Genomic DNA, 84360 nt, shown 5'->3' with positions numbered 1-84360 from the left:
CGCGCCGGGTCCACGTGACCCGGCGCCGACCCCCCTATCTGAAGAAGGACCACTGCAATGGCCTATACCGCCACTGACGTGAAGAACCTGCGCGAACGCACCGGCGCGGGCATGATGGATTGCAAGAAGGCGCTGGACGAAACCGGCGGCGACTTCGAAGCCGCGGTCGACGCGCTGCGCGCCAAGGGCCTGGCCGCCGTCGCCAAGAAGAGCAGCCGCACCGCCGCCGAAGGGCTGGTTGGCGTGGCCGTGGCCGGCACCAAGGGCGTTGCCGTCGAAGTCAACTCGGAAACCGACTTCGTTGCCAAGAACGACCAGTTCCAGGACTTCGTGCGCAAGACTACCGAAGCCGCGCTGGCGCTGGCCTCGGACGATGTCGAAGCGCTCAAGGCCGCGGCCTATCCGGGCGGCGGCACCGTGGCCGACACGCTGACCAACAACGTCGCGACCATCGGTGAAAACCAGCAGGTCCGCCGGATGAAGACCGTCTCGGTCGCCCAGGGCCTGGTCGTGCCGTACATGCACAACGCCGCTGCCCCGATGCTCGGCAAGATCGGCGTGCTGGTCGCGCTGGAATCGGAAGCCGGCGCCGACGTGCTGGAATCGCTGGGCAAGCAGATCGCGATGCACATCGCCGCTGCCTTCCCGCTGGCGCTGAACGCTGACGATCTCGATCAGGACATGATCGCGCGCGAACGCAAGATCGCCGCCGAAAAGGCCGCCGAATCGGGCAAGCCCGCCGAAGTGCAGGCCAAGATGGTCGATGGCGCCGTGGCCAAGTTCGCCAAGGACAACGCGCTGCTCAGCCAGCTGTTCGTGATGGACAACAAGACCCCGGTGGCGCAGGTCGTGGAAGCCGCGGGCAAGGCCGCCGGCACCAAGATCGTGCTGAAGGACTATGTCCGCTTCCAGCTCGGTGAAGGCATCGAGAAGGAAGTGAGCGACTTCGCCGCCGAAGTCGCTGCGGCCGCCGGCCTCAACTGAGCCGCGCCGCAAGGCAGGAATTCGGGCGCGGACCGCAAGGTTCGCGCCCTTTTCCTTGCCCACCCTTGGCATCACCCCGCCTAGGGTATAAGGCCCTGCAAACCCTGCGAGAGCGATGCAACAGACGATGAGCAAGCCCACCTACAAACGCATTCTGCTGAAGCTTTCGGGTGAAGTGCTGATGGGCCAGCAGCAGTTCGGGATCGATCCCGAATTCGTCGCGGAACTGGCGCGCGAGGTGAAGGCGGCCAAGGAAACCGGCCTGGAAATCTGCCTGGTGATCGGCGGCGGCAACATCTTCCGCGGCATGGCCGGCGCGGCCAAGGGAATGGACCGCGCCCAGGCCGACTACATGGGCATGCTCGCCACGGTGATGAACGCGCTGGCCATGCAGAACGCGCTGGAGCAACTGGGCGTCCACACCCGCGTGCAAAGCGCGGTGGAAATGGACAAGGTGTGCGAACCCGTCATTCGCCGCCGTGCCGAACGTCACCTTGAAAAGGACAGGGTGGTGATTTTCGCCGCCGGTGTTGGCGCACCCTATTTCACCACGGACAGCGGGGCTGCCCTGCGCGCGGCGGAAATGCAGTGCGACGCGCTGCTCAAGGGCACGTCGGTGGACGGGGTCTATGACAGCGACCCCAAGACCAACCCCACGGCAAAGCGTTACGATACGGTCGATTACGACACGGTTCTGGCGACCAACCTGAAGGTGATGGACGCTTCCGCCGTGGCGCTGTGCCGCGATAACGACATTCCGATCGTCGTCTTCTCGATCCGCGAAAAGGGCAACCTGGCCAAGGTGCTGCGCGGCGAGGGGACGCAGACCATTGTGAAGAAAGGGTAGGCCCATGGCCAAGTACGACAAGGCCGATCTCGAACGCCGGATGAAGGGTGCGGTGGAATCGCTGCGGCACGATCTGGGGGGCTTGCGCACCGGCCGCGCCAACACTTCGCTGCTCGATCCGATCACGGTCGAGGTCTATGGCAGCCACATGCCGCTGAACCAGGTGGCGACCGTTTCAGCGCCCGAACCGCGCATGTTGTCGGTGCAGGTCTGGGACAAGTCGAACGTGACCCCGGTGGAAAAGGCGATCCGTTCGGCCGGGCTCGGGCTCAACCCGATCAACGATGGCAACAACATCCGCCTGCCGATCCCCGACCTGACCGAGGAGCGCCGCAAGGAACTGGCCAAGCTGGCGCACCAGTACGCCGAAAAGGCCCGCATCGCGATCCGCAACGTGCGGCGCGACGGGATGGACGCGCTCAAGACTGACGAGACCAAGAAGGAAATCTCGGAAGACGATCGCAAGCGCGGCGAAACCGAAGTGCAGAAGCTGACCGACGAGATCATCAAGGAAGCCGACGCCGTGGCCGCGCAGAAGGAACAGGAAATCCTCGGCAAGTGAGCGCCGCACCTGCCCCTGGCGGTGTGGCGACCCACGGCGCGCGCCATGTTGCCATCATCATGGATGGCAACGGCCGCTGGGCCAAGCAGCGTCATCTGCCGCGCGCGGTGGGCCACCAGCGCGGGGTGGAAGCGGTTCGCACGCTCAGCCGTGCCGCGCGCGCGATGGGGCTTGAGGCGCTGACGCTCTATGCCTTCAGCACCGAAAACTGGCGCCGGCCTGAGGACGAAGTTTCAGCGCTGATGGGGCTGCTCAAGCGCTTCATCCAGAGCGACCTGGACGAATTCATCCGCGACAACGTCCGGCTCAAGATTATCGGCCAGTGGCGCGCGCTGGCGCCTGACATTGTCGAGTTGATCGAGGACGCGTTGGCGAAGACTGCCGCGAACACCGGCTGCACGCTGGTCGTCGCGCTCAACTACGGCTCGCAGGACGAGATTGCCCGCGCTGCCGCCAAGGCGGCGGAAAAGGGGGCGATCACGCCCGAGAGCATCGAGGCGGAGCTCGATACGGCGGACCTGCCGCCGCTTGACCTGCTGATCCGCACGTCTGGCGAAGTGCGGCTGTCGAACTTCCTGCTGTGGCAGGCGGCCTATGCCGAAATGTGGTTCACCGACGTGCTGTGGCCCGATTTCAAGCCGGCGCACCTCGAAGCAGCGCTGGAACAGTTCGGCCAGCGGGAGCGGCGCTATGGCGGGCGCTGAGCCGAAGAAGAACAGCGACCTTGGCGTGCGCACCGCATCGGCGGTGGTGATGGTCGCGATTGCCGGGACGGCGCTGTGGCTGGGCGGCTGGGTGTGGACCGCGTTTGTCGCCGCAGTCGCGCTGGGGGTGCTGTGGGAGTGGACGCGGCTGGCGCGCGCCATTGCCGGATCCACGTTGGCGATGCTCGGCTGGCAAGTAGCGGGTGCAGCCTATGTCGGGCTGGGCGCGACCATGCTGGCGGGCCTGGGCAGCGTTGCCGGTTTTCCCGATGTGCTGCTGGCGCTGGTAGCGGGCGTGATTGCCACCGACGTGGGGGCTTATTTCGCCGGGCGGACCTTTGGCGGGCCGAAGATCGCGCCGCGGATCAGTCCTTCCAAGACCTGGTCAGGGCTGGGCGGGGGCATGTTGGGCGCCACGCTGGCGCTGTGGTTCGTGGCCACGCAGGTGGCGCATTGGAACCTGGTCAAAAGCCTGCCGTGGCTGCTGGCCATGGGGTCGGTGCTGGCGATCACCGCGCAGGCCGGTGACTTCTTCGAAAGCTGGATGAAGCGCCGCGCCGGCGTGAAGGATTCCAGCCATCTCATCCCCGGCCACGGCGGGCTGTTCGACCGCGTCGATGGCTTGCTGGCGGTGTGCTTCGTGCTCGGCCTGATTTCCTTTCCGCAACTGTTCTGACCATGACCCGCACCATCTCCATCCTGGGCGCGACGGGTTCGATCGGCGCTTCGACGCTCGACCTGGTGCGGCGCGAGCGGGACAAGTGGCGCGTCGTCGCGCTGACCGCGAATTGCCAGGCGCAGGAATTGGCAAGGCTGGCGCGCGAATTCGGTGCTGAACTGGCCGTCGTCGCGGACGAGGCTTGCCTGCCGGACCTGCGCGCGGCGCTGGCCGGAAGCGGGATTGCGGCAGCGGGCGGTGCGGCGGCGCTGGTCGAAGTGGCGGCGCGCGGCGCGGACATGACCGTGGCGGCGATTGTCGGCTGTGCGGGCCTTGCGCCGACCATGGCGGCGATCGAATGCGGCAAGACCGTTGCCCTGGCCAACAAGGAAGCCCTGGTTTCCGCCGGTGACGTCATGACTGCCGCCGTAGCGCGCAGCGGGGCCGTGCTGCTGCCGGTCGACAGCGAACACAACGCGATCTTCCAGTGCCTGGCGGGCAATGACTACGCCCACGTCCGTTCGATCACGCTTACAGCCAGCGGCGGGCCGTTCCGCGACTGGAGCCTTGAACAATTGCACGCCGCCACCCCGGCGCAGGCGATCAAGCATCCCAACTGGGACATGGGCGCGAAGATCAGCGTCGATAGCGCGACGATGTTCAACAAAGGCCTTGAACTGATCGAGGCACACCACCTGTTCCCGGTCGGGCTGGAAAAGCTGCGGATCGTGGTCCACCCGCAATCGGTGGTCCATTCGATGGTCGAATACCGCGATGGTTCGACGCTGGCGCAGCTTGGCCCTTCGGATATGCGCGTGCCGATCGCCTCGTGCCTGGCCTGGCCGGCGCGGATGGACACCCCTTGCGCGCCGCTCGACCTGGCGGCGATTGGCGAGCTGACCTTCCGCGCGCCCGACGAGGTCCGCTTTCCCGCAACCGCCCTGTGCCGCGCCGCGGCCGAGGCGGGCGGGGCGGCGCCGGCGGTGCTCAACGCCGCAAACGAAGTGGCGGTGGCGGCGTTTCTCGCCAGTCAACTGCCGTTCACCCGGATCGCGGTAATGGTTGAGCAGGTTCTGGCGCACTATGCTCCGCCTGCACCGGCAGCGCTTGGCGACGTGTTCGCCATCGATGCCGAAGCGCGGCGCGTGGCGCGCGATATGCTGGAGTTGGTCTGACTTGCCCGAATCCCCCTCCCTGTTGATGACAATTGGTGCATTCCTGCTGGTGCTGGGCCCCTTGGTGCTGATGCACGAGCTGGGTCACTACCTCGTCGGGCGCTGGTTCGGCGTGAAGGCCGATGTCTTCTCGATCGGCTTTGGCCGCGAAGTGGCGGGCTGGACCGACCGGCGCGGGACGCGCTGGAAACTGGGCTTGCTGCCGCTGGGCGGTTACGTCCAGTTCGCGGGCGATGCCAATGGCGCCAGTGTGCCCGATCCGGCGCTGGCCGATGCGCCGCCCGAAGCGCTCAAGGGCACCTTCCAGGGCGCGGCGCTGTGGCAGCGCTCGCTGATCGTGCTGGCCGGGCCGCTGACCAACCTGCTCGCGGCCGTGGCGGTGTTTGCGGTGTTCAACATGAGCTACGGCGTGCCGACCTCGGCAGCGGTAGTCGATGGTTTTGCGCCCAATTCGGCGGCGCAGGCGGCCGGGATGCTGAAGGGCGACCGGATCGTCGCGATCGACGGTGAAAAGGTGGCAGCTTTCGAGGACGTGGTCAGCCACGTCGTGCTCTATCCCGGCAAGCGGATCGCGATCGAGGTGGAGCGCGCCGGGCGGCAACTGACCGTGCCGGTGACCATCCCCGCCGTCGTCAGCACCGACCGCTTCGGCAACCGCATCGAACGCGGCCAGATCGGCATTTCCTCGCGGCTCAGCTTTACCCCGGTCGGGCCGGTCACGGCCGTGGCCAAGGGCTTCGATCAGTCGGTCGGCGTGGTGCGCTTCATGGTCGCCGGATTGCAGCAGATCGTGGTCGGCGAACGCTCGGTCCGGGAGCTGGGCGGACCGATCAAGATCGCCAAGTATTCGGGCGAAAGCCTGGCCATGGGCTGGCCTGCATTTGTCTCGTTTGCGGCGCTGATTTCAATTAATTTGGCATTCATCAACCTCCTGCCAATCCCTGGGTTAGACGGTGGGCACCTGGCGCTTTATGCCGCGGAAGCGATCCGCCGCAGGCCGCTGGATGCCCGCAGTCAGGAATGGGCGTTCCGCACCGGCCTGGCCCTTGTGCTGGGGTTGATGCTGTTCGTCACACTCAACGACATCGCCTCGCTGCCGATCTTCGGCAGATAGGCAAAGGAAATTGGATCATAACTGCGGGCGACAAGGCCTTCCTTGCTTGATGAATTTGACAGCATCGGGCAGAGGGCCTCTTCATGTCTGCAGTGCGCTTTCGGCCCCGCACGGGGGTGGGCGGCAGGCGCAATGCACAAATTGACGGGAACAACCGTGCCGAACACTCATACTTCCAAGGATTGCACCGCGTCTGTTCGCTACGCCATGGCGCTGCTGGGAACGACGATCCTGGCCGGTGTGCCCACTCTGGCGCTGGCCCAGGCCGCGCCCGCCCCGCTGCCGGCCCCCGCGCCGGTCGAAGCGGTGCAGAATATCCAGTCGATCACGGTGACCGGCGCCCAGCGGCTTGAGCCCGATACGATCCGTTCGTACATCAAGCTGCGGATCGGCCAGCCCTATACCCAGGTTACCGCCGACATGGCGCTGAAGGACCTGTTCGCGACCGAGCTGTTCTCGGACGTGCAGATTTCCAACAACCAGGGCGCGGTGACCATCGCGGTCAAGGAAAACCCGGTGATCAACCGGATCATCCTGGAAGGCAACAAGCGCCTGAAGGAGGAGAAGATCCTCCCCGAAATCAAGCTGGCCCCGCGCCAGATCTTCACCCGGTCCAAGGTCCGCGCCGACGTGGCCCGGATCATCGAGCTGTACAAGCGCCAGGGCCGCTTCGCCGCCGAAGTCGAGCCGAAGATGGTGCTGCTCGACCAGAACCGCGTCGATATCGTCTTCGAAATCAGCGAAGGACCCAAGTCCAAGGTCCGCAAGATCAACATCATCGGCAACGACCAGTTTTCCGATGGCGAACTGCGCGGCGAAATGGTGACCAAGCAGACCGGGCTGACCAAGGTGTTCAGCTCGGGCACCAGCTATGACCCGGACCGCATGGCCTTCGACCAGCAGAAGATGCGGCAGTTCTACCTGACCAAGGGCTATGCCGATTTCCGCATCATTTCGGCCGTGGCCGAACTGACGCCGGACAAGAAGGACTTCATCCTGACCTACGTGGTCGAGGAAGGTCAGCGCTACAAGTTCGGCGACGTCAAGGTCGAAAGCCAGCTGCGCGACTTCGACGGGGATCGCCTCGCCGCCCAGTTGCCGATGAAGAAGGGTGACTGGTACAACGCCAAGCTGGTCGAGGACACGATCGACCGCCTGAACGAAACCGCCGGCACCTTTGGCTATGCCTTTGCCGACGTTCGCCCCAGCTATGACCGCAACAAGGACGATCTCAGCATGGGGATCACCTTCCAGATCGCCGAGGCGCCGCGCGTCTATGTCGAGCGGATCGACGTCAACGGTAACACGCTGACGCAGGACAAGGTGGTGCGCCGCGAATTCCGCCTGGCGGAAGGCGATGCGTTCAACACCCTCCAGGTCAAGCGGTCGACCGCGCGCATCAACTCGCTCGGCTATTTCCAGGAAAAGTTCGAGGTCGAGCAGAAGCAGGGCAGCGCGCCCGACCGGATCATCCTCGAAGCCAACGTCGAGGAAAAGCCGACCGGCGAACTGCAGCTTTCGGCGGGCTACTCCAGCCTTGAAAAGCTGATCTTCCAGGGCTCGATCCAGCAGCGCAACTTCCGCGGGCGCGGGCAGACCATCGGCCTGTCGCTGTCCTATTCGAACTATTCGAAGAGCGCCGAAGTCAGCTTCACCGAACCCTACATGTTCGATCGCAACGTGTCGCTGGGGGTCAACCTCTACCGGCGCGACTACAACAGCTTCAACTACCTGAATTCCAGCCGCAACACGACCTACAAGCAGTCGACTACCGGCTTCCAGGTGCGTGCCGGCATTCCGCTGACCGAATATATCTCGGCCGTGGGCAGCTACACGCTGAACTACGACGACGTGTCGCTCGACAAGACCCAGTTCTTCAGCACCCGGCAGACGCCGGGGGTGCAGGAATGCGACCCGCTGCTCGCCGGCCGCTACCTGTGCGAAGCGATCGGCAAGCGCACCAGCTCGATTCTGGGGCTGTCGCTGATCTACGACACGCTCGACAACCGCATGCGCCCGACGCGCGGCCGCGCCGTTTCGGTTTCGACCGAATTTGCCGGGCTGGGCGGTTCGGTGAAGTATGCCCGCATGCGGCTCAACGCGGCGCAGTACTTCCCGGTGGGCAAGGGCTTCATCTTCTCTGTCCGGGGCGAAGCCGGGGCGATCAAGGCGTTTGGTGGCAACAACGTCGCCGGGGTTGATTCAGTCCGCCTGACCGACCGGTTCTACCTGGGTGAACCCGACATTCGCGGCTTCGACATTCGCGGGGTCGGCCCGCGCGTGATCCGCCAGCCGATCATCGACGATGGCAGCGGCAACGCCAAGGTCGTCACCGATCGGGATTCGGTGACCGACGACGCGCTCGGCGGCAAGTACTACTACCTCGGCCACCTCGAACTCGAAATTCCGCTGGGCAGCGGGGCGAAGGAAATGGGGCTGCGGCCGTCGATCTTCCTCGATGCCGGCGCGGTTTGGGGCGTTCGCACCCCGGCGCTGCAAAGCAGCCCGTTCCCCAACGGCATCTTCATTCCCACCCGCGATACGGCCGGCAATCCGCTTTACCTCCAGGTCGATGCGGTGGACGCCAACTGCATCGCGACCAGCACCTCGACGGTCAGCAGCGCGACCAACCCCAGTGCCCCGGCCTGCCTGTCCAGCACCGCCAACACGGCCCTGGGCAACAGCGTCGCGCCGTTCCGCGAAATCTTCCAGGGCAATTCGCCGCGTCCGCGCGTCGCCGTGGGGATCGGCGTCAACTGGAATTCGCCGTTCGGTCCGTTCCGCATCGACTTTGCCAAGACCCTGCTCAAGCGCCCTGGCGACGACACCAAGAGCTTCACTTTCAACGTAGGAACCCAATTCTGATGAACACTTTCCGCAAGTCCGTGCTGCTCGCCGGCATGACCGCGCTTGCCCTGGCCACTCCCGCGCTGGCCGCCAAGGACAAGGACAAGGCTCCCGCCCCGGTCGTGCCGGTTGCCGCCGCGCCCGCCGCCGGCATCACCGCCCCCACCGCCGGGATCGCGGTGGCCGATGTCGAAGTGGTGGTCGAAGCCGCCCAGGCGACGGTCGAGGCTGAAAAGCAGCGCCAGACCTATTACAAGGCCACGCTCGATAGCTACCAGAGCCGCGCGCAGCAGCTCCAGGCCCAGATCGACGGGCTGGTCGCCAAGTACGAGAAGGACGCCAAGGTGCCCACCGCCAACAAGGTGGCGCTGAAGGCCCAGGAAGACGCGATCGAAAAGTTGCAGAAGAGCGGCCAGAACGACCTCAACCGGATCATCGCCCCGGTCGTGTTCTCGCGCGAATACGTCAAGGAACAGGTGCTGGCCAAGCTGGACGACGCGGTCAAGGCCGCCATGGCCAAGAAGAACGTCACCCTGCTGCTCAACCCGCAGGTCGTGGTGCTCAACACCAGCGCCGCGAACGACCTGACGCTGGCAATCGTCCAGGAACTCAACGTGCTGCTGCCCAGCGCGCAGTTCATCCCGCCGCCGGGCTGGGAACCGGCCCAGCTGCGCCGCCTGCGCGCGCAGCAGGCCGCCCAGGGCGGTGCGCCGCTGCCGGCCGCGCCGGGTGCTCCGGCTCCGGCCGCTGGTGCGCCGAATCCGGCGGCCCCGGCTCCGGCCGCTCCCGCGCCGCGTCCCGCCGGCCCGCAGCCCGAAGGCCGCTAAGGCCAGTATCCGGGGGCAAGGATGAGCGAACAGCACGACGCCGCCGCACCGGCCGGGAGCGCGAAGGTCTATGACCATCGCGCCATCCTGGCCGCCCTGCCGCATCGCTACCCGATGCTGCTGGTCGATCGCGTGGTCGAGGTGAGCGAGGACCAGATCCACGCGATCAAGGCGGTCAGCTTCAACGAGGAGTTCTTCCAGGGACATTTCCCTGGCCGGCCGATCATGCCCGGCGTGCTCCAGATCGAAGCCCTGGCCCAGGCCGCGGGGATCCTCGCGATCGAAAGCCTGGGCCTGGCTGGCAGCGGCAAGCTGGTCTATTTCATGGCGATCGAGGAAGCCAAGTTCCGCGCCCCCGTGGAACCCGGCGTGCTGCTGCACCTCGAAGCCGGCTTCGTGCAGAAGCGTTCGCGCGTCTGCAAGTTCTGGGGCAAGGCCAGCGTCGATGGCAAGGTGACCTGCGAAGTGCAGTTCACCGCGATGATCGCGGATAGCTGAGCGGGAATTCTGAGTCCTTGTCGGGTACGCCAACTGCATCCGCAGTTGGCTTGCGACACCAGCCCGCTCCCCCGGCCCAACCACCCGTTCAAGGTACCCTGTGGGTGGTTGGGCCGGGGGAGCGGGCTGGTGTTGCAAGGACAGGCCGGATGGCCTGTCCGCACCGGCGTCAGCCGGAAAAGGACTCACCTTGATTTCCGCGCGCGTCCCGGCTATGCGCCGCGCGTCAATTTCCGGCCGGTCGGAACCGGCCACAGCGAAAGAGTGATCCCATGAAGGCCGATATCCATCCCGATTATCACATGATCAAGGTGCAGATGACCGACGGCACCGTGTTCGAAACCCGCTCCACCTGGGGCAAGGAAGGCGACACGCTGGTGCTGGAAATCGATCCGACCTCGCACCCGGCATGGACCGGCGGCAACCAGCGTCTGCTGGACCAGGGCGGCCGCGTTGCCCAGTTCAACAAGCGCTTCGGCGGGCTCAGCCTCAAGAAGGGCTGAGGCCGGGGCGCCGCGCGCGCCCGGCAAGCGAAAGGGCGGCTCCTTGCGGGGCCGCCCTTTTCGTTTGTGCCGCGCTTTGGTTCAGCAGCCGCGGGCGAAGGCCTCGGCATCGGCATAGGGCAGGGGGCGCAGGAATTCGACCCCGCAGGCCCCGTCGCGCACCCAGCGCACGATCGCCTGGACGATGACATCGTCCGACAGCCGCAGCGAGATGAAGCAACCCATCCGCAGCCACGACGCGTCAGTCACGATATTGCAGCCGAAGGCGGAAAAGTCGTTGAGCTGCGCTGTGGCCCGGTCGCCCTGCGAACCGCGCACCACCACCACCAGCCCTTGGACACTGTGGCGAGTCGCCTTGCGGGTCTTGGGGCGCGGGGATTCGGGCAGCTTGGCCTGGCGGTTGGGCTTGGCGGACACGACCGTCTTTTCCTTTTTCTTTCGGTTGTTACGGGCCGGGCTAGCAGGGCTTGGTTAACATTTTCGACCCGCCACAAGCTTAACCGGCAAATTTTCCGCTTCCCATTCCGGCCAGCCTGTGCAAATGGCCGCGCCTGCGTTTACCGGTCCATGGCCGGCCGTGTGGCGATCGTAGCTCAGTTGGTTAGAGCGCCGGTTTGTGGTACCGGAGGTCGTGGGTTCGAACCCCATCGATCGCCCCATTTTTCACTTTCGTCGAAAACTTTGGGCATAGCTGCGCGGGGCACGGGCAATGCCCTTGCTCCGCGCGGCGGGCAGTGCCAAAGGCGCAATCACAAGGCCATGCACGGTTTCGCAAATCCCGCTCGATTCCTGCGCCTCGCGCGCGGACTGACGATGCCCCTGCTGCTGGCGGGGCTGGTTATCACTGGCCTGTCGCTGGCCTGGGGGCTGGTCGGCGCGCCGGCCGAACGCCTGCAGGGCGATAGCGTGCGGATCCTGTTCGTCCACGTGCCCGCCGCCTGGCTGGGCATGGGCGGGTGGACCGCGATTGCGGCCGCCAGCCTGACCGAACTGGTCTGGCGCCACCCGCTGGCCGGGATCGGCGCGCGGGCGATTGCCCTGCCGGGCGCGTTCTTTGCCGCGCTGTGCCTGATCACCGGATCGCTGTGGGGCCGCCCGGCCTGGGGCACCTGGTGGGTGTGGGACGGCCGGCTGACCAGCATGCTGGTGCTGCTGTTCCTCTACCTCGCCTACCTTGCGCTGGCCGACGCCGCCAACCGTGACGGGGATGGCGGATCGCGCATCCCGGCGATCTTCGGGCTGGTTGGCGCGGCCAATATCCCGATCATCCACTATTCCGTGCTGTGGTGGAATTCGCTCCACCAGCCGCCCAGCATCTCGATGGGCAAGAGCGAGATGGCGCCGGAGTTCCTCTGGGCGCTGCTCGCGGCCACGCTGGGCTTCTCGTTGCTGTTCGGCGCGGTGGTGCTGATGCGGATGCGGGCAATCCTGGCTGATCAACAGGCCGAAGCGCGCCTGCGCCGCCGCGCGATGGAGGCAAGCGATGTCTGAAGGGCTTGACCACTGGCCGTTCGTTTATGCCGCTTATGCCCTGGGCATTGGCGGAACCTGCGCGCTGATCGCGGCATCGTGGAACGCGATGCGCCGCGCCGAAGCCCGCCGTGACCGGAGCCGCGAGAGATGAACCAGCCGATCAAGGCCAAGCACCAGCGCCTGGTGCTGGTGCTCGTTGCGCTGGCCGCGCTGATTGGCGCGGCCCTGCTGGCGGCCTGGGGGCTGCGCAGCCAGGCGAGCTATTTCTATGTGCCCGCCGACATCGCCGCCAATCCGCCCGAGGCGGGCCGCGCGGTGCGGCTGGGCGGGATGGTCGAGGCCGGCTCGATCAAGACCGACGCCGATGGGATTACCACCCGGTTCGTCGTGGGCGATGGCAAGGCGCGGGTGCCCGTGACGTTCAAGGGCATCCGCCCGGACCTGTTCAAGGAAGGGTCGGGCGTGGTCGCCGAAGGCAAGCTGGGGGCGGACGGCACTTTCGTGGCCGATAACCTGCTGGCCAAGCATGACGAGAAGTACGTGCCGCGCGAAATGGCGGGAATGACTGCCGAGCAGGCCCGCAAGACGGTGGAAGAAACCCGGTGATCGCCAATCTGGGCCTGGCCGCGCTGTGGCTCGCCGCTGCGCTTGCGGCATTGCAATTGCTCGCCGCCAGCCTGGCGCTGACCGGGCGGGGCGATGCGCTGGGGTCGATCATTCGCCCGGTGGCGATCATGCAGGGGCTGCTGACCACGCTGGCCTTCATCGCGCTGCTGGTGCTGTTCTGCCAGACCGACCTGTCGGTCAAGCTGGTCGCGGAAAATAGCCATTCGGCCAAGCCGTTCCTGTACAAGTTCGCCGGAACCTGGGGCAACCACGAAGGCTCGATGCTGCTGTGGGTGACGATCATGGGGCTGGCGGGCGGCTTCGTCGCGCTGGTTGAACGGCGCCTGCCGGAACCGACGATGATCGCGACGCTGGCGGGGCAGGCGTTCGTCAGCCTGGGCTTCTATGCCTTTCTGCTGCTCGCCTCGAACCCGTTCGAGCGGCTCGATCCGGTGCCGGTGGAAGGGCTTGGGCTCAACCCGTTGCTTCAGGATCCGGGCCTCGCGTTCCATCCGCCCACGCTCTACATCGGCTATGTCGGGCTTTCGATTGCCTTCAGCTTCGCCATCGGCGCGCTGATCACGCGCGAGGTCGGGCCGGCCTTTGCCCGCGCGATGCGCCCCTGGGTGCTGGGCTCGTGGATCTTCCTGACGCTGGGCATCACCGCCGGGTCCTATTGGGCCTATTACGAGCTGGGCTGGGGCGGCTGGTGGTTCTGGGACCCGGTCGAAAACGCCAGCTTGATGCCGTGGCTGGCGGCAACCGCGCTGCTCCATTCCGCCAGCGTGCTGGCCGCGCGCAACGCGCTGCGCGCCTGGACGGTGATGCTGGGCGTGGTGGCTTTCTCGATGTCGATGGTTGGCACTTTCCTGGTCCGCTCGGGCATCCTGACCAGCGTTCACGCCTTTGCCGTCGATCCGACGCGCGGCAGCTTCATCCTGGCCCTGCTGGCGATCAACATCGGCGCGGCCTTGACCCTGTTCGGCCTGCGCGCCGCCAGCGTGACCGAGGGCGAACGCTTTGCCCTGACCAGCCGCGAAGGCGCGCTGGTGTTCAACAACGTGATGCTGACCGCGACGCTGGGGATCGTGCTGGTCGGCACGCTCTATCCGCTGCTGGCGGAAAGCATGGGGCAGAAGGTTTCGGTCGGCCCGCCCTATTTCAACCCGGCGGGCGCCATGTTCGTGGTGCCGATGCTGCTGGTACTGGCGGTTGGCCCCTTGCTGCGCTGGCGCAATGACAACCTGCGCCGGATTCGCCCCGAACTGCTGATGATCGCCGCGCTGCTGCTGGGGTCGTTGGCGGCGCTGGCCTTCTTCGGCGTGCCGCTGCTGCCGCTGCTGGGCCTGGCGCTGGCGGCGGTGCTGGCGGTTGCCAGCCTGATGCCGCTGCGCGGGCGCAAGCTGCGCACGGTCAAGCTGCCGCTGTGGGGCATGGTCGTGGCGCACTTCGGCGTCGCAGTCGCCCTGCTGGGCATGGCCAGCGACAGCGCCTTCACCACCGAACGGCTGGTCGCGATGAAAGTGGGCGACAAGGTTGCGGTCGGCCCGTGGGAGCTGAAGCTCGATTCGATCGAACCCGTCGCCGGGCCGAACTGGACCGCGCTCGAAGCCGCCATCGAGGCGAGCTACCAGGGCGGCAAGCCCGATCTGCTCAAACCCCAGGCGCGCCAGTTCTGGTCGCCGCCACAGGCCACCAGCGAAAGCGCGCTCGACACTCGCTGGAACGGGCAGCTCTATGCCGTGCTGGGCGAACAGTCCGAGGACGGGCGCTGGCAGCTGCGGCTGTGGTGGAAGCCGTTCGTGCCGATGATCTGGTACGGCGGGCTGCTGATCGCGCTGGGCGGGGTGCTGGCGCTGCTGGGCCGCGTGGCGAGCGACGTGCGCCGCCTGATCGCGCGCGACAAGATTGCGTACCGCCGGCAAAGGCAGGGCCGATGAGCGCGCCCGAAGCCAAACCAGCGCGCTGGGCGATGTGGCTGCCGCTGGCGATGTTCGCCGGGTTCGTCGCGTTGTTCCTGTCGGGCCTGCTGCGCCCGGGTGAGCGGGAAGTACGCAGCGCGATGATCGGCAAGCCGCTGCCGGAATTCAACCTGCCTGCCGCCGTGGCCGACCGGCCGGGCCTGGCCCGTGCCGACATGGTCGGCGGCAAGCCGCGCCTGCTCAACATCTTTGCAAGTTGGTGCGTGCCTTGCGCGGCTGAAGCGCCGGTGCTGGGGCAGCTGCGGCAGGCCGGCGTCGAAGTGCATGGCGTTGCCATCCGCGACAAGAGCGAGGATCTTGACCGGTTCTTTGCCCGCTATGGCAATCCTTTTGCCCGGGTCGGCGCGGACAATGTCAGCGCGGTGCAGTTCGCGTTGGGCTCGTCCGGCGTGCCGGAAAGCTTCGTGATCGATGCCAAGGGGGCGATCCGATACCAGCACATCGGCGAAATCCGGCCCGAGCAGGTGCCGATGATCCTCGAAAAGTTGAAGGAGGCCGGGCAGTGATTCGCGCGCTGTGCCTCTTGCTGGCCGCGGCTCTGGCCCTGCCTGCCTTCGCGCAGGACAAGCTGCCGCCCGCGCCCTATGCCTATACCCAGCTGGCCGATCCCGCGCAGGAGGCCAAGGCCCACGCGCTGATGCAGACGCTGCGCTGCCTGCAGTGCCAGGGCCAGTCGATTGCCGATTCGGACGCGCCGATTGCCGGGGACATGCGCAGCCAGGTGCGCCTGCGCATCCAGGCGGGCGAGGAGCCCGAAGCGATCCGTGCCTGGCTGATCGAACGCTATGGCGATTACGTCAGCTACAAGCCCGAACTGACCGGGGCGACCTGGCCGCTGTTCGCCGCGCCGCTGGTGCTGGTTGCGCTGGCCTTTGCACTGCTGCGCCGCCGGTTTGGCGGGAAGGGGGCCTGATGGGCTGGATAATCGCACTGGGGCTGGCCCTGGCGGCCTTTGCGCTGCTTGTGCTGGCATTCAAGGCGCCGCGTGGCGGCTGGGAAGCGATCGGCGCGGCGCTGCTGCTCGGCATTGCCGGGTTCGCCTGGCAGGCGCGGCCCGCGCAGCCCGGCGCGCCCAAGCTGGCCCAGGAGGCCAAGCCCAAGAACGCTGCCGCACTGGTCGCCGCGCGGCAGGAACTCGCCAAGCAGAGCGGGCAGATGCCCAACAGCTGGATGGTGATTGCCGATGCCTTTGCCCGCAACGGCCAGTTCGGCGATGCCGCCGGGGTGGTGCTGGGCGCGGTGGAAAAGGATCCGAACAACGCCGATGCCTGGCTGGCGCTGGCCAACAACCTGGTCGGCCATGCCGAAGGCAACCTGACCCCGGCGGCGCAATATGCCTATACCCGCGCGCAGCAGGCCGATCCCGAACATCCCGGCCCGCCGTTCTTCCTGGGGCTGGCCCTGGCCGGCAGCGGCAAGCTGGATGAAGGCCGGGCGATGTGGGCCGCCCTGCTGGCCCGCGCACCCAAGGACGCGCCGTGGCGCGGCGATCTGGAACAGCGGCTGGCTCGGCTCGATGCATTCATTGCCGCGCAGGCCGCGCCGGACGGGCCAAGGCCTTGAAGCTGTTGCCGGTATCGGGCGGCGCTGCTAATCGCGGCTCTTTCCCGGTCAATCGGCGGGAAGCTTAATGCGTGATTCCAAGGGGCGCAGCAGGGCATGAGTGAACCGGTCCAGGTAGCAGCTGCTGACGGCGCCAGCGCCGAACCGCATTCCGGCCACGGTCACCACCAGGGCGGCGTGGCCGCGATGGCGGTGGGCGCGATCGGCGTGGTGTTCGGCGACATCGGCACCAGTCCGCTCTATGCGATGCGCGACACCTTTGCCGGGCATCATCCGCTGCCGCTCGATCAGTTGCACCTGTTCGGGATCATCAGCCTGATGTTCTGGTCGATGATGGTGATCGTGACGCTGAAATACGTCACCATCATCATGCGCGCCGACAACAAGGGCGAGGGCGGTTCGCTCGCGCTGCTGGCGCTGATCAACCAGAACGTGGCGGGCAAGTCATGGTCGACCGGAATCGTGCTGCTGGGGGTCTTCGCCACGGCGCTGTTCTATGGTGATTCGATGATTACCCCGGCGGTGTCGGTGCTGGGCGCGATCGAAGGGGTCGCGGTCTACAACCCGGCGATGGAACGCTGGGTCGTGCCGATGGTGGTCGGCATCCTGGTGTTCCTGTTCATGATCCAGAGCCGCGGCACGGCCAAGGTTGCCCGGCTGTTCGGCCCGGTGATGCTGGTCTATTTCGCGGTCATTGCCACCTTGGGGGTGATCAGCGTGCTGCAGACCCCGGGCGTGATCTGGGCGCTGAGCCCGCATTACGCCGTCAACATGTTCATCGCCGATCCGTTCCGCGGCTTCCTGGCAATGGGTGCGGCGGTGCTGGCGGTGACCGGGGCCGAAGCGCTCTATGCCGACATGGGCCATTTCGGCCGCAGCCCGATCCGCGTGTCCTGGCTGTTCATCGTCCTGCCGGCGCTGGTCTGCAACTACCTGGGTCAGGCGGCGCTGCTGTCGCGCAGCCCCGAAGCGCTGCAAAGCCCGTTCTACTTCCTTGCGCCCGACTGGTTCCAGTGGCCGTTGCTGCTCATCGCCAGCGCGGCGGCGGTGATCGCGTCGCAGGCGGTGATCACCGGGGCCTTCTCGGTCACCCAGCAGGCAATCCAGCTGGGCTTCATCCCGCGCATGTCGATCAAGTACACCAGCGTCAACGCCGGGCAGATCTATATCCCGGTGATCAACACCGCACTGATGATCGCGGTGATCCTGCTGGTGCTGATGTTCCAGAAGAGCTCGAACCTGACCGCTGCCTATGGCATCGCGGTGACCGGCGCGATGGCAATCGACAACGTGCTGCTGGCGGTGGTGCTGTTCAGCATGTGGAAGTGGAAGCCCTATCTGTCGGTGCCGCTGCTGGTGCTGTTCTTCGCGCTCGACGCGGCCTACCTCGCGGCCAACTTCACCAAGATCCCCGATGGCGGCTGGGTGCCGCTGGTCATGGGCCTGGCGATCTTCACCCTGCTGACCACCTGGTCGCGCGGGCGCGCGCTGATGCGGCAGAACATGGCCGAAGGGTCGATCCCGATGGAAGTCTTCGCCAAGAGCGCGCATTCCAGCGCGGCGCGGGTGCCCGGCACGGCGATCTTCATGGCCAGCACCAATTCGGGCGTGCCTTCGGCGCTGCTGCACAACATCAAGCACAACAAGGTGCTGCACGAACGCGTGGTGATTCTGACCATCGCGATCCAGGACGTGCCCTATGTCGATCCGGCAGAACGCTGCACGATGAAGGACCTGGGGCAGGGCTTCTACCGCCTGACGCTGCGGTTCGGCTTCCTTGAGGAGACTGACGTGCCGGCTGCCCTGCAAAGCGCCAACATGTGCGGCGGCCCGTTCGAGATGATGAAGACCAGCTTCTTTCTCAGCCGCCAGACGCTGATCGCCTCGTCCAAGCCGGGCATGGCGCTGTGGCGCGAAAAGCTGTTCGCCTGGATGCTGCGCAACGCCGCCAGCGCGATGGAATTCTTCCGCCTGCCCAGCAACCGCGTGGTCGAACTCGGCAGCCAGGTCGAAATCTGACGCGGGCTTGGGGCCGGTTCAGCCCCGCCGGCTGCGCGCGGCGAACCACGGTCCCATGCGGCGGATCGCTTCCTCGACCTCGGGCGTGGACACGGCAAAGCTGATCCGCATGAAGCGGTGGCCGTCAACCGGGTCGAAATCGATCCCCGGCGCGGTGGCGACGCCGGTGTCGCGCAGCAGTTGCTGGCAGAATTCCAGCGCGTCGTCGGTAAAGTCCGACACGTCGGCATAGATGTAGAACGCGCCGTCGGGCGGGGCGATCTTGCCCAGGCCCATGCCGGGCAGCGCCGCCAGCAGTGAATCCCGGTTGCGGGCATAGGTGGCGATGTTGGCTTCGAGTTCCTCGGTGCAGAGCATCGCTTCCGCCCCGGCGTGCTGGGCCAGGCTGGGGGGCGTGAGGAACAGGTTGCCCATCCGCGCGCGGGCGGCGTCGATCCCGCCGGGCGGCACGATCAGCCAGCCAAGCCGCCAGCCGGCCATGCTGAAATACTTCGAGAAACTGTTGACCACCAGCGCCTCGGGCATGACTTCCAGCATCGACGGGGTCGGCTGGCCATAGGAAATGCCGTGGTAGATCTCGTCCGAGATCACGATGATGCCGCGTTCCCGGCAGACCTGGGCGATGGCTTCCAGCTCGCCGCGCGGGATGATCGTGCCGGTGGGATTGGCCGGGCTGGCGATGATGACGCCGTCCGGGGCTGGATCCAGCGCGGCCAGGGCCGCGGCGGACAGCTGATAGCGTTCCGCCTCGCCGCAGGGCAGCTCAACCGGCTCCATGTGCAGCGCGCGCAGGTTGTTGCGATAGGCGACATAGCCCGGCCGGGCGATCGCCACCCGTGCGCCGGGAGCAAAGCTCATGTTCAGGGCCAGGACCAGGCCGGGCGACGCGCCGCAGGTCAGGATGATCTGCGCCGGGCTGATCTCCACCCCGTGGCGCTGGGCGTAATGTTCGACGATGCGCTGCTTCAGCAGCGGGCTTTCCCAATAGCCCATCGGGTCGCTGTCGAGCACCTTGTGCGCCTCGGCGATGGCGGCAGCGGGGGCGCCGGTGCTGGGCTGGCCGAACTCCATGTGGATGATCGAACGGCCTTCGGCCTTGAGGCGGTGGGCCAGGCCCGAAACGGCGATGGCGTGGAACGGTTCGATCTGCGCGGTCATGCCGGTGCAGGTAGCCGGGCATCGGACAAAAGAAAAGCGCGGCGCCCCGCCGGGGGCACCGCGCCTTTCATTGGCCGGAAGGCCGGATCAGCCGAGGTTGGCGCTGACCATGCAGTAGAGCATCGGCAGCGACAGCAGCAGGTTGGTGCGGCTGGCGGCCAGGGCGCGCGGCGCGGCGGCGGCCTTTTCCTCAGCCGAAGCTTCGGTGGCGCCCAGGTTGAGGATCTTCTTCTGGGCCGGCCAGATGATGAACCACACGTTGAACGCCATGATCAGCGCGAGCCACATGCCCAGGCCGATCAGGTTGACCGAGCCTTCACCCGAGAAGGTGAAAGCCTGGTGGGCATAGCCCTTGACCACGGCGATCACCAGACCGGTGATCACGGTCAGCAGCGCGGCATAGCGGAAGAAGAAGAACACCTTCGGCGCGATGTGGCCGGTGATGGCGCCCTTCTGTTCGGCCGGGATCGCCGGCATGGTCGGCACCTGGACGAAGTTCAGGTAATAGAGCAGCCCGATCCACAGGATGCCGAAGAACACGTGCAGCCAGCGGAACACCGAATTGGCGTCGACCGGGGCAGCGCCCGCGTAATTCAGCATGGTAATGATGGTGAGCACCAGGCCGGTGGCCAGCACCAGGTGCAGGTTTCCAAAGAATTTGGCCATTGCTTCCCCCTTTATCGAAGCGTTGTTATCAAATGGTCCCGTTGGCCCGCATGTGCAGGCCGCAAGCTGCCTTATGCCTGTTTCGCGCGGCTTGCCAAACCTTTTTGCGAAGCGTTCTTACTCGTGCGGCGGATCGGACAGCACCTCGGCTTCGGCTTCCTGGGCCAGGCCGTGGCGCAGCAGCATGGGAATCTGCGCGAAGGTGAACAGGAACGACAGCGGCATGAACAGCCACAGCTTGGCCGCGATCCAGTCTCCGAAGCTGAGGTAGTGGCGCAAGGCTTCGTTCAGCGCGGCGAGGACCAGGAAGAACCAGCCCCAATTGCGCGACAGCTTGAGCCAACCGGCATCGTTCAGCCCTTCGAAGGCCGCTTCGAGCAGGACCTTGAGATAGGACTTGCCGCGCGACACGCCGATCAGCAGCACCGCGCCGAACATGATGTAGATCGCGGTCGGCTTGCGCTGGATCCACACTGGATCGCGCAGCAGGATTGTCAGGCCGCCAAAGCCGACGATCAGCACGGTCGAGAGCCACAGCATCGGCGAGATGCGGCCCAGCTTCCAGCGCGAGACGACCAGCGCGAGGACAGCGGCGACCATGAAGCTGGCCGTGCCGCGCACCACCGCCAGCACTTCGCCAACGGTATCGTTGTGGCCGCTGGGGGAATAGTGGCGATAGACCAGGAAGAACACCAGCACCGGGCCGTAATCGACCAGCAGGTTGAGCCAGCCGCCGGACTTCGCTTTGGGGGAAGCGGTGTCGTTCATCATGCTACCCCTGCAATGACCTTGGCGACCAACTCGGGATCGAACGGGCGCAGGTCGTCGATCTTTTCGCCCACGCCGATCGCGTGGATCGGCAGCCCGTATTGTTCCGCCGCCGCAACCAGCACCCCGCCGCGCGCGGTGCCATCGAGCTTGGTCATGACGAGGCCGGTAACGCCCGCGACTTCCTTGAAGATCTCGATCTGCTGCAAGGCGTTCTGGCCATTGGTCGCATCCAGCACCAGGACCACGTCATGCGGCGCCTCGACGTTGAGGCGGCCCAGCACGCGGCGGATCTTGGCCAGCTCGTCCATCAGCTCGCGCTTGTTCTGGAGGCGCCCGGCAGTATCGACGATCAGCACGTCGGTCCCGGCTTCGGTCGCGGCCTTGACCCCGTCGAACACCACGCTGGCCGGATCGCCGCCTTCCGGCCCCTTGACGATCGGCACGCCGAGCCGTTCGGCCCAGACCGCCAGCTGCCCGATCGCGGCGGCGCGGAACGTATCGCCGGCCACCAGCATCACCGAATAGTCCTGTTCCTGGAACAGGTGCGCCAGCTTGGCGATGGTCGTGGTCTTGCCCGACCCGTTGACGCCGATCACCAGCACGACCTGCGGGCGGGGAAAGGCGACGATGTCGAGCGGCTTGGCCACCGGGCGAAGGATCGCGGCCACTTCTTCGGCCACGGCCTGCTTGATCCCGGCTTCATCGACGCCGCGTTCGAAGCGGTCATCGCCCAGCCGTTCGCGGATCCGGGCGGCGGCGCGCGGACCAAGGTCGGACATGACCAGCGCGTCCTCGATCTCGTCGAGCTGGGCGTCGTCCAGCCGGGTCTTGCTGACGATCCCGGCGAGGTTCTCGCTCAGCCGTTCGGACGTCTTGCGAAAGCCGCCGAACAGGCGGTCGGTCCAGCTTTCGGCGCTCATGCCAGCAGCCCTGCGCTGATCTGGGTAGGGGTAAGGTTCACGATGGTTCCGGCTCTGGTTCCGGGTGGCAATTGCACCCTTGCAAAGTTCTGCGCATGGCCCGTCCCGTCGCGCTCCGCAAGCACCTCTTGCGGCTGGCCGACAAGTGTCCGCAGCCATTCGTCCCGAACCTGGGCGGCCACGGCGCGCAGCGCGGCGGCGCGCCTGCGGATCGTGGCGGGATCAAGCTGGGGCATCCGCGCGGCGGGGGTGCCGGGGCGGGGGGAATAGGGAAAGACGTGGAGGTGGACGAGGTTCAGCTCGGCCACGAGCGAGAGGTTCGCGGCATGGGCCGCCTCGCTTTCGGTCGGAAAGCCGGCGATCAGGTCCGCGCCAAAGGCGATGTCAGGGCACCGCTCGCGCAGGCGCTGGACCAGTTCCACCGCATCGCCGCGCAGGTGGCGGCGCTTCATCCGCTTGAGGATCAGGTCATCGCCGTGCTGGAGCGAGAGGTGAACATGCGGCATCACCCGCGCCTCACCCGCCAGCAGGTCGAGCAACAGCTGGTCGATTTCCACCCCGTCGAGCGAGGAGAGGCGCAGGCGCGGCAGCTCGGGAAAGGACGACAGGATTGCGGCGGCCAGCGTGCCGAGGTTTTCGGGCCGGGGCAGGTCATGGCCCCAGCTGGTCAGGTCGACGCCGGTCAGCACCACTTCGCGTGCGCCCAGCGCCAAGTGGCGTTCGACATCGCGCAGCACCGCCGCCACCGGCAGCGAGCGGCTTGGCCCCCGGCCTTGCGGGATGACGCAGAAGGTGCAGGCGTGATCGCAGCCGTTCTGCACCGCGATGAAGGCGCGGGTGTGCCGGCTGGTATCGGGCGCGGGCAGGGCGGGCACGTTCCAGGCACGCGGATCGAGCTTGGCCTGGTTGGGAATCAGGCCGTCCACTTCGGGCATGGCGGAAAGAGCGGTGCGCTCCACTTCGGCGGCGCAGCCGGTTACCAGCAGGCGGGCATCGGGCCGGGCGCGGCGCGCGCGGCGGATTGCCTGGCGGGTCTGGCGCACCGCTTCGGAAGTGACCGCGCAGGAATTGACCACCACCAGGTCCTGCTCTGCCCCCAGCAGGCGGCGCAGGTCTTCGCTTTCGGACAGGTTCAGCCGGCAGCCCAGCGAAATGACCTCAACGGTCACCCGGCGGCTCCGTAATCGGCCGGATCGAAGCTGCCGTGAAAACTGATCGCGGCCGGGCCAGTCATCATGATCCGCCCTTCGGCGGTCCATTCGATCCGCAGTTCGCCGCCGGCCAGCGCCACGGTAACCTGCCGGTCGGCCAGCCCCCGGCGCATCGCGCCGATCGCGGTCGCGCAGGCGCCGGTGCCGCAGGCGCGGGTTTCGCCCACGCCGCGTTCCCACACCCGCAGGCGGATGCGCGAACGGCTTTCCACCGTGGCGACGTTGACGTTGACCCGCTCGGGAAACAGGGGGTCGTGTTCGATCAGCGGGCCCAGCCGGTCGAGCGCCACCGCGTCGCAATCGGGGACGAAGAAGATCACGTGCGGATTGCCGACGTTGACTGCCGTGGGCGCGTCCAGGTCTTCCCAGCCGACCGGCATGGTGTGGGTGTCCATCGCCCAGGCCAGCGGGATCTGCTGCCAGTCGAGCCGGGGCAGCCCCATGTCGACCGCGATTCCGCCATCGACCGGATTGGCGTACAGTTCGCCGCCCAGCGTCTCGATCCGGGCGGGGGCGCCGTGGAGCAGGCCGACCGCGCGGGTGGCATTGCCGCAGGCGCCCACCTCGCCGCCATCGGCATTGAAGATCCGCATGCGGAAATCGGCCCTGGCGGACGGTTCGAGCAGGATCAGCTGGTCGCAGCCGATCCCGGTCTTGCGGTCGGCCAGCGCGGCGGCCAGGGCATTGGTCATCGGCGGCACCGGCTGGGCGCGCGCGTCGAGCACGATGAAATCGTTGCCCAGGCCATGCATCTTGATGAAGGGAACCCGCATGGCCCGCGCTTTAGGCGCTGGGCGGGCGGGCGTCCAGAGCGGGCGGGCCGGGCGGCGCGATCAGGCGCGGCGCGCGCGGCGCGGTTCGGGCTCGGCCGGCATTGCGGCTTCGTCCCTGCTCAGCGCGCCGGGCTGGAGCAGGAGGTCCATCTGTTCCAGCTCGCTTTCGATCGCATCGGCGGGGCCGGGCTTGCCATAGAGGTAGCCCTGCGCCTTGACCGTTCCGATCTGCTGGAGCGCTTCGAGCACCTGCGGCGTCTCCACTCCTTCGGCGGTCACCGGCAGGCCCAGCCCTTCGCCCATGGCGATGATCGAGCGGACGATGGTGGCGCTGTCCTTGTTGTGGGGCAGGGTGGTGATGAAGCTGCGATCGATCTTGATCCGGTCGAACGGCAGGCTGCGCAGCTGCGAGAGCGAGCTGTAGCCGGTGCCGAAATCGTCGAGGCTGATCCGCACGCCCTGGTTCTTCAGGCTGGTGATCAGCGATTTCACCAGCCCCAGGTTGTCGTGCAGGCTGGTTTCGGTGATTTCGATTTCCAGCCGGCTGGGCGGGAAATTGGCCTCGACCAGCAGCTTGAGCAGCTTCTGCGCGAACCACGGGTCGCGCAGCTGGACCGGCGAGATGTTGACCGACAGGGTCAGGCGCGGATGCCAGTAGCGCGCATCGACCAGCGCCTGCCGGATCAGCGCTTCGGACAGTTCGGCGATCGCGCCGATTTCCTCGGCCACGGGAATGAAGATTTCCGGGCTGACCACACCCAGCGTCGGTGATTTCCACCGCGCCAACATTTCGAAACCGACCAGCTGTCCGGTCGCGAGGTCGATCTGCTTTTCGTAATAGGGCACGAATTCGCGCAGGCCGATGCCGCGGCGGATGCCGGTTTCCAGTTCGCCGCGAAAGCGCAGTTCGCTTTCCATCACCGGATCGAACCAGCAGAACCCGTTGCGGCCGAGCTTCTTGGCCTGGTACATCGCGATGTCGGCCATGTGCATCAGCGTCTGGGCCATGTCGGTCCCCGCCTCGACCACGCGGGCAAGGCCGACCGAGACGGTCGCCTCGATCGCCAGTTCGCCGTGGGACACGGGCTTGGCGACGTCCTGGGTCAGATCGGTCGCCAACTGGTCGATCACTTCGGCATGGTCGCGGTCATAGGCGACCACGCAGGCGAATTCATCGCCGCCGATCCGGGCCAGCAGGGCCTGTTCGGGCAGGTGTCCGGCAATGCGCTGCGCCGCGGTGCGCAGCAACGTGTCGCCCGCGGCATGGCCGTGCAGGTCATTGACCGCCTTGAAATTGTCGAGATCGAGCATCACCAGGGCCACGCCCTGGCCGCGCTCCAGCGCCGCCGCGATCAGCTCGTCCGCATGGGCGGCGATCGACCGGCGGTTGAGGCACCCGGTCAGCGGATCGGTTTCCGCCAGGATCCGGGCCTGTTCCTCGGCCCGGCGGCGTTCGCGCACTTCGCCGGTCAATTCGGCGTAACGGCGCCAGCCGAAGATCACCAGGGCGATGTTGAGCAGCAGCGCGTTGCTGAGCATCGCGTCCGGCCCGCCGCCGTGCCCGGCCAGCATCCGCGCGATCTGGGGCAGGACCGAACTGCCGTTGCCGACGAACATGATGATCGAGGCCACCACGATGCCCAGCGCGATGATGTCGCGCTTGGCCTTGGTCTCCGGCGCATCGAGGCCGGGGTCCTGCTGGGCGGTATTCGGTCCGGTATCGGCCATAGCTGGCATGTCCCCAAAGGCCAGTTGCCTTGGGGCATTCGCACGACAACCTGAATTTTGCGTTAAGTTGCAAGGTTCCGGCCCGGGTGACAGGCCGGAACCTGCGGCCCACTATTTCTTCAGGCCGATCTCGCGCAGGCGCTGCTGTAGGAAGTCATCGGCCGTGATCGACACCGGGTAGCGGTCCGGATTGTCGGCACTGATGCACTGCGGCAGCGTGACGAACGGAAAGTCGCTGCGCAGGTGCAGGAAGAACGGCATCGAATAGCGGCTGAAGCGCGCGCGCTGCGCATCCGGGTTGCGCACGCGGTGGATGGTGCTGGGCAGGACGTGGTTGGTCAGCCGTTCGAGCATGTCGCCGACGTTGATCACCATCGCGCCTTCGGGCGGCGAGGCGCTGATCCAGTTGCCTTCCTTGGTCAGCAGTTCCAGCCCGGCTTCCTCGGCCCCCAGCAGCAGCGTGATCAGGTTGATGTCGCCATGCGCCCCGGCGCGGATCGCCTCGCCCTCGACATTGTTCAGCGGGGGATAGTGCAGCAGGCGCATCACCGAATTGCCGTCCTCGATCCCGGCATCGAACCAGTTCTCGTCCAGCCCGAGGTAGACGGCGATGCGCGACAGGATCGTCGCGCCGGTGCGGTCGAACTGCCGGTAGAGCTCGCTGAACACTTCCTGGAAGCCTTCCGGGCGGTCGGGCCAGACGTTGGGCGGCATCGAATCCGCCAGCGGGCTGCCTGCGGGCAGGTCGCGGCCGATGTGCCAGAATTCCTTGAGGTCGTGCGCCTTGGCGTCCTTGGCGATTTCGACGCCGAAGGGGGTATAGCCGCGCGCCCCGGCGATGGCGGGGTTGTGGTAGCGGCGCTTTTCATCGACCGGCAGATCGAAGAACTGCTTCGACAGGTCCCAGGCGCGGTCGATCAGCGCGCGGTCGATGTCGAAATCCTTGACCATGGCAAAGCCGAAGGTCCGGAAGCTGTCACCGATCGCCTTGGAGAACGCTTCGGGCGTATCGGCCAGCGACAGCACGGGGAGGGTGGAAAGGGGCATGTGTGGACGTTTCCATGAATGTGTGGCTATGGGCGCGCCATAGTCCGTTTCGCGAGTTCTGGCATGAGCAAAATCAAAAACCACTGGCTGATGAAATCCGAACCTGACGTCTACAGCTGGGACGACCTGGTGGCCGAGGGCGAGGGCACCTGGGACGGGGTGCGCAACTATACCGCGCGCAACAACCTTCGGGCGATGCAGCCGGGGGACCAGGTGTTCTTCTATCACTCCAACATCGGGGTGGAGATCGTCGGGATCGCCGAGATCACCCAGAGCGGGCTGCCTGATCCGACCGACGATACCGGGCGCTGGTCGGCCGTGAAGCTGAAGCCGGTGCGCAAGCTGGCGCGGACCGTCACGCTCAAGGAAATCAAGGCCGATCCCGCGCTGGCGCAGATGGAACTGCTGACCAAGTTCCGCCTGTCGGTTTCGGCGGTGGCCCCGCACGAATGGGACCACATCCTGAACCTGGCGGAAGGCTGATCAGCCCCGCGCCCTAGCGCGCAGGCCCGACACGGTTGCCCCGGCGGCGCTGAGCTGTTCGAGCTCGATCACCAGGTGCAGCAGGCGCAGGCCCCCCCGCTCCTTCGCCTCGGTCAGCGCGGCGGTGAACTCGGCGGTGGTTTCCACCCGCTGCGCCCAGCCGCCAAAGGCGCGCGCCAGTGCGGCGAAATCCGGGTTGGCCAGGGTGGTGGCGGACACCCGCTCGGGAAATTCGCGTTCCTGGTGCATCCGGATCGTGCCGTAGGCGCCGTTGTCGACCAGCATCACGATCAGATCGCAGCCGTGCTGGACGGCGGTGGCCAGTTCCTGCCCGTTCATCAGGAAGTCGCCGTCCCCGGCAAGTGCAACGACGGTCCGCTCCGGGTGGCGCAGCGCGGCGGCAACCGCGGCGGGCACGCCGTAACCCATCGCCCCGGCGGTCGGCGCCAGCTGGCAGGGAAAGCCGTTGTAATGCCAGAAACGGTGCCACCAGCCCGAGAAATTGCCCGCGCCGTTGCAGATGATGCTGTCATCCGGCAGCAGATCGCGCATCGCCGCAACGCAGCTCGCCATGTCGAGCGCGTAAGCGCCGGGGCGGGGGGTTGACCATTCCAGCCACTCAAGATGCGCTTCCTCGCCCGCGTCGAACGGCACCACATCATCGTCCCACAGCGCGGCGGCTTCGGCAAATTCGGTCATGTCGGCGCAGATCGCCAGGTCCGGGCGATAGACCCGGCCCAGTTCCTCGGGATCGGGGTGGACGTGGATCAGCGTCTGGCCGGGATGATCGGGCGTGATCAGGGTGTAGCCATCGGTCGTCGCCTCGCCAAGCCGGGCGCCGACCACCAGCACCAGGTCGGCCAGCTTGATCCGTTCTACCAACTTGGGGTTGGGGCCATAGCCCAGGTTGCCGGCCCAGACCGGGCTGGAATTGGCAATCGCGTCCTGCCGCCGGAACGCGCCGGCGACCGGCAGGCCGATCCGCTCGGCAAATTCGGTGAAATGTTCGCGCGCCTTGGCGTGCCAGCCCGCGCCGCCGACAATCGCGACCGGGGCGGCGGCATCGGCCAGCAGGTCCATCAGCGTGCCCATGGCATCGGGGCAGGGCACTTGCGCCGGGCGGTGGATCGCGGGGCGCGGCATGATGCCCGACACCTGATCGAGCAGCATGTCCTCGGGCAGGGCCAGCACCACCGGGCCGGGGCGCCCGGCCAGCGCCGTGGCCCAGGCGCGGGCGACATATTCGGGAATGCGGGCCGCATCGTCGATCCGCGCGGCCCACTTGCACAGCGGCGCGAACATCGCCTGGAAGTCGACTTCCTGGAACCCCTCGCGGTCGCGCATGGCGCGATCGACATCGCCGATGAACAGGATCATCGGCTGTGAATCCTGCATCGCCACGTGGACGCCGATGCTGGCGTTGGTCGCCCCTGGGCCGCGCGTGACGAAGCATACGCCGGGCCGCCCGGTCATGGTGCCATCGGCGCAGGCCATGAACGCCGCACCACCTTCCTGGCGGCAGACCACGGTCTGCACTTCAGGCGAATCGTGCAGTGCATCCAGCACCGCAAGAAAACTTTCGCCGGGCACGGTGAAAATCCGGTCGCACCCTTGCTCGATCAGGCAGTCCACCAGCAGGCGGCCACCGTTGACGGTCTGGCTGTCAGTCATTTCCACGGCTTAGCCGGGCATGGTTTCGCGGGCAACTATCTGCGCCCGTGGTCACCGGAAATGGTTACTGTCCCAGATCGGGAACGGCGCCGTTAACCGCGATTTTCCGGCTGGTGCGATGGTGAACAATTTCTTACCCCGGCGGGCATGAGAAGGTCGCTTGTCCTCACCGATGAAACCGCCCGGCACCCGTTCCTGGCGAGCCTGCCCCCGCATGTCCGCCAGGGCAATCCGCCGGTGCGGATTGAGCGCAAGCCTTGGCTGCGCCTGGCTGACCTGCGCGATTTCCTGGTTGCCTACTGCGCCTGCTTCGTCGGGGTTTCGGTCTTCATCGCCTGACGTTCCGCCAGCACCAGCTTGCGGGCAATCCAGGCGGACACCAGGCACATCGCCGCGCTGAGCAGCAGTTGCTGCACGATCGGCACGCCCGCCGCCGACAGCCCGGTGGCCAGCAGCGACCCGATCACCATTGCGCCCGAATTGACGATGTTGTTGGCCGCGATGGTCCGCGAGGTCTGCGCCTTGTCGACGAAAGTGGTAAGGAAGGCATAGAGCGGCACCACGAACATCCCGCCTGATACGGCAATACCCAAGAGGCACAGCATCAGCGGAATGGCGAGCGGTTCGGCCATGAACTGCGCGACATTGAGCAGGCCGCCGCCGGTGTTGGGCGCCCATTCGCGGCAGACCTCGAAGAAGGCGACAACGAACAGCCCCATGACGATGACCGAAGGCGGCGAATAACGCGCCGAAACCGTGCCCTTGAGCAGCGCGTTGACCGACATCGAGCCGATCGCCACCCCGACCGAGAAGATCACCAGAAACAGGCTGGCGACTTCCTTGCTGGCCGACAGGACGTTCTTGGCCAGCGGCGGGAACTGCACGAACAGCACCGTGCCGACCGTCCAGAAGAAGCTGATCGCCATGATTGCCAGGAACACCCGGCGGTCATGGCTGGTGTTGCGCACCAGCGTGATCGAGGCGCGGACGAAGTGATAGTCCAGCGGTTCGGGCTGGTTGAAGGGCGGGGCGGGCGGAACTTCGCGGCTGACCGCGTAGCCGACCAGTGCGGTCAGGATTACCGCTGCGGCGGCCCATTCGACCGGGATCCACCCGGCGATGATCGTGCCGGCCAGGATCGCGATATAAGTTCCCGCCTCGACCAGGCCGGTGCCGGCCAGCACTTCGTCCTGGTGCAGGTGCTGCGGCAGGATCGCGTACTTGATCGGGCCGAAGAAAGTGGAATGGACCCCCATGCCGGTGAGCGCCAGCAGCATCAGCGGGATCGCCACGGTGGTGGTGTGAAAGCCTTCCCAGGCCAGGTACAGCCCGGCCGCGCCGACCAGCATGATGCCGATTTCCGCCGCCTTGACGATGCGGATGATCCGCGCCTTGTCACGCATGTCGGCCAGTTGCCCGGCGATGGCCGAAAGCAGGAAAAACGGCAGGATGAACAGGCCCGAGGCAATCGCGCTGAACTGGGCTTCGGCCTGTTCGCTGCGATAGACCTCGTAGACCACGAACAGGACCATCGCGTTCTTGAACAGGTTGTCGTTGAAGGCGTTGAGCAGCTGGGTCACGAACAGCGGCACGAAGCGCCGGCTGCGGATCAGGTGGGTCTGGGTGGTCATGGATTGGTTCAGGGCTTCCCGTTTCGGGGCGGACCCTAGCGGCAGATTGTTACGGGACAAGCGTTTCTTCACCCTTTTGCGCAGCGCGTTGGATCGCTATGCAAGTACAAATGCTGAGCTTGCCCAACCTGCTGACCCTGTCGCGGATCGTCGCTGTGCCCCTGCTGGTGGCGCTGCTGTGGTGGCCCAAGTGGGAGTTCGGCTACGGCGTGGCCTTTTCCCTGTACTGCCTGATGGGCATTACCGATTATTTCGACGGCTATCTGGCCCGCGCGCAGGGCACGGTCAGCAAGCTGGGCCAGTTCCTCGATCCGATTGCCGACAAGATCATGGTTGCCGCGGTGATCCTGGTGCTCAGCGCGCAGGGCGTGCTGACCGGCCCCTATGTGGGCGACATGCACGTGATCGCCGGTCTGGTGATCCTGATTCGCGAGATCGCGGTGTCGGGCCTGCGCGAATTCCTCGGCGGGCTGCGCGTGTCGGTGCCGGTCAGCCGGCTGGCCAAGTGGAAGACCACCTTCCAGATGGTCTGCCTGGGCGCGCTGATCCTGGGCCAGGCGCTGCCCGGCTGGACCGTGCCGGTCGGGTCGCTGGTGGTCAATTTTCCGCACACCGTGGGCCTGACCACCCTGTGGGCGGCGGCGGCGCTGACCGTGATTACCGGCTGGGATTACCTGCGGGTCGGCCTCAAGCACATGGATTGAGCCGGGCGTTCAGCCCGCGCGCAGTTCTTCCGCCAGCATCCGGAATTCATCGGCGCGGGGGCTGTTCTTGCGCCAGACCAGCGCGATTTCGCGGTTGGCGGTTTCGCTTTTCAGCGGCCGGGCGACCACGTCGGTGCCGTTGAGGATGCCGGCATCCAGCGCCATTTCTGGCAGCATGGTCAGCCCCAGGCCATTGTCCACCATCTGCACCAGGGTGTGCAGGCTGGTCCCGATCATCGTGGCCGAAGCGCGCAGTTCCGGGCGGTTGCAGGCCGCCAGCGCGTGCTCTTTCAGGCAGTGGCCGTCTTCCAGCAGCAGCAGGCGGTTTTCGTCGATCAGGTCCGGGGAAATCTCCTCGGGCGGATCGCGCGGATCGTCCTTGGGAAAGGCGACCCACAGCGCGTCGAGCTCGATCGTTTCCTTCTCGACCTCGCCCGTGGGGAAGGGCAGCGCCAGCAGCACGCAGTCGCTGCGGCCGTGGTGCAGACTTTCGATTGCCGCCGCGCTGGTTTCCTCGCGCAGGTACAGCTTGAGCGCCGGGCGTTCGCGGCGCAGGCGGGGCAGCATCCGGGGCAGCAGGAACGGGGCGATCGTGGGGATCACGCTCATCCGCATTTCGCCTGACAGCGGCTGCCCGGCGCTTTGCACCATGTCGGACAGTTCCTCGGCCTCGCGCAGCAGGCGGTGGGCCTTGGCGACCACGGCATTGCCCAGCGGGGTAAACCGCACCGCGCGCTTGGTCCGCTCGACCAGCACCACGCCCAGCAGTGTTTCGAGATCGCGCAGCCCCGCCGACAGGGTGGACTGCGAGACGAAGCAGGCATCGGCCGCCCGGCCGAAGTGCCCATGTTCATGCAGCGCGACGAGGTATTGCAGCTGCTTGAGCGTGGGCAGGTAAGTGGTCACTGCGCCGGATCCGCCGGTGTGGGTGCCGCCGCAGGCGAGCCGCCGATTTCGTCGATGTGTGCCATCTTCAGCTTGTTCTTGACCACGGCGAAGGCGGTCTTGCCTTCGACCAGTTCCAGCGCGTCTTTGCCGAACACGTCATAGCGCCAGCCCTGGAGCAGCGGCAGCTCGCGCACGCCTGCGGCCAGCAGTTCCAGGTCTTCGCTGCGCGCCAGCAGGCGCGAGGCCACGTCAATCTCGCGGCTGCGGATCTTGAGCAGCAGCTTGAGCAGGTCGGCGACCAGCGCGCCTTCCTTGCCCAGCGGCGCGCCGCGCGGGGTGCGCGGCGGCAGTTCGGCATCGGTCAGCGGCTTGGCGCCGTCCAGCGCGGCCATCAGTCGCTTGCCGATCTCGTTGTCCTTCCAGGCGCCAGACAGGCCGCGCACCTTGGCAAGGTCGGCCTGGACCTTGGGCGGATGGCTGGCGAGGTCGGCCAGGGTTTCGTCGCGGGCGATGCGGCCGCGCGGGATGTTCTTGTCCTGGGCTTCCAGCTCGCGCCAGTGGGCCAGGGCCTTGAGCCGCCCAAGCATCGCCGGGTTGCGCCCGGCGGCCTTGATCCGCTGCCACGACAGGTCGGGATCGTTCTTGTAGTTGGCCGGATCGGCCAGCTTTTCCATCTCGATGTCAAGCCAGGCGCCGCGCCCGGTCTTGATCAGGCGCTGCAGCATCTTCGGGAAGATCAGCGACAGGTGGGTCACGTCGCCGATGGCATATTCGATCTGCCGTTCGGTCAGCGGGCGGCGCGACCAGTCGGTAAAGCGGGCGCCCTTGTCGATCTGCAGGCCCAGCCAGCTTTCGACCAGGTTGGAATAGCCGATCTGCTCGCTCTGGCTGATCGCCATCATCGCGATCTGGGTGTCGAAGATCGGATGCGGGGTCTTGCCGGTGAAATTGTAGATGATTTCCACATCCTGCCCGCCGGCGTGGAACACCTTCAGCACGTCCTCGTTGTCAACCAGCAGGTCGAGCAGCGGCGACAGGTCGATGTCCTTGGCCAGCGGATCGATCGCGGCGGCTTCCTTGTCGTCCGCGATCTGGATCAGGCAGAGTTCCGGCCAGTAGGTGTTCTCGCGCATGAACTCGGTGTCGACGCAGACATAGTCGGCGTGGGACAGGCGCTCGCACAGCTCGGCAAGGGCGTCGGAAGTGGTAATCAGGGGGTGTATCTTCATGGTTCTTATCTGTAAGTGAGCCCGTGCGGGCTCGCGGCTTGACAAAGTCGCGGCCATCGCCTGTTAGCCGCGCTTTCGCCCCTGCCTGAAAGCGGGCCGATTGGAAAGAGTTTCGATGCATCTTTATCGTTCGCACACCTGCGGCGCGCTTCGCGCCAGTGACGTAGGCCAGACCATCCGCCTGTCGGGCTGGGTCCATCGCAAGCGCGACCACGGCGGCGTGCTGTTCGTCGACCTGCGCGACCATTACGGCATGACCCAGATCGTCGCCGATGCCGACAGCCCGGCGCTGGCCGTGCTGGAAGGCCTGCGCGTGGAATCGGTGGTCACCATCGACGGCGAGGTCAAGGCCCGCAGCGCCGGCACCGTCAACCCGAACCTGCCGACCGGCGAGATCGAGGTCTATGCCCGCGCCGCCACGGTGCTGAGCCGGGCGGAGGAACTGCCCCTGCCGGTTGCCGGGGAACAGGAATATCCCGAGGATGTGCGCCTGCGCTATCGCTTCCTCGACCTGCGGCGCGAGACGCTGCACGCCAACATCATGACCCGCACCGCGGTGATCCGCGAAACGCGCCGGGCGATGGAAGACATCGGCTTCAACGAATTCTCGACCCCGATCCTGACCGCCTCCAGCCCCGAAGGCGCGCGCGACTTCCTGGTGCCGAGCCGCATTCACCCGGGCAAGTTCTTTGCCTTGCCGCAGGCCCCGCAGCAGTACAAGCAGCTGCTGATGGTCGCGGGCTTCGACCGTTATTTCCAGATCGCCCCCTGCTTCCGCGACGAAGATCCGCGCGCTGACCGCCTGCCGGGCGAATTCTACCAGCTCGACCTCGAAATGAGCTTCGTCACCCAGGAAGAAGTCTGGGAAACGATGGAGCCGGTCATGGCCGGGATCTTCGAAAAGTTTGCGGGTGGCCGCAAGGTCACTCCGGCGGGCGAATTCCCGCGCATCCCCTATGCCCAGGCGATGCTCGACTATGGCTCGGACAAGCCGGACCTGCGCAACCCGCTGGTGATCCGCGACGTGACGAGCGAATTCACCCAGTCCGGTTTCGGCCTGTTCGAAAAGATCGTGGGCGGCGGCGGCGTGGTCCGCCTGATCCCCGCGCCGAATACCGCCGGTCTGTCGCGCAAGTTCTTCGACGAGATGAACGACTGGGCGCGCAGCGAAGGCCATGCGGGCCTTGGCTATGCCACCCGCAAGGGCGGCGTATTCGGCGGCCCGATCGCCAAGAACCACGGCGAGGACAAGATGGCCGCGCTGTGGGATGCGCTGGGCCTTGGCCCGGATGACGGCGCCTTTTTTGCCGCGGGCAAGGAAGACCAGGCCGCGAAGCTGGCCGGCCAGGCGCGTAACCGCGTGGGCGAACAGCTTGACCTGATCGACAAGGACTCCTTCCGGTTCTGCTGGATTATCGATTTCCCGTTCTTCGAATGGGACGAGGACAACAAGAAGCTGGACTTCGCGCACAACCCGTTCTCGATGCCGCAGGGCGGGCTGGAAGCGCTGCAGACCCAGGACCCGCTGACCATCAAGGCATATCAGTACGACATGGTCTGCAACGGCTACGAACTCGCTTCGGGTTCGATCCGCAACCAGCACCCGGACCTGATGGTCGCCGCCTTCGAAAAGGTCGGCCTGTCGCAGCAGGACGTCGAGGAACGCTTTGGCGGGATGTACCGCGCGTTCCAGTATGGCGCGCCGCCGCATGGCGGGATGGCCGCCGGGGTCGACCGCATGGTCATGCTGCTGTGCGGGGTGCAGAACCTGCGCGAAATCACGCTGTTCCCGATGAACCAGCGCGCCGAAGACCTGCTGATGGGCGCGCCCAGCCTGCCCGAGCCGAAGCAGCTGCGCGAGTTGCACCTGCGCGTGATCGAACCGCAAAAGGGTTGATAACCCGATCCTTTTGCGGTTGACGGCGGCACTTGCTGCTTGGCATTCCCTGCACCGGGTGCGCGATCCGGTGGGGGATTTGCCGTGCGTTCTGTCATCCTGTCGATTGCCGCCTTGGCAAGTGTGCTGTCCGCCGGGCCCGCCCTGGCCGAAGTGGTGCAAGTGTTCGGCCTGAACCCCGCCCGTAACGACCGGCTGGCCGCGCTGCGCTCGATCGTGGTCGATGGCTTCGGCGGCAGCGAAGGCGCGGCGGTGACGATCCGCTTGGAAGACATGCTGCGCGCGATCAGCCTGGATGGCGGACCCTATTTCCGGGTGCTGCCCGCCGCCACGGCCAGCGGCGGCGGCGATGCGCTGCTGCGCGGCACGGCCGATGCCGATGTCCAGTTCCAGCGCTACACCGAAAAGCGCGAGACCTGCGCTGAAAAGCACGGCGAGGGCAAATGCCTGCGCAAGGAACAGCGCGAGATCAAGTGTTCGCGCCGCCGCATCACCTTGCAGGTGAGCCTGCGCGTGGTCCAGCCCGACGGCACCCTGATCCATTCCGACGACGCGCCCGAACAGGCCGAGCACGCCTCGTGCGAGGGGGATGAGAATCCGCCCCGCTCGCGCGGTGACGTGGTCCGCGACCTGATCGCGCGGTATGTCGACCGGCTCCGTCCCGAGTTCGCGCCGCGCTTTACCGACGCTGCAATCCGGGTCGACGAAAACCGCAAGGGCCTGTCAAAGTCGGATAGCGACCGGTTCAAGCGGGCGGTCAAGCTGACCAAGACCGATCCGCGCGCCGCTTGCGCCGCCTGGGCGCAAGTGGGTGCGGCCAATCCCGGCCACGTGCCGACGCAGTTCAACCTTGCGCTATGTGCCGAATCGCTGGGCGAAAGCGGCGCGCAGGCGGCTGAAGCGGGCTATAGCAAGGTGCTGGACCTGGCCCCGAAATATGGCGCTGCCGCCGCCGGGCTGGGCCGGCTCGATCGCAATGCCCAGGCGCGGGGGCAGCTGGCCGCGCACGCCGGCGCCTAGGCGAGGCGCATCAGGTCTCCGGGTCGTGCTTGGCGGCCTTCGCCAGTTCGTCAGCGGTGCAATCGCGCACCCGCTTGGCCACCAGCCGCATCGAGCCGAGGTCCGGCGCGTCCGGTCCGGTCGCCTTCAGCTTGACCAGGAAATCGATCTGCCCGGCGCTGAAGCTGCCCGACGCATCGTAGGCCAGGGATTTGCCGTCCTTGTTGCACACCATGCCAAAGCGCAGCGAGCCAGGCTCATAGGCGGTCACGGTGCAGCTTGCCCCGTCGGAAAAGGCCTTGATCATGCCGCCGAACATGTTCGGCAGATCCTCGTGGCCCGGCCCGCTCGTGCATTCGGGGCGGTTATCGGCATCGGTCTGTTCGCCGGCATCGTTCCATGCGGTGAACTGTCCTTCCACCCAGCCATCGGGCACGGCCTGGCGCAGTAGCGCGATATGCGCGCCCGACGCGTCGGCCAGCGAGACGGCGGGGGCCGGATCGGCGGCCGTGGCGCCGCCGGCGGCAAGCACCGTCAGGCCGACGGCGGCCAGCGCCGCGATGCGGACAAGTCTTGCAGGCACGATATTCTCCTGAGTTTTGAAGCGCGGACGTGGAGCAGGAATAGGAGGTGCCGACGAAGCTGGCGAGGGATAAATACCAATGCACCCGGCATTCCCCAGCTTTCCCTGCGCCAAGCCACTTGCCAGCGCCTTTGCCGTTCTCTAGGGCGTGGCCTGACAATTTAATCTGCCGTTCACGAAGGGACACATCCATGAGCGACACCGCCGATCGGGTTAAGAAAATTGTGGTCGAACACCTCGGCGTCGAAGCCGACAAGGTGACCGAAGACGCCAGCTTCATCGACGACCTGGGCGCCGACAGCCTCGACATCGTCGAGCTGGTCATGGCGTTCGAAGAAGAGTTCGGCGTGGAGATCCCCGACGACGCCGCTGAAAAGATCAGCACCGTCGCCGACGCGATCAGCTACATCAACAGCAACAAGGGCTGATTGCCTCAGCCACATGCCCTGGCCGCGGGTTCGCGCAGCTGTGCGACAGTTCCGTGTTGACGGAGCGGCAGGGTAACGACAGGCTCAGCCCATAGCGGGCTGGGCCTGTTGCGTTTAGGGAACTTGGAGACTGGAATGCGCCGTGTTGTCGTAACCGGACTGGGCCTTGTCACGCCGCTGGGCGGTGATGTGGAAACCACGTGGAAGAACCTGATCGCCGGCAAGAGCGGCGCAGGCCCGATCACGCGGTTCGACACCGAAGGCCACAAGTGCACGATCGCCTGCGAAGTGAAGGGGCCGGATCACGAATACGGCTTCGATCCGGGCAAGCGGGTGGACCACAAGGTCCAGCGCCAGGTTGATCCATTCATCGTCTATGGCATCGATGCCGCCGGACAGGCGCTGGAAGACGCCGGCTTGGCCGATATGGACGAAGACCTCAAGCTGCGCACCGGCTGCTCGATCGGTTCGGGCATCGGCGGTCTGCCGGGGATCGAAAGCGAATCGATCGTCCTGCATGAAAAGGGCCCGGGCCGCGTTTCGCCGCACTTCGTCCATGGCCGCCTGATCAACCTGATCTCGGGCCAGGTCTCGATCAAGTACGGGCTGATGGGGCCGAACCACGCCGTGGTCACCGCCTGTTCGACCGGCGCCCATTCGATCGGCGATGCCGCGCGGATGATCAAGGACGGCGATGCCGACGTGATGCTGGCGGGCGGTGCGGAAGGCACGGTCAACCCGCTCGGCGTGGCCGGTTTTGCCCAGGCCCGCGCGCTCAATTGCAGCTACAACGACCGGCCCGAGCAGGCCAGCCGCCCCTATGACAAGGACCGCGACGGCTTCGTCATGGGCGAAGGCGCGGGCGTGGTGGTGCTGGAAGAATACGAGCACGCCAAGGCGCGCGGCGCGAAGATCTATGCCGAAGTGGTCGGCTATGGCCTGTCGGGCGATGCCTATCACGTCACCGCCCCGCACCCGGAAGGCAAGGGCGCGGAACTGTCGATGCGCATGGCGATGCGCAAGGCCGGGATGGAACCGGGCGACATCGACTATGTCAACGCCCACGGCACCTCGACCATGGCCGACACGATCGAACTGGGCGCGGTCAAGCGCGTGCTGGGCGATGACCTGTCGGGCGCCTCGATGAGCAGCACCAAGAGCGCGATCGGCCACCTGCTGGGCGGCGCGGGCGCGGTGGAAACAATCTTCTGCATCCTCGCGATCCGCGACCAGGTGGTGCCGCCGACGCTCAACCTCGACAATCCCGATGAAGGGACCGAGGGCGTCGACCTGGTGCCCAAGGTGGCGCGCAAGCGCAAGGTCCGCGCCGCGCTCAACAACAGCTTCGGCTTTGGCGGAACCAATGCCAGCGTGATCGTGAAGGCGCTGGAAGACTGATGATCCGTCGGGGTGTCCTGGCCGCCGTTCTGGCGGTCGTCCTGTTGCTCGGCTGGTTCGTTTCCGGCTGGTACACGTCAGGCCCACTGGCCAAGGACACCCCGTTCATCGTTCCCGACGGCTCCAGCCTGGCCAGCGTCGCGGCCAAGCTGGAAAAGGGCGGGGCGATCCGGTCCGCCAGCTTCTTCAAGCTGCGCGCGCGGGTGTTCGGCGTTGGCGCGCCGATCAAGGCCGGCGAATTCATGCTGCCCAAGGGCGCCAGCCCGGCAAAGATCCTGTCGATCATCCAGGGCGATGAAGTGCTGCGCCGCTTCGTGACCGTGCCCGAAGGCATGCCCTCGATCATGGTTTACGAGCGGCTGATGGCCAATCCGCAGCTGACCGGCAGCATCGAGGTTCCGGCCGAAGGCTCGATCCTGCCCGATACCTACGAGATCGACCGCGGCGAAAGCCGCCAGGCGGTGCTGCTGCGGATGCAGGCGGCGATGCAGCGCACGCTCGCCGAACTGTGGGCCGGGCGCGATCCCAACCTGCCGGTCAGGACGCCCGAGGAAGCGCTGACACTCGCCTCGATCGTCGAAAAGGAAACCGGCAAGCCGAGCGAGCGGACGGTGGTTGCGGGCCTTTATTCCAACCGGCTGCGCCAGGGGATCATGCTCCAGGCCGACCCGACGATCATCTATCCGATCACCAAGGGCAAACCGCTGGGCCGCCGCATCCGCCAGAGCGAGATCCAGGCGGTGAACGATTACAACACCTATTCGATGATCGGGCTGCCCAAGGGGCCGATCACCAATCCGGGCAAGGATTCGATTGCCGCCGTGCTGCACCCGGCGCAGACCGACGCGCTGTACATGGTGGCCGATGGCACCGGCGGACACCAGTTTGCCTCCACGCTGGAACAGCACAACGTCAACGTGGAAAAGTGGTACACGATCCGCAAGGAACGCGGCGACTTCTGACGCTGCGGCGCTAGCAATCCCCGGTGCGGCTGGCGCTGCCCTGGAACTGGATGCGCGCCCGCCCGCCCATTCCATCGGTATTGACCAACGCGTTGCCCGAAAAGCGCAGGCTGGTGCTCATCCCGCTGGCGGAGATGTTGCCTTCGACAATCCGCCCGGTGCATTGCATCTGCGCCGAGCCGAAGCCATTGCCGGACACCGAACAGCCGTAGCCGCCATTGGTCATGTCTGCCGCGATCTTCGGGATCGACTGCCGCACATCGGACGCAGTCAGGCAGATGTTCTGGCTGAGCGAACCGGATTCGGTCGACATGGTCATGCTGTACATGCCCGGCGCCAGGCCAGAGCCTGCTGGCGCGGCTGGTGGCGGGGGCGGGGCCGGAGCCGGGGCGCGTTCCGGGCGGGGGCCGGTGTAGGTCACCGGCAAATCCAGTCCGATCCCCGGAACCAGCTTCACTATCCAGTCTTCAAACTCGACCAGGTTGGCCTTGATCTGGGCCGCGCTGACCCCGCCTTTCAGGATGATGATCCGTTCCGGTTCAAGGATTGGCACGCCGCCGCCGGGCGCGGCCCAGTAGGCTGCCCGCAGGAAATACTGCTTGGCATTGAGCCGCCGTGCCATCCCCGCGGCATCGGCATGGCGCAGCGTATTGCGGTAGCGCAGCCGGATCGCCTCGCAGGTCTGGCCCGCCGCATCGGCGCACTGAACCCCGGCAATCTGGTACGGCAGGCCAACCTTGGACCAGACGCCAAGGGCGGGCGCCTTGCCAGTGCTCGCGGTTTCCGCCTTCCAGCCCATGTCGGCCAGGATGGCGCGCAATTGCGCTTCGTCATAGCGGACCAGGCGGGCGGGCTGCGCCGGCAGGGGGGCTGCGGCGGCGGGGCCGGCGGGGGCGCTCCCGGCCTGGGTAACGCCGCCCAGCGTCAGCGCCAGCGCGGCGGCGGCGGTAAGGGGGCGGCGCATCAGGACTGCCCCGCGGCCAGGCGGGCGGCGTGGTGCGCCATCGACGCCAGATACTGGGCCAGGTTGGCATCGCTGATCCCGTCCGAATAGAACAGGCTGCCGCGCAGGGTCACCTTGTCGCCATCGACATAGGCGGCAGCCCAGCGGGGTTGTTCGTTGAAGCGATCGACCAGCTGCTGGCGGTCGGTCCCCGCCGGAGGGCTGACCGTGGCAAGCAGGCGTGCCTCCTCGCAACCCGTGCTGGCGCAGGTCCAGCCGAACACCGACACGACCACTCCGCCCGGCGTGATCAGCACGGCCACCGGATTGCCGTTGGCCAGCTTGGTCACTTCGGCCGTCTTGAACGGCGCGGCCGGTCCCGCCAGGGCGACCCGCCGCACTTGTTCGGTGGTGAACTTGCTGGCGAAGGACTGAGCATGGCATGGACCGGCCAGCACCAGGGACAAGGCCGCGCCAATCAAGGCGCGGCGGAAAGAAAGCGGCATTGACGGCCTTTCCAGTTCGATTGACCGCGCGCTCGGCTGGTCCTTCAGTATCGAATGCGCGGGCGGCGGGTCAAGCGGCAGGTTACGGTTCGACCACGTTGAACATGCCGCCCTGTGGTTCGATCCCATCGAGCCAGGCCTGCACCGCGGCGCGGTCGCCTTCCACCTTCAGGCCAGCCATTTCCAGCTGTTCCAGCGGCAGTTTCAGGAACAGCAGGCCCAGCAGCACCCGGCGCGGCGCGGTGATCGTCGCGGTGGGATTCGCCAGCGGCTCCATCCGGTTGAACATGGTGGTCCCGGTCAGTTCCACCCCGGCGCTCTCCTTGCGGTCGGGCATGACCAGGTTGATCCCCAGCTTGCGCCCGCCCAGCTTCGCCGGATCGAACCGGGTCGCCAGCGTATCGAGCAGGAGCAGGGTGGGGACCCCGGCGATCATGTCGGGGCTGCCGGTTGGGAAAGCGCCCTTGAGCGGATCGCGCAGCTCGCGCGCGGCCTGCAGGAACTGGTTGCGCCAGATCCCGCTTTCGGCCTGGTAACCCTGCTGTTCATAGCTGTCGGCCAGCAGGGCGCGTGCCGCCTGGTTGGCCGGATCGGCGAACACCAGCTGGTTGAGCAGGTCGCTCGACCAGCGGTAATCGCCCTGGGCCATGGCCTGCTTCGCCAGCTTCAGCACCTTGGCCGCGCCGCCCATCGCCGCGACGCTGCGCTTGGCGCGTTCGGCCGGCGGCCAGGGGTTCAGGTTGGCCGGATTGGCATCGTACCAGCCGAGGTAGAACTGGTAGATCGCTTTCGAGTTGTGGCTGTAAGTGCCGTAATAGCCGTGGTTGTACCACTGCTCGGCCAGCTCCTTGGGCTGCTTCAGTGCCTCGGCGATTTCGGCCTGGGTCTCGCCCTTGTTCATCAGCCGCACGGTCTGGTCATGCAGGTAGCGATAGTTGTCACGCTGGCTGGCCAGCATCTGCGCCACTTCGCCCTGGCCAAAGCGCGGCCAGCAATGGCTCGACAGGACCACATCGCTGCGCTCGCCGTAAAGCCGCAGCGCCTCGTCGAGGTAGCCCGCCCAGGCGTGCGCGTTGCGCACCTTGGCCCCGCGCGGGGTGAGGATGTTGTGCAGCGAGCAGGTGCTCATCTCCGCAGACAGGAACGCCTTCTTCGGGACGATATAGACGTTGAGCTCGCTTGGCGCTTCGCTGCCCGACACGATCTGGAATTCCAGCGGCACGCCGTCCACGTTGCGGGTTTCGCCGGTGCGGGTGATGGTATCGGTCGGGGCGATCAGGGTGGTTTCCCCGCCGGCCACGCCCATGCCGATCCCGCTGCCCATCTGCCCCTGCGGCCCGGGCTTGATCCCGCCGCCGAACTGGAACAGCGCGCGCCGCCCCATCGCCGGACCGGCCATGATGTTCTCGGACGCGGCTTCGGCCATGAAGTGTTCGGGCGCGATGATCGCCACCTTGCCCGCGGTCACGTCCGCCTCGTTCACCACGCCGCGCACCCCTCCATAGTGATCGGCATGGCTGTGGCTGTAGATCACCGCCGTCACCGGCCGGGTGCCCAGCTGTTCGTTGACCAGCTTCAGCGCCGCTGCCGCGGTTTCGCGGTTGGTCAGCGGATCGACCAGGATCCAACCGGTCTGGCCCTGGATCACGGTCATGTTCGATACGTCGAACCCGCGCACCTGCCACACGCCATCGCTCACCTTGAACAGGCCGTGTTTGCCCAGGTACTTCATCTCGCGCCAGAGCGAGGGGTGGACGCTGGGCGGGGCATCGCCTTTCATCCAGTCATAGGCGGCGATGTGCCAAACCGGCTTGCCCTTGGCATCCTTGATCAGCGGATCGGCGGGGGTGGCGATGAACCCCCGGCTGGAAAATTCGCCGTCGCGGCCATCGTCGGCGGGCAGGGCGGCAGCGGCGGCCTTCTGCGCGGCGAGCGTGGCGGCAGAGGCTGGCTTGGGCGCCTCAGGCGTTGGCGCGGGGGCATTGCCCAGGGCCAGCGGGGCCAGCGCGCTGAGCGCAAGCAGACGAGTGCGGAAACGGCGGTGCGACATGATCCTCTCCTCCCGGATTTGGGCGGAGTGTGGGGCGGGGGAAGGGCGCTTGGCAAGCGGGGTTGTTGATCGAATTTAGCGATCAAACAATCCACATTGTCCTGTTGGATCGATTTTTGGGCGGCGCCTATCTGGCCTTCAAGCACTGCAAAGGAACCCCTCCGATGATCAACCGCACCATTCCCGATGTCACTCTCAAGACCCGCGTCCGCGACGAATCGCTCGGCGGGCCGAACCCGTTCCGCTGGCAGGACCTGCCGGTGCGCGATGCATTCGCCGGCAAGAAGGTGGTCGTCTTCTCGCTGCCGGGCGCCTTCACGCCGACCTGCAGCAACGAACAGTGCCCCAACTACGAACGCCTGTACGATGTGTTCAAGGCCGCCGGCGTGGACGAAGTCTACTGCCTGTCGGTCAACGATGCCTTCGTCATGTACCAGTGGGGCAAGCACCTCGGCCTTGAAAAGGTCAAGCTGCTGCCCGATGGTTCGGGCCACTTCACGCGTCGGATGGGCATGCTGATCGACAAGGACCACCTCGGCTTCGGCATGCGCAGCTGGCGCTACGCGATGATCGTGGATGACAACACGATCACTCATTGGTTCGAGGAACCGGGCATCAACGACGATGGCTCGGACAGCGATCCCTACGGCGAAACCGCGCCCGAAAAGCTTCTGGCCGCGCTGACCGAAGACGCGCAGCAGCCGGCCGAGCTGGTCTGAGCCCCCTGGCGCAGGTGGCGGAGCGCTCTCCCCTCTCCGACGCTCCCCAGGCTTCGCCGCCTGCGCCTTTTATCGTCACGGCGGAACTTCCGCCGGGTGTATTGTCCTGGGCCGATGGCCTGCGCCGCGCCCATTTTCCGCCCGAACGCAACTGGCTGAAGGCGCACGTCACCCTGTTCCACAGCTTCGCGCCGTCGCTGCGCGCCGAACTGCTGGCCATGCTGGGCAGCGTCGCTGGCGAATTCGCCCCGCCGCTGTGCGAGGTGACGGGCCTGATGAACCTGGGCAAGGGCACGGCGATTGCGCTGTCCAGCCCCGGCATGCTGCAAGTGCGCGGCCTGATCGCGGACCGCTTCCACGGCGCGCTGACCGCGCAGGACCGCCACCCGCCGCGCCTGCACATCACCGTCCAGAACAAGGTCACGCCCGAAGCCGCCCGCGCGCTCCAGGCGGCGCTGGAGCCGGTCCTGGAACGCCGCCGCTTCCGCTTCACCGGGCTGGGCCTGCACCTCTATCGCGGGCCGCATTGGGAAAGTTTGGGCACATGGCGCTTTCGCGGCAAAGAGGGTGGTTGACCAATCGCCGCGCGCCCCCTATGTGCCGCGCCTGTCCAGCGCACCGGCGCCCGGACGGCCCTTTGGGGCGGAGTAGCTCAGCTGGTTAGAGCAGCGGAATCATAATCCGCGTGTCGGGGGTTCGAGTCCCTCCTCCGCTACCAACGGCATCGTCCGGAAGCATTCCCAAGCTTCCGCATCCTTCCAAAATTCGGCGAAAAAGCAGAGGTTTGCGGGTGATTCGCGTCCGCAAGCTCTCGAACGCGTCCCCATGCTGCCGATTTTGGCTTGGGGGTATTTTGGGGGTATTTTTGCGGAGTATCGAAAGGAGCGATACCCCCATGCCTCTTACAGAGCTTCAGTTGAAGAACGCAAAGCCGGGCGAACGACCGTACAAGCTAGCCGATGGAGAGGGGCTTTTCCTCTTGATACAGCCCAATGGAAAGAGGCTGTGGCGCATGAAGTACCGTTACGCCGGGAAGGAAAAGCTCCTATCGTTTGGGCCGTACCCTGCCATCAGCATCAGCGCTGCCCGTTCAAAACGCAAAGCGGCGAAGGCATTGCTGGGCGAAGGGCGAGATCCGTCCAGCAACAAGTCGGAGGCGGATCCTTCCGGAATGACGTTCCTTTCCGTGGCCACGCAGTGGCACGAGAATCGCAAGACTTCGCTGGACCCCGCACACGCTGAAAGGGTCTGGTCGCGGATGCAACGCGATGTCTTTCCAGCGCTGGGCAACAAACTCATACATACAATTACGCCACCAGAAGTCTTGGATATGGTCCGCAAAGTGGAAGCGCGTGGAGCACTCGACATAAGCCGGCGCGCAAAGCAGGGCGTCGGACAAGTCTTCCAGTTTGCCATTGCCTGTGGCCTCACCTCACATGATCCGACCGCGAACCTCAAGGGTGCATTGAAGCCCAGGCCACGCGTCAAGCACATGAGCCGTCTGCCTTTGACGGAGTTGCCCTCTTTTGTGGACAAGGTACGGACGTACCAAGAAGCGGGAGACCGGAGGTCGTCGATAACGCGCGATGCGCTCATGTTTGCGCTGCTCACATGGGTCAGAACAAAAGAGCTGAGGCTAGCGGTAAAGACCGAGTTTGAGGACCTTGATGGTAACGCACCGCTCTGGAGGATACCGGCCGAGCGAATGAAGATGGGGCGGGAGCACCTCGTCCCGCTTTCGATACAGGCCGCAAAAATTGCAAAAAGCCGGATCGAGATTGCGTCGGGAGCTTATGTCTTCCCAGGCGCCCATGCGGACAAGCCGCTTTCCGAAAACACCATGATCTATGCCTTGTATCGGCTGGGATTCCACAGCCGGCAAACAGTGCACGGTTTTCGGGGACTGGCCAGCACCTGGGCCAATGAGCAGCTCGTGGAGTTTGGAAAACCGCCGATCTGGGTAAGGAAATTCCATGAAGACTGGGTCGAACTTCAGTTGGCTCACTCTGAGCAGAATGACGTGCGCGGAGCCTACAACGCTGCTGAGTACCTCATGCCCCGCCGCCGGATGATGCAGGACTGGGCAGATATGCTTGATGGAACCAGTGCAACTAGGAAGGCGAGAGCCAGGCGCAGCTCTGCTGCACGAGCCGCAGCCCGAGATTAGTTGGCACCGATCCAATCGGCGCGAATGCGATCAAAGCCCGTGACTGTGCCTTCAACAGTGACTGAATCTCCAATCAATTCATCTGCCGGCCGATCCGTCTGCACTATCCAGAGCTCGTTGTTGGCAGTCGTTAGGGTGAGGCCGCGGGTTCCAAGGCTCAGCATACCAGTGATGCGCCTTCTTTCTTCTGTCACGAATGTCCTCACAAGTCTGATCGCTGACACTGGCCAATGCCGCCTGCAGCGCAGGCGGGCAATCCCTTCCGGCCCTTTTTGCAAGGTCGGGACGCCAGTGCGGGGCGCTGCGACCATATTACGGCACAATGCAGGTCGACGGGCCGATATTCCATAATCCCATTGGCCGTGCGGTGGAGCTCAAATTCTCGTTGCGTTTGAAACCATGCTGTCATAGTTTTCGAAGGCGTGGCAAAGATTTGCTGCGTCGAGGCCTGAGAACCTTGCTCTGGTAGCTTTGCTGTTTCTGTCGCTGCGTGCGGCCGGATCGCCCTTGTCCATGTCCAAGTCCTTCGGGGCCAAAGGCAAAGGCGCATGTCTCCAGACGTGTTCTCAGGATCCGGCCAACCACCGGAATGCCTCGCGGGCTGGGGCTTGGCGATTGACGAAACCTCTTGCAGCACAGGCAGGTCATGACAGCCATGGCCAGAACACCCCAGAAGCGCTGCCAACTGGCTTGGCGGCGATCGAGGCCGAGTTCCGCCGCTCCCGCCCCTCGCTGCTGCGCAAGCTTGCTCACAAGACCGGAATGACCCTGGCCGAGGATCTCGTCCAGCAGGTGTTCGTGCGCCTGATGACCAGCCGACAGCGTCAGATCGAGAACCTTACCAGCTATGTGCGGGTTGCGGCAGACAACGCGCGCAAGGACCTGGTCAGGCAGGAGTTGCGCCAGCACCAATGCAGCCACGAGCCGTTCGAGGACATTCATCCGGGATGCGATCTGCAGGCGCAACTTGAAGCGCGCGATCGCCTTGCCCGGCTCGAGCAGGCACTCGCCCGTCTCAAGCCGCTCACGCGAAACATCTTCCTTGCCCGTCGGCTCGATGGTTATAGCTATGCCGAGATCGCAGAACAGACGGGGTTGAGCGTGCGTGGCGTGGAGAAACAGATGAGCCGGGCGCTCAAGGCCTTGGCGCGGCATCTCGCCGAGGATTGACCGCGGGTGACGAAGCAACCGATTCCCGGCAAGATCCGCGATGAAGCGGCAGAGTGGCTGGCGCGCAACGAGAACGTCGGTCAAGCGCGTGCGCCCGGCTTCGAGACTTGGCTTGCGAGCGATCTGCGACACCGTCTCGCGTATGCCGAAGTGGAGCGCGCGTGGCGCGATAGCATGGCCCTCGATCAGAGCCTCCTTGGCCAGGAGCGCAAGCTGACCCGTGCACCCTTGCACCTGCAACGCAGCAAACAGCTTGCCGCAGTTGGCGCATGCCTGTTGCTTGGCATGGGATTGCTGACCTTGCGGTTTTCAGGGGACCACACGGTCATCGGCGTCGGAACCACGGTTGAAGCCAGGACATACATTACCGCCCCAGGCGAAACGCGGACATGGCAGCTTGTCGATGGAAGCTCCCTGACACTCAATGGGACAAGCAAGGCACGAACCAACATCACTTCAGCTAGCCGCCAGGTTACGATTGATGCCGGTCGCGTTCGCATCCGTGTGGCACGGCGCGGCACGGATGCCATGCAGATCATGGGTGCAGGCACCAGGGTCGACAGTGCTGCAGGCACAGTGGATGTTGCGCTCACCACAAATGCTCTGCGCGTCGAGGTCCTGGATGGCCAAGTGCAGGTGCAGAACACCGATGGCGCTCGGCACACCCTTGGTCGCGGGACTCACATGATCGAAGCGGGGCCATCCGGGACCGAGCATCACTCCGAACGAAACTCTTCTGCACAACCGCCAATGACGACCGGTAACCGCATATCCCTGGGAGAGGCGGTCAGCCTGCTCAACGCGCGCAATGCTGTTCAGCTTCGCCTCGCAAGTCCTGCACTGGCCAACAGGACTCTGGCAGGTGCGATCCGCCTCGACGATCCAGAAGGCTTTGCGAGCATTCTCGAGGCTCTGGGCGGAATCAGGGTGACGCAGCGCCCCGGCATGCTGGTGATCGACACGGCCTGAAGCTTCCTGCCCCCTCGCGGACCGTGTGAATGATCCGCGTGCCGTCCGACCGGCGGCATCTTCTGAATGCAAAAGACCTCATTTGCTTCCCGGACAGAGGAAAGGCGGCGGTGGATCGGTGCGCGCTGACGGCTCGGCATGATCTCCACAATCACGGGGTGACCGGCTGACCGGCTGCGGGCCGTCCGCGACGATGCCCGACGAAAAAATTCTGGCGGGTGTTTTCGCGCGACGTCGTCCCAACCGATGCGCGTCCCCTGAGATGGACGCGAGGGAGGCAATCATGACGTTCAAGACATCAACCCATGCCATGGTCATCGCAATGCTGGCGGCACCTTTGGTGGCGGCAGCACCTGCGGGCGCGCAGGAGGCTGATACCCTTGCGCTGGACCTGCCGGCGCAGGCCATGGCGCGATCGCTGCACGATCTTGCAGCCAAGGCCGGTGCGACCATCGTCGCGGACGACAAGCTTGTGGCAGGCCGCACCGCTCCTGCAGTGCAGGGGACCTACACGCTCGCAGGTGCGCTGGGCAAGATCCTCGAAGGCTCGGGGCTTCAGGGCATCGCGACGAGCCAAGGCTACGCGATCCGCTCGGCAGGACCGTCAACGCCAACGCGTGGTGCATCCGCAGACAGCACGGCTGACGATATCGTGGTAACCGGCACGCGCATTCGCGGCTCGGCGCCGGCGGGCGGTGCCGTGATCGTGATCGACCGAAGGGCGATCGAGGAAAGCGGCAGGGCCACAGTGCAGAACCTGGTATCGGTCCTTCCGCAGAACTTCGGCGGGGGCCCCAATGAAGGCACACTCGGCTTTACCCAGCGGAACAATGCCAATGCCAATATCGGTTCGGGTGCCAGCATCAACCTGCGCGGGCTTGGCACGACCTCGACCCTGACGCTCGTCGATGGCAATCGCCTGGCGCTGGGAGCCGCGAGCTCAATCGTCGACATTTCGCTGATACCGGCCAGTGCCATCGAACGCATCGAAGTCCTCGCAGATGGTGCGTCAGCCATCTACGGCTCCGATGCTGTTGCAGGCGTGGTCAACGTACGCTTGCGGCGCGGATACGAAGGTGCCGAGACATCGTTTCGGATCGGCATGGCCGACGGCTTCAGCGAGGTGCAGGCAAGTCAGCTCGCGGGTCTGCGCTGGAGCGGCGGCAACCTGATGGCGGCCTATGAATTCTACCGCCGCGACCGCCTCGCGGCCGAGGACCGCGACTACGCAACAGAGGACCTTACCCGCTTTGGGGGCCCTGACTATCGCCAGGCCTTTGCCAATCCCGGCACGATAACGGCAGCCAATGGCGCAATCTTCGGCATACCGGCCGGACAGGATGGCAGGGCGCTTGCGCCAGGTGATCTGCTTGCCGGAGTGCGCAATCTTGGCGACGGTCGGCGCCTGACCGACATCCTGCCACGCACGCGCCGTCACGCAGGGCTTATCGCGCTTGAACAGGACCTGTCGTCGTGGCTGACAATGCGGCTCCAGGGGTTTGCTGCCGACCGCCGCTCGGACCAGCGTTACATCGTCTTCGGCTCGCAGGTTACCGTGCCCGTGAGCAACCCGTTCTATGTCGATCCGATCGGAACGGGTCAGCCCATCCGCGTCGGTTATGATTTCCGGGACGACCTCGGGCCCACGGTCAATCGTTCGCATGCCACCAACTGGACGGTCGCGGGCGCACTGGAAGCACGCTTCGGGGCATGGCGGGCCGAGGCTTATGGCAATCATGGCGTCCAGCATGAAGAGCTGCTGCGGGACAATCTCGTCAATCGCGCCCGGCTCGCGCAGGCTCTCGCTGATCCCGATCCGGCCAAGGCCTTCAATGTGTTCGGTGATGGCTCTTACACCAGTGCGGCCACGATCGACTATGTGCGCGGATCATCGCTGACCAGTGCGCGGTCGCGCCAAACGACCGCCGGTCTCAAGTTCGACGGGCCGCTCCTGGCGCTTCCGGGGGGAGCGCTGACGCTGGCATTCGGGGGAGAGTATCGCGAGGAGGGCTACGGCTCGCGCAGCCTTGCGGATGAGACGACGCTTGCGCCTGTCGCGAGTGGCGACAATGGATACCCGCTGGCGCGCAATGTGCTTGCCGGATTTGCCGAACTTCGTGCGCCCCTGGTCGGTCCTGGGCAGGGCATGGCAGGCGTGCACCGGCTCGACCTGTCGGTGGCAGGACGCATCGAGCGCTACTCGGATTTCGGGACAACGACCAATCCCAAGGTCGGACTGACGTGGGAGCCGGTGCAAGGCCTTGCGCTGCGAGGGTCCTACGGCACCTCGTTTCGTGCACCCGGCTTCTTCGACGTGCGCCAGGGTCCGGGGCTCAGCCAGGTCGTGCCGATACCCGTTACAGACCCCGGTTCGCCCTCCGGCAGTAGCAATGTCATTGCCCTGTTCGGCAATGATCCCGGGATCGGACCGGAACGCGCGCGGACCTGGACGGCTGGCGTCGACTTCAGGCCACCTGAGATCCCGGGGCTTTCGATGAGCGCGACGTGGTTCGACATTTCCTACAAGGATCGCATCTTCAATCCCGCGGTCGATGCTTTCACGTTCCTGGCCCAGCGGTCGCGTTACGAGCCGCTGATCACGGCCAATCCGTCGCCAGCGCAAGTGGCAAGCTTCTATGCGAGCCCCGATTTCAGCAATCCCTTTGGCATTGCTGCAGGCTCGATCCGCTACGTGATCGATGCGCGCAACGCCAACCTGGCGCGCAACCATCTCGACGGGATCGATTTTGATCTCAGTTATCGCCACGAGACGGCCAGAGGTGCGCTTTCGCTTGGTGCATCGGGGAGCTGGCTGTTCCACCTGACGCAGCAGTTGACGTCGGCTGCTCCGCGCACGCAGGCCCTGGGGACGATCGGCAACCCGGTGCGCTATCGTTTGCGCGGGCGCGCCGGGTTCGAACAGGATGGCTTCGGTGCAACAGCCTTCGTCAATCACATGGCGGGCTATCGCAACACGGCTGTGGCACCGGTCGAGTCGGTTGCAAGCTGGACGACAGTCGATCTTACGCTTTCCAAGCGCTTCGGAGATGAAGCCGGTGCCTTGGCGGGCACGCGGTTCGCCTTGAGCATCACCAACCTGTTCGATCGCGACCCGCCTTATGTAAACAATCGCACCCCGTTCAGCGCAGCCGGCTTCGATCCCGAGCAGGCAAGCGCGGTTGGACGGTTTGTCGCGGTGCAGGTGACCAAGTCATGGTGACGCGATGGCATCCAGCCCCGCTGTCGCTTGCCCTGGCCGCCCTGGTCCCGTTTGCAGCGCAGGCTGCGGACGGGGCCGGGATCCGGCCCGCCATAGAAATCACGCGGATCGACAGCCCGTCCATATCGCCGGATGGCATGCTTGCCCTCTGGCGCGAGTACCGCGCCTCGGTCGACCGCAATGACTATGATGTCGCATGGCTGGTGGCGCCGTCTGACGGTTCGGCGCCTGCCAGACGCATCGCCGATGCTGGAGAAATCGAATGGCTCAACGGCTTTCCCCTGGCTTCAGGCGCGCAGTGGACGCGCGATGGCAGAACCGTGCTGTTCCGCAAGATCGCAGGCGGGCAAGTCCAGGTCTGGCAGGCGGCGACCGATGGTTCAGGCGCTGCGCAAGTTACCAGCGAGGCGGGCAATGCCGGGGAGATGATCCGGCTTGCGGGCGGCAAGGCATGGTTGCTTGGGTTTGGCCCGGAGCGCGCCGCGATCGAAGCTGCCGAGCAGGCCGAGTACGATAGCGGAACGCGGATCGATGCGTCGGTCGACCCGCAAAGGCCACTGTATCGTGGCGATCGCATCGATGGCCGCTGGGCCAGCGGACGGCTCCAGGGCGCCTGGTTCGAGCAGGGCGGCATCATCCCCGCGGTCAAGCCCAAACTCAAGGTGCTTGAGCAAGACCTTGCAACCATCCGCGATGCCACAGCCGAAGAGGCTCGCAACTACGCCTCCCGACCGCGCTCGCTCGAACGAGTGCAAGACTGGTACGTCGCGCTGCGCCAGCCGTCGGGCGATGCCAGAGGCATTGCGGTTGTCCTGTCCAAAGGCGTGGCTTCGGCTCTGGCCATCGTCAATGCCGAGGGGCAGGAGCTGGCGCACTGTGAAGCCGTGCAATGCACAGCCGCCCGGGCGCGCTCAGTCGCCTGGGCTGGCACGGACAATGCCCTGATTTTCGAAAGCCGCAATGGCGACGGTGGCAGCACTCTGGCCAGATGGGACCCGGCCAGTGGGCAGGTCGAGGAGGTGTTCCAGAGTTCGGGCGAACGCAATGGCGGAGACAACGGCAAGGCCTGCGCAGCTTCGACCCGGAGGCTCATCTGCGTCGCGTCCTCGGCCAACGAGCCTCCACGCGTGGTGGCGATTGATCTGGCATCACGCCATGAGCAGGTCCTCAGGGCCCCTAACGCGCCGCTCGAGAACCCCGCTATCCGGTTCGACCGGCGGGTCTGGCAAGACCGGGCAGGGCGAACATTCTCGGGATATCTGGCGTTACCCCCGGGCCAGACTGGGCCGGTGCCGCTGTTCATTACCTACTATTCCTGCGAGGGGTATCTGCGCGGCGGGACGGGGGACGAGTATCCCTTGCGCGATCTCGCGGCATCGGGAATCGCGGCCTTGTGCATCAATCGTCAACCCGGCGTGGCCGGCGGCGGGGACAACGTCGAAGCCTACAGGGTGGCTGCCAGCGGGATTGCGGCGATCATCGCAGAGCTGTCCGGGCAGGGCAAGATCGATGCCACGCGCGTCGGCATGGGCGGGGTAAGCTTCGGCGGCGAAGTCACGGCCTGGCTCGCCATGCACAGCAGGTTGTTGAAGGCCGCAGCGGTAGCCAACGTCATGGTGACGCCAACCTACTACTGGTTCAATGCCGTCGCGGGGCGCGACGTGCCCGCCATGCTCAAATCGGCCTGGGACCTGGGTGATCCCGACACGGATCATGCCGGGTGGAGGCGCGTATCCCCTTCCTTCAATGCCGACCGCATCTCGGTGCCCTTGCTGATGCAATTGCCCGAGCAGGAATATCGCGCCAATGTCGAGCTCCTTGCGCGGCTGCAGCGCGCCCGGAAGCCTGTCGAACTCTGGGCTTTCCCCGCTGAAATGCACCTCAAGTGGCAACCGCGTCACCAACTTGCGGCCAACGTGCGCAACTTCGACTGGTTCAGGTTCTGGCTGCTGGGTGACGCAGGCGGCAAGCCCGCTGATCCGGCATCCTGGCAACGCTGGCGTGATATGAAGCCCTGAGCGCTCCTCGGTCCACCGTCGCCATGGCTGTTCGATTGCGCGGTCAGCAATTCAAGGGTCGCCAAGCCAGGCGCGAAGCCAGTTCTCGGTGTCGATCAACGGCAGGAGAAGATGAGCCCGGGGATCGGCGCGCCTTACCCTCTCCCGCAACGCGCTTTTCACTCTGGCCAGATCGAGCAGGCCCTGGCGCGCGAGATGACCATCGAGCAGGAACGGCCTAAGCCCGTCCGCCTGCTGCTCTATCGCAGCCAGGGCATAGCCATCGAGTGCCCCTTTGCTGCGTCGATCGCGGATCAGGTCTGGCAGGCGGTTAGCAAATGCGGCTCGGGCCACGGCCCGATCCTGCCCGCCCTCGACCCAGAGCCAGCTTGGTATGCGCAAGGCGGTCTCGACGACGGGCTGGCTGAGCAGCGGAAACCGCGTCGGGGCAATGGCGTGGCGAGGATAACCATCGATGTGGGCGAGGCTGGCGAGAATGGCATGAACGTGGTCCCGCTTTCCGGGCAACATGCTGCTGGTTTCCGCGAGCCAGGGGTGCAGCGGTGCATCGGGCAAGGGCACGGTATCGGCGAGATATCCGCGTGTGCGCGGCCAACTGCCCGGATCGCTCGCGCCTCGTGCCAGCTGCCAGGCCCTGCCAGCGACTGACCAGACACTCGCGTTGTGATAGCGGGCAATTGCCTCGATCGTGCGCCAGGTGGACCTGGCGGCCCAACCCGACCGGATCGCGGCATCCGCTGCGGCCCCGGCAGCGTTGGGCGTTGCAAAAACGCAATCACCACCCGCACCGCTGAAGAATGCCGTGATCGCTTGCGCTGCGCCTTCCTCTGACAGCACTGAATCGGCCGCGCCGAGGATCACCGGCAGGCCCGGACGGGCTTCGCGGGTGCGGGCCCGTCCAACCAGGTTGGATATCCCGACTTCGCGGAATTTGAGCGCGATGCCTGCAGCATCGGCGGCCGCCTGTGCATAGACGCGCTCATCGCTCTCCACCGAGCCCGTTGAAAGGCTGACCGCTTGTGCCTTGGCCTTAGACAGTGCCAGGGCCGCTGCGATGATCGAGGAATCGAGTCCGCCCGACAATTCGAGGAGGACCTTGCCATCACCCGCCAGGCAACGGACAGCCTCGTCTATGCTCTCGGCAAGGCGCCTGCTGGCGTCAGCGAAGTCTGCGATCTCGATATCAGTCCGCACGAACGTTCCCGGGGACCAGGCCATCGTTCGCCGCGCCGGTTCCACGGAAAGATCGAGCCATTGCCCGCCCAGAAGTTCTTCGATGCCGACAAGGCCGGTCTGCGCAGTCTTGAGATGCAGGAAAGCAAGATGGTTCGCGACGAAAGACCAGTCGATCTGCGGCCTTACACCGCGCGCAGCCGCAAGCTCTGGAACATGCGAGGAGATCCACAGTCTGCCGGCCGTAGCAGTCGTGTAGACAGGGAGATGGCCAAGCGGCGCTCGCAGCAACCACGACGGATGCCCGCTCTTGGACATGTGCAGAGCAAGGTAGTTGCCCCAGCAATGCGCCACGAGCAGGTCGGGATGAAGATCGGCGCGCTGCAAGACCGCAAGATCGCCGAAGATCTGTCCGATGATCACAGTCCTGCCGATCTGCCGACATGCGGTTGATGGCGAGACATCAATGGTCAGCCCTTCGAACCTTCGTGCGCGCCATGGACCGGGCAGCCGGTGAACGAGATTTTCGGCCGATCGCGAATCCGATCGCAGATCCGGCTGCCCATCGAGGGCGCATGCGACGAGATAGCCTTCGGTCACAGTGCCAGTACCACTTCGAAGCGGCGCACCTTGTCCAGCGGATCGGTCAGGACGAGACTGCCCGATTGCACCCAGCAATGGGCTTCGAAGGGATGAAGTTTCACCCCGAATACCAGATCGACCGCAAAACCTTCGCGCCGTGCCACGCGCGCATAGGCCAGCGCGTCGGGAAGGCATCTTGGCCGAACCGGCACCCAGCGTCGCGCCCGGTCGAACGCTCGGGCGTGAGTCACAAGGTCACGTGTCGTACGCCCCCGAGACGCAGCAGGCAGGTCGATCAGGACCTCGTGGAGCGGTGCCGAGCGCAAATCCATTCTGGCGCGGATGCAGTTCCAGGTGCTCGCTACCAAATGCAGCGGCCGCAACCGACCGGCTTCGGGACCTTCCACTGCGCTGGCAGTCGGCGTCCGGATATCTGTTGCCGTGAGCCAGGATCCTGCGTCCCGTTCTCCCTTCGTCAGCAGGCCGTGTCTTTCGAGTGTGCGGCAGTCGTCGTGAGACAATGGACACGGCTTGCCACGGCGCAGGTCCAGCAGCGCTGATGCGCAAGACCCGCTCCACATCGTGTAGCGATCATGCCGGACATCGAGCACGACTGCCTTGTCGCCGATCCGCGCAACACCGACCCCGGCTGCGATCCGGCAGGAGGAAAGATAGGACCCAAGCGTTGTCATGTCCGCCTCGCACAAGCACAAGGCAGGTGCGCCGGGCCAGCAAAGCCTTGCGCACCTGCCAGTGGATCAGTCGCGATCAAGGCCCGGCAGCTGCGCGAGCACACCGAACTCGATCCGGTCTCCCGGAGGGCCGAGCGTTTCGATGCTGGCGGTGCCCAGGTCTTCGACGTCCTCGACGAGATCGAACGTGCGTTCCATCGGTCTTCTCCTTTTCACCTCGCCGCGTGATTGCGGCAGGATCAGACTATGGAAGGCGCCGTTTGATCTGAAATTTATACGAATTCTATATGCCGATTGTTGGCGCGGACGGGTTCGCCGGGCGGTGCAGGGCGTGCAGGATCTCGGCAGAGCTGCGAATGCGCCGGCGGTGGTAGGCGCCCAGCAACCGTCGCAGATGATCCTTGTCGCCACTGTCCAGCGCGCATTCGATGTCGCGCACTTCTGCGATGGAGCCGTCAAGCACGGCCGGTTCAATCATGCGAACGGCATGGAGGCGTGCGTTGAAGAGGGCCAGGACCCGACCATGCTCGGAGTTGGCCGAAGCGCGTGCCACTCCCTCGAATGCATCGGCGACGCGTTCGGCATAAGCCGTCCGACGCTCGGCAATCCTGTCCCAGTCCACGATCGTCCATGGCCGCCAGAGGCGGAGTGCAAGGCCCAGCACTTCGTTGCTGAAAGCGTACATGTCCTTGAGCCTTGGCTCGTCGAGCGTCGGGAGGAAGAAGCCGCCCGCGCGATGGGTCACGACAAGCTGCTCGCCGCACAGCACATGCAGGGCCTCGCGCACGGGCGTGACGCTTGCACAGAGCTGTTCGCCGATGACTGCGGGATCGAGCCTGTCACCCGGCATGAATGCGCGGGACAGGATCATGGCGCGCAAGGCGTCGTAGATGCGTTCTGCTACGGGGCCGGCGCTCATCCGCTCCTCCCATGCGCAAAGGCACGGGCCTGCTGCACCTGGTCTGGACGCAGGGCATCGATCGCTCCGAGGGGCTCGCCCTTGTAGTCTCCGAGCAGGATCGAGGGACATTGCCCTTCGAAGTTCCCGAGGTTCGGTCGGTGCTGCACATATCCTGCAAGTGCGGCGAGCTCGGGGGGGAATGTCCTGGCAATGTCCGGGGGGTAGGCGAGCCAGGGGTTTTCGTAAGGCTTGAGCCAGCCCAGCGAATAGCCGATCACGATGCCGCGCCGCTCTTGCGCACTCGCGTTGGCGCCCGCGCCATGCAGCGTCGAGCCGAGGAAAAGCAGGGCGGATCCCGGGACAAGCTCGGGCGCGATGAAATCGTCCTCGGCCACGGCCGTCAGGGCGTTGCTGCCATGGCTTTGCGGCCAGATCCGCGTACCTCCGTTCTTTTTCGAAAAGGGAGTGAGCGGCCACATGACGTTGACGAGGTATTCGCGTTTGCCGAAATCGGCCTGCCACATGTCCTGGTCGCGATGGGGCAACTGCGCGGGGGCGCCGGGATGGACCGCGATGGCCTGGGTCGTGTTGAGCTGGATGCGGTCGCACCAGGGCCCGAGAATCCGGCTCACGACATCCTGAATGACCGGATGCAGGACCAGGCACTGCGTGGCAGCGGACCGTCGAAGAAGCCTGCCGAACCGCTTGGTCCGCTCGCCGTAGAACATCCCAGTTCCGTATGGCGTCAATGCAAAGTCGCCCTGGAGATCCTCATGGAGCTGCTCGATCACGGAAACGGGCAGGGCTTCATGCAGGACTGCATAGCCATCAGTCTGCAACTGATGGACGGCAATGCCGATCTGGTCTGCCGGTTCCATCAGTGCCATTCCTTGTGCCCGGCGGGCAGGGCGCTGGGTATGGTCGGAGTACGACTGTCACCGTGGCCGCAATGGATTCCGGCCGCTTCGAGCAGCTGTGGTGTGTCGGCAGTGATGCCAATTTCAAGGCCGACCAGCTCCTGGCCTCCTGTCCAGATGGGCGCGCCAAGAGCCCGGCAACTCCAGCCGAACCGTTCGATCTGCCTGAACCAACGAAGGCCTGCGACTGCGCAGTACCGCGAAATCCCGGTGTCGATTGCATAGGTGGCAAGCGCGTGGACAAGCGAGTTGCGAACGTCCCGCCGCTCGCGGGCAGTGAGTGTCCGGTCGAGGCAGAAACGGGTGATTTCGAAGGTATCGGGTGCGCAGGGCACAGGCCCGGCACAGAGCATCGGGAAAAGACCCGACAGGATACCTTGCCGTGTTGTTGGCAGGAGCCTGGCAGACGCGAGATGATCACCGTTGTCGCTGAGGATCAAATAGCGTGCATGCTCATCGTCGAACTGGTCCATTTCGTATTGCCCGGCAAGGACTGGAAGGTCCCACCCAAGCAGATCGATGAAGACCGCCTTTCGTGCAGCAAACATGGCGCGCAGCAGGGCAGCGCCCGGCTCCGTGCCGGGCGTGGTGACTTTCAACATGACGGATTGCTCCTCAACCGAACTGGTCGGTGAAGGATCAGACAGCGGTGACCTCCTCGCTACCCCCAGAAATGGGGGTATCTCCAGGGCCGGACATCCCCGAACGTGAGCGTTCCGTCATACAGGGTCAGGGTGATCAGCAATTGTCTCTTGTAGATCCCGTAGCGCTGACAGGCCGTGCGAACATGCTCGGTCACCGTCTCGCGCGATATGCCCAGGATTGTCGAGATTTCCGGATCGGTCTTGCCCTGCGCCATGAGCAGCACGCAGTCGCGCTGGCGATCGGTCAGAACCGGTTTGCGCAAACCCAGGCTATGACCTCTCTTCAGCCAGAGACGCCGCGCGGTTTCGAAGGCGAATGTCCCAGCGCAATGGGCGATGAGCGGAATTGGCTCACCATCTCGCGGATTGCGGCAGGCAAAGGAGCAGGATCCGCGCGCTTCGCCCGGCACGTGCGCTGGTACAGTAAAGCCACTACGCAAGCCCTGTTCTTCACCAAGAGCAAGCATTCGATGGTCTTGGGGCGTGAGCGGAATGAGGCGACCGATGTCAGACCAGGAGAAGCCCTTTGCGGTGACGTGGCTGGCCCGATGCACCGGATCAACCATGCCCAGCGCATGGGAGTCATAACTTTCTGCCCAGCTCTGCGGGTAATTGTGCAGCCTGATCGCTCCATCATCCTTGCTCGCAAGCTGACAATGATGGGTGAGAGCATAGTAGTCGAAGCCAAGCCTGTTGGTTACTTCGCCGAGCAGTTCGTCGAGTTCGATAATCGAACCCACCCGGTCAGACATGTCTTCCAGAAGTTCCCCAAGCGCCCGAGCCGCCATGAGGTGCCATTGCGCCCACCGGCAGTTTTACTTGCCGGACTCCAGCAGGGCGCCCTTTCTCCTGCCTGTGGACCGCGATCCAACTTCTCAGGATCGGAGGCGATCCGGTTGCAACTGTCACATCTCTATCACGGTTCGATCCCGCTTCAATACCGCGAACCGACAAATTCGATCATTATGTCAGAAGGTTATTTGTCTTGCAGGACGGTGCGCTGCTTCGATTGCAGACAATTCAAAATCTCGGCTAGCAGCGAGACCCTCACATGAGCGCTCGTCCGGTTTGCGCTCGATCTCGCCGGCTTCACGGGTTTCGAAAGCCAGCTCGGCAAAGTGCCGCAGCTTCACGACGCTGCACCCACGCCGAATTGGGCGATCACACATGCCGCTGGACCAGCATGGCAACAGCGCTCGCGGCATTTGCCGAGTTCGATGGACGCGTTCAATCCGAACGCCACATACTTCCTTTGCACTGGTATGTTGCGTGCCGGCTTGTCGTCGAAGGTGGGTTCGATCCGGACGATATCATTCCGCGGCCACCGTTTCGCGTGGAGCGTCGTAGACGCAAGCCTCCACTGCTGCACTTCGATCCAACCCTTGGCGGATGCGGGGAAGGGACTGTTCTCGGAGGGATCAGAGCCAAGCATGTCGACGTTCTGGTTTCGCTTGCCCGGATCGGGCCTGTGCTCTCGGTTTCCTGCAAGGGCGTCACCGGGGCTTTTCGCAATCTCGGCAATCGCCTCGAGGAAATCGTCGGCGAATGCAGTAACCTCCATATGATGCATCCGGCACTGGTTATCGGGCATCTGGTCCTGTTGCGCGGCAACCGAGTTACGAATGAGAACTCGGCAGCACAAAACCGTCCTGCCCTTGATTGGCGGCGAGGTGGCGGCAATGCCGCATTGGCGCAGGATGGGGTGCCGGTGTCGCCAGTGCGGCGGTTTCACGACGCCCTGCAGGTTTTGGGGCGCCGCCGTGAACTCATGGACCAGGCCGGACAATGCGAGGCTGCGGCGCTTGCCATGGTTGCCATGGAGGAGGAATGCCGGACAAGGTTGGTACCGGGCTTTCCGAGTGAGGAAAGCGGGTTGCACTTCGACTCGTTTTTTGCCGCGCTGTATGCCCGGTATGACGAGAGGTTTGTTACCCGTTGCTCGATGCTGGATCGGATAAGCCGGCGTCATTGCTGGGATCGATCATCTCCGGGGCTCCGTCTGTTCGGCCTGGATTACCAGCCGAGAGTGGCGCTGCTACCGACGAGTGACTTGCTTTAGCCTTCCTGCTGCCTTGTTCATTTTGCCCTTGGCACGAGAAGCAAAACCGTCGAATCTGCGTTCCATGAACTCCGGCCTTGATCACCTGCCCGAAGGCAAGCGGCGTGAACTTGCACATGTGGTCGAGACCGTGCGCACGGGCTTTGCCGAGGCAATTTCCACACGTACCCAGCCACGCTTCCGCGCAGGCAAGTTGCTCAAGATCGTCCTGTTCGGGTCATATGCCCGGGGTGATTGGGTCGAGGATCCGGTGGGACGCTATTTCTCCGACTACGATCTTCTCGTCGTGGTGAACCACGACGATCTCACGGACATTGCCGAATTCTGGGAGGCGACGGAGAACAGGCTGCTGGCGGATCTGTCAGCAGGGCATGCGCTGCGTACGCCGGTTAGCCTGATCTACCACAGCCTGGAAGACGTGAACGACAAACTACGGCTTGGCCGCTACTTCTTCATGGACATCCTCAAGGATGGTATTGTCTTGTTCGAGGAGCCAGACTTTCACTTCGTCGAGCCCATGCCGTTGTCGCCTGAGCAAGCTCTCAAGGAGACACAAGACTACTTCGATGACTGGTTCGAGAGTGCCGCGGGATTTCTCGACACCGCCCTTTACGCTCAAGCGCAGGGTCGGAGCAAAGAGGCAGCTTTTCAGTTTCACCAATCGGTAGAAAGGTTCTACCACTGCCTTTTCCTCGTTCGTACTCTTTGGTCTCCGAAGTCGCACAACCTTAATCGTTTGCGCGACATGGCCGAGGAGCTCGAGCCCACGCTCAAGGACGTCTGGTCGCGTACCGGGCGCTTCGAAAAGCGCTGCTATGCCCTGCTGCGCGATGCCTACGTCAAGGCGCGCTATTCGCCTTCGTACAAGATCTCCACCGACGAACTCACATGGATCGCCGAGCGTGTGAAAGTGCTGCAAATTTTGGTGAAGAGCGCCTGCGAAGCGCGCATCGAGGACCTCGCCAAAGCGGCCTGACGCCAGTTGATCGTTCCGCCGAAAGAGCACCAGCGCTGCGTATCTCAACCTAGGCGTCCGCTTCCAGTTCCGTTGCCTACCAGGTTACGTGCAGACTAGAATTTCCAACTTTGCAGCACATTGTGAACATATTCCGGCGTCTCGCCATTGCGGGGAATGCCTCCAGCACGTTCAACGGCGCCGGGACCTGCGTTGTAGGCAGCTACCGCGAGGTGGACCACGCCAAACCTGTCGAGCATCTGCCGCAGGTATCGCGCTGCCCCGAAGATGTTGGCCTTTGGATCGAAGCGATTGAAGACCCCAAGCTCCTTTGCCGTAGTGGGCATCAGCTGCCCAAGGCCCGCGGCACCCGCCGGACTGACAGCCAAAGGGTTGTAACGTGATTCTGTCCATACGAGCGCATCGAGCAGGCCCGCGGGCAATGAGTACTGCGCCTCCGCGGCATAGATGTGGGGCAGGTAACTTGCTCGCCTGAAGCCGGATGGGGCGGGCTTTGCATTGGGTTCGTAACTGTATGGCAGGTTGATCCGGCCATCGTCCGCCACTGACAGGCGCGGTGCTGGGGTGGTCTGCGAGGAACGCCAGAGCCCATGCTCGACCAGTTGAAAGCCGTTTGATGCTTCCGCAATCCGAATGCCTTCGGAGTGGCTGGTCGCAGCGCCGTTCGTAGCTAACGCTGTTATGTCCTGAGCACTGGCCGGGATACCAGAAGTGATCGCGATGCCCGCGATCAAGAGAGTTCTGATTGTCATTTCTCGATCCTTGTCTAGCCGAATTGCGTGAGAACATATAAAGAACAAGCGATGTAGGAAAATTGGATTGGCGCGAGTGCAGAGCGGAGACTGCGCGGGGAGGGCACCTCAACCGGAGAAGGTCGATGCCCCCGTTAGACAAAGTTCATCAACTCGAACGGCGCGCCCGCACGATCGTTGAAAGCCTTCAGGGTACATGGACTCGGGGCAAAGGCATGTGCTGCTGCCCCGCGCATGACGACCGAACTCCCTCACTGAGCGTGACATTGGGACGAAAGGCGATCCTGTTTCATTGCTTCGCGGGATGCTCGAACGAGGAAGTCATAGCGGCACTTGACCGCCGAGGTGTTCGCAGCCGTGATCTGTTTGATGGCTCTGGTGCCGTGGCCGCTGATCGACAGGAAAAAAGAGCCTTCAATCCCAATGCGCGGCGTTTGTGGCACTCGGCGACGGCGATCTTCGGCAGCCCTGCCGAAGGATACCTTGCGCAGCGCGGGATTTCGCGTGCCTCAGATCAGCTTCGCTATCTCGAGCGAACGCCCCTCGGGCCGCGCGGGGCTGTCCAATTCCTGCCGGCCATGTTGGCGGCGGTCACGACTGACATTGGGATAATCGCGATCCACAGGACATTTCTCGACGCGCCGAACGCAAAGCTCGCCGGTTTCGATCGGCCCAAGCGTGCGCTGGGAAGCCTTGCCTGTGGTGCTGTCAGACTGGCCCTGCCAGCAGCGGGCCGGTTGGGCCTTGCCGAAGGTATCGAAAGCGCCCTGTCAGCCACGCAAATGTTTGGCGTCCCTTGTTGGGCAACGCTTGGTAACGAGCGGTTCGGCCTCGTCGCGATTCCAGAGAGTGTGCGCGAGCTCCACTTGTTCATCGACAATGATGCAGGTGGCGAGCTCGCTGAGAGCCGCGCTCTCAAGGCATATTCTGCGCCGGGCCGTGTGATCCGCTCGCGAGCGCCAGCATCGACCGGTTTCGACTGGAACGATGAACTCAAGGCGAGGCTTGCTCGGAAAACCTGATCAGCGAGCCAAAGGGGAGGGGGCCTTCGGCTGATTGAGGCCTGCGAGACGCAGGACCTCGTCAGGAGGTTTCCCATGTCCAACTCTTCCCTCGCCTTCGCGTTCGATCCACCATCTCCGCCGCTCGTCGTGACGGCAGCCAAAGCAATGGCGTTGCAATTGGCAGCAGGCAGCGCGCTTTCGCGCAGCGACATCAACCGCATCATGACGGACCACTTCGGCGGAAGCGATGCTGTTGGGGCTTGGTCAGTTCGTGATGCTCACGCTGCGCTCGAGTTGGCGCAGGTTCAACACCTGCAAGCATCAGATCAAATCCAGCTCACGAGCCCGATCGACGAGGCGGAACAGTTCTTCTGCGGTCTCGATGCCCGAGTTCCGACCCAGACCAATCGCAGCGACGAGCAGATCGAATGGCAGCAGTTTGCAACGCCGCCGCGGCTTGCTTGGCTCGCCGCACGGGCTTGCTCGCTGGGTACCGACGAGCTCGTGCTCGAACCCTCGGCCGGAACGGGGATGCTTGCGGTCTGGGCCGCCAAAGCCGGCACCCACCTAGTCCTGAACGAAATTTCACCGCTGCGCCGCGACTGCCTGACTGTGGCGTTCCCGGCTGCCCGCGTGACCGGACATGATGCCGAGCTGATCGACGAATTGCTCGATCCGGCCATCGTCCCAAGCGCCGTGCTCGTGAACCCTCCCTATTCTCACGGCATCGGGCGGGGCCACGATGGCCGCACCGGGGCGAGGCATCTACGATCGGCCTGGAGCCGCCTTGCTCCCGGCGGAAGGCTTGTCGCGATCATGCCTGAATGGTTCGACTGCGCGCAGTTTCTGGCCAAGACAAAAGGGCCAGTGTCGTTGCGGCTCAATGCCGCGGTCGAACGTGCGTTCGTCAAGCATGGCACCGGGATCACCACGCGGCTGCTGGTTCTCGACAAGGCGGAAAGCGCCAACGAGCCCGTCGCTATCCGCACGAACGAATTTCGCCAGCTGGCCGATCTTGTCGACGCCTTGTCGGCACGCGCCGGCCTGGAGGCTGATCCCGAGCAATCGCGCCTCCCGCTTCGTGCGCCGTTCCGCCTGGTGGCCGCGCCGCGCAGGCCGCTGCTGACACCAGCCAGGATCACGCCCCCAACCTCCGCCATCGCGTCACTCACCTATCAGGCGCTTGAAACCCCTGCGCCACTTGCTCCTCAGGTCGGCGATTATCTGCCCTACCGCCCGAGCAGGATCGTTATCGATGGCGCGGCCGGGCATCCGACGCCGCTCGTCGAATCCGTCGCCATGGGGTCGATCTCGGCACCCAAGCCCGACACAGTGCCGCAGCTGCCTGACGGGCTTATCGCCAAGGGACTGCTGTCGGCCGCCCAGGCAGAGGCCCTGATCTACGCCGCCAGCGCTCACGCCCGCGATCTTCCCGGCCGGTTTGAACCCGAGGACAAGGGCTGTTCGCTCAAGGCATCGGCGGAAGGTCAGGTGTACCGGCAGGGCTATTTCCTCGGGGACGGCACCGGCGCTGGTAAAGGACGCCAAGTTGCGAGTGTCATTCTCGATCGCTGGGTGCGCGGCGAACGCCGCCATATCTGGATTTCAAAGAACGAGGCTCTGCTGGAAGATGCCCGGCGCGACTGGGCCGCCCTTGGTGGTCTCCCGATCGACATCCAGCCGCTGGCGTCCTGGAAGCTGGGCTCCCCCATCGCGATGCGCGACGGCATTCTCTTCGTCACCTATCCGACCCTGCGTTCAGGCCGGAGCGACGCAACGCGGTTGGATCAGATCCTCGCCTGGGCCGGTGAAGATTTCGACGGCGTGATCGTGTTCGACGAAGCGCACGCCATGGCCAACGCCGCCGGCGGCGAAGGATCACGGGGCAAGGTCAAAGGATCGGAGCAGGGTATTGCCGGGGTGCGCCTGCAGAACCTCCTGCCCCGGGCAAGGGTGCTCTACGCCTCGGCCACCGGCGCGTCCGACGTGAACAACCTGGCCTATGCCACGCGCCTCGGGCTCTGGGGTCCGGAGACCGCCTTTGCCAATCGCGAGGCCTTCGTTGCCGAAATTCGCGACGGCGGCATCGCAGCTATGGAACTGGTCGCGCGGGATCTCAAATCGCTCGGCCTCTACACAGCCCGAGCCCTTTCGTTCGCCGGTGTCGAGTATGAGATCCTCGAGCATTGCCTGACCGAGGATCAGATCGCGGTCTACGATGCCTATGCCGAAGCTTGGGCAATCATCCACGCCAACCTGCGCGACGCGCTGGAAGCCACGCGGATCGTCGACAGCGAGACCGGGGGAACGCTCAACTCCGGTGCCAAGTCCGCAGCGCTGTCGATCTTCGAGGGAACCAAGCAGCGCTTCTTCGCGCAGCTGCTTCTCTCGATGAAGCTGCCGAGCCTGCTGCCCGCGATCGATACGGCCATTGCCGAAGGGCAGGCCGTGGTCGTGCAACTGGTCTCGACGGCCGAGGCCATGCTCGACCGGCGGCTCGCCGAACTGTCGGACGAGGAGCGCGAAGCTCTCGAGATCGACCTCTCCCCGCGGGAATACGTGATCGACTATCTCGCCAAGAGCTTCCCCGTCCGCCTGATGGCGGTGTTCACCGACGAAAGCGGCAACCCTCGGTCCGAGCCGATGAGTGACGAGCACGGCGCACCCGTGCTTTGCCGCTCCGCGCTGGCCGCGCGCGACCGGATGATCGAGCAGCTCTGCGCCTTGCCGCCGATTGCCACTGCCCTCGATGCCATCATCGAACGCTTCGGGGTCGACCAGGTGGCGGAAGTCACGGGCCGGACGCGTCGGCTCATCGTCGGCCGCGATGGTCGTCAGCAACTCCAATCCCGCTCGCCACGCGCCAACGTCGCGGAAACGCAGGCCTTCATGGAAGGCGCCAAGCGCATCCTGGTGTTCTCCGATGCCGGAGGAACGGGGCGCAGCTACCATGCCGATCTGGCCGCGAAGAACCAGGCGCGCCGTGTCCACTTCCTGCTCGAACCGGGCTGGCGGGCTGATGCCGCAATCCAGGGGCTTGGCCGGACCAATCGCACTAACCAGGCATCGGCTCCGCTGTTCAGGCCCGTAACGACCGACGTGCGCGGCGAACGCCGCTTCATCTCTACGATCGCGCGGCGCCTCGACAGCCTGGGCGCTCTGACGCGCGGGCAGCGCCAGACTGGCGGGCAGAACCTCTTCGATCCGGCCGACAATCTCGAAAGTATCTACGCCAAGGAGGCGCTCCATCGCTGGTTCGGCCTGTTGTTCACCGGCAAACTCGAAGCCGTCAGTCTCGGGCGCTTTCAGGAGCTGACAGGTCTCCGGATCGAAGCGCCTGATGGTTCGATGGTCGATGACCTGCCGTCGATCCAGCGCTGGCTCAACCGCATCCTGGCGCTTCCCATAGCGCTGCAGAACGCGATCTTCGACGAGTTCATGGGGCTGGTCGAAGCGCGTATCGATGCCGCCCGGCAGGCTGGCACGCTCGATCTCGGCCTCGAGACCATCGCAGTCGAGGACTTCACGGTCCTGTCCGACGCGCTGCTGCGCACCGATCCAGCTTCGGGCGCGACCACCCATCTGCTGGAACTTGAAATCGCCAGAGCCCTGAAGCCGCTCACGCTGAAGCGGCTCGAGGAGCTTCACGGCCTGGCTGGGCAGCGGCAACGGCCTGTCCGAAATGCTCGCTCAGGCCGGGTTGCCTTGCTGGTGCCCGCCCGAAGCATCCTTGCCGATGACGGTACGCGCGTGACCCGCTTCGAATTGCTGCGCCCCCTCAAGCGCAGTCACATCACCGAGGATCAGCTCGCTGAGAGCAGCTGGGAGGGGATCTCCGTCGACGCTTTCCTCGAAGCCTGGGCAGCCGAGGTCGACGAAGCGCGGACCAGCCACAAGCGCGAGCGCCTCTATCTTGCGACGGGCCTCCTGCTGCCGGTCTGGGACAAGCTGCCTTCGGACTTCGTGAGGGTGAGCCGCATCTCGGCGGCGGATGGCCGGTCGCTCCTTGGCCGGGAGGTTCCTCTCCATTGTGTTCCGGACCTGTGCCGGACGCTGGGTCTGGAACGCGAGCAAACGCTTTCCGCCGACGACATTGTCCAGACCGTCTTGGCGACGGGCCGCGCCATGGAACTCGCGGGCCGCGAGAAGCTCACGGTCAAACGCAGTCTGGTCAATGGCTCACAGAGACTTGAACTCACGGCATGGAGTGCAGCTCGCCTCGACTGGTACAAGGCGCAAGGCTGCTTCACGGAGATTATCCGTTACCAGACGCGCCTCTTCGTGCCGATCGAAGGCTCCGCGAGCGTGATTGCTAGGTTGGCATCATCGGCATAGCTCCTTGCCAAATGGCATTATCTGGCGTATGTGCTGCCATATGGAGAACTGCCATGTTGGCTCTGCAACCCGTTGATACTGCCGTTACCGCCTTCCGTCCCGATCCGATTACGCAGGACGAGGCAGCTGCCATGTTCCGGGCAGTCCTCAATCTGTTTGGCAAATGGGAGTTGACCGACGAGCAGGCTGCATCGCTGCTCGACATGCCAGTGCGCTCCTATCGCCGATGGAAGGCGGAAGGGCCGGGGCGCGTATCGCGTGACGGTCGTGCGCGCCTGTCCAACCTCATGGGGATCCACAAGGCGCTCCGGATCATCTTCTCCGAAGCGACCCGCGGGTATTCTTGGATCAGAGCAGCGAATGAAGCGTTCGGCGGAGCCAGTGCGCTCGATGTGATGCTGGGAGGCGAGCTGACCGACATCATGCGGGTGCGTCGCTACCTCGACGCCGAGCGCGGTGGCTGGTGAGCGAAGCACCAGAAATCCCCGTTTCTAGAGTTGAGTGGAAGGGCGCTGTCAGGATCATCCGCAGTGCCTTTCCGCCGATCGACCTGTTCGAAGACATCGCCGATCCCGCAGACTGGCCGCTGCTGATCTCGGCCGAGCAGAAGACCAATCCTCGCATCATGGCGACGATTGGTAATCTCGACCTCGTTCCGGTTGACCGCCGCGTCGGCGGCAACGGCGCCTCCTACCTCATGGCGCCGTTCACCCATGTCAGCACCGATCGACCGAGCCGCTTTACCGATGGCAGCTACGGCGTGCTCTACGTTGGGGACCGTTTTGAAACCGCACTGTTCGAGACGATTTACCATCACGCCCGCTTCATGGCCCGAACCCGGGAAGAGCCGGGATGGACCTCGCAGTTCCGCGAAATCATCATGTCGGTCGATGTAGACTTACATGATCTCCGAACCGTGGCGGGGAAGCCGGTTCCGGCGCTCGACCCCGACAGCTACGCTGCATCTCAAGCGCTCGCGCGGCACCTCAGGGGCGCGGGATCGAACGGGATTGCTTACCCGAGCATCCGGCACCCCGGCGGGGAATGCGTCGCGCTATTCTACCCGGACTGCGCATCAAATCCGCTTCAGGGGCGGCACCTCGACTATCACTGGGATGGCGCGCGGGTTGATCTGGTTCGTGATGCGGGATCGGGCGCTGTCTTCCGGATTGTCGATTTGCCGCCCGATCCCGCCTGACCGAACGAGCTGGGTCTCGCGCCTGCGCTTGGCTAGGTTGCCTTCCACCAGCTGAGCATGCGTTGCCACCAACTGGCTGGCGGTCGAGGTGCGGACAGGGTCGTAGCGGGCGTCTCCTGGCTGGGCTGAGCAACATCCGAGGGATCCTCCTGCCTGAAGTAGCGAGCCTTCGCTCTTCGGTCTCGTTGCCGCTCGGCAGCGACTTGTGCTTCCGACCAGGGCGGCGCAGCGATCACATTGCCGCGGCGGATCACATAGTGCGAACGGCACGGCAGCGTCCAGTTCCCTACCGAAGGGTGCAGACTGATCGCCTCTCCGTCGTAGGTGATGTTCCAGTCTGTTGGGGCAAGTGGCGTCACTACTTCCTCTCCGCAGCCACAGCAGCAGCTGTGCGCGACGCTGCCGTATTCCATCGACACGTAAAGAATCCCGGGGACGAGCGGCTCAGGAAAGCTCTCCACGAAGCGATGTTCGAGTTCGGTATACCGGATCATGACTGGTCCTCGTTGAGCAGCATGTTGCCGTCGAGTGTGTAGGTCGAATGATGTTCGCGCTCGAGGTCGCAGTAGAATCCGCACAGCTTCTTCCACTTGATTACCGCCAGGACAGCGTTGAGCGCATTGAGGTCGGCTACCTGGATATTCGAGGCGTAGACATCCCCGGCCCCGCCGCCGGCCAAGGGAATGCGATTGTGCTGGCTGGCCTTGGTCCTGCTCTCCAGAGTGCTGGTCGTAACCCTCAAGATGCCACTTAGGCCCTGTTCGCCGAGTTCTAGACCCATGCCTATATCGACAAAGCCGACTCCGCGTGCGTGAAGCCATTCTACGAGGGCGGCTTTCGCTTCACCTGCGTCAAGGCTTAGGAACGCGAAGTGGATGCCTTCGAGCAGATCAATGGTCTCGGCTGTAATCGCCTTCGGCACCGCGGTTATGCCGCGATGCATGCGCGAGTAGATCGCCGCAAAATAGTCGACTTTCAGCGGTGCGTCGCGCAGGTCGTCAAGGCTCGGCGCCCCAGGGGCACGAAAGGCATTGTGCTGAAGGAACTCGTCAGGATCGAAGAGGCGGATTTCCGCTACCGGCGTTTTAGCCAGCATGTCGAGAATATAGCTTCCCGACCCGCCGAGGCCGATGATCGCGATGCGGTGCCCCGAGAGCTTGGCGGTGAGCGCGCCGATCCCGACCCTGTCCGACGCCGTCTCGACGTAGTGAAAAACGCTCTCAGCGTCCTCCTCATCGTCGATCACGCGGTGGGGGCGCGGCGAGAGCGTGGTGTCGATTACCGCGGCAGGTCCCGAGATGATCGAAGCATAGGTCGACATCTTGTGGTGGTAGTCACGATACCCTCCTTCAGGCTTGCTGGAGAAGGCGTGCTCCGCTGTGAGCCCATTGCCAAGCTCGAAGTGCGCGGTCTGGTGGGCGATCGCCGCGATCGGCTTTCCATCGGCGAAGCAAGGGTAGTCTCCGTCGAAATGCATGACGTGAGTGTCGGGCGGCCGGGTCTGGTCGCCGGCCAAGGCTAGACTCGAGATAAGTGTGCCCTTGCGAACCTTGCGGTGGGCATCGACGTAGGGGACCTCGCGCATGACGAGGAACCCTCCGACGATCTGGACGAAATACCCTTCCTCGCGCAGCCTAGCGAGATCGGCGTTACGACTGAACAGTGCGCGTGACATTGAAGATCGTCCCCTGCTTGATGGTTACCGAACCGTGCGCGCTCAGCTCGCCGGCGTGCGGCTTCGAGGCCGCCTTGCGGTAGGTCATGGAGAACACGACGTTGGCTTCGTGCGGACCCGGGAAGGCCAGCTCGACGATCTGCTCGAAGGTCACGGTCGGACCGCGAACCACGCGCGGACGCGTGTTAACGATGATTTCGATTTCTACCGACGGGCGCGGAGCGTTGTAGAAGCGTTCGATGCCTGGAGCGCTCAAGTCGACCAACATGGCCGGTTCGACGAGAACGTCGGTTCCGCCACGCACCTCGAGGAACACCGCCTCTTCGGGCCCGGGCTTAGCGATCTGATTGAGAATGCGGCCGCTGATTGCGGGCTTGCCCCAGCGCTGCTGGTCATCGTTGACCTCGAACTTGAATTCGCGGTCGGTGAGGAAGGCGACGAGGCGCTCGGCGCCAGCGGTGCTGAGGTCGAAAGGTTCATCGAGGCGCACGTCTTCGAAGTCGCCGGTCGGGAGGATCGCGAACAGGCTGTAACCTCGGTCGGGTTCAAGCCCTGCCGCTTCGAGTACCTGGCGGCCCAGCGGGATCGGATCGGCAACGGTGAGTGCGCGAAAGTCGAGGTTCTCGAGGGCGAACTGGAAGCGATAGGCCCGTGCCGGCCGCAGGCTCCGGCCTTCGCGGAGGGCATCGCCGACATCATCAAATTCGGGAAGTTCAGGGGTAGCCATTTTGATTTGTCCTTCGGTTTGCCGGAACAGCCCGGCTACGAAGGGACAATCGGAACAGCGGCAGCCGACCGGAAAGGCGCTTAGAAGTTTTTTTGCAGGGGGCCTGTCGGGACGGGCCCGCACACAAAGAACGCCGGGCAGCCGGGGCAGACCCGCTGGTTGGGGTTCGTTGGAAATCTGCCGGCGCGAACATCCGCAAGTACGGTAGCGAGGAGTTCGCGGCGCCGACTGATAACGAGCTGCGAGAGCTCGAGCGGAGTAACGGTATCACTGGTCAGATGGACAACTTCGGCGCTCGCCCCCGTCGCGTTCTCCGCGATTGCAAGTAGCGTAGCAGCCACGCTGAGATCTTCGGTGTCTGCCTTTCGGAACACGCCGGTGCGGATACGCCGGTGGATACGACGACCTCGCGCATCGACGAGCACATCGTCGGCGCTAACGATTATTTGGTCGCTTCCTATCCCGAGCGGCAATTCAGTTGGCATCTGGAATTGATGGGCATCGCGCGATCGCCGGAACCGCATCACAAGCTTGACTGCCGTAGCCCGCAGTTCGACGAAACTTCCCGGTATGTCGAGACCGTGATCGTCGCAGGCTTGTTCGACTGTAGCCCGGAGAATTGCATCGTCGGAGATGTCGAGCCCGCTGCGCACGACTGCGCGCACGACAGTCCGGGCGGCTTCGTGCATGCGCATGTAATCGCTCTCGGTTCGGCGGCCGCCGATGCCGAGCACATGAGTGTAGAAGAAGCGCCGTTTACACTTTTCCTTGTCCAGCATTGCGACCTGAGAATCTCGTAAGCGAATAGGGCCGTCGATCAATAGTTCGATCGGCTCGGTTTCGAGCGCAGGTGGCAGCGCTTGGACGAGAGCGGGCACTCTTTCGGTAACGGCAGGACCAAGTCGCGGCAGGAAGGTCGAAAGCGGGCGCTGCTTGCCATCTGTCTTCTCCGTGGCGGCATAAAGTATGAGACGATCGCGCGCGCGTGACGTGGCGACGTAAAACAAGCATTCGCGCTCTTCTGCGTCGCCGGCGCAAAGCGCAGCTTTGACGTCGCCGGTTATGCTGGCGATTACGCCTTCGGGGGGAAGGCAGGCAGGTGCCTTCGGATAACTCGGGAGTGTGTCTTGGTTGAGGCCCGGTAGATGTACGCCTCGAAACTCAAGGCCTTTCGCACCGTGGATCGTCATGAGGCGGACGGCGTCGAGTCCCTGCGCCGCTACAGGTAGCTGACGTAGGTCGCGATCGTCCCCGATAGCTACCAGCCGCCTGATACGTTCAAATAGGCGCGGAACGGTGCGACCCTCCACGGGTGGCTGCGCGCGTAGGAAGTTCATGAACTGCCAAATCGCGATGCCTTGGCTACGGTCGGCGATGGAATCGGCTTCGGCTATTCGGGCTGCTATGCGGGTGCGGTCGAGCAGGACAGCCGCCAGAGTTCGCCACGGTGGAGAGTCGGCGTCGAATCCATCGAGAGCTGCTGCGAGCCTATCGAGCGCGGTCATTGCTTCCGCCGACACCGCTAGGCGGCGGCGCTCGGTCAGCCATTCCAAGGGGTCGGCCTCTTTGGACCGCAACGTTTCGAGGACGCAGGCGACATCGCCGAGCGGCATGGCAAAATCGGGCATGCAGCCGGTTCGGACGAGCCCCATCGCGCGACCATCAGCTAGCAAAGATAGCAGCGACAAAAGGTCCTTGACCTCGCTTCGCTCGAACAGGCTGCCCAGAAAGAGAACGGGCACGTCCATCCGTTCGAGGTCGCGGGCGATTTCGCCAAGGCGCTCATTCCCGGTACACAGCACGGCTTGGTCTCGATAGGCAATGCCGGCTGTCCGAAGCTCTTCGATGCAGTCGGCGATTGCTACCGACTGCTCTTCCTTGGCCGGGCGGAGCCTAAGTTCGATAGGGTGACCGCTGGCGCCGCGATGGGCATCCAGCTCCGCACTCGTCCTACTCGCGGCCATCTTGGCGGCGAAAGTGGAATAGGCGGTCACGATTTCGTCACTCGACCGGTAATTGATCTCCAACCGGCCTGATGCCGCGCCGGGAAAATCCTCGGACGTGAACTTAGAGGTGCTGATCGGGGAGGCGCCGCGAAAACGATAGATCGACTGCCTTGCGTCTCCCACCACCCAGAGATTCTCGCCGGTCGGGCGCAGCGCCTTCAACAAGCGCACACTGGCTCGGTTGACGTCTTGGTATTCGTCAACAAGCACGTGATCGTAGGTCTGGCCAAGCTGGGCGGCGATCTCAGGGCGCGTCTCGAGAAGTTCGACGGGGAGTGAAACAAGGTCGCCGAAATCGATCGTATGCCGCTGGCGTTTGAGCGTTTCGTAGAAAGCGTAAACGCGCGCGACTTCTGCCGCTTTCAGGGCTTCTGTATGACGCGGCTCGACGCCTTCGGCAGCAATGCGCATATTCTCGGCGTGGCGGGCATATTCGCCGGCGTCGACGACCTCGTCCTTTGCTCTCGAGATGGCCGCTAAAATGTCCCCTATAAGACGCGTCGGATTATAGAGATCCTGGTAGTAATCGAGCGCGAGCTTGGGAAACTCTGCCTCGAGGAGCTCGACTGCTTCTACCCGGTCCATCAGGCGCGGATCGTCGGGAAGGCCGAATTCAGCATGAAAGCGCCGCACAAGATCGAGTCCGAAGGCGTGGAAGGTACCAATCCACATGGCTGCTGCCGTGTCCGGTCGCTTCGCCGCGATGCGCTCGGCCATCTCGCCAGCGGCTTTGTTGGAATAGGTTAAGACGAGCAGCCGCCTCGGATCTACACCCTCGTCCAGTAGTTGCACCACCCGAGCAGTGAGTGTCTGGGTCTTGCCGGTCCCAGGCCCTGCTTCGAGGAGATAGGCTCGCCCGCGGTGTCCTGCCGCTTCTGCCTGAGCAGCGTTCAATGGATACTCTTCGCGAAAGCTGCTGTCGGGTTCGATGACAGGTAGCAGCAGACCGTCGAGCAATTGCTGCATGACAGCATCCAGCGAAGCATTCATGCGTCCTGCGATCTCGTGTGCAGTCAAACTGTCAACCAGATGAAGGCGGCATAGGACCTCGCGCGGCAGGAGAAGTTCACGGGCGAACAGGTCCATTTGAACCTCGCGCCGCTGTCTTCGGCCATAGTCGACGACCCGATCAATTCCGGTCGGTGAGGGCTCGGAGGGACGCGCCATGTCTGCGTGCAGCACCGTGGGTGATGCGGTTGCATCACCTAACACATGGTGGCCGATTTCATGCGCAACAAGGAATGCTTGTTCGAATCGGGAGCCCACGTTTTCGTGGATTATGAGATCGTCGGCTGGAACCAGCGTCGCGCGGCCGTTGTCCAGACTGGCCGCGCCGGGGTTTGTTGTCTCGACGTCAAGGCCGCGTGTCTTCGCGATGGCGACAACAAATGTGTAAGGATCGGTCGGATCGAGCCCGTGCATAACGGCATCCGCATGCATCTCGGCCGCCCTGCGGCGTCCCAGCTCGATCGCATCCATCTATTCGCCGCTACCTGCCAGAAGCTTCGACCGATCAGCCTCGGAAACCCCGGCATCGATCAGGATTTGCTCAAAGGTCATTTGCTCCGCGGAGCCGGGCGGGCGGCCCGACTTATAGCTTCTGCCGGTGGTCATGGGTATTGGCGGCTGGCGCATGGCTGCGATCACATGCGCGGGAGGCAAGTCGAGAGCGTCCGAGAGGTTGCCAAGGATGGTATCGGGAAGGCTCGATGCCAGGACGCGGTGCTCTCGCAGGCACGTGATGACCTGCCTCGGAACGCCGAGTTTGCGAGCGAGGTCCTTGCCGATGTCTCCAGTGAGGCGGGCCAACGGGTCTTCGCCGGCGGGTTCGCTTGGAGTAGCCGCCTTGTGCGTGATCCATGCGGCATCGATGCGCGATTCATCGGTAGCCGACAGAGGACTCTCGTCTTCGTGCTCTGGTGCCGCAAGCAACTGCGAAAAATCGATGAGCTGGGTGGCATACTGCGGATAATCCTCGACGTATTGTCGAAGCACGTCGCCATCATGGACGCCTTCTGCTTGAAACAAATCGAGCACAGCGTCGAGGGTGAGGGGCTGCGGGTTGGCGGTCATTGGTCGTCCCCAGGATTAAATAGGGCCCCGAGTGTTTTTGACGCTCGGTCCCGATAGTTGCGAACCGTCTTCTCAGAGCAGTTTAGAGCCTTCGCTATTGTCATCACCGAAGGGTCGCTTGAATCGATTTGCCAACCGCTCAAAAGGAGGTGAATGGTCCTTCTTTGTTCAATTGGCAGAGCCTCAATCGCTCTGTGGAAACGTGTCCGGAAAAGCGGATCGGAAAGCAGTTCGGCGTCGAGAAGACTTGTCGTGGTTGCCTGGGCTGCGTCATCGGACGTGCCGCTGCTCTCGTCGTCCAGCGACGCGGTGCGACTTTCCTCTTGCCAGACTCGGTCCTGCGCATCGAGGCGCAAGCGTTTAACGGCGAGGTCGAACCGGACCTCGAAGAAGTCCAGCTTGTCGTCGGGCTCCTTACGATCCTTCGCGAGCATCTCGACGAAGCGGTCGAAAACGGCGTTGCGGATGCGCTCGTTGCTGAGCGAAGAGGAATCCTTGGAGATTTCGGCTCGCGGTACCGATCGGAGCACCCTCTCGATAAGGATCTTATATAACTGTTCGAACCAAGCGTCCGAGTTGTCTCGGCGACTCCCCCGGACGAAATAGAGCAAGCACTCACTCGGCAGGTAATCCGGATGCTTGCGATCGCGGACGCGTGCGCGTTCAAGGAGCACATTACGCGGCAGATTGGCGAGACCTGCGAGAAGCGGTTCAATGATGTCGGGACGTTGATAAAGTGTCCCGTCGGCTTTTCGCTTAGTGAGCGGAACAATCAACATTTCCTCCCTTGTCCGCACGTTAGCATCGATGCGGCGGTCTGTTAATCGCCACTGAAAAAACAACCGGAAAGGCCGGAGTAAAAAATTTGATTTCGTCCAGTGCTCCTCGGCTGTGTTTGGTGCTGGCTATACAAATATGGCTGAGCCATGCCCTAGGCGCTCCGAAGCCGTGTGGCTTGCCCTGCCGATCGGCAGTTTCGCTGCGAACGCTTTAGAGTGGAGTGGGCTTTGCCCTGATTGAGCCATTTGGACGTCGATAGTCGGCGTGCCGGGCTCACAATCAGGAGTGTGTCCCATGATCAAGTCGATCCCGCTGAACAAGCTTGTCCAGTCGCCCCGCAATGTCCGCCGTGACAGCGATGCTGCTGCGGATGCCGAGCTCAAGGCCAGCATCGCTGCCTGCGGCCTGCTGCAGAACCTCATCGTCCGACCCTCCGCGAAGGGCAAGTTCGAGGTCGAAGCCGGGGAGCGCCGCCGCCGCGCGATGCTTGCGCTCGCGGACGACAAGATCCTCGCCCGCGATCACGAAGTAACCTGCCTCGTGCTCGAAGACAGCGCTGAGGCCGCAGTCGAGACCAGCCTCGCGGAAAACTTCCATCGCCTCGCCATGAACCCAGCCGACGAAGCACAGGCCTTTGCCGCGCTCGTGGCAGGCGGTGCGACGGTCGAAGACGTCGCGCGCCGCTTCGGTCTGACCGTCCGCTTCGTCCAGGGCCGGCTGCGTCTTGCAACGCTTGCGCCGGTCGTTTTCGAGGCGCTGGCATCTGGGGAAATCACCCTCGACATCGCCAAAGCATTCGGCGCGACCTCAGACCAGGACATCCAGGCCCGGGTGTTCGAGCAGGTTTCCTCGGCCTACTATGCCCCCAATCCGGACAGCATCCGGCGCATGGTCCTTTCCGGCACAGTCCGGGGCAGCGATCCGCGCGCCCGTCTCGTTGGCCGCGATGCCTACATTGCCGCGGGCGGCCGGATCGAGCGTGAGCTGTTCGACAACGACGACAGCGAATCCTGGGTCGATGTTGCGCTGCTCGAAAGCCTTGCCGCCGCGAAGATGGAAGAGCAGGCCAAAGCCCTCGCCACCGAGCAGGGTCTCGCCTGGGTCAAGCCCACGCTCGATCCCTATGCCAGCCACGACCTGGTCGAAGGGCTGGTCAGGCTTCCCGCCGAACCGGCGCCGCTGACTGAAGCGGAAGTGGCAAGGCTCGACGAACTCGATGCCTCCTATGACGAGCATGCGGCGATCCTTGAAGACGAGGACAGTGCCGAGGAGGCCGTGGCTGCGGCCGAAGCGGCTATCGAGGCCATCGAACGCGAATGCCAGGACATTCGTGCCCGACCGCCGGTTATCGCGCCGGAGCTCAAGGCCGAGGCGGGAATGGTGCTGGTGCTCTCCCGCGATGGCACGCCGGTACTCCAGCCGGTGTTCTACGGCGAGCGTCAGGCTGAACCCGCCGAAGCTGACGACGGGATCGAAGTCGTTGCCGGCGATGAAGTTTCGGACAGACGCCGGACGACCTTGTCGAAACGTCTGGTCGACGAACTCGCGATGCAGCGCCGCGATGTTCTGGCACTTCACGTTGCATCCGATCCCGGGCTGGCGCTCGACATCATGGTCTTCACCCTCGCCGATTCCGATACCCACGATTGGCGGGCGCGCCATTCGACCACGCTGCGTGCGCCTGTTCCGGCAGGCCCGATCATCGGCTTCGAAGCCAAGGACGCCCCGGCGAGCAGCGCGCTTGCCGAGCTGAGGTCCGGCCTCGACGAAAGCTGGCGTGCGGGCACCGATGCGACTGCCCGCTTTGACCTGTTTCGCGCGCTGCCCGATGAGAGCCGGGCTGCCTGGCTGGGCTATGTCGTAGCCCGGTCGCTCGAGGCAAGCCTCAACATGACGGGCGAGCGTCTGCTACCATTCCAGGATCACCTTGGTAGCCTGATCGGCATCGATATGGCGCAATGGTGGCGCCCGACAGCAGCCAACTACTTCGACCGGGTGTCGAAGCAGGTGATTCTCGACGCGCTGACCGATGTTGGCGGTCTCGAGCTCTCTTCGCGCTTCGCCTCGGTCAAGAAGGGTGACCTCGCGATGAGCGCCGAGCGCGTCTTCGCCGGCACCTACATCACCGAGGTCGAGGTCCGCGAGAAGGCCCTGGCCTGGGTGCCTGAGGTCATGCGGTTTGCTTCCGCTGCCCCGGAGGCTGGCGAAGCCGAGATCGAAGCAAGCGACGCTGAGCCTGGTGTCGACGGCGAAATTCATACCCCTCGCGAGCTGGCCGCCTGACCTCCTCCTGACAGGCAAGGCCACTCGTACCTCGAGAAGCGGTCCTTCGGCTTACGCCGGAGGGCCGCTTCCTTTTTGGAAGCAGAGCAGAGGGGGCTCGGGACCCGGTGGCACTGACCGGCGAACCCGTCGCCAGCTGTCCAGATGCCTCAATCAGGAGAACCATCATGGCCTATCGCAAGGGGCAGGGCGGCGGCTTGTCGCCCGCCACCCGCATCACCCAGGAAATCATCGCCCGTCTGGAAGCTGGCACGAAGCCGTGGATCAAGCCCTGGCGCGGTGTCCCGGTCTCCCGGCCCTTGCGGGCCTGCGGGATCCCGTACCGCGGCATGAACGTGTTCTGGCTCTGGATGGTCGCCGACATGTGCGGCTACGCCTCGCCATTCTGGATGACCTACAACCAGGCAAAATCGCTCGGAGCCCATGTCCGCAAGGGCGAAAAGTCAACCATCGCGATTTTCTACAAGAGCTACACCAAAGAGGTGGAAGCCCCCGACACCGGCGAAAAGACCGACGAAGCCCGCCGGGTGCTCAAGGCCTATCCGGTCTTCAATGCCGATCAGGTCGAAGGTCTGCCCGAGCGCTTCCATCCAGCTGCGACGTTGGAGTTGGTGGAGCCGGAAGGGCGCGAGGCCGAGCTCGATGCCTTCTTCTCGGCAATCCCCGTTAATCTGCGCCACCAGGGCTGCGAGGCCTATTACGAGCCGACTGCCGATCGTGTCACGATGCCGCCTGTCAGTCTGTTTAACGGTTTCGATCACTACTACGCTACGCTTGCCCACGAGCTGTCGCACTGGACCGGCCATGCCAGCCGCCTGGGGCGTGATCTCAAGAACCGCTTCGGCACGGCGGCCTATGCCGCCGAAGAACTGGTAGCCGAACTTTCGAGCGCCATGCTCGGCGCCGAGCTGGGGCTGCCTGTCACGCACCTCGACAGCCACGCAAGCTATATCGAGCATTGGCTCAAGCTTCTGAAGGATGACGATCGCGCCATCCTGACCGCTGCAGCCAAGGCCGAAGAAGCCGCGAGCCTGCTGCTGAAGCTCGGCGGGAGGGCCGTGCCTGAACAGTTTGACGACGCGTCCGTCGACGCGCTTGCAGCCTGAGGGAGGCTGCTATGGGCCGGTCGGTCAGCTATCCCAGCAGAGCAATTATCGCCTTCACCGTGCTCGACGTCGAAGCCGAGGACGACTGGGAATTTGAGTATGAATGGCTGCGTGCCGATCTGTGCGAGCGGGCCGCCAAAGCATTCCCGTCGCTGATCCCGCATGACGGCTGGCGCGGCCGGGAGGACCGGATCCTCATGCGCAATGCCTATGCGGATTTCGGCGTGTCGGTCTATGGCGGGCTGGTTGCCGTCTGGATCGTCGAACGCGATGACGGGGCCTATTGGGACGCCGATTGGCGCACGGCCCGCTCACCGCGGGCACAGCGCTGGCTGTCACAGATCGCATCCCGTTTCGATGCCTTGTTTGGCGACTACGATTGCCTCGGGCACATGTCGAACGGCGAGGGGGTCTACACCAAGCGCGCAGCTTGAGGCCTGCGCGTTGGTTGGTCGCGGCGCTGGGTTGCCATCCCTGACTGCACTTTGCCGGCCGCTCATGGGCTAGCGCCATGCGAGAGAGGCCCTGGGCCAGCCGCCAGTCTTGCGCAACCCGGCTTGGGCGGGCCCGTGTTGGCCTTGGCCCTTAGGGCTCAAGGCCTGCCCGCGCCAGCCCGCCAAGCCGGGTTCCCCCTGACGGGTGCGCAATCCTGCCTGAAGCTGGCCCTGACGGGCTCTCGCTGGCGCAGCCATGAACGGGTGCGTCGGCCTCACGCCAGTCAGGAGGACACCCCATGCACACGTCATTCGCCGATCAACTCGCCGGGCTCGATCTTGCCGGCTTTTCCATCGGTCCTGCTCCCGTATCGACAACCGATTTCCCGGTCCGCGAAGCGGTCGTCCAAACCCTCGAAGCGGTTTGGTCCGATCTTTTCGCCATGGTGTCCGGGACCGCTCTTGAAGCCGACGCCGAAGATCTTGGCTGGGCCTTCGTCAACATCTTTCACCGCTCCGCCGAACGCAAATCAACGGCCCTTGACCGGGCGACCGACGAAGTCCGCGCGCTGATCGCCACTGCCGACGGATCCGAGGTCCACACCCATGACCTTGAGACCCAGGTCGAGCGAGCGCAGTGCGCCGAAAGTGCGATGCTGGCGCTCGAAGAAATGCGCGAAGTCGCAGCAGCCCTGTACCTCAATGAGTTTGGTTCCTCCTGGAAGCCGGTCTCCAGTTCGCGCTTCAATCACAGCGCCATGATGACTTCTGCGCTCGTCGAAGGTCGCGATTTCCTGCGCGCCCGTGCCGAGGCCAAACGCCGTGCAGCCGTGCCCGAAGGAACCCCGGTCGTCTTCGCTGGCGGGCGCACCCGTCATGCGACCGAAGACGATGCACTGACCTTCGGCAACAACGTCTGGGCCACCCTCGACAAGGTCCGCGACCGCGTGCCCGACATGGTGCTCATCCATGGCGGCGACACCAAGGGCGTCGACCGCCTGGCATCGAGCTGGGCTGAACGTCGAGGCATCCCTCAGGTCACGTTCTCGCTCGACATGCGGCTGGGCGCCCGGGCTGGCTTCAAGCGCAACGAGCGGATGCTCTCGCTTGAGCCGCGTTACGTCATCGCCTTTCCAGGCAATGGCGTGCTCGAACGTCTGGTCATCGAAGCCAAGGCCCGGCGGATCACCGTGGTCGATCGGCGCGGGCCCCTCGGTACCAATCCGAAGAACTCTTCGGTCAGGACCGACTAAGGCCCTGTCGGTCTTCGCGCCAGCGCCGGATCGGCGCTGGCGTCGTCCTTCAGAGGAAAGGCGCGCGCCTGTCAGTTTGAGCCAGCGGAGGTCGTTGGCTCCTTTCTACAGGAGGCAGTTCATGATCGATATCGAGGCTGTGATGGCCGATTTTGCCGTTCGCCAGGCCGAGCGGCAGACCCAGGTGGTCGAAGAGATTCAGCAGCTCAAGGTCGCCATTCTTCCGCGCTTGCAGGAAGCCGGCATCGCCCGTGTCGAGATCCGCTTTGACGGCTGCGGCGACAGCGGTGTCGTTGAAGAATGTGTATGCCTCGATACAGCCGGCGCGGGGATCCCGTGCCCGGAAGTCTCCCTCATGGAAGGCGAAGCAGACAGCGTTGATCGTACTGGTTCCGCAGAGCCGCAATCACTCGGGCAGGCACTCGAACAGCTGACCTACCTGGCGCTCGAACGTCACCATCCTGGCTGGGAGATCAACGACGGTGCCTGCGGCGAACTGGTGATTGATGTGGCTGAGGCGACGTTCGTGCTGGCTTGCAGTCTGCGCTTCACCGCGACCGATGATCACTCGACCGAGCTCTAGGAGACCAGGCATGGCCCACTGCTACTACCACGCCCTCTCGTCGGTCCGGAAATGGGGCGGCGCGGTCGAGGACTATCTCCCGTTACACCAGTGGTTCGACCAGTCCAAGGCAATCCTGGCAGACCCACGGCACCGCGCGCTGCGGCACCATGCCGAGGGGATATTCATGCTGGAGGCGATCTTCGGCGAGACCCTCATCAATGCCGATGGCCGGGTCGTTCCGGTGCGTCTGGTCGGCGAACAGCACGTGCGCGAAGACTTGGGCTCGATCCCCTCATTTGCCGATTGGGCGCGCTTGATCACGCCGCAGGCCTGGATGCTTCGCGGCAACCCTCTGGACGGCGCTGAAGGGGTGACGATCGATATGCCTGGCCGCGGTGAAGCAGTTGCGCCCAGGAGCGTGCCACCTGCTCAAGCGGTCGGTACCGTGATCTAAGAGGGGGTTCTCCGGTGGAGGGGCGGGGTGGATGATCCTGCCAAGACCGGAGGGAAACGAGGCAGGGCAAACCTGTTCAAGGCATCCAGCTCCACCCGGCTTCGATACAAACCCGTCCCTGAATCACCCCCGTCGAGACGCGCAACCCGGATCAGGTCCGGCCGAGTTGCCGGGCACGATTTTGCGCATCGCTGGTGCCGAAAACCGGTTCCCACTTTTCGGCGCGATGCTGCGTGCCCGGCTGCCCGCACCACCCGAACCAGTTCCGGGTTCCCCTTCGGTGCGCTTCGCCATGGGGCGCTTCTGCTCGGGTTTGCAGCCGGGATGGACCCGGAATGCTCGATCAGGAGAAAGCCCATGACCAATCTCGTTATCCTCGTTGGCCGCATCGCTCGCGACCCCGAAACCCGCACCACCCAGGGTGGAACCAGCATCACCTCGGTCTCGGTCGTGACCGACCGTCCCGCCCGCAAGGAAGGCAAGACCTACAAGGACGAGAACGGCTACACCGCCAAGGACAGCGAATTCCACCGGATCACTTGCTTCAACGGCCTTGGCCAGAACGTCGCCAAGTACTGCACCAAGGGCCAGCTCGTGACGGTCGAAGGGCGCATCCACTACACCCAGTGGGAAGATCAGAGTGGCACCAAGCGCTACGGCTGCGAGATCATCGCCGACAAGGTCGACTTCCTGACCAAGGGCCGCTCCGGCAGCAACGAGGGCGCGCCCGACATCGACGAGGACTGAATGTCCTTACCTCACGACAAGGCCCCGGTGGCAGACGCCATCGGGGCCTTTTCTTTTGTACGCCTGCGATGGCGGCGGCGCGGGGCATCGAACCCCTTGCCGCCGCCGGGTTGGGCTTTACGCGGGAGCAATCCGCTTCAGCGTTTCCTCGATCCCGAGCGCCATCGATGCGCGAACGATCTGGCGTAACTGTGCCGGTTCGATCATCTCCGCGCCGCACTCGATCAGCAGCTTTCCGAGTTCGGTCGCTGCTTCTTCGCGGAGACGTGCCTCCTCGTTCTCAAGTTGGGCACGCTGTTCACGCAGCTTCTTCAAGGCATCTCGTGCAGTGGGTTTGGACCTGGCCATAGTGCTTCCTTCTCGCTGGCCGTTGGTCCCCTCCGCTGACGATCTTGGCACTACGGGGTCATGTAGGAAAATGGTTTGTGGGGCAGGCGTCGCGCTTCTGCGCAGGCGTGGGAGAGGTCTCTCTCGCAGAAAGACCAAGTGTGATGCGGGTTTTGGGGCTGCGTCAAGGACGACGGGGCCCCACCATTTTTACCGGGCAAGCCCGGCAAAAATCGTTGCCCCCATCGCCGCTTCGCGGCCGCTATCGCGGTCCCTGACCCAGCCCGTCACCCACATCCTTCGCAGCTCCTGATGCGACGCATCGAACATCAGGAGGAAAGATCATGTACGCTTCACTGAACATTGCCGCTGCTGGTCCCGCCGCCGATCAGGCAGCCTTCGTTGCTGCACTGGATCAGGCCCATGCCCGGTCCTTTCACAGCTACTACACGCAGTACGTCCTGACCGATGACGAGGCAGGCTATATCGCGGTCGATGAAGGCGACTACGGTGCCTTGCCCAAGGCCATGCTGGACCGGGTTATTGACACCGTGCCGGGCCGTCTCAGCGAGGAATTCTGACCCGCCGGTTTGGGAGGAAGTCCATCAGGGCTTCCTCCTTTCTTTTTGCTCGCAGACCGTTCCGGCATCCCTCGGCCGGGACGGGGAGGCGGGTTACCAGCGTCAGTCGGGGGTATCCGGACGGTCGAGATCGGTAAGCCGCTCCGGCATACCCAGGACCTTCAACGCGGTGGTTCGATTGCCTCCGCCTGTGTCGGGAAAGCCTCGAAAGAACTGATCGACACCCCGTTCGGGGTAAGTGACTGTCGCCTGGAAGCCGTTGCCCTTCGGTGTCGCGCTCAATGTAACCTGGCCCATGCGGCGCTTCCTTTCCGCCCTCATTTATACCGGCATCATAGGCGCCGATCCTGCCGATGCCTATCAGGATCCTGGCGACGGCAGCCTGTTAAGCGCCGCCGCTTCTCGGGGTCACAAACCGCATCATCCGTTACAGGCTCAATAGCTGGTTCCTGTCCTCGCAGCAGGGGACTTAGGAGCACACCGTACGCAGTGTACTGCTGTGTTTATGGGAAAAAACGCCGTAAAATCAGTGCGCGAGATGCTGGGCTTGCTTGGCGGCGGGCATGCCGTTGAAGGCCATCTGGTCCCCGAAAATGACCGGAATTCCGCGACTTTTGACCCCAGTTTTGATATTGCCGATGGCCATATGGTCCCCATGCGGCGAAAGCCCGGGCGCCGGGCACTGCTCAATGGCAACTTTGCGCGGCGCAAGCTGCCGCTGGGTCACGTCCGTCAACGTGGTGTAATTTCGGCGGTGGCCCTGGGTCATCGTCAGGCGGCCTTTGCGGTGATGTGTAGTGGCTGATTTTCCTCCTCGATCATGGATTGGTTGAGTTCGGCCATAC

General features: G+C 64.6%; 84 protein-coding genes and 2 tRNA genes. 50 read left to right on the top strand and 36 right to left on the bottom strand.

Annotation, left to right across the window (positions count from 1 at the left end; translation table 11 throughout):
* Nucleotides 1–57 precede the first annotated feature (57 nt).
* From tsf to rpmE, 11 genes are all read left to right on the top strand, one after another.
* A complete protein-coding gene (gene tsf, locus ACE3N9_RS08525; protein WP_374282812.1) occupies nucleotides 58–984 on the top strand; it encodes a translation elongation factor Ts in 927 nt (308 codons plus the stop codon).
* A 127-nt stretch (nucleotides 985–1111) separates the two neighbouring features.
* Entirely contained in the window at nucleotides 1112–1831 is a 720-nt protein-coding gene (gene pyrH / locus ACE3N9_RS08520; RefSeq protein ID WP_374282810.1) for a UMP kinase, read from the top strand.
* 4 nt (nucleotides 1832–1835) lie between these two features.
* Nucleotides 1836–2393: a ribosome recycling factor gene (gene frr / locus ACE3N9_RS08515; protein ID WP_374282808.1), complete on the top strand. Its 558-nt coding sequence runs from the start codon at nucleotides 1836–1838 to the stop codon at nucleotides 2391–2393.
* Nucleotides 2394–2452: 59 nt separating this feature from the next.
* A complete protein-coding gene (gene uppS, locus ACE3N9_RS08510) occupies nucleotides 2453–3097 on the top strand; it encodes a polyprenyl diphosphate synthase (RefSeq protein ID WP_374282958.1) in 645 nt (214 codons plus the stop codon).
* Nucleotides 3084–3773 carry a phosphatidate cytidylyltransferase gene (locus tag ACE3N9_RS08505; RefSeq protein ID WP_374282806.1) on the top strand — a complete coding sequence of 230 codons (690 nt, stop codon included), beginning with the start codon at nucleotides 3084–3086 and terminating at the stop codon, nucleotides 3771–3773. The genes uppS and ACE3N9_RS08505 overlap by 14 nt, the downstream gene beginning before the upstream one ends.
* A 2-nt stretch (nucleotides 3774–3775) precedes the next feature.
* Nucleotides 3776–4930, top strand: a complete 1155-nt coding sequence (locus ACE3N9_RS08500; RefSeq protein WP_374282804.1) for a 1-deoxy-D-xylulose-5-phosphate reductoisomerase — start codon at nucleotides 3776–3778, stop codon at nucleotides 4928–4930.
* A gap of 25 nt (nucleotides 4931–4955) precedes the next feature.
* The gene (gene rseP / locus ACE3N9_RS08495; RefSeq protein WP_374282802.1) at nucleotides 4956–6044 is read left to right on the top strand and encodes an RIP metalloprotease RseP; all 1089 of its coding nucleotides are present in this window, start codon (nucleotides 4956–4958) and stop codon (nucleotides 6042–6044) included.
* Nucleotides 6045–6251: 207 nt separating this feature from the next.
* Nucleotides 6252–8909, top strand: a complete 2658-nt coding sequence (bamA, locus tag ACE3N9_RS08490) for an outer membrane protein assembly factor BamA (RefSeq protein ID WP_374282799.1) — start codon at nucleotides 6252–6254, stop codon at nucleotides 8907–8909.
* Nucleotides 8909–9718 (top strand): OmpH family outer membrane protein, encoded by an 810-nt coding sequence (locus tag ACE3N9_RS08485; protein WP_374282797.1) that lies wholly within the window; start codon nucleotides 8909–8911, stop codon nucleotides 9716–9718. The genes bamA and ACE3N9_RS08485 overlap by 1 nt, the downstream gene beginning before the upstream one ends.
* A 21-nt stretch (nucleotides 9719–9739) precedes the next feature.
* Nucleotides 9740–10216: a 3-hydroxyacyl-ACP dehydratase FabZ gene (gene fabZ, locus ACE3N9_RS08480; protein WP_374282795.1), complete on the top strand. Its 477-nt coding sequence runs from the start codon at nucleotides 9740–9742 to the stop codon at nucleotides 10214–10216.
* Nucleotides 10217–10488: 272 nt separating this feature from the next.
* Nucleotides 10489–10719 (top strand): 50S ribosomal protein L31, encoded by a 231-nt coding sequence (gene rpmE / locus ACE3N9_RS08475; RefSeq protein ID WP_374282793.1) that lies wholly within the window; start codon nucleotides 10489–10491, stop codon nucleotides 10717–10719.
* An 81-nt stretch (nucleotides 10720–10800) separates the two neighbouring features.
* Here rpmE and ACE3N9_RS08470 read toward each other — a convergent pair whose 3' ends face one another.
* A complete protein-coding gene (locus tag ACE3N9_RS08470) occupies nucleotides 10801–11136 on the bottom strand; it encodes a PilZ domain-containing protein (protein ID WP_374282791.1) in 336 nt (111 codons plus the stop codon).
* Nucleotides 11137–11301: 165 nt separating this feature from the next.
* On the opposite strand from ACE3N9_RS08470, the gene ACE3N9_RS08465 reads away from it, so the two are divergent.
* The 9 genes from ACE3N9_RS08465 to ACE3N9_RS08425 all read left to right on the top strand — a co-directional run bounded on the left by ACE3N9_RS08465 (nucleotide 11302) and on the right by ACE3N9_RS08425 (nucleotide 18362).
* Nucleotides 11302–11378: transfer RNA gene (locus ACE3N9_RS08465), tRNA-His, on the top strand.
* Nucleotides 11379–11532: 154 nt separating this feature from the next.
* Nucleotides 11533–12210 carry a heme ABC transporter permease CcmC gene (gene ccmC / locus ACE3N9_RS08460; RefSeq protein WP_374282789.1) on the top strand — a complete coding sequence of 226 codons (678 nt, stop codon included), beginning with the start codon at nucleotides 11533–11535 and terminating at the stop codon, nucleotides 12208–12210.
* Nucleotides 12203–12343, top strand: coding sequence for a hypothetical protein (locus ACE3N9_RS08455; protein ID WP_374282787.1), 141 nt, complete (start codon nucleotides 12203–12205; stop codon nucleotides 12341–12343). The genes ccmC and ACE3N9_RS08455 overlap by 8 nt, the downstream gene beginning before the upstream one ends.
* The gene (gene ccmE, locus ACE3N9_RS08450) at nucleotides 12340–12798 is read left to right on the top strand and encodes a cytochrome c maturation protein CcmE (protein WP_374282785.1); all 459 of its coding nucleotides are present in this window, start codon (nucleotides 12340–12342) and stop codon (nucleotides 12796–12798) included. Before ACE3N9_RS08455 ends, ccmE begins: the two co-directional genes overlap by 4 nt.
* The gene (locus ACE3N9_RS08445) at nucleotides 12795–14738 is read left to right on the top strand and encodes a heme lyase CcmF/NrfE family subunit (protein WP_374282783.1); all 1944 of its coding nucleotides are present in this window, start codon (nucleotides 12795–12797) and stop codon (nucleotides 14736–14738) included. The genes ccmE and ACE3N9_RS08445 overlap by 4 nt, the downstream gene beginning before the upstream one ends.
* Nucleotides 14735–15286 (top strand): redoxin family protein, encoded by a 552-nt coding sequence (locus ACE3N9_RS08440; RefSeq protein ID WP_374282781.1) that lies wholly within the window; start codon nucleotides 14735–14737, stop codon nucleotides 15284–15286. Before ACE3N9_RS08445 ends, ACE3N9_RS08440 begins: the two co-directional genes overlap by 4 nt.
* Nucleotides 15286–15693 carry a cytochrome c-type biogenesis protein gene (locus ACE3N9_RS08435; RefSeq protein WP_374282956.1) on the top strand — a complete coding sequence of 136 codons (408 nt, stop codon included), beginning with the start codon at nucleotides 15286–15288 and terminating at the stop codon, nucleotides 15691–15693. Before ACE3N9_RS08440 ends, ACE3N9_RS08435 begins: the two co-directional genes overlap by 1 nt.
* On the top strand, nucleotides 15693–16343 hold the full coding sequence (locus ACE3N9_RS08430) for a tetratricopeptide repeat protein (RefSeq protein ID WP_374282779.1): 651 nt from the start codon (nucleotides 15693–15695) through the stop codon (nucleotides 16341–16343). Before ACE3N9_RS08435 ends, ACE3N9_RS08430 begins: the two co-directional genes overlap by 1 nt.
* A 96-nt stretch (nucleotides 16344–16439) precedes the next feature.
* Nucleotides 16440–18362, top strand: a complete 1923-nt coding sequence (locus ACE3N9_RS08425; RefSeq protein WP_374282777.1) for a potassium transporter Kup — start codon at nucleotides 16440–16442, stop codon at nucleotides 18360–18362.
* A gap of 18 nt (nucleotides 18363–18380) precedes the next feature.
* Here ACE3N9_RS08425 and ACE3N9_RS08420 read toward each other — a convergent pair whose 3' ends face one another.
* The 8 genes from ACE3N9_RS08420 to ACE3N9_RS08385 all read right to left on the bottom strand — a co-directional run bounded on the left by ACE3N9_RS08420 (nucleotide 18381) and on the right by ACE3N9_RS08385 (nucleotide 26636).
* A complete protein-coding gene (locus ACE3N9_RS08420; RefSeq protein ID WP_374282775.1) occupies nucleotides 18381–19520 on the bottom strand; it encodes a pyridoxal phosphate-dependent aminotransferase in 1140 nt (379 codons plus the stop codon).
* 87 nt (nucleotides 19521–19607) lie between these two features.
* Nucleotides 19608–20186, bottom strand: coding sequence for a urate hydroxylase PuuD (locus tag ACE3N9_RS08415; RefSeq protein ID WP_374282773.1), 579 nt, complete (start codon nucleotides 20184–20186; stop codon nucleotides 19608–19610).
* A 117-nt stretch (nucleotides 20187–20303) separates the two neighbouring features.
* The gene (locus tag ACE3N9_RS08410) at nucleotides 20304–20954 is read right to left on the bottom strand and encodes an inner membrane-spanning protein YciB (RefSeq protein WP_374282954.1); all 651 of its coding nucleotides are present in this window, start codon (nucleotides 20952–20954) and stop codon (nucleotides 20304–20306) included.
* Entirely contained in the window at nucleotides 20954–21877 is a 924-nt protein-coding gene (gene ftsY / locus ACE3N9_RS08405; RefSeq protein WP_374282771.1) for a signal recognition particle-docking protein FtsY, read from the bottom strand. Before ftsY ends, ACE3N9_RS08410 begins: the two co-directional genes overlap by 1 nt.
* The gene (locus tag ACE3N9_RS08400) at nucleotides 21874–23046 is read right to left on the bottom strand and encodes a MiaB/RimO family radical SAM methylthiotransferase (RefSeq protein ID WP_374282769.1); all 1173 of its coding nucleotides are present in this window, start codon (nucleotides 23044–23046) and stop codon (nucleotides 21874–21876) included. Before ACE3N9_RS08400 ends, ftsY begins: the two co-directional genes overlap by 4 nt.
* A complete protein-coding gene (gene dapF / locus ACE3N9_RS08395; RefSeq protein ID WP_374282767.1) occupies nucleotides 23043–23861 on the bottom strand; it encodes a diaminopimelate epimerase in 819 nt (272 codons plus the stop codon). The genes ACE3N9_RS08400 and dapF overlap by 4 nt, the downstream gene beginning before the upstream one ends.
* 60 nt (nucleotides 23862–23921) lie before the next feature.
* On the bottom strand, nucleotides 23922–25589 hold the full coding sequence (locus ACE3N9_RS08390; RefSeq protein ID WP_374282765.1) for a putative bifunctional diguanylate cyclase/phosphodiesterase: 1668 nt from the start codon (nucleotides 25587–25589) through the stop codon (nucleotides 23922–23924).
* A gap of 111 nt (nucleotides 25590–25700) precedes the next feature.
* Nucleotides 25701–26636, bottom strand: a complete 936-nt coding sequence (locus tag ACE3N9_RS08385) for an isopenicillin N synthase family dioxygenase (protein WP_374282764.1) — start codon at nucleotides 26634–26636, stop codon at nucleotides 25701–25703.
* Between the two features lie 63 nt (nucleotides 26637–26699).
* Here ACE3N9_RS08385 and ACE3N9_RS08380 point away from each other — a divergent pair, with 63 nt between their 5' ends.
* Entirely contained in the window at nucleotides 26700–27119 is a 420-nt protein-coding gene (locus ACE3N9_RS08380; protein ID WP_374282762.1) for an EVE domain-containing protein, read from the top strand.
* Here ACE3N9_RS08380 and ACE3N9_RS08375 read toward each other — a convergent pair whose 3' ends face one another.
* The gene (locus tag ACE3N9_RS08375) at nucleotides 27120–28790 is read right to left on the bottom strand and encodes a thiamine pyrophosphate-binding protein (protein WP_374282759.1); all 1671 of its coding nucleotides are present in this window, start codon (nucleotides 28788–28790) and stop codon (nucleotides 27120–27122) included.
* Between the two features lie 147 nt (nucleotides 28791–28937).
* Here ACE3N9_RS08375 and ACE3N9_RS08370 point away from each other — a divergent pair, with 147 nt between their 5' ends.
* Entirely contained in the window at nucleotides 28938–29129 is a 192-nt protein-coding gene (locus ACE3N9_RS08370) for a hypothetical protein (RefSeq protein ID WP_374282757.1), read from the top strand.
* On the opposite strand, the gene ACE3N9_RS08365 is transcribed toward ACE3N9_RS08370, so the two are convergent.
* The gene (locus tag ACE3N9_RS08365; RefSeq protein ID WP_374282755.1) at nucleotides 29087–30421 is read right to left on the bottom strand and encodes an MFS transporter; all 1335 of its coding nucleotides are present in this window, start codon (nucleotides 30419–30421) and stop codon (nucleotides 29087–29089) included. The genes ACE3N9_RS08370 and ACE3N9_RS08365 overlap by 43 nt on opposite strands.
* 110 nt (nucleotides 30422–30531) lie before the next feature.
* Between ACE3N9_RS08365 and pgsA the strand changes: the two genes are divergently transcribed.
* Nucleotides 30532–31125 carry a CDP-diacylglycerol--glycerol-3-phosphate 3-phosphatidyltransferase gene (gene pgsA, locus ACE3N9_RS08360; RefSeq protein WP_374282753.1) on the top strand — a complete coding sequence of 198 codons (594 nt, stop codon included), beginning with the start codon at nucleotides 30532–30534 and terminating at the stop codon, nucleotides 31123–31125.
* Nucleotides 31126–31134: 9 nt separating this feature from the next.
* Here the strand turns inward: pgsA and ACE3N9_RS08355 are convergent, their stop codons facing one another.
* On the bottom strand, nucleotides 31135–32031 hold the full coding sequence (locus ACE3N9_RS08355; RefSeq protein ID WP_374282751.1) for a hydrogen peroxide-inducible genes activator: 897 nt from the start codon (nucleotides 32029–32031) through the stop codon (nucleotides 31135–31137).
* Entirely contained in the window at nucleotides 32028–33242 is a 1215-nt protein-coding gene (rnd, locus tag ACE3N9_RS08350; protein ID WP_374282749.1) for a ribonuclease D, read from the bottom strand. Before rnd ends, ACE3N9_RS08355 begins: the two co-directional genes overlap by 4 nt.
* Before the next feature lie 115 nt (nucleotides 33243–33357).
* Here rnd and aspS point away from each other — a divergent pair, with 115 nt between their 5' ends.
* Together aspS and ACE3N9_RS08340 are read left to right on the top strand one after the other, a co-directional pair.
* Complete coding sequence (gene aspS / locus ACE3N9_RS08345) at nucleotides 33358–35139, top strand: aspartate--tRNA ligase (RefSeq protein WP_374282747.1); 1782 nt, start codon at nucleotides 33358–33360, stop codon at nucleotides 35137–35139.
* An 84-nt stretch (nucleotides 35140–35223) separates the two neighbouring features.
* A complete protein-coding gene (locus ACE3N9_RS08340) occupies nucleotides 35224–36159 on the top strand; it encodes a hypothetical protein (RefSeq protein WP_374282745.1) in 936 nt (311 codons plus the stop codon).
* A gap of 10 nt (nucleotides 36160–36169) precedes the next feature.
* On the opposite strand, the gene ACE3N9_RS08335 is transcribed toward ACE3N9_RS08340, so the two are convergent.
* Nucleotides 36170–36721, bottom strand: coding sequence for a hypothetical protein (locus tag ACE3N9_RS08335; RefSeq protein WP_374282743.1), 552 nt, complete (start codon nucleotides 36719–36721; stop codon nucleotides 36170–36172).
* Between the two features lie 191 nt (nucleotides 36722–36912).
* On the opposite strand from ACE3N9_RS08335, the gene ACE3N9_RS08330 reads away from it, so the two are divergent.
* From ACE3N9_RS08330 to mltG, 3 genes are all read left to right on the top strand, one after another.
* Nucleotides 36913–37149: an acyl carrier protein gene (locus tag ACE3N9_RS08330; protein ID WP_374282741.1), complete on the top strand. Its 237-nt coding sequence runs from the start codon at nucleotides 36913–36915 to the stop codon at nucleotides 37147–37149.
* A gap of 135 nt (nucleotides 37150–37284) precedes the next feature.
* Complete coding sequence (gene fabF / locus ACE3N9_RS08325; RefSeq protein ID WP_374282739.1) at nucleotides 37285–38547, top strand: beta-ketoacyl-ACP synthase II; 1263 nt, start codon at nucleotides 37285–37287, stop codon at nucleotides 38545–38547.
* On the top strand, nucleotides 38547–39509 hold the full coding sequence (mltG, locus tag ACE3N9_RS08320; RefSeq protein ID WP_374282737.1) for an endolytic transglycosylase MltG: 963 nt from the start codon (nucleotides 38547–38549) through the stop codon (nucleotides 39507–39509). Before fabF ends, mltG begins: the two co-directional genes overlap by 1 nt.
* Before the next feature lie 10 nt (nucleotides 39510–39519).
* Here the strand turns inward: mltG and ACE3N9_RS08315 are convergent, their stop codons facing one another.
* From ACE3N9_RS08315 to ACE3N9_RS08305, 3 genes are all read right to left on the bottom strand, one after another.
* Nucleotides 39520–40473 (bottom strand): DUF3617 family protein, encoded by a 954-nt coding sequence (locus tag ACE3N9_RS08315; protein WP_374282735.1) that lies wholly within the window; start codon nucleotides 40471–40473, stop codon nucleotides 39520–39522.
* A complete protein-coding gene (locus ACE3N9_RS08310) occupies nucleotides 40473–40958 on the bottom strand; it encodes a YbjN domain-containing protein (protein ID WP_374282733.1) in 486 nt (161 codons plus the stop codon). Before ACE3N9_RS08310 ends, ACE3N9_RS08315 begins: the two co-directional genes overlap by 1 nt.
* Nucleotides 40959–41040: 82 nt before the next feature.
* Complete coding sequence (locus ACE3N9_RS08305; RefSeq protein WP_374282731.1) at nucleotides 41041–43008, bottom strand: alkyl/aryl-sulfatase; 1968 nt, start codon at nucleotides 43006–43008, stop codon at nucleotides 41041–41043.
* Between the two features lie 164 nt (nucleotides 43009–43172).
* Between ACE3N9_RS08305 and ACE3N9_RS08300 the strand changes: the two genes are divergently transcribed.
* The 4 genes from ACE3N9_RS08300 to ACE3N9_RS08285 all read left to right on the top strand — a co-directional run bounded on the left by ACE3N9_RS08300 (nucleotide 43173) and on the right by ACE3N9_RS08285 (nucleotide 45894).
* Entirely contained in the window at nucleotides 43173–43727 is a 555-nt protein-coding gene (locus ACE3N9_RS08300) for a peroxiredoxin (RefSeq protein ID WP_374282729.1), read from the top strand.
* Between the two features lie 101 nt (nucleotides 43728–43828).
* Complete coding sequence (locus ACE3N9_RS08295) at nucleotides 43829–44302, top strand: 2'-5' RNA ligase family protein (RefSeq protein ID WP_374282727.1); 474 nt, start codon at nucleotides 43829–43831, stop codon at nucleotides 44300–44302.
* 66 nt (nucleotides 44303–44368) lie between these two features.
* Nucleotides 44369–44445: transfer RNA gene (locus ACE3N9_RS08290), tRNA-Met, on the top strand.
* 177 nt (nucleotides 44446–44622) lie between these two features.
* Nucleotides 44623–45894 (top strand): tyrosine-type recombinase/integrase, encoded by a 1272-nt coding sequence (locus ACE3N9_RS08285; RefSeq protein ID WP_374282725.1) that lies wholly within the window; start codon nucleotides 44623–44625, stop codon nucleotides 45892–45894.
* On the opposite strand, the gene ACE3N9_RS08280 is transcribed toward ACE3N9_RS08285, so the two are convergent.
* Entirely contained in the window at nucleotides 45891–46088 is a 198-nt protein-coding gene (locus ACE3N9_RS08280; protein ID WP_374282723.1) for a DUF5818 domain-containing protein, read from the bottom strand. The two genes, ACE3N9_RS08285 and ACE3N9_RS08280, sit on opposite strands and share 4 nt — an antisense overlap.
* 180 nt (nucleotides 46089–46268) lie before the next feature.
* A complete protein-coding gene (locus ACE3N9_RS08275; RefSeq protein WP_374282721.1) occupies nucleotides 46269–46409 on the bottom strand; it encodes a hypothetical protein in 141 nt (46 codons plus the stop codon).
* Between ACE3N9_RS08275 and ACE3N9_RS08270 the strand changes: the two genes are divergently transcribed.
* The 4 genes from ACE3N9_RS08270 (at nucleotide 46408) to ACE3N9_RS08255 (ending at nucleotide 53271) form a co-directional block, all read left to right on the top strand.
* Complete coding sequence (locus ACE3N9_RS08270; RefSeq protein WP_374282719.1) at nucleotides 46408–47064, top strand: RNA polymerase sigma factor; 657 nt, start codon at nucleotides 46408–46410, stop codon at nucleotides 47062–47064. The two genes, ACE3N9_RS08275 and ACE3N9_RS08270, sit on opposite strands and share 2 nt — an antisense overlap.
* A gap of 6 nt (nucleotides 47065–47070) precedes the next feature.
* A complete protein-coding gene (locus tag ACE3N9_RS08265; RefSeq protein WP_374282718.1) occupies nucleotides 47071–48033 on the top strand; it encodes a FecR domain-containing protein in 963 nt (320 codons plus the stop codon).
* 283 nt (nucleotides 48034–48316) lie between these two features.
* Nucleotides 48317–51253 (top strand): TonB-dependent receptor domain-containing protein, encoded by a 2937-nt coding sequence (locus ACE3N9_RS08260; RefSeq protein ID WP_374282716.1) that lies wholly within the window; start codon nucleotides 48317–48319, stop codon nucleotides 51251–51253.
* Complete coding sequence (locus ACE3N9_RS08255; protein WP_374282714.1) at nucleotides 51247–53271, top strand: Atxe2 family lasso peptide isopeptidase; 2025 nt, start codon at nucleotides 51247–51249, stop codon at nucleotides 53269–53271. Before ACE3N9_RS08260 ends, ACE3N9_RS08255 begins: the two co-directional genes overlap by 7 nt.
* Before the next feature lie 51 nt (nucleotides 53272–53322).
* Here the strand turns inward: ACE3N9_RS08255 and ACE3N9_RS08250 are convergent, their stop codons facing one another.
* The 7 genes from ACE3N9_RS08250 to ACE3N9_RS08220 form a co-directional block, all read right to left on the bottom strand.
* On the bottom strand, nucleotides 53323–55044 hold the full coding sequence (locus tag ACE3N9_RS08250; protein ID WP_374282712.1) for an asparagine synthase-related protein: 1722 nt from the start codon (nucleotides 55042–55044) through the stop codon (nucleotides 53323–53325).
* The gene (locus tag ACE3N9_RS08245; protein WP_374282710.1) at nucleotides 55041–55718 is read right to left on the bottom strand and encodes a lasso peptide biosynthesis B2 protein; all 678 of its coding nucleotides are present in this window, start codon (nucleotides 55716–55718) and stop codon (nucleotides 55041–55043) included. Before ACE3N9_RS08245 ends, ACE3N9_RS08250 begins: the two co-directional genes overlap by 4 nt.
* 66 nt (nucleotides 55719–55784) lie before the next feature.
* Entirely contained in the window at nucleotides 55785–55916 is a 132-nt protein-coding gene (locus ACE3N9_RS08240) for a benenodin family lasso peptide (protein WP_118074434.1), read from the bottom strand.
* A gap of 85 nt (nucleotides 55917–56001) precedes the next feature.
* Entirely contained in the window at nucleotides 56002–56637 is a 636-nt protein-coding gene (locus tag ACE3N9_RS08235; RefSeq protein WP_374282707.1) for a GntR family transcriptional regulator, read from the bottom strand.
* Entirely contained in the window at nucleotides 56634–57497 is an 864-nt protein-coding gene (locus tag ACE3N9_RS08230) for a phytanoyl-CoA dioxygenase family protein (RefSeq protein ID WP_374282705.1), read from the bottom strand. Before ACE3N9_RS08230 ends, ACE3N9_RS08235 begins: the two co-directional genes overlap by 4 nt.
* Complete coding sequence (locus ACE3N9_RS08225) at nucleotides 57497–58138, bottom strand: acyl-homoserine-lactone synthase (protein ID WP_374282703.1); 642 nt, start codon at nucleotides 58136–58138, stop codon at nucleotides 57497–57499. Before ACE3N9_RS08225 ends, ACE3N9_RS08230 begins: the two co-directional genes overlap by 1 nt.
* 59 nt (nucleotides 58139–58197) lie before the next feature.
* Nucleotides 58198–58932, bottom strand: coding sequence for a LuxR family transcriptional regulator (locus tag ACE3N9_RS08220; protein WP_196276534.1), 735 nt, complete (start codon nucleotides 58930–58932; stop codon nucleotides 58198–58200).
* A gap of 431 nt (nucleotides 58933–59363) precedes the next feature.
* Between ACE3N9_RS08220 and ACE3N9_RS08215 the strand changes: the two genes are divergently transcribed.
* Together ACE3N9_RS08215 and ACE3N9_RS08210 are read left to right on the top strand one after the other, a co-directional pair.
* Nucleotides 59364–60239, top strand: coding sequence for a hypothetical protein (locus ACE3N9_RS08215; protein ID WP_374282701.1), 876 nt, complete (start codon nucleotides 59364–59366; stop codon nucleotides 60237–60239).
* A 64-nt stretch (nucleotides 60240–60303) separates the two neighbouring features.
* Nucleotides 60304–61215, top strand: coding sequence for a HEPN domain-containing protein (locus ACE3N9_RS08210; protein ID WP_374282699.1), 912 nt, complete (start codon nucleotides 60304–60306; stop codon nucleotides 61213–61215).
* A 95-nt stretch (nucleotides 61216–61310) separates the two neighbouring features.
* Here the strand turns inward: ACE3N9_RS08210 and ACE3N9_RS08205 are convergent, their stop codons facing one another.
* Complete coding sequence (locus ACE3N9_RS08205; protein WP_374282697.1) at nucleotides 61311–61967, bottom strand: lytic transglycosylase domain-containing protein; 657 nt, start codon at nucleotides 61965–61967, stop codon at nucleotides 61311–61313.
* A 125-nt stretch (nucleotides 61968–62092) separates the two neighbouring features.
* Between ACE3N9_RS08205 and ACE3N9_RS08200 the strand changes: the two genes are divergently transcribed.
* The 4 genes from ACE3N9_RS08200 to ACE3N9_RS08185 all read left to right on the top strand — a co-directional run bounded on the left by ACE3N9_RS08200 (nucleotide 62093) and on the right by ACE3N9_RS08185 (nucleotide 68504).
* On the top strand, nucleotides 62093–62989 hold the full coding sequence (locus ACE3N9_RS08200; protein WP_374282696.1) for a toprim domain-containing protein: 897 nt from the start codon (nucleotides 62093–62095) through the stop codon (nucleotides 62987–62989).
* 75 nt (nucleotides 62990–63064) lie between these two features.
* Nucleotides 63065–67306, top strand: coding sequence for a strawberry notch-like NTP hydrolase domain-containing protein (locus tag ACE3N9_RS08195; RefSeq protein WP_374282694.1), 4242 nt, complete (start codon nucleotides 63065–63067; stop codon nucleotides 67304–67306).
* A gap of 53 nt (nucleotides 67307–67359) precedes the next feature.
* A complete protein-coding gene (locus ACE3N9_RS08190) occupies nucleotides 67360–67773 on the top strand; it encodes an antitoxin Xre-like helix-turn-helix domain-containing protein (RefSeq protein ID WP_374282691.1) in 414 nt (137 codons plus the stop codon).
* Nucleotides 67770–68504: an RES family NAD+ phosphorylase gene (locus ACE3N9_RS08185; RefSeq protein ID WP_374282689.1), complete on the top strand. Its 735-nt coding sequence runs from the start codon at nucleotides 67770–67772 to the stop codon at nucleotides 68502–68504. Before ACE3N9_RS08190 ends, ACE3N9_RS08185 begins: the two co-directional genes overlap by 4 nt.
* A 32-nt stretch (nucleotides 68505–68536) precedes the next feature.
* On the opposite strand, the gene ACE3N9_RS08180 is transcribed toward ACE3N9_RS08185, so the two are convergent.
* The 6 genes from ACE3N9_RS08180 to ACE3N9_RS08155 form a co-directional block, all read right to left on the bottom strand.
* Nucleotides 68537–68998 (bottom strand): DUF6527 family protein, encoded by a 462-nt coding sequence (locus tag ACE3N9_RS08180; protein WP_374282687.1) that lies wholly within the window; start codon nucleotides 68996–68998, stop codon nucleotides 68537–68539.
* The gene (locus tag ACE3N9_RS08175; protein ID WP_374282686.1) at nucleotides 68995–70179 is read right to left on the bottom strand and encodes a ThiF family adenylyltransferase; all 1185 of its coding nucleotides are present in this window, start codon (nucleotides 70177–70179) and stop codon (nucleotides 68995–68997) included. Before ACE3N9_RS08175 ends, ACE3N9_RS08180 begins: the two co-directional genes overlap by 4 nt.
* Nucleotides 70154–70906, bottom strand: coding sequence for a multiubiquitin domain-containing protein (locus tag ACE3N9_RS08170; protein ID WP_374282684.1), 753 nt, complete (start codon nucleotides 70904–70906; stop codon nucleotides 70154–70156). The genes ACE3N9_RS08175 and ACE3N9_RS08170 overlap by 26 nt, the downstream gene beginning before the upstream one ends.
* A gap of 80 nt (nucleotides 70907–70986) precedes the next feature.
* On the bottom strand, nucleotides 70987–74391 hold the full coding sequence (locus ACE3N9_RS08165; RefSeq protein ID WP_374282682.1) for a UvrD-helicase domain-containing protein: 3405 nt from the start codon (nucleotides 74389–74391) through the stop codon (nucleotides 70987–70989).
* Nucleotides 74392–74985: a hypothetical protein gene (locus ACE3N9_RS08160; protein WP_374282680.1), complete on the bottom strand. Its 594-nt coding sequence runs from the start codon at nucleotides 74983–74985 to the stop codon at nucleotides 74392–74394.
* Complete coding sequence (locus tag ACE3N9_RS08155; protein ID WP_374282679.1) at nucleotides 74982–75764, bottom strand: DNA-binding response regulator; 783 nt, start codon at nucleotides 75762–75764, stop codon at nucleotides 74982–74984. The genes ACE3N9_RS08160 and ACE3N9_RS08155 overlap by 4 nt, the downstream gene beginning before the upstream one ends.
* A 295-nt stretch (nucleotides 75765–76059) precedes the next feature.
* Here ACE3N9_RS08155 and ACE3N9_RS08150 point away from each other — a divergent pair, with 295 nt between their 5' ends.
* The 7 genes from ACE3N9_RS08150 to ACE3N9_RS08120 all read left to right on the top strand — a co-directional run bounded on the left by ACE3N9_RS08150 (nucleotide 76060) and on the right by ACE3N9_RS08120 (nucleotide 82607).
* Complete coding sequence (locus ACE3N9_RS08150; protein ID WP_374282677.1) at nucleotides 76060–78048, top strand: ParB/RepB/Spo0J family partition protein; 1989 nt, start codon at nucleotides 76060–76062, stop codon at nucleotides 78046–78048.
* Between the two features lie 167 nt (nucleotides 78049–78215).
* Complete coding sequence (locus ACE3N9_RS08145) at nucleotides 78216–79154, top strand: ArdC family protein (RefSeq protein WP_374282675.1); 939 nt, start codon at nucleotides 78216–78218, stop codon at nucleotides 79152–79154.
* 11 nt (nucleotides 79155–79165) lie between these two features.
* Nucleotides 79166–79588, top strand: coding sequence for a hypothetical protein (locus ACE3N9_RS08140; RefSeq protein ID WP_374282673.1), 423 nt, complete (start codon nucleotides 79166–79168; stop codon nucleotides 79586–79588).
* Nucleotides 79589–79887: 299 nt separating this feature from the next.
* Nucleotides 79888–80841, top strand: a complete 954-nt coding sequence (locus ACE3N9_RS08135; protein WP_374282672.1) for a DUF2493 domain-containing protein — start codon at nucleotides 79888–79890, stop codon at nucleotides 80839–80841.
* 121 nt (nucleotides 80842–80962) lie between these two features.
* The gene (locus ACE3N9_RS08130; protein WP_039338504.1) at nucleotides 80963–81424 is read left to right on the top strand and encodes a DUF6878 family protein; all 462 of its coding nucleotides are present in this window, start codon (nucleotides 80963–80965) and stop codon (nucleotides 81422–81424) included.
* A 10-nt stretch (nucleotides 81425–81434) separates the two neighbouring features.
* Nucleotides 81435–81860, top strand: a complete 426-nt coding sequence (locus tag ACE3N9_RS08125) for a hypothetical protein (protein ID WP_196276516.1) — start codon at nucleotides 81435–81437, stop codon at nucleotides 81858–81860.
* Between the two features lie 357 nt (nucleotides 81861–82217).
* Nucleotides 82218–82607, top strand: coding sequence for a single-stranded DNA-binding protein (locus ACE3N9_RS08120; RefSeq protein ID WP_054587174.1), 390 nt, complete (start codon nucleotides 82218–82220; stop codon nucleotides 82605–82607).
* A 117-nt stretch (nucleotides 82608–82724) separates the two neighbouring features.
* On the opposite strand, the gene ACE3N9_RS08115 is transcribed toward ACE3N9_RS08120, so the two are convergent.
* Nucleotides 82725–82922 carry a DUF6437 family protein gene (locus tag ACE3N9_RS08115; protein ID WP_229665351.1) on the bottom strand — a complete coding sequence of 66 codons (198 nt, stop codon included), beginning with the start codon at nucleotides 82920–82922 and terminating at the stop codon, nucleotides 82725–82727.
* A 356-nt stretch (nucleotides 82923–83278) separates the two neighbouring features.
* Between ACE3N9_RS08115 and ACE3N9_RS08110 the strand changes: the two genes are divergently transcribed.
* The gene (locus tag ACE3N9_RS08110; RefSeq protein WP_196276514.1) at nucleotides 83279–83515 is read left to right on the top strand and encodes a hypothetical protein; all 237 of its coding nucleotides are present in this window, start codon (nucleotides 83279–83281) and stop codon (nucleotides 83513–83515) included.
* A 102-nt stretch (nucleotides 83516–83617) separates the two neighbouring features.
* Here the strand turns inward: ACE3N9_RS08110 and ACE3N9_RS08105 are convergent, their stop codons facing one another.
* Both ACE3N9_RS08105 and ACE3N9_RS08100 read right to left on the bottom strand, forming a co-directional pair.
* On the bottom strand, nucleotides 83618–83812 hold the full coding sequence (locus ACE3N9_RS08105) for a hypothetical protein (protein ID WP_374282668.1): 195 nt from the start codon (nucleotides 83810–83812) through the stop codon (nucleotides 83618–83620).
* 229 nt (nucleotides 83813–84041) lie between these two features.
* Nucleotides 84042–84360: hypothetical protein (locus ACE3N9_RS08100; protein ID WP_374282667.1), on the bottom strand; the 319-nt coding region annotated here is incomplete at its 5' end.

This window comes from Novosphingobium sp. (assembly GCF_041905565.1).
In the GTDB taxonomy this organism is placed as follows: Bacteria; Pseudomonadota; Alphaproteobacteria; order Sphingomonadales; family Sphingomonadaceae; genus Novosphingobium.
The sequence above is the reverse complement of the archived record's forward strand: the minus strand, read 5'-3'. Positions and strand labels throughout refer to the sequence as shown.

Excerpts from the sequence above, each read along its gene's own strand:
- tsf (WP_374282812.1), top strand. The coding sequence starts at position 58 with ATGGCCTATACCGCCACTGACGTGAAGAACCTGCGCGAACGCACCGGC.
- pyrH (WP_374282810.1), top strand. The coding sequence starts at position 1,112 with ATGAGCAAGCCCACCTACAAACGCATTCTGCTGAAGCTTTCGGGTGAA.
- frr (WP_374282808.1), top strand. The coding sequence starts at position 1,836 with ATGGCCAAGTACGACAAGGCCGATCTCGAACGCCGGATGAAGGGTGCG.
- uppS (WP_374282958.1), top strand. The coding sequence starts at position 2,453 with ATGGATGGCAACGGCCGCTGGGCCAAGCAGCGTCATCTGCCGCGCGCG.
- ACE3N9_RS08505 (WP_374282806.1), top strand. The coding sequence starts at position 3,084 with ATGGCGGGCGCTGAGCCGAAGAAGAACAGCGACCTTGGCGTGCGCACC.
- ACE3N9_RS08500 (WP_374282804.1), top strand. The coding sequence starts at position 3,776 with ATGACCCGCACCATCTCCATCCTGGGCGCGACGGGTTCGATCGGCGCT.
- rseP (WP_374282802.1), top strand. The coding sequence starts at position 4,956 with ATGACAATTGGTGCATTCCTGCTGGTGCTGGGCCCCTTGGTGCTGATG.
- bamA (WP_374282799.1), top strand. The coding sequence starts at position 6,252 with ATGGCGCTGCTGGGAACGACGATCCTGGCCGGTGTGCCCACTCTGGCG.
- ACE3N9_RS08485 (WP_374282797.1), top strand. The coding sequence starts at position 8,909 with ATGAACACTTTCCGCAAGTCCGTGCTGCTCGCCGGCATGACCGCGCTT.
- fabZ (WP_374282795.1), top strand. The coding sequence starts at position 9,740 with ATGAGCGAACAGCACGACGCCGCCGCACCGGCCGGGAGCGCGAAGGTC.
- rpmE (WP_374282793.1), top strand. The coding sequence starts at position 10,489 with ATGAAGGCCGATATCCATCCCGATTATCACATGATCAAGGTGCAGATG.
- ccmC (WP_374282789.1), top strand. The coding sequence starts at position 11,533 with ATGCCCCTGCTGCTGGCGGGGCTGGTTATCACTGGCCTGTCGCTGGCC.
- ACE3N9_RS08455 (WP_374282787.1), top strand. The coding sequence starts at position 12,203 with ATGTCTGAAGGGCTTGACCACTGGCCGTTCGTTTATGCCGCTTATGCC.
- ccmE (WP_374282785.1), top strand. The coding sequence starts at position 12,340 with ATGAACCAGCCGATCAAGGCCAAGCACCAGCGCCTGGTGCTGGTGCTC.
- ACE3N9_RS08440 (WP_374282781.1), top strand. The coding sequence starts at position 14,735 with ATGAGCGCGCCCGAAGCCAAACCAGCGCGCTGGGCGATGTGGCTGCCG.
- ACE3N9_RS08430 (WP_374282779.1), top strand. The coding sequence starts at position 15,693 with ATGGGCTGGATAATCGCACTGGGGCTGGCCCTGGCGGCCTTTGCGCTG.
- ACE3N9_RS08425 (WP_374282777.1), top strand. The coding sequence starts at position 16,440 with ATGAGTGAACCGGTCCAGGTAGCAGCTGCTGACGGCGCCAGCGCCGAA.
- ACE3N9_RS08420 (WP_374282775.1), bottom strand. The coding sequence starts at position 19,520 with ATGACCGCGCAGATCGAACCGTTCCACGCCATCGCCGTTTCGGGCCTG.
- ACE3N9_RS08415 (WP_374282773.1), bottom strand. The coding sequence starts at position 20,186 with ATGGCCAAATTCTTTGGAAACCTGCACCTGGTGCTGGCCACCGGCCTG.
- ACE3N9_RS08410 (WP_374282954.1), bottom strand. The coding sequence starts at position 20,954 with ATGAACGACACCGCTTCCCCCAAAGCGAAGTCCGGCGGCTGGCTCAAC.
- ftsY (WP_374282771.1), bottom strand. The coding sequence starts at position 21,877 with ATGAGCGCCGAAAGCTGGACCGACCGCCTGTTCGGCGGCTTTCGCAAG.
- dapF (WP_374282767.1), bottom strand. The coding sequence starts at position 23,861 with ATGCGGGTTCCCTTCATCAAGATGCATGGCCTGGGCAACGATTTCATC.
- ACE3N9_RS08390 (WP_374282765.1), bottom strand. The coding sequence starts at position 25,589 with ATGGCCGATACCGGACCGAATACCGCCCAGCAGGACCCCGGCCTCGAT.
- ACE3N9_RS08385 (WP_374282764.1), bottom strand. The coding sequence starts at position 26,636 with ATGCCCCTTTCCACCCTCCCCGTGCTGTCGCTGGCCGATACGCCCGAA.
- ACE3N9_RS08380 (WP_374282762.1), top strand. The coding sequence starts at position 26,700 with ATGAGCAAAATCAAAAACCACTGGCTGATGAAATCCGAACCTGACGTC.
- ACE3N9_RS08375 (WP_374282759.1), bottom strand. The coding sequence starts at position 28,790 with ATGACTGACAGCCAGACCGTCAACGGTGGCCGCCTGCTGGTGGACTGC.
- ACE3N9_RS08370 (WP_374282757.1), top strand. The coding sequence starts at position 28,938 with ATGAGAAGGTCGCTTGTCCTCACCGATGAAACCGCCCGGCACCCGTTC.
- ACE3N9_RS08365 (WP_374282755.1), bottom strand. The coding sequence starts at position 30,421 with ATGACCACCCAGACCCACCTGATCCGCAGCCGGCGCTTCGTGCCGCTG.
- pgsA (WP_374282753.1), top strand. The coding sequence starts at position 30,532 with ATGCTGAGCTTGCCCAACCTGCTGACCCTGTCGCGGATCGTCGCTGTG.
- rnd (WP_374282749.1), bottom strand. The coding sequence starts at position 33,242 with ATGAAGATACACCCCCTGATTACCACTTCCGACGCCCTTGCCGAGCTG.
- aspS (WP_374282747.1), top strand. The coding sequence starts at position 33,358 with ATGCATCTTTATCGTTCGCACACCTGCGGCGCGCTTCGCGCCAGTGAC.
- ACE3N9_RS08330 (WP_374282741.1), top strand. The coding sequence starts at position 36,913 with ATGAGCGACACCGCCGATCGGGTTAAGAAAATTGTGGTCGAACACCTC.
- fabF (WP_374282739.1), top strand. The coding sequence starts at position 37,285 with ATGCGCCGTGTTGTCGTAACCGGACTGGGCCTTGTCACGCCGCTGGGC.
- mltG (WP_374282737.1), top strand. The coding sequence starts at position 38,547 with ATGATCCGTCGGGGTGTCCTGGCCGCCGTTCTGGCGGTCGTCCTGTTG.
- ACE3N9_RS08315 (WP_374282735.1), bottom strand. The coding sequence starts at position 40,473 with ATGCGCCGCCCCCTTACCGCCGCCGCCGCGCTGGCGCTGACGCTGGGC.
- ACE3N9_RS08310 (WP_374282733.1), bottom strand. The coding sequence starts at position 40,958 with ATGCCGCTTTCTTTCCGCCGCGCCTTGATTGGCGCGGCCTTGTCCCTG.
- ACE3N9_RS08305 (WP_374282731.1), bottom strand. The coding sequence starts at position 43,008 with ATGTCGCACCGCCGTTTCCGCACTCGTCTGCTTGCGCTCAGCGCGCTG.
- ACE3N9_RS08300 (WP_374282729.1), top strand. The coding sequence starts at position 43,173 with ATGATCAACCGCACCATTCCCGATGTCACTCTCAAGACCCGCGTCCGC.
- ACE3N9_RS08285 (WP_374282725.1), top strand. The coding sequence starts at position 44,623 with ATGCCTCTTACAGAGCTTCAGTTGAAGAACGCAAAGCCGGGCGAACGA.
- ACE3N9_RS08270 (WP_374282719.1), top strand. The coding sequence starts at position 46,408 with ATGTCCAAGTCCTTCGGGGCCAAAGGCAAAGGCGCATGTCTCCAGACG.
- ACE3N9_RS08275 (WP_374282721.1), bottom strand. The coding sequence starts at position 46,409 with ATGGACAAGGGCGATCCGGCCGCACGCAGCGACAGAAACAGCAAAGCT.
- ACE3N9_RS08260 (WP_374282716.1), top strand. The coding sequence starts at position 48,317 with ATGACGTTCAAGACATCAACCCATGCCATGGTCATCGCAATGCTGGCG.
- ACE3N9_RS08255 (WP_374282714.1), top strand. The coding sequence starts at position 51,247 with ATGGTGACGCGATGGCATCCAGCCCCGCTGTCGCTTGCCCTGGCCGCC.
- ACE3N9_RS08245 (WP_374282710.1), bottom strand. The coding sequence starts at position 55,718 with ATGACAACGCTTGGGTCCTATCTTTCCTCCTGCCGGATCGCAGCCGGG.
- ACE3N9_RS08240 (WP_118074434.1), bottom strand. The coding sequence starts at position 55,916 with ATGGAACGCACGTTCGATCTCGTCGAGGACGTCGAAGACCTGGGCACC.
- ACE3N9_RS08235 (WP_374282707.1), bottom strand. The coding sequence starts at position 56,637 with ATGAGCGCCGGCCCCGTAGCAGAACGCATCTACGACGCCTTGCGCGCC.
- ACE3N9_RS08230 (WP_374282705.1), bottom strand. The coding sequence starts at position 57,497 with ATGGAACCGGCAGACCAGATCGGCATTGCCGTCCATCAGTTGCAGACT.
- ACE3N9_RS08225 (WP_374282703.1), bottom strand. The coding sequence starts at position 58,138 with ATGTTGAAAGTCACCACGCCCGGCACGGAGCCGGGCGCTGCCCTGCTG.
- ACE3N9_RS08220 (WP_196276534.1), bottom strand. The coding sequence starts at position 58,932 with ATGTCTGACCGGGTGGGTTCGATTATCGAACTCGACGAACTGCTCGGC.
- ACE3N9_RS08215 (WP_374282701.1), top strand. The coding sequence starts at position 59,364 with ATGGCAACAGCGCTCGCGGCATTTGCCGAGTTCGATGGACGCGTTCAA.
- ACE3N9_RS08210 (WP_374282699.1), top strand. The coding sequence starts at position 60,304 with ATGAACTCCGGCCTTGATCACCTGCCCGAAGGCAAGCGGCGTGAACTT.
- ACE3N9_RS08205 (WP_374282697.1), bottom strand. The coding sequence starts at position 61,967 with ATGACAATCAGAACTCTCTTGATCGCGGGCATCGCGATCACTTCTGGT.
- ACE3N9_RS08200 (WP_374282696.1), top strand. The coding sequence starts at position 62,093 with ATGCCCCCGTTAGACAAAGTTCATCAACTCGAACGGCGCGCCCGCACG.
- ACE3N9_RS08195 (WP_374282694.1), top strand. The coding sequence starts at position 63,065 with ATGTCCAACTCTTCCCTCGCCTTCGCGTTCGATCCACCATCTCCGCCG.
- ACE3N9_RS08190 (WP_374282691.1), top strand. The coding sequence starts at position 67,360 with ATGTTGGCTCTGCAACCCGTTGATACTGCCGTTACCGCCTTCCGTCCC.
- ACE3N9_RS08180 (WP_374282687.1), bottom strand. The coding sequence starts at position 68,998 with ATGATCCGGTATACCGAACTCGAACATCGCTTCGTGGAGAGCTTTCCT.
- ACE3N9_RS08175 (WP_374282686.1), bottom strand. The coding sequence starts at position 70,179 with ATGTCACGCGCACTGTTCAGTCGTAACGCCGATCTCGCTAGGCTGCGC.
- ACE3N9_RS08170 (WP_374282684.1), bottom strand. The coding sequence starts at position 70,906 with ATGGCTACCCCTGAACTTCCCGAATTTGATGATGTCGGCGATGCCCTC.
- ACE3N9_RS08165 (WP_374282682.1), bottom strand. The coding sequence starts at position 74,391 with ATGGATGCGATCGAGCTGGGACGCCGCAGGGCGGCCGAGATGCATGCG.
- ACE3N9_RS08160 (WP_374282680.1), bottom strand. The coding sequence starts at position 74,985 with ATGACCGCCAACCCGCAGCCCCTCACCCTCGACGCTGTGCTCGATTTG.
- ACE3N9_RS08155 (WP_374282679.1), bottom strand. The coding sequence starts at position 75,764 with ATGTTGATTGTTCCGCTCACTAAGCGAAAAGCCGACGGGACACTTTAT.
- ACE3N9_RS08150 (WP_374282677.1), top strand. The coding sequence starts at position 76,060 with ATGATCAAGTCGATCCCGCTGAACAAGCTTGTCCAGTCGCCCCGCAAT.
- ACE3N9_RS08145 (WP_374282675.1), top strand. The coding sequence starts at position 78,216 with ATGGCCTATCGCAAGGGGCAGGGCGGCGGCTTGTCGCCCGCCACCCGC.
- ACE3N9_RS08140 (WP_374282673.1), top strand. The coding sequence starts at position 79,166 with ATGGGCCGGTCGGTCAGCTATCCCAGCAGAGCAATTATCGCCTTCACC.
- ACE3N9_RS08135 (WP_374282672.1), top strand. The coding sequence starts at position 79,888 with ATGCACACGTCATTCGCCGATCAACTCGCCGGGCTCGATCTTGCCGGC.
- ACE3N9_RS08130 (WP_039338504.1), top strand. The coding sequence starts at position 80,963 with ATGATCGATATCGAGGCTGTGATGGCCGATTTTGCCGTTCGCCAGGCC.
- ACE3N9_RS08125 (WP_196276516.1), top strand. The coding sequence starts at position 81,435 with ATGGCCCACTGCTACTACCACGCCCTCTCGTCGGTCCGGAAATGGGGC.
- ACE3N9_RS08120 (WP_054587174.1), top strand. The coding sequence starts at position 82,218 with ATGACCAATCTCGTTATCCTCGTTGGCCGCATCGCTCGCGACCCCGAA.
- ACE3N9_RS08110 (WP_196276514.1), top strand. The coding sequence starts at position 83,279 with ATGTACGCTTCACTGAACATTGCCGCTGCTGGTCCCGCCGCCGATCAG.
- ACE3N9_RS08105 (WP_374282668.1), bottom strand. The coding sequence starts at position 83,812 with ATGGGCCAGGTTACATTGAGCGCGACACCGAAGGGCAACGGCTTCCAG.